Source organism: Psychrobacter sp. VH5 (assembly GCF_050572635.1).
GTDB classification, from domain to species: Bacteria; Pseudomonadota; Gammaproteobacteria; order Pseudomonadales; family Moraxellaceae; genus Psychrobacter; species Psychrobacter celer.
In genome coordinates, this window is record NZ_CP192145.1 from 1,730,143 (window position 1) to 1,845,485 (window position 115,343).

The following is a 115,343-nucleotide window of genomic DNA, read 5'->3' on the forward strand; positions in this document are numbered from 1 at the left end:
TAGCGTTTAAATGTCACCGCTTTTACCTTTGTGTATTGGCCATTCTTTGCGTAATACAGACAGACTCTCAAACGTCACCAAAATCGTTGCGATCAAGATAATGATGTCCATAATGATCAGTAGCCAATTGCCATCAGTGAAAAAGGTTTTTAGCTGAATTAATAGAGCAAAGACAGTCATAACTAATAAGAAAGTCAATGGCCCCAAGGTGTACCAAACTGGCTTGCCCTTACGCAATAAAATAACCGTAACAATCATCAAGGTTAGGGCTGCCATCAGCTGGTTGGTCGTACCAAATAGTGGCCAGATAATCATACCACCAGCACCATCGATACCACCAGCGCCAAAGGCCAATAGCAAACAGCTACCGACGGCAAGCAGGGTTGCAACGAAGCCTTTGTTCAATGCAGGCAAGTTATAAAACTCACCAAACTCTTGGAAAATATAACGTTGCAAACGAACACCCGTGTCCATCGTGGTACCAGCGAACAATGCTGCCATTACCGTAAGCATGGTCTGGGATAGCACGATATCGATACCGACACCAGCGTTTAGAATGGTTGCACCGCCATCAATAAACGCGCCAATAGAGCCGTCGCCAAATTTTTGATAAACCGCTTGCCAGTCTCCAAGGGTCGCAAAACCTGCCGTGGCTGCCAAAATCGCGCCAAGTGCTAGCATACCTTCGCCCAGCGCCCCAAAGTAACCAACAAAACGTGCGTCTTCTTCTTTGTCAATCTGCTTAGAGGTCGTCCCTGTCGCCACCAATCCGTGAAATCCTGAGATTGCACCGCAAGCAATGGTCACAAACAACAATGGCATGAGTGATGGTGTGCCAGCTGGCAGCGCTGTGTTTACTGCTGGCGCGACAATATTTGGCGTACCAATGAAAATCGCGGCGTACAATAGAATCAAGCCAACAAACAACTGCAAGCCATTGATATAATCGCGCGGTTGCAGCAGCATCCAGACAGGCAACAATGATGCAATTGCCGCATAAGTAAACAAAATGAGAATCCAAACCGCATTATCAGGCAAGCCAAAGACCGTTTCAGGCAACACAATTGGGAACACAGGGCCAAGATAGATCAGACCGTATAAAGCAGTGACGCCAATGATAGAGACCCAAATCAGATTCATCTTGTAGCGATAGATACACTGACCGATGATAAAGGCCACCACCAATGCGCCCCAAACAGGTAATACAGCAGATGGCGTTTTGATCATCATGTTAGCGATAGCAACACCAAACACCGCATTGACCATCAATAGTAATAAGAAAATAACCACCATCATCAAGCTACGGACACGGGTCCCCATGACCGTACCAGCAATAGAGCCAATCGACTGACCGCGATTGCGCATACTTGCCCAAATGGCCGACATATCATGCACACCCGCCATAAAAATAGTACCGAGCACCACCCAAATGATGGCTGGCACCCAACCCCAAATCACGGCAATGGCAGGACCAATGATCGGCGCCGCTCCAGCGACTGAGGTGAAATGATGTCCCCATAGCACATATTTATTTGTGGGGACATAATCTACCCCATCTTTCATTGTGTGTGCTGGCGTGGGACGGCTGTTATCCAATGCCAAAATTTTAGTGGCAATAAATTTTGAGTAAAATAGGTAGCCGCAAAGCATGGCAGCTACACCGAATAAAAGTACAATCGCACTATTCATCTCATCTCTCCCTAGACAGGTAGTAGGTAGCCTTATAAGTTCAAGCTTTTTAAATCAAAATATGAAAAATATGCTAAATTAGTGTGCAGTGAGTGACTCCTCTCACCTGTCATCGGATAAATCGTCGGAATCTTGCGAGACTAGTATTCATCAGTAAAATCTGGAACTTTACTATTCAGGCACATCGCTAATTAGCATATATTGTGGCGAGCCTTTGCCAAAAATTCTGATTAAATGGTAACCGATTTCACGATAAATGTAACGTTCGTAAGGCATGAAAAATAACAAATAAAGGAAGCATAATGGCACATTATTTTGGATTCGTTCCTTCAGACAAATTAAAAGCGCTTATTACTGAAGCAGAGCAAGTGGTTGAATCAAATGAGTCAGTAGATTACTACCCTTATCGCGACGCGTTGACTCACCAAACCGCGCGTGACCTGATTGACAACCTACTCGTCGGCTTAGTGGATATCATTCCAAACCCCGAGCGTCAAGCAGCCATGCGCAAAGTGGTCGGCACCGTTGAAAAAGCGACGGACACGCTATTAAACATCCTACTGGGTAAAGAAAACAACGAAGAAGTGCTACCCAGCTTTCATTTTTTAAGAGATCGAGCGACATTTATCGATAATGATGGTATCAAGCGCATTGGTTTTCAGCTGTCTGACAAAGACGCCATGATCGTCGACAAAGGCTTTGCAGCGATTACGCCTGAGCATACAGATATGAAAACCTTTAAAACCGCGCTTGAAACCATGAACGAGGAAACGTTGACACACTTTGTCAGCCGCTATGCTGAAACCTTAAAGCTTGGCATGATCAAACGCAAATCTGTGCCCGTTGCCAAAGCGGCCATCGACAAAGGCATGTCTATGGCATTAAACAAGCTATTGCCCGATTTGCCAGATACTTCCTTAAACCGTTTGGCCAATTACTACCGCCCCTTTATCGTAAAAAAGCCAGAATAGCGAATATTATATTTTGAGGCTGTAGTGTTGGGCAAATTTAGTAAAATTTGCTAAAATAGGCGGCACTTTTATCAAAGGCGCAACCCATGACCCAAATTAGTAACCAAGAAATCGAAAAAACCCTACGCAACTCAGAGTGCCTTATTAGCAGTATCGAAGTTGCCGCAGCTTATGAGCGTCTGGCCGCTCAGCTCAACCTGCACTACGCTGGCCTAAATCCTATCGTCATGGTCGTGATGAACGGCGGATTGATTCCAGCTGGTCAACTACTGACCCATTTGACTTTTTATCATCGTATGCATTATATCCATGCCTCACGCTACCGTGATAACGAAGGTACCAATGAGCTAGACTGGAAATTTAAGCCTGATGTCAGTATCGAAGGTGAGCACGTACTGCTGATCGATGATATTTTTGACGAAGGCATCACCCTAAAAGCCGTCGTAGAACAACTTGGTAAAGAAAAACCGCTGTCTATCGAATGCTGCGTGCTGCTAAATAAAGAACATGATCGAAAAGTTGCTGACTTTGATGTGGATTTTGTCGGTATCAACGTTGCAGACCGTTATGTCTATGGCTGTGGCATGGATTTCCATGGTTATCTACGTCACCTGCCAGGTATTTATGCCATTAAAGAAGAAGCGTAAGCGCTTTATTTAAGCGGGCATTTTTAAAAGCATCCTAATCGGATGCTTTTTTTTGCTTATAGGGTTAGTAGTGACTCTAAAACTGTAAGGCTAACCCTGTATGGCGCTCAGTGGGCGTTTGAACGGCTTTTTCTAGTGCGTGTTTTGTACTATATATGGTCACTTGTTTTTTGGCACGTGTCACAGCGGTGTAAATCAGCTCTTTACTCAGCAGCCTTGCGTGACTATTGTCAAAAGTAATGAGCACATGATCAAACTCTGATCCTTGGGATTTATGAATAGTCATCGCATAAGCGGTGGCGATGACCTCTTCATTGAGCAAATTAACAGCAATCCCCTGCTCCTTGTTTTCAAAAAACACCTCGAGACGGCTACGATCATCGCTAGTCTGCAAACAAAAACCAATATCCCCATTAAACAACCCTAACTCATAGTTGTTTTGTAGAATCATGACAGGGCGGCCATGAAACCAAGTGTTTTGACCCAGAGGCAGCTTCAGCTCAGTAAGATGCCACTGGGTAAAATAGTTATTGATGTAATGATCACCCCATTCACCATTGTGGCCGGCAGTTAATATTCGAAACTGATTAAAGGTGTTCATTAGTGAAGTAATGGTTGTTTTGACTGACTTTGGTATGGATTTTTCTATTGGGTTTTGCAGAAGAGATTTGATTTTATTTAAGTATGAGTTGTAATGTTTAGTTGTTTTTGATATTTTTTCTTTATTGCTTAGGCTATTTATTATAGCGTTATCATTAGCTGATGAAGTTGGCAAGCTATTGATATTGTTTATATGCTCAAAGCTCAGCGCCTCATCATATTTTAATAACTGCCAAATAGCCTGCGTGTCCGTTTCTATTTTATTTATTTGATAAGCAAGTTTACCAATACCAGAGTCAGCGGTAAATCGGCGACTTTCTGTGAGCTCCGCATGAATCGCCTGCAAGCGCGGAATACGGCATAAATCAGCCAATACCGCCCCTGCATCTACCGCAGCCAACTGGTTGGCATCACCCAACAATATCAGTCGCGCCCCAGGCTTTACTGCACTGACAAGGTGATTTGCCAGCTCCACCCCTAGCATCGATGCTTCATCGACGATAATGATATCCTCGCCAAGTGGATTCTTGGCATCATAACGCGGTCTGCCCGTACGTCCGATACCTAGCAAGCGATGAATGGTTTTGGCTTCTTGTAATTGTAGTTCGACATTCGCGGCATCTAACGCGGCTTGCAAAGATTCTTGCATACGCTGTGCCGCTTTACCCGTTGGCGCGGCTAAAGCTAGGCTAGCACTGTCTGTACTAAACTTGATTTTTTCATGTGCCGCCCCCCTACTCTCTGTCGCTTGCTGCAATGCCATCACCAGCTGCGCCACGGTGTAAGTCTTGCCCGTGCCTGGGCCACCTGTAATGATACTAAAGGCATTTTTATTGGCGATATCAATCGCCTTTATCTGATTTTCGTGAAGGTTGTCAGGTATTGCTATCTTAAGCGGCGTTACTTGTTGGTCTAAAATAGTATTGATGCGCGCCGCTAAGTTAAATTCCGCTTGCCACGCTCGGTGTAACCAAAACGTGATTGCTGCGTTTTGTTTATCATCCTCTTTACTGTTAATGTGCTGATAAATGATAGGTTGATTATTCTTGCTTAGGCTATTTTTATTTTCATTATGGTTTGCGTTTGCATTAACGTCAGCGAACAAAGTGTGCTCATCGATTAACTTAGCAAAAAACGTTAAGTTACTATTTTTCAATAACTGGTAGAGTGCCGCTACTGCATCAAGCCTTTTAATTAACATCTCTTTTTCATGATTGCTAAGTGCCAGCTGCGCCCATAGCTGGTTTTGCTTAGTAAACAAATTCTCCAGCAACACAAATATTGATGCCTCAGCCGGAATATCAATCTCTGATTGAACCGCTATTTGAGTGTCAATCAAGGCAATCAGCGGCATTGCTAGCATCTCTAACAGCTGCTGTTGCCACTCATATAGTGTCACTGTCTCGCCACCAATCTGACCACTATGCGGCGCTTCATGCTCAGTTTCCTGAATGGTGAGTACAGTATGCCCCTCTTCTAAATGCGCAGCCAACATAGTAAATAGAGCGGTAAATAAGCCGTTATCTGATGCTGAGTCTACTTTTGCACTACTATCCTTAGTCGTTGCATCGGCCTTGCTATAGGCTACATGCGTTTGCTGACGACGTAGCAAAATATAATCGCTAATATTACTGGCCCAGCTTTCTTCTGAGCTGATATCAGCCTTACTTTTATTGTTATTATTACTCATGATGTGTTCTTCTCTATATTTATATAATCAGTTCAATTTAGGGCTTTAAAAAAGTGTCCTAGTTATCCTTAGATTTAATAAACTATAGACTGCTAATTTGGTATGCCAAACAACGTGTCTAAGGCCTTAATAAAATCAATGGGTATATCCCACGTCACCAGTCCATAGCGGGCATTGCTTATTGGCTTATCAGGCATTGTCTCACTGGCTGTTGAGTCGCCGCCGCTCAGTGTGTTCGCCTCTTTTGCCTTAGTCGCCAACTGAGAGGCTGGATCATATACACCTCGTAAAAAAACATACTCCACCGAGCCCAAATATTTATCTTCATTGCCTATATAATCAGCAATTCGCATTGACAAAAACCGATGCAATGCTACTTGATAAATGGCGGCTTGTAACCAATACCCTGCCTTCGACATTGCTCGCTTGAGTGTAGTCTCATCATAATCGCTTAGGCTATTTCCTAAAAAGTTACTTTTATAATCGACGACATAATACTTGCCAGCATGCTCATATACCAAATCGATTTCACCACGTAAATAACGATATAAGTGCGCTTTGTTTTGCGGAACCAGATTGATGTGCTTGTCGGTCTCATCTGGTAGGTACTTCTCAAAAAGCTGATTGATATCCTGTGCTTTAAAACGCTCTGATAGCCCCATATTGAACTCTAATTCGGCAAACCTATGACCTGCGTCAATAGCATGTAACGGCTGATTAGACGCTAAGAGCGGCGTATGTAGCACCTCTTCTATCCAGCCAATGAGCGCTTCATGCTTACTAGCATCGATCACCTCCGAATCCAATAAATCAGTATTTAATGACGCACTACCACCTTTGTCTTGCGTCTTTGCTTGTAGGCGACGGCTTTGGGCCTCAGCACTGCTATACACCAGCGGCAGCTGATAGCTACTGACAGCCCTATCGATAACCTGTGGCCACTGCGATTTATTGCCAAAATCAATTTTTTCAAATATCTCATGCAAAAACGTACCCGCATTGGCACCTTTGACAAAGGTAAAACGAATATCATCCTCTAACTTGATACTTGCCTGACCGACTTGCGCGGCAGACGCATAACTATCTGGTTCATGACTACCCAGTGACGGTGAAACTGACGTTTCGGTGATATTGATATCAACATCAATATCTACCGCATCATCTATACGCTCATCCATCACAGCCATTGTCTGCGCCGATTCATCTAGCTGACGTGCTAAAGCGGTAAAACTGGTCTTGGCCCAACCATAAAAATAATTGATTTTCATAACCTCTGAAAAATCATCATACTGAATAGGCTCGGTTTTGGGCTTAGTCGAGGCAAGCGCGCCATTATTCGTTAATGCGCTTATTGCTGTCACGCAGTTATCACGATAAAACGCATCGACCTTATGCCCTCTAATCATGCCTATGATGCCTTTGAGCCTATCTGGCAATTCAAACTTGGCCTCCTCGGAGTCAAACCAATAACACACTGGCCTGAAGTTACAATCAGTATTTCTATAAGCATCTTTTAATACCACATAAAGCTGTTCACTGGCGCGCGTAAAGGCGACATAGCCAAGCCGGCGCAGCTCATCAAAGCCCTCCTGCGTCTCAATATCAGTATAGTAGCCGTCTGTGGTCGCAGAGCCTTGCACTGGTGAGAATCGGCGCTGATTGCCTGTCGATTGCTGCGCCAACGCTGACTGACTTTTTTGAGAAGCGTCTTGTTGAGTAGCATATTGCTGGCTAGGGTTTTGTTGCGCATTATAGAGATACAATCCATAGTCTTCTTTATTACCTGATTTTCTACTGGCATCGTCCATACCCAGTACATAGACAATGGGAAACTCTAGTCCTTTAGACTTATGAATGGTCATTAGCTGCACGCCAGACTCTGTCGGTAGCGGATATTGCTTAGCCCAATCACTGCTCGGCGCGCTATCTATGTTCTGTCTAAACCACGCTAGCAGCTCATACTCACCCATGCCGATACCATACTGCGCCAAGATATCCATCACATGGCGCAAATCCATAATATGACGCGCGCCTTCTGGATGCGCGGCTAGTGCTTGCCACACGCCTTGCGGCTGTACAGGGCTTTTGTCCAACAAGTAATGCATGGCCGATAATATGCCAAAGTGCTGCCAACGCTGGGCGCCTTCTTTTAAATAGCTAATAAAGTCTTGATAGCTTTTCTTATTATCAATGGCTTGTGTATTAACGCTATTTAAATCTACAACCCCTGACTCATGGTCCGTCATCATGGCTTTGACATCCCTGATGCTCAGGCCATATAAATGACTGGTCAGCACCCGATTGATCATATCGTGACGATACGGGTATAGCATGGCACTTAGCAGCGCTGCCACATCCTCTGCCATGATGGTTTCAAAGATACTGACATCACTGGTGGTCAAGGTCGGCACACCAAGCTTGACAAGCTCGTCTTCCACCCGTTTTAAATCTTTTTTTGCACGTGCCAGCACACCGATATCGCTCGGCTGAATCGGCTTGCTTTTAAGTGTCTGATGGCTGCTCAGCAAGGTGGCAATATGACGGGCTGTGATTTCAAACTCGTCGTACTCAAGCGTCTTATCATAAGGCAGGTGCAACACACTCACGGGCTGAGCAGAGAGCACGTCATTTACTAAGTCATCTAACGAGTCACTATTTTGGTCGCTGTTTGGCATGTCTGGCTGACGAAACCAAGACAGCTGATTTTCTTGCTTTTCAGCTTTGATGTGCTGGTAATAAATACCACTACCTAACTGTGCCAGCCTATTCTCTTGAGTCACTGGCGCAGGCATACCGAACCAGCAGTTCAATGCGTTAATCACACTGGCGTTTGAACGACGGTTAGTATCGAGCGTCCATAGGCTGCTTTTGTCAAACTGGGCTTTCATATAATTGTAGTTGGCGACATCACCGCCGCGAAACCCATAAATGGCCTGCTTAGGATCACCAACCAATAGCAAAAATTCATGGTTGGCTTTATCACTCGCCTTATTACCCGTAGCCTGCTTGTCATTGGCCGATGGTTTACGCTTCGGCAGATAGATGCTTTCAATCATAATGGCTTGCTCGCCATTGATATCTTGCGACTCATCAATCAATGCCACTGGGTAATGGTGACGGATGTAACGTGCCAGCTTCTCTCCTTGTCGACCGGTCAATGCTTGGTTTAAGCGTACCATCTGCAAGCTAAAGGTGGTTTCACCGCGCTCTTCTAAGATAACCGGCAGTCTGTCACGCACCGCCAGCACGATATGGCGATTGAGATTGGCTAACAACATCACAATATGCTGATTTAAACCATCAACCATATCCAAGATAGCCATTAATTTACTGATGGTTTCTAACGCGAAAAATGCTTCATGCTCTTTTTCTCTATTCTTATTAAAATTCTTAATTTTACCTTCTTCATTGGGATATCTAGAATCCTGCAATGAGGTAAGAATCTTATTTTCACGTTCATGTAAATAACTGGTAAACGCCAGCTGATGTTCCGCTATTTTTTGATGCACCTCAATAATGGCATCAAACTGTGTCATTAAATTAGAGCGCCCATTAAACCCTTGAGACTTTCGATAATCAGGATTTAAGTACGGTTGAATATCTGCCAAATCTAATGTCGCAAACTCATGCAATAGCTGTTCATATAAACCAAAATCAAAATCTGCTAGTCTTACCTCATCAATCGGCGCAGAGATGAAATTCAGTGAGCGCGTCACAAAGCTTTTGTGATCGCCCACTGCCGTCAGCTTGCCTTGCTGATCCATCAATGCATAAAGCTTGGGCTGCTCATGGTACAGTCGGCTTTGAAACTGACGCAGTTCATCATGAATGATACTGTCCGTCACTTGCTCGATACTACTGTCGTCAATAATGGCCATGCCTTGCTGGTGGCCTGTCTCGCTACTGTATTCTGTAAGCCACTTTTGTGCCAAGCTATCGAGGGTACCGACAAACAGCTTATCCAAGGTCGTCAACACCAATGCCGTACGGCGAATCGCCTCTGTCATAGGATAGCTATAGACATGATCAAGCAAGTAGCCAACCAGATGCAGATTGATAGGGTCTTGCATGATGTCATCTAAGCGCGCACCTTTTGCCTGCGCGACTAGCCATTTTTCACGAGTTTGTTTTGCTTGTACACGCTTTTTGGCCGCGGCTTTTTTGTCATGGGCTTTATCATAGTCATAGGCAATGTCCTGGTTGAGTTCATCAGCGTCTTTTTTAGCAGTCGCATCCGTGTCTGCGTGCTGACTTACTTGACTATTCTCCTTATCTTTATCGCTGTCTGGCGTCACTTGTAGGATGGATGGATATAAATGCTCTTTATTTGCAGGGTTGGCACTCAGGCTACTCATCCATTGCAGCAGCTGATAAAAATCCACCAAACGATCATGAATGCGCTGACGCATCTCGGCTGCCGCAGCGCGAGTAAAGGTCGTTGCAATGATTTGCTCTGGCGCGCGCCGTGCTTCAATGAGCAAGCGCAGTACGATGCCCGTAAGTGTCCAAGTCTTACCCGTACCGGCTGATGCTTCGATAAGATGCCGACCTGTCAATGCCACCTCAATCGCTGGTATCACCTCGGCCTTGGGCTCTGCAACATCCAAACCTTGAGAAGAGGGTTGGTACAATTCATCGTCAAAACTCGGTGATATCGGTGTATCGGTGATAAATTCTGTCATAGGGGCGTACACTTTTTATTATCTATTAAGCCAAAAGGTAAAAAACGGACCGTGTTAAGTAATCAGCAATCAACTAGTAAGCAATCAACTAGCCAGCTAACTATCTAGACCTTGCAGGGCTTTATACATCGGCTCATAAAGCGGCTGTGCTAACGTCGTTAAGGCTGCTGATAGGGCGTTAAACGCGTCCTGATCACGCAGTACGTATTGCCAAATGGCATGCTGCGAGCAGGTATCGTATACCGTATCTACGTGATAATTGGGCCTTAGCCAATCTAAGAAATCTGCACGTTTTGGCCAATTGCTACCGCTCTCATCTTCACTCTCTGACGCTTTTGCGCACTTATCAAGATAACTGAGCGCATATTCTGGCAATAAGGTAATCGGCACTTGACCGACTAGCCTGCCAAAAACTGCCCACTTTATCAGGTCGGCCAACGCATCTTCATACAGAACTGGGCTTAGCTTAAATGCAATTACATCTTTATATTTACCAACTTGCGAGCTTGGTTTATTAAAACGCCAAATACTCACGCCATCATCTGCTGCGACTTGCTCGGCAGTTGTGCGTCTGGCGACTTGCCAATACAGATGTGACAACCAAAACTTGATTAAATGCTTGGGGCTAGCAGAATTGGGCAGTATATTTAACCACTGCTTGGGGGATTGCTCGGCATAGGACATGCCAGCCTGTAGATTAGCACGAGGATTATTAGCATCTATCGGTACTGATGTTGGTACTGAGCCTTTTATTTTAACCACTTTAGGTAATAGTTTTAGTAATGACGTATCATCAGCCTCATTACTGGCATCAGTTAGCACAGATGCTAGCGCTAGCTGCACGGGATGCTCGATCGTTGGGGTCAGTAGCTGCAAACCACTTATACCATTTCCATCAACTAGCTGAGCATTATCCAAGCCATTAGCAACTAGCTGCTCTTTAAACTCCTGACATTGCTGCTGCAGTTTTTGCTGCTGATTGGGCAAGGTCGTTTGGCGCGCCACCCCTGCTGGCATGATTTTTTGATACATTAAAATTGGGTGGTCTTGCTTGGCTGTACTATCGACATGGTTATTAGCGGCATCGCTCGCCAGTTCATGAATCAAATGCGCTTTGATCTGATAAGTCGTCAGATTGTCTAGGAATAGTGGCTCTTGATTAGCCATCGCTTCCTCGCCTTGCACCACATGCACCTTTTGAGTACGCAAAAACGCCTTGGCAGGATGACGCACTTGATAGGCCAATGCGCCTTCAACGTCTATCTCCTCAATATTGAACACCGTATCAAACATAGCGTCGATATTAATGGTGTCTATACCAGACTCTGCGTCTAGTGATAGCATCTCAGCCAATGCCGCTAAGGTTTGATTGTCTACTTGCCCCAATTGACCTAGAGAGTGTCCAAGCAGCTGAGCGATGGCTTCATACTGGGACTTAGTCGGCAAACCAATCAGCTCTGTCTGCTCATAAGAGGCACTATCCTTTAAGGTATGAAACACCGCTTGCCACAGCGGCGCGGGCGGAAATTGGCGTTGTTGCGCAAGCTTGGTTTTGCGCATGGCGGTATGCAAAATAGCATCCAGCGCATCTGTCTTGTCTTTATCGACGCGCTCGCTCTGGTTGGAATGAAGGGTTGAATGAGGCGTAGACGTATCAGATGCTTGCTCAAAAGCATCCGCCTCTTCACTATTTATTTCAAACAAGCTCTCGTGAAACGGCAGTGCCGGATGCTCCGTCACCAGCCACTGCTTAATCAATTTAGGTAAATAACGCTTAAGACTCTCGGTGGTAGAGTCAACACTCTCAGGCAATGCGTCTAACGTGTCTAAGGCTTCAAGCGAGTTGACCTGCCACTGCACCTCGCCTTGCAAAAACTGCAACAGCTCACTGACTGGGTTGGCAGGCAGGTGCTCGTGGGTGTCTGTCAGACTTTGACCATTATAAAATATCCAGCACGCACTGCGTGCGCACAGTAGTGCGTCTAAGAACGCACCATTATCGTCATCTTCACTGACTCTATCACCGCGGCGAGCATTGGCAGCTTTCATCAAATCATAGCGATTATCACGGTCACGCCCAGGGAACTCAGATAAATCCATATTGAGCATCACCACCAAATCAAAAGGCACGTTTCTGAGCGCGCCAAATCGACCAAAAGTAATCACTCCAGTCGGCTCAGCACTGACCTGCTGACTCTCAAGCTCCGCCTCGATACTGTCCAGCATAAAGCTCAGCTTAAGCGGCAACTGCTCGACACCTGCCAGCCTATGTTCTACCTCCCTGTTGGCACTATCACTACTGGCATACTGTCGATAGTGGCGATTGGCCCTCAGGCTTGATTTAAAGCCATTCATGGCATTATAGATGGCGCGCATCGTACGTGTCTGATCGACATCACCGAAGTAGCGATGAATCACTTGTGTCTCAATCTGCGCCAGCCAGTCCTCGGCTTTGAGTTTTTGTATATGGTCATCACGGCGCGCAGTCAAGCCTGCATAAATACGGCAAAGCGCTTCAACAATCATCGCATCATTTAGGCTCACTTGCGGCAGCGGCAGAGTCATCTCTGGCAAGGCGGTGCTTGGCCAGTCCTCCTGTGCCAAAGGGTATAAGCAATCGCTCAAACTGGCCTCTGGCATCACCAGACCAAGCGTCAATCTATCTAACGCTTGAGCAAAGGTAAATCGGTAATCATAGTCGTGGCTATCTAGGGTTTGTTTAAGATGCCATTCATCAAAACCGCGAATAAAGCCTGCCTCGATCAGCAGATCACAACCACGGCTCATCTGCTCATGGGTTAAGCCGAAGTTTTCATACAGCGGTGGCAGCATCAGCCAATCAAGCACCTCAGCCGCTTCAAAGCGGGCGCTATGACTGCCTAATAACTTATAAAAACCAATAATAGCCTCCCATAGCTGACGAATATCGGCATCAACCACCCCCGTCACCTTTGCTGGCAGGGTTAAACCATCTTGACCTTTACCACTGACAAATATAGAGCTGATCAGCGCATGATGCCGCTCAACATCGGGCAGCAACACGACAATATCGGATATATGGCGTTTTTTCTCACCAGATGCTAAGGGTTCATTGAGCCAGCGCCCAATCATGATACGCAGCACTTCTAGCTGACGCTGTAGGCTATGGCATGAGTGAATGCTGAGGCTATTGTCTTGTGCAGACATCGCCCACAAACGCTCCTTCTCAAAGCGCTTGTTTTCTAATACTTCATCGTCATACCACGCCGATTCTTGCGGCTTTTGATCAACTTGCTCAAAAGACAGCTCTATTTGCTCACTGACTGCTTGCGAGACTTTGGCTGCGGTCGCTTGCTGGGTAGACTGCTCATCTAGCATCAATACATCATTTTGCAAACGCTTTAATAAGCTTGGGCTGTCTTGCAGCTGTTGCGCACTGTCATCAGAATCAATACCGAACGCATCGCTCAAGCACTTATTGCTATCATCGCCCTCATCAAAGATGTCCTGCCATTCGACGAGTGCGTCTTGGTACTGCTCATTACCCGATAAATTCGCAAGCATCGCAAAAGTATCGCGCGACTGCTTGCCCAAACGCGATAGCAAACTGTGCCCATAATCACGCAAAAACACGCTTTCAGGGTTGATAATCTGCTGACGCTGTAGCCACGACTTGTCCACGATATCCGCCCAAAACAGCTTAGACGGGTTATAGTGTAGTAGCGTAATATCCATGTATTGCGATAAGCGCTGCAAAAAGTCGAGCTCGGTCTGTGGCAATTGCTGAATGGTAAAAATGCGCAGCACTTTGGGCAATTGCGCGCGTTCATTTGCCTTGTTTTCTCTTAAGGCTGACCAAAAGGTATCCTCAAGCGCCACCCGGTGCTGATGCACATCAGCAAACAAATGCGACCATAAGAAACGCTGCGCGATCTCTAGCTCTACATAATGCGCCACCAACCAATCAGGGGTGCCTCGCGCATACTTATCAAAGCGCAAAGACAGAGTATCCTTTTCAGCGATCAGCGCCTCTACAGCCAGCGGTTTATCATGCGACCAGAGATCTAGCCAGTCCTCACGGTGGGTTAAATAGCGGTTAAATACCCTCGCCAAATCACTTGCCAGCTGCCAAATGCGCGCGTCTTGCTGTGCCTTATCCTGCTGCACTTCTTCTTGCGGCTCATCAATCAAAGATGCCAGCAGTGGATAAACGGGATGTTTTTCATCAGCGACAATGGCTTCTTGATAATAAGTCAAATAACCAAACAAGCGCCACTGCATCACCGTTGGTGACAGCACTGCCACCTCAGGTACATTCAATGTGGCCGCATCAAGGTTTTGTTCTAGCAAATAGGCATTGTGACGGCTCAACACATCTTGCATCAATGTCCACTGATACTGCCCCCAAAACGTCGTCGTCACTAAGGTGCTGATACCCGCTTGGCTTGCAATAGACTTATCTAGCCAATCACCAAGCACCATGGACGGTACAATGACCACAAACTTCTCAAAGACGGGTTGGTTTTTGGACTTATAGGCAGCTAACAACTGCTCAACCAACAGCTCGGTACGGTGGGACTGAATGATTTTAAACATAAAGGCGATCTAATTGGAGTGATAATAAAATAACGAGGCGACGGAAGCATGCTAGGTACGATCAGGTACAGTAACGTGCAAACATAGCCTGTCATGGTGCAAAGCATAATAGCAATGCTGCCGACGACACTCATCAATTCATGTTTGATGGTCGTTCGCTTGTTACATTTCTGCTAGCATAATGTCAATATCAGAATGCATGATAAAGCAGCTTGATAACGATAAAAAGCACAAGATGCGTCACTTGTCGATCAGTGTGCCATTGTTTATGGCGGTTTGCCAGTATATCATCTGCTCAGCAAGACAGCCTGCGACAACGGATGTCGTTAAGTTTTTACCTTAACTCTTTTGTCAACGAGATAAACAACTACTATGCCCCTGCGCCCTATTGATGCCATTTTCGTCCATCCAAAAAAACGGCTGTACGTCGTCTATTATCGCGGCGAGCTCTGGCAACTGCCACGTATGCGAATCAACGATAACGCCTGGCAAAACCGAAAGCCTTATACCGACGATAGTAGCGGACTCTACTTGAGCATTCATCAAGCCATCAGCGATCCGGTATTGGCACAAAAACTCCGTACTCTAAACCTCCCCGCCGCCGTCCACGGTAGCTCACTGTCACGCTTTGAAGCATGGTGGCAGGCGCATGGCTTTAAATGGCTCAAAGACAAGCTATCAACAGGTGAGTCGCCGCTTGCCGCTCATCAAGTAAAAACCATTGACAACAAACCCACTTCCCCTTCACACTATCATCCAGCAGCGGCGAACAAAAATGATGATACCAGCGCGCCCAGCCGCCTAAAAACCAACAGTCCAAGCGGCAACGATTCGGCCATAAATACCGCTGCCACGACGGATATCTTTGCAAACATGCTGGCAGATTTGGCAGAGGAAGTGCTGCATCAGTCGCTTTAGGGATAATAACCTGATAGCAGCAGCTCTTAGGGCGCACTCTGATATCGAAGTCTGATTTTTTGCGTTATCTGAGTACCACCTTGACCATTCACTACCGATTATAAGAAGAGCAGTCATATATGAAAGACTACAAGCTGCTACTGGCTGGGCTAATTTTACTATTGCTCATCGTTTTTATCGCCATTTTTATGTGGCTGTGGATCAGTAACCGTAAAAATATAGACCCCTTGCCGATTATGGCAAGCAATAATGAAGCGTCAGCCATAACGGCAGAGAGTGAAGAGGACGATATATCAACCTCCACCCTGTATGTACAAGCAGAAGAGCGCCTACAAGTGCCTTTGGATGATGTGATTGTCAGCTTTGAGTCTCGCTATCCGCACGTACAAGTTTTCGCCAATTATGTGCCCTCTTATGCGTTCTTGCAATTAGCAGATAGCGACATGGCCGCCGAGCAGCCTACCTCAAACATCGGTACAGACATCATCATCGCCCACGGTAGCTTGACAGCCAAACGCCTTGAGCCTTTGCAGGCCCAGCTAGCGCTGATGCAAAATGCGTTTAATCAAAAGCAAGCCAGTACCGCCTCTCATGACCAAGCGGCAGATACAGAGATGGGTCAAAGTGCCACTAAAGCCAAAACAGACAATCAAGAAGCGCGCAGTTTAAATGCATTTAGCTATGCATTAACAGATGAAGAAAGCTTAGACGGGGTGATTTTGTCCGATAATAGCGTTGCCATCAGCTTTCGTAACTTTTTGCTATCGAGCGCAGGACAGGATATATTAAAAAAATACGATTATGATAATATCGATGGCTATAAAAACAGCGTAGATGATTTATTTAATCCAACGTCACGCGCCAAACAAGTCTCAGGTGAAAACCCCGTAGACGTCGCAGACGCGCTCAGTAATGGCAAATAAAGATAATCTGTCTATTTGTAGATTGCTCATTGCTTTTGGCGCGGCTTTTTTCTACAATGTCTCTCCACAACGCGCCTATAGCTCAACAGGATAGAGCAGTTGCCTCCTAAGCGACCGATCCGAGTTCGAGTCTTGGTGGGCGCACCAATCATTGTATTTAGACATAACCTCGCATTACCTCAAGCCCTTTAAACCCATGTCATACCTAGTTTTTAGTCTTTGTTAAATAATTGTCATTATCTACTACAGGCTGTTATCAGCTTAGCCTTTTACCGCGTTTTTTGACTGTTGATTATCATGAGCGGTGAGAGTATGAGAGTCTGTAGGACGGGAGCTAATATCAGCCTCGTGATGGCCATAGTTTTGAGTTTGCGTGTATTTACTCAGCGGGTCGGTTTCAGAGAGACCATCAGCAAATAAGCTTAAGATATTGCGGCGTTTGATATTGAGCTGATTAAGAATGAAGTTGGTGACAAAATCATTGGCAGGGTTGTGTATGATTTCAGCGGGCTTAGCGAACTGCGCCACCTTGCCTTCTGATAGCAGTAGGATACGATCCGATAACGTCATCGCCTCTTCGGGGTCATGGGTGACGATCAAGGTAGTCAGCTGATAGCGCACGGCAATCTCACGAATGCGCGCTTTGACGGTTTCTTTAATTACTCCATCTAGTGCCGATAACGGCTCGTCTAATAACAGTATCTTTGGCTTCATTACCAATGTACGTGCCAGCGCGACACGCTGCTTTTGACCACCAGATAACTGATGAATACGCTTATTTAGATGGGCTTTGATGTCGAGCAAGTCGACCAGTTCATCGACTTCTTGTTGTGTGCTCATATTCGGGTTGTTACGCAGACCATATTCGATATTTTGTTTAACACTCAGGTTGGGAAATAACGCATAGTCCTGAAAGACGATATTAAAGCCTCTTTGCCTCATGGAGACGCGGGTAATGTCCTCGCCGTTATAGGCGATGCGGCCGCCATTGATGTCGGTCAACCCCAAAATCATATGCAATAAAGTGGTCTTACCACAGCCAGATGGCCCTAAGATGGACACTATCTCACCCTTATTTACCCTGAGTGAAAGATCCTCAAATATTACCTTGTCCTCATATTTTTTTGTCACTTGTCTTAGCTCTAACATATCCACTCACCTAGTCGCTTACTGTCTATTTAAATGACTGTCTATTTAATCGTCATTTATTAAATTACTTGTCTTGTGTAGCTCAGCAGTGTATCGGTCAGTTATGACACTTCGATGAAAAAGCCTTGATAATAATCTCGATAAGGGCAGCATTTACCGCTTTATCATTGTTCTGTTTTTTTTGACAAAAAAATAGCGCCCTTGTAGGCGCTATTTTTAGATAGTAATAATAAGAGATGTTGATGACTCAAACAGTATCGGTGGCTAGATTTTTAAAACTAGCGTAAATCATCGACGACTGCCAACATCGCAACCAACGATGCCTCACCCAGCCTCATAGAACGCTCAGGCGACCAGCCTGTCACTGCATCAGGGCTATTATCATTGTCTTTAAAAGGCATCTCCAACGTATTGGCCAGACAATCGAAATGCTCGGCTACCCAATTGGTAGCGACGGTCATATTTGCGGTGCCTGGTGCGTCGATCTCATAACCATATTCAGACTGAAAATCTGCACAAGCAAGCTTTAACACCTCTGAGAATCTATCACGCAAATGTGCCAGACGATCATTATAGCTTGGCGTGCCCTGTGAGCCGGCTAAAAACACATATGGCAACGCTTCATCGCCGTGCACATCATAAAAGAGGTCAACGCCAGTCTCCTCCATCTTATTGATTACATAAAAGACCTCAGGGCTTTTGTCCAAGCTTGGGTTAGACCATTCACGGTTTAAGTTGGTACCAGCAGCATTGGTCCGTAGATGTCCACGCACACTACCATCGGGGTTCATATTTGGCACGATATAGACATCGGCTTTTTCTAATAGCTGCTTGGCAGTGGCATTATCGCTGTCTAGCAACGCATATATCAACCCCTCAACCAACCACTCTGCCATCGTCTCGCCGGGATGCTGGCGAGCGGTAATCCAAATGCTGCGTTTTTGTGTTTCACTACTGCTATCACCATTACCGATTTTTACTAACGTCAAATCACGCTTATCAAGGGTCTCGCCCAGATGCTCCAACGCTACCAATGGGTGCGTTTGGACAGCCGCCAGCAGGTCTTGATGACGCTCATAACTGTATGGGGCAAAATAGGCAATTTGAATACTGTCATATTCCAGGTCTGCCACTATAGTCAACTTGCCGTCTTTATAAGTGGTAGGCAGACGGAACCAATACTCCCGATCGTAGGAAGCAACTGCTTGGTAATTCTCCCACCCTGCAACGTATGACGCCTCCCCTGCGTTGACGATATTTAAAGTGTATTTTTCACCTGCCTGACCTGTTAGGCGAAAATTAAACCACTGAAAAAATTCGCCCCCCTCGTCTGGTCGAATCGCCAGTTGAATGTCGTTTTTATTTTGTGTATTGATAATATCGATATTACCTGCATCGAAATTTGCCGTGATATGCATAATTTATCCTTTATAAGTTTTATGACGGTGTTCAAACATGCAGAGCACCATAAACACAGAGATTGTTTTTTGCGGTCAGCAAATATTGCAAAAGCAAGACGTTAGCTGTCAAGCGACAACATATCATCACATTGCCTCAAAACGACCAAACGATCTGGCTTTCGCTATATAGGTTATGGCAAAAATATTGAAATATGTGCCTGTTCTTTGTTTTCTTGAATGACTTGGCTGTAGGCTACTATTTGATTGTTTGTCGTTTGGTTGGATAAGTACCACATTGTAGAAAAAATTGCCGTCAACAATGTGACCAAGACAGCCACGATCACCCATAAGGGTGTCTCACTTGTCAAAGTATGTTTGATTTGATCAGGAATCGCCCAAAACGGAGAAAACTCGTTTTTATTACCACGTAAATGCTCAATCTCATCGCCTAATCTAGAAATGAGATAGCGAATTTTTTCAGGGGCTTCTAACCGATACTTACCTTGAAAGCCAAGCAACATGGCATAATGATATACCTCTAATGATGCCAGTCTTTTCTCACCTTGCTCTCGCAGATGATCTAGGCGTTCAAAAAACTCATTACCTGCTACTTGCGAACCAAATAAATCTAACTGTAAAGGGTTTAGCTCCCATGCATTTTTTAAGGACTGAAACTCAGGCTCTTGTGAGGTCATGATGGTCTCATCAATTAAAGCACAATACGCATATTTTGCCTCATAGACATCCTCAGACAAAAACCCTTTTTTTCTTGCACTACTCTCAAACTTGTTCAAAAAATCATATATCTTTTGACGAAAAACTGTAGGCTCGTTACTAAAGTAGCCATTGCGTAGCAAAAAAACCAAGTAAAACCCGTCATACATTATATCAATTAATGACTGACTACTGAGACGTTTGTCTAGACCATCTGTTGAAACAGTAGACGCAACCTCACCGGAGTCGAGCAAAGAAGGAACAGCTGGAGGGAATTGGTTTGTTGACATAGTGCTTTAGCCTTATAAAGTGTATCTGAATAATAGAGCTATCAAATGATAAAGTTAGGCTAAATAATAGCCATCAGTTCAATTTTTAGATCATCAAAACCATTGGGCACATAAATACAAATTGATTCAGATTTCATCATCTCATCATACAACTCTCCTGATGGCTCAATCATAAAATAACTAAAACCTGGCCTGACAGGTATGGCACTTGGCACTTGAGTAATATGAGAAATCGGCAATCCGGGCAATGCTGATAAGACTCGCTTTTCTACAGCATCAGGCGTGGCAACCTTAAAGCGTCTTGGGACCAAATTAATCAGCTCATGCATAGGTATAGAGGAACTGATTGATAAATAAAGCTGAGCACTGCGTGTGATCTTATCGCCGCTAAGCTCACCAGTATAGTAAGAAGGTCGGGTTTGCTGTAGTGGAATTGAGACAAAATTACTGGCAATAACGGTATTTAGCAGCTCACGGATAATCGCAATAATACTCGTAAAAGCCTCATGAGCATTATCGTGCTGGTATTGTGGTAGGCTACTCACTTTATACAATGAACTAAATGTAGCAAGCTGACTGGCCACATTTAACAGTGCTTCATAGAGACGTTCTGGATGTAGCTTTGGCTGGTTATACAGATGGCTAAGCTGCGAGTAGGACGTATTGAGCGCATGCAACAACCAAAAAGAAGCAATATCAGCAGAACGAAACTCTAGCAAATCATTACTGGTCTGCCGATGGTGATTATATAAGGCAGTTGATTTAGTGTTTATCATGGTCATCAAGCGATACAGCTGACTGAGTAAAGCAGGGTTGCTCTTGATATGTAGACTTGGCACGATATAGTCGGAATCTACTTGGTACATGCCTTGTGTGGTTCTCTCAAGCTTGGCTATCAGTAGCGAGATCGTGTCTTGGCTTGGCGGCTGGTTAGTACCGTTTATTTGTAAGCTTGGTGAGAGTTTGACCACATCAATCATGGCGGGTGCGGCCTGAGTATATAAATCCGACGCCTCAATGGTCTCTTTGCTGTATCTTGTCGGATTGTCATTACTTGAGCCTTGGATATTACTGCCATTGTTTTGTATGATCTCTAAGCTTAAATAGACATATAGCTCATCACCAAGGTCTTGACCTTCAAGCGTAAGTGGCTTTGGCAGCAGATCAGTACGCGGTGCTTGATATATCGTACCATCTGGCAGTATGCAGAATATATGCTCAGCCGCTAGTATATTACTATCTAATAACTGCTCGTCCATCTGTATACCTACGATACCATAAGTATAAGGGTGCGTAATTGACATAGTAAGCGCACGCTGAGCATGATTATAACTGTCCTGCATTTGAAAGTGCTGAGGACGTAAAAACAAACCCTCGCCCCACAATACATTATGTTTGCTCACAATAATCTCCTACAAACAGCTGACCAATGGTTGCTGATAATAATTAAGTTTTTGGGTAAAGTCAGGTGCAAGCTCAGGATTGACTCCTGAGGTAATATTCACATCACACGCACCAATATTGAGAGTCAGGGGGGTATCAAAATCTAGACTACTTAACGGGATCACAAACTGTGAACGCTTTTTTGTGTATCTTAGATTGAGCTTAATAGCAATAAAATCCATGCCCTGCGGAATAGACAACGTTACATTATTCTGACGATTAGGAATTACGCTAAACTCTTTAGAAGCAAGTGTTTCTATATCTGCCAATTGCTCTTTGTTTTCTAAAAAAGCAATGTACGCTGTACTTGCGGTAGCGCTATTTGATCGCCCTGCATTGGCATCAGCCAGTGGGTGAACCTCAACTGTAATACGCTGACGTTTGAGCGCTTCTTGCAAAGACTGCTGCTCTTCACTCATAGCCTCAAGACGCTGTTGCTGCATTTTTAGCTGTGCCTTAAGCGCTGCTAGCTCCGCTTTAGAATCAGAGTCCGCTATTATATTTTTTAAGCTACCCGCTAATGTCGATGCTCCATCTGATGGCGCCTCTCCTGTAGCAGTTATCTCAGGCTTGGCACTACAGCCAACCAACATTACCCCCGACAATGCACTCATAATCGCGATTGCGCCTGCCAGCCTTTTTGCTTGATTCATATTAATTATCTGCCCTACTACGTTATTTAATGGTTAAAACAATGGATGGTTGTTTCTTTTATCAATGAGTTATCATGACTACTGCTCTGGTAACAACGTAATGCTATTGACGGGTTAAAATCTCGGCCATATCAGGACGACCAAGTACGCCTTTTTTACGTAGTTCAACATGACCTAAGTCCATCATCTTCCAGTCACCACCCCAAACCAAGCCAGCAGATTTCGCTACTTCGCCGTACAGCCTATAACCTTGCATGGCCCAAGGATCTTTTTCACTAATGACAATTTTTCCATTTCTGATAAACGCACTATCCCCTGCCAGCCCAAACTGATGATAGCTTTTGTAAGAGCCAGCTTTGGTAACATGACTGCCTTTTTTTAGTAGCCTTGCTTGACGCGCAGGACTACGATACCCCTCAAGCAGCACCATATCGTAACCATACTGCTCGCTCATGACTTTGTAAACTGTCAGTAACCGCTGAACAAAGTCTGAATTCATTTTTTTCCAATTGCGGTCGGCATTCTTAATATTAATATGCCCATTGATAAGATGAGATGACAAGATATCGTCTGAGTAGACTGCTGTGTCATCCATTGTCTGAATATCCATGTTTGGTTCTGCCCTCAGTAGAGACGAGCCAGATTGTGACATAGTAGAGTTAGTATTGGACCAATAACCTATATCTACCTGTTCTGCTCGATAACTGGCAATTTCGGCATCTAACTGTTCAAACAAATCTTCAGGTGGTGGAGGTGGAGGTCTCAACCGCTCACCCAACAGTATTTGATTAACCTGTAGATTCGCATTAGAAGCGACAGTATCAGCATGATAGACAGCCAATGAATGGGTGTTTAACAGCAAATAACATAGGCCCGCTGTCGTTATAATTATCAATGATGAGAGCAGCGTTACCACTGAACTCTTTTTTCGATAGGAGGTCAAACTCTTATTAATATGACGATAGCCACTCATTACAGCTTTATTAAACGTCGATAAATTTGGATATCTATAACAACCGGAGACAGCACGCACGCGACCTTTTAGCGTGTACCGAAGACGGCTATATAGCTGCGGATCAAATAAGGTGATTATCACAACGATAGAAAGCACAGTGAACAGCACAGCAATCAGGTAGACCATAATGTAAATGACAAAAACCAAAAAAAATAATAAACAATTGCAGGATAAGTTAGGGCGTTATTGTAGCAACGATGCTCTAAATATCATAGAATACCCTGCAATAATACCTATCAGTTGTTCGTTAGTTCCACAAGCTGAGTTGAGAATAATCGATGAATATAAAAAAAACGGTCGTTAAATATAGTCGACAAATCTTAGGCGCCATACTAGTCATTCATCTATTATTGGCTTGGATGTATTTTTCAGACAACACTCAGCAGCTAACTATAGTCAACATTGTCTTATGGTTTATCGCAGTGCCTGTATTATTGATGGGCTTTATTTTTGCGCTCAATACATGGAAAAAAAGCGCTCAAAAACCATCCAGTAATGCCGATAAGTCTGAAGAAAATGTTCCGCCTATCCAACCACCTTTATCTTATCACCTGTATATTCAAAGTAGCGTGTGCCTACCAGAAGGCAGTAACTGGCTCGATATCAGTAATGACCAACAAGACCTGACTGTCTTAAGCGACCAACTATCTGATATCGACGGTATGCCAGTATTAACCAAACCCATTCCTGATATTGATCATCCTATTCGAACAACATATGATGACGAGGTCCCATCTGATGCTACTTTACGAGTAAAAACCATCATGCAGGCCTTATTACATGCTCACAGTGAGACTATCTTTTTAATCGCAGAGCATCTATCAGCAACACTATCGACTGAAAACGAGCATAACGCTGCAATAGAGGCACATCCAAAGTGGCAGCAACACTACATCGTCAAAAACACCCCATCGGCAACGGAGCCAGCTCTGCCTGATAGCAGGCCTTCTATCGATCTATCGGTATTTTTATGTCTCCCTAAAGAGGCAGATGCGTCAATACTCAAAAGCGTTTTGAGCGAGCAGCTTTACGAGTTCACCTTGCCTACAGAAGCTTTTACTATCGATAGCATAATCATAGAAGACAACACTCCTGATCACGAATCAGATGGCAGTTTGACCGATAGTAGTGGCAGTCCTGATCACTTCATCAACAGTTATCTTGCAGCCTTATCCACGTCTGACACTCCTAAGGTCTGCATGCTGCTCATCGCAGACTCACAGATCAGTGAGGACTGGGTAGCGCTAAATACAGTCAATGCATCAAGCATTCCTACAGAAGCTGGTGTGTTACTTATGTTTTATAATAATGCCGCCCAAAAAACGCTTCTCATCGATGACGCTGTTTATTGTGCCATGACTCCTGCAAACAACGAGGCAGTAGTCCAAAAGCCGTCCCACAACGAGACTTGGAAATATGCTCACGACCTTGCGACTATCAGAGAGTATCTCTTACACCATCGGTTGTCAGCGGACGAATACAATCAAAACAACACAACCAACGAAGTAAATAATTACGATAAGAACGTGATGACTGATATGGATATCATTTTAATGTCTGACATAAATCCAGTATCACAAGCTTATGATACCAGCACCTTTATGGCGTTAGCAGATGCGCTTTTAGCACAACAAGCGCTAGTAAATGAACATCATTTAGGGCATTATATGCCACTTAACCCTTGGTTAAAACCGTTTATCGCAATATCTTTGTTTATTAATCACACACAATCTGATCACACCGCATCAGATTTCTTATTTTTAGTGACCAAACATAAGCCGTATTGTGTGCTATGGCATACTATTTCGCCGTAACTCACCCTCATAATCTTTACATTATTTCAGTCTTCTGTTTGTAGCATCATAAACGCACTAGGTAGCAAGTATGTTTTCAAGGTTCTATCACCTCATCTATGATCCTCGAGTGTTACTCTTTTTAGGTGCCATTGTTGCCCTTATACTGTTGTACGATTATCTGCCCTTTCAGGCTTTTTTGATCACTGTGGCGCTTTTGCTCATTAGTACACTATTAGGAGCAGGCCTTTATTATTGGTACAAAAAACGCAAAAAGGCATCTGACGATCTGGCAAACTTGGTTGAAGATAATGACACAGCCACGCATCCTGTGACGAAGACTGAAGACGCTCAAGAAGTACAAGCACTTCGTGGGCAAATACAAGAAGCAATCAAAACCATCCGTCAATCAAAACTGGGGGATCAAACTGGCAAAGCGGCTTTGTATGAATTACCTTGGTATATGGTCATTGGTAATCCTGCCGCAGGGAAAAGCTCAGCTGTACTTCACTCCGGACTTAACTTTCCATTTATGGAAAAGACCAACCAGTTATCAGTAAAAGGGGTCGGCGGCACGCGAAACTGTGATTGGTTTTTTTCAACCGAAGGCATTTTGTTGGATACGGCTGGGCGTTATTCAGCTTACGAGGAAGATCGTTCAGAGTGGCTATCGTTCTTAAATTTACTCAAAAAAAACCGACCCAAGGCACCCATCAATGGCATTATCATCGCGGTCAGTATCGCCGAGCTGACTAAAAACGACCCCAATTATGCACTGGATCTGGCAAAAAACCTGCGCAGCCGCGTTCAAGACCTAACAGAACAGCTAGAAGTGTACGCACCTGTTTATGTGGTCTTTACCAAAATGGATTTGGTATCAGGTTTTCGTGATTTTTTTCAGGACTATGAGCAAGCAGAGCGTGACCAAGTATGGGGCGCGACCATCCCTTACCCAGACGATCCCGACAATATTAATATCACCGATGTCTTTGAAGAACACTTTAATATTTTGGTTAATGGTTTAAAAGATCTGAGCACAACCAAGCTTTCATTACGTCATCAGCGTACCGTATCGCCAAGCTTAATGACATTTCCTATGGAGTTTCAGTCGTTACGCCCTATGATACGAACTCTCATGCATGCTTTGTTTGAAGACAACCCATTTCAGTTCAAGCCCATATTGCGCGGGTTTTATTTTACCAGCGCCTTACAAGAAGGTCAGGTCAATAGTCAGATGACGCTGCAAATGGTGGAAAACTATCATTTACAGCCAAGCACCACATCGCCTCTTAATGATAAAAACCACCATAAAAACGACAACACCGCTTACTTTTTACATGACTTGTTTTCAAAGGTGGTTTTAAAGGATAAGCACTTAGTCAAGCAGTACAAAAATCGCACAAAACGCAGTTATAGAGCTGTCATTACGCTTGCTGCCGTCGTTCTGTTGTGTACAGCCTCCGGCTTATGGACTTGGTCATATGCTAATAACAAACAATTAACTGAGCGTGTTATCGCTGATTTACAACAAGTGGCTCATATGCAAAACAACACGAATGGTGATTTGCAAACACAACTTGAATCACTGGCTATTTTGCAAAGCCGCATTGAACAACTAGAGGCTTATGAAAAAGATCGACCATTATCGTTAGGTTTTGGGCTATATCAAGGCGATACTCTCAAACGTAAGCTGCTAGCAGAGTACTTTCACGGTATTAATATTATTGTACTATCGCCGACCAAACAAAATATTGAAGCGTTTTTGACACAGGTGAATGCCAATGCGTCAAAACTTAAGGCCAAACAGACAAGTGAGGATGATAAAGACGCTATAGATACCTACGTGCAGTCAGACCCAACCGACGTAGAAGATGCTTATAACGCGCTAAAAGCGTACTTAATGTTGAGCGATCATGAGCATTTAGAAGCCAGCCATCTCAGCGATCAAATGACTAGGTTTTGGCGTACTTGGCTAGAAGCCAATCGTGCCGATATGCAACGTGATAAAATGATTCGTCAAGCTGAGCGTATTTTAGCTTTCACTCTATCTCATACTAGTGACGCCAGCTTCCCTCGTATTCAAAACGATTTGGCTCTAGTTGATAATACACGCGCGACTTTGACCAAAGTGAGCAAAGGACAGCCTGCTCGCGAGCGCGTTTATGCTGAGATAAAAATGCGCGCCTCATCGCGTTTTCCCTCAGTGACAGTGGCACAAATAACTCAAAATTCCCCTACAGAGGCATTGCTTGGGAGCTATGTGATTTCAGGCACCTTTACCAAAAACGCTTGGTCATCGTTTATTAGTAATGAAATTGATAAGGCAGCAACCAACAAAATTGTCGCAGATGACTGGGTACTGGCAACCAGCAGCAAAGATGACTTGACACTAACTGGTAGTCCTGAACAAATCCGTCAGTATCTCGTCAATCGCTACAAGCAAGAATATATTGCAGAGTGGAAACGTTTTTTGTCTCAAGTATATATACGAGATAGTAAAGACTTCAAAGATCATGCCATGCTGTTAAGTCAATTATCAAATACCAAGCAATCTCCTCTTATTACTCTATTTGATACTGTTGATCGTCAAACGCAATGGGATAGTGCAAACCATCAAAACCCAGCTCAATCTGATGAGTCAAAACGATCATTTGTGGATTGGTTTAAACAGACCATATTGCGTCAAAGTCCTGCAGAATTAAAACAAGCTCAGACAATGCTAAATAATAACGCCGCACACTCAGCGTCTGCCACGGCAACAAAGTCTGGAGCAATAGCACAAGAGTTTGCCGCCATACATGCATTGGTTACGCCGCGTGAGGATAACCAAGACTTATCGTTATTAGATAACTACTTGACAAGCTTGGGTGGAATTAGGACACGATTTAACAATATCACGAGAAGTGATGACATTGGCCCTGATGCTCTGCTCTTTGCTTCCCAAACACTAAGTAGTGAGGGCTCCGAGCTGACTCAATCTTTACAGATATTAGATGAACAAATCTTGAGCCAATCCAATTCACAAATCAAACAACTGATTCGGCCCTTATTAAGTGAACCGCTTACTCGCTCTTTTAATATGCTGCTCACACCGACCAAAACTGAAATTAATAAAGTTTGGCAAGCTCAAGTGTATAAGCCATTTTTAGACGACCTAGCTGGCAAGTATCCTTTTACTCAAAACGCAAATTTAGAGGCAACACCTGCTGAGATTGGCCAGTTTTTTGGTGATGATGGCTATGTAGCAAGGTTTGTAGATGAGACCCTCTCTCCCTTTATTATTCGCCGCGGTGATCAGATATCGAGCAAAATTTGGAATGGTGCAGGACTTGGTCTAAACCCTAAGTTTGTTGCCGATTTTGGACGCTACTTTGTCAATTACACAGGAAGCCAACGCACAAACTCCTCTAATAGTAACAGTACCGCTAAGCAAACCACCTTTCAAATCATGCCTCTACCTGTCAGTGGACTGACCGAGTACACGATAGTTTTAGATGGTCAGCAGTTACGGTACCGTATGGGTACGCAGGCATGGACGACCTTTGTATGGCCAAACCCAAGCAGTCAACCCGGAGCAAGCATACGCGCCAAAGACTACGATGGTCGGGATTATACGATCTTAGAAGAAGCTGGTAGTTTTGGCGTAGAGCGTTTCATTAATGCAGCACAAAGAACTGAGCTTGGTAATGATGTGTTTGAGATGACTTGGACAGGTGATGGGGTGACGGTTTCGGTACGCTTTAGAATCATCAGTGGTAGTGCGAATACAAACGCTTCAGGGCAATCAGACAACCCATTTACTGGCATGAAACTGCCTGAAGAAGTCATTGGCATTGGTGTAACTCGCACCGCAAAACCCACCGATGAGGATAGCCAGCATTCTACACCCCAAAGCTCCCAAACGCCGATAAGCAGCAATGAGGGCTCAGCTGAAAACACGACGGCTCATGATGACGACTTACTCAGTCCGCCTAACACAGATAACGCTACCGGTGCCAGCCGCCCAAGCGATGCGCTCATCGAGGAGCCAACATCATGATACCTGATACGCTTCCTTTGGTTTACTTTGGCAAACTACCTTGTCGTGGCGATTTTGTTCGTTCGCGCTCGCACATGAGTGATATCAATGTCATTGATCAGTGGGTCAGTCAAGCACTATCTGAATCAGCGGATGAGATGGATACTTCATTAGCCCTACACTTTAGCCATGTTGATACCGCAGAAAACAAAATCATGACTGGCGTACTAATATCTAGCTATGATAGTAGTAATCGCCAATACCCATTCATCGGATTTGGACTTATGCACCTCAATAAGCCTAAAGCATGGATGCAATACTTACCCATAAAATCAGCGGGCATGTGGCATGATATCCATCAAACCTTAAATCAAGCACGATCTAAGGTCGACAGCACACAGATAACGGAGACGCTCAACCAAAGCTTTGTTTCGATTGATCATAATGCCAGTACACATTATTACGACTTTATTAACTCTACCACATTGCAAGAAGGCGCGATGATGATAGATATTGATAAGGCCTCTTTGATTGAGCAAATCATCGCGACAGGGTTACTGTTTTTACCCACATTTACCAAAGGCTTCCATAGTCTAAATAAGGCTATTTACTGGTCATTGCCTGATAACAAGACGCAAGCCATTTATTTTGCTTCTTTTTGGCACGACCTAATTCATGGGTTTTATGCACCGCATCAGTTGTACTTTAACAGCTATTTTTACTGGCGTGACGGGCATTATCACCTCCTAATGAGTTTTTCAAAACCGGCCGCCACTACATTGATGCAAATACTGACAAGTACGTCAACAAAACATGAAAGCTGGGTCAATATCGCCGATAGCTCATGGACACAGCAGTTTATTGATGATGATATCGGCCTGTCTCGGTTTCACAATATATTATTACAAGATGATGCCTACTTATATGATGTTAGGCAATTATTCAAGACAATATTTTTGGCAAAATAATATTTGAACAGTCATCATAGTTGATGGCTTTGACCTCTAAGTTTTATCAGTATAAAAAATAAAAAGGCATTTGTATGCGCATATCTGCACTCTCGCAACGATCCGCCCTTACCCGCCGGGCTCCTATCATGATATTTACAACTGCGTTACTGGCCAGTATTGCAGTTTTTGCCGCTCAAGATAACACCTTTATTGACACCAACCATGTAGAGGTACCCGTTGTCATCAAAGGTGTGGTTGCTACCAGCTCCGATAAAGATCAATTGCTTGATAAACTCAAGGCCCAATATCCAAATAAACCTGTACGAGATGAGATAGAAGTTCGCTCAAATATCAATATACCTACCAATTGGCAACAAATAGCGACTGCCATTATCGACAGTGATATCTCGAATATCAGACAAGGACGTATTGATATTCATGGTACTACTATCAGCCTACATGGCAAAGTCAATAGTATTGAACAAAAACAAGCCATCCAAAACCGCATCCACACTCGCTTAACAAATCTTTACCAGCTTGATAATAAGCTGGTGGTCACAGCAGGTGAGCAACGCTTGATCGATGACACCTTGGGCAATCGTATCGTAGAGTTTGAGTCCGGTAGTGCCAACTTGACACCTTTAGGGCTGGGTATCTTAGATGATATGGCAGGCGTGCTTACGCGTATTGGTGATAAATCGGTTGTCATTACTGGCCATACTGACAATACAGGTAACCCAGAAGCCAACTTATTGCTTTCAAACGAACGTGCTGAAGCAGTCAAGCAGTATCTAATTGGTCGTAATATTGATGCCACAAGATTGAGTACCGCGGGAAAAGGCGATAAGGATCCTATCGCTAGTAATGACAGCGACGAGGGACGCCGACGCAATCGCCGTATTGAATTCACTTTGGCCGAATAATAGGAGTCGGGACAACCGATAAGGAGCACCGTACCCATGCTACGCCTAACCAACACTATCGTACCCATGCATGCCGATAGACTATATGCCAGTGAAGGCAACACCCAAGCTGCTTATGCAAGCGCTAAACAGGAACTCAAACAGCATAAAAATTGGCTGCAGAATCTCATTAGAACGACTAATGAAGCCGGTCTCCTTGCACTCCTCAACGCCAATAACAGCCAGCAACACGGTATTGACACCTATGTGCTGCATATCTACATTCATGAACGTCACCACCCACCATTTATGTCGCTAGATGCGTTTGTTGGTAGCTCTTTAACCCTAAGCTTTGACACACCAGCAGGCACCACTTTTCGCCATATACACATCACCGCCCTTTGCCAGCTAGATCATGATGGCAGCTATGGCTACTATCGACTCATCGCACAGCCCGCCACTTATCGCTTGCATCAGCATCTGCGCAGCCAGATAGATACCGACCTGTCGGTACAAGCCATGGTAACAGAACGCGTCGCCATGCAAGAGATAGACGTGATCGATGATAGTGGCACTGAGGGCAGTAGTGAGAAAAACGCCAGTTGGACCCCAGCACGCATGACCCAGTGGCAAAGCAGTGACTGGAGTCATATCTGCGAGCGCCTCTCACGCCAAGGACTCACCGCTTACCTCAGGCACGCGCAAACTGAGGAGCATGCCCCGCCCAAGCTTATTATTACTTCAGCTCATCCTAGTGATGAAGACGGTATCAGTCAAAATATCGGCTCAGTACGCTATCAGCAAGTGCTACATGATCGCGCCCACGCGCCAATCTTAGCCCTTAGTGAGCAAGTCACAACCCAGCCGAGTACCGTCACAGTGCAACGCTTTAACAGCGCTAGCGTGGCCCACCCGGTCCAGTCAGCCAATATGGCTATCAATGATAGTGAGGCAGATAGCCAAACCAACACTTCTGCTCTTACGATCGACACCCCAGCCGCCTTTGCTCCGGTAACTGATACCGAGTCTATCGATGACGCTACTATCATGGCAAATAGTCACCACAGCCATTATAGCACTTACTATGCGCTTGCTCACTGCACTGATTTAAACGTTGCGGACACCTTTACTCTAGTAGGTCATAACCATCTTAATCATCATTACCGCACCACTCATATTGTGCATTTAGCACGCAATAGTCTCGCTCATGTCACAGGACTCACGATCAGCCGTCGTCATCAGCAGCGCCATGCCTCAGATCTAAAAGCAGGTACTCACTTAACCCAGCTCAGACTGATCACCGCTGATACGCCTTGGGTAGGTGCGCTATACAGCAGACAAGCACTCCCGCCAATGACGGGGCTCACAGATAGCCAGTCTGACACGGACAGTCGCAATCATATGACGCCGACACGCCACTATTTATTAGACAGCCCTGCTCAATCTATCAATCGATTAGAAGCCCAAGCAGGAAGCAATTATGGTAGCCACTTTACCCATAGAGCAGATGACCAAACTCTGATGCAAGCTATCGGTGATGGCGAGCATTTAATTAATATTGGTAGCTTATTATCATCAAGTCGCCCTAGCCTGTTTGCCACAAATAATGATCAAGCGGTCGAAAGCGGTTATCGCAACACGGATTACGGCCTATCTGAATGGGTTACGGATCATCGTACAGAGCAAGCTTACTCTCAGCTAAAAGTAGACAGTGCCGGGATATCTGCCAGTCTAAAAATAGGAGTTATCAATTCATCAGACACCGCCAAACGTCAAGGGATCAATGCGGCCACCAACGCGCAGATCAGTATCAAATCAGGGGAAGCACTAGTCCTATCCACTCAGCCGCAGACCCACGCGCAATATGGACAGCATAACTACCAGCACCACACCCCGACCCTCACCCAAACTGCATTAGGTGGTCAGCATTTAACTGAGCGTTTGACGCAACTGGCAACGGGACTTGGTCGTAATGTGAACGACCATAAAGCGATTAAAGCCCAGCTTGAGACTATTGCAGAGGAACAGCAAACCAAAACCCATCAAACAACACCCTACACGCTGATCGATAGTGCCGCTGATAGCAGTTATGTGAGTAGCGATACCCTTATCCAACGCTCTATGGGCGAGATGATCACCACCACGCAAGAAGATATGATGATAAGTAGTGGCGATAGCCATAATCAAATCAGCAGCGAGTCACTCAATATAGTCGCCGATGGTCAATTTAACATGACCAATGCCAAAGAAAATATCACTCTCTCCGCCCATACAGGAAAGCTTGAAGCTACAGCGAAGCAAGATGTGAATATCGCCTCCTCGACTAAAGAGGTAGAAGTCGTGGCAACCAATAAAGTGACTATAACGGCAGGCGGTGCGAGTATTACTCTTGATGGTAGCAATATCACTATCGCCGCCAAAGAGGTGACGGAGAAAGGGGGTAAGCATAGCAAGGCGGGAGGTGGAATGGATGGGTTGGGTTTGGCGGGGTTGCCTGATGAGAAAATATTAAGCACTCTTTATAGTATCGCATACAAGTTTACAGATGATGATGGAAACCCATTAGCATTTGTTGAATACGAAGCTACTAATCTTACTACTGGTGAGCAAATATCGGGAAAGACTGATGAACATGGAATAACTGGACGTTTTTCTTCAAATAACCCTGAAGAAATTGAAGTTTATTTAAAGCTTGATGAAGACGATAACGTAGTTGAGTTGCATGAAATAACTGACGATAGCATTTAGGACAAAAAAATGGGTAAAACAACTACAAAAGCCTCTTCAAGATTAGGAACGCTTAATCTCTACAATCAAAGCATTAGCGTACCGACGCTAGTAAATTTTGAATTAACAACCGATCTTACAATAGGTGCAAATAATAAAGGAACGGGCGTAATTGACAAAAAGGGCTTAGTGTTTAATAAAACTTATAAGTTCTTAGCTAAGTTAGCAGGCTCGAAGAAGGGTATCGAAAGTACGAAGATAGTTTGGGTTATTAAATATATGAGCCCTAGTACCTCTAGGAATAAGTTTATAACGTTAAAGGCAATAACTGTAGGACCTGAGTTTACGCTAGAGTTGAAAGACAAGTATAAAGATATGGCAGGTTGTGAAATCGAAATAAGTTGCCATATGCAAGCACGACCGAAAAAATCTGTTAGTAATAAATACTTTGTACATAACCGCTTTAGATATTTTGATGGCAAAAAAGTCTTGACTCAAGCACAGCAAAGAATGTCTAAACCTTGGTTAATTGATCAGGCACAATCCTCACTCTGTGGTATGGCCTGCCTGTACTACATTCTCATACAACGTGATAAAAACTTGTACCAAAAAGTAGCTGTAGAGTTGCATCGCACAGGTATTTATAAGTTCAGCAATGGTTATACCATTGAGCCTAAAAGCTCAATGTATGACATAAAACCTACAGACAACAATTACAAAAATATGAAAATGGAGGAGGTTGATTGGATAGTATTAGCGTCTACACGTAGTAGTGAAAGCAATCTAAGATACGATGGTATCGAAACTGGGTCATTCGATCAATTGGGTGCTGTGAACTGGATGGGAATGCTGACGCGGATGTGTCAAGAGGTGGCAGGCTATAGCAGTGTAAAAAGTTATGACTTAGGTTTGTTAAAAACTGGATTTACTTTGCTTACTGGCATGCATTCAAATTTAGAAAAATTGATTGAAATAGATAAAAAATATAAGTCTGGTAAAAAGATAATTATAATGACCGATCCAAAACTAATTTATGATAACAGAGGCTGGCGAAATCCTACTACTATTCATTGGGTAGTCTATAAGGGCGAGCTAAGGCTACTAAATAGTGCAAATAATGAAGTTACAGGTACTATTGAAAATGTTACTAGATTAAGTTTTAAGATATACACATGGGGAAGAATAGATAAAATAGATAAAATCGAAAATATAAACTTTACATCAAATTTCTACGGTTATATTGAGGCTTAGTGATGAAAAAAAATATTTCCATAACAGTTTTATTTTCTTCAGTAATAATATCGGGTTGTAATATAAATTTGACTAACAGCAATGTTTGTAGAGAAGATATTAGACCTTTTTTTACTATAGAGGATAGTCACAATCCATCAATTAATGACAAAGCAAGTCTTACAAAAATAGATAAGAATGGTGTTACTGTGTTGAGATATGAATTTCAGAATATAAAACGTTATGACAATGAAAAAAACGCACATGTATACTTTCTCTATGATAGAGAACTTATTGTACCAAATTATACATACAAACTAAGTTATAATGATACTACATACTTCATACATGATATAAAAATGGCAAATAACACTCACTATCGGTATTGTGATGAACAAACTACTTATAAAATTAATCAGTGTGAATCAAGTGGATACAATATTTCTGTAGACCCGTCTTGTGCTATCCCTGCTGACCAAGCTGATAGTTATTTTGAAAATAAAGTAAAGCCAACTATGTAGTTAACATATCAACTAGTAAATATTTTAGATATATTTGACCCCTGCCGTCAAATCCGTACAGTTAAACTTGGGAGATTTTAATTACGCAGCCTGACGATAGTAGTCAAACCACACCTGTCTTGGCGCTCGATAGCCCAAGCCCTTTTGAATCCTAGTCTGATTATAATACAGTTCAATATACCCAATGATATCGCTAATGGCTGCAAACCTCGTTTTATAATCTTGATGATATACTAGTTCATTCTTCAAGACGCCCCAGAAGCTTTCTATAGGTGCGTTGTCGAAACAGTTGCCTTTACCACTCATTGAGCCTGTAAACTGATGCTGATTGATGATCTTATGGTAGGCATGACTACAATACTGGCTGCCTGTGTCAGAGTGCACAATCAATCCATGGCTTGGACGTTTGTTCTTGATTGCCATATTGAGTGCACGGCATACTAAGTCAGCGGTCATACGCTTATTGATAGCGTAGCCGACAAGCTCTTTGGTGTATAAGTCCTTCACTCCAGCTAAGTATAGCCAACCCTTAGCAGTCCAAATGTAGGTGATGTCACTAACCCATGCCTCATTAGGATAGTTGACGTCAAACTGCTGATTCAATACGTTCGGATAGACTAGCTTGTTATAGTTCGATTCAGTGGTGACTTTAAAGCGCTTGTGGCGACGGCATTTGATGCCATATTCTTCCTTAATACTTCTGACCATATATAAGCTAATATCGTGCCCTTGCTCGATCAGCTTTGCATATAGTCGCTCAGCGCCGTAACGTTCTTTATTTTCACTGTGAGCGGCTTTAACTACTTTAACTAGTAGCTCACAATGATTACGATGTATCTGCTGCTCGCTGATATCGCGACTCAGCCAAATCGTAGTAGCTTGATGGTTTGACGCTTAACACACGGCACATGGTAGTGATGCTAAATATTAGCTGGTTATCTTTGATAAAGGCGTACTTTACTAACTGTTTTTCGCGAAGTACGCCGTTGCCTTTTTTAATATCTCGCGTTCCTCCTCAGCAACTCTAAGCTGTCGTTTGAGGCGCTTGTTCTCTTCTATCACAGCTATAAGCTGTGGATCGTACTGCTCAGTCCCTTCAAGCTTGCCTTGATTAGCTTTGTTGTTCCAGTTCGATAAGGTTTGCATGGCGATACCAAGCTGCTTTGCGGTCGCTGAAATATTGCCATTGTTGTCTGCTATTTTCTTAACAGCTTCTGCTTTAAATTCGTCACTGTAGGTTCTTACTTTCTTGGTCATGGTAAACTCCTGTTATTATGCTTAGTTTACCAAGTTTATCTCTACGGTTTCTTCAGCATAGCTCAAGTTGCATCGCACAGGTGTTTATAATTTTAGTAATGGTTATACCATTGAACCTAAAAGCTCAATGTATCATATAAAACCTACAGACAACAATTACAAAAATATGAAAATGGAGGAGGTAGATTGGATAGTATTGGCTTCGTCCCGCAGTAGTGAAAGTAATCTAAGATACGATGGCATCGAAACTGGGTCATTTGACCAATTAGGCGCTGTAAACTGGATGGGAATGCTTACTCGCATGTGTAAAGAGGTGGCAAGCTATAGCAGTACAAAAAGTCATGATTTGGGTTTATTAGATGTTGGAAAGACAATAATTAATAAGAGAAATTTTAGTATAGATAAATTATTTGAAATGGATAAGAAATATAAATCTGGTAAAAAAATAATAATGATGATACAGCCAAAAATGATTAGTAACAATAAAGGCGATAGAGATATTAACTCAATTCACTGGATAGTTTATGAAGGCGGTTTACAGCTTTTTGATGGCGATGGACGTAATGTATTAACTGATTCTTTACATATTGGACGTGTAAAATTCAACATATTTACTTGGGGTGAAGAGCCCAACAACTCTCCAAGAGATCTACCGAGAAGAGGTATTAGCGTCACTAACTTTTCAACTAACTATTATGGTTACATAGAGGTCTATTAATGAAAAATATTAATTTTACAATATTCATATCCATTTTATTAACGGGTTGTATTGCTAAAACTAACGTCTGTTCACCATCTATTCAACCAACAATCGAATTACAAGACTTTCAGAGGCTGACTAAAAACGATAAAGCTCTTTTCCATACGCTCGATAAAAATGGAAAAAAAATTAACAGCTTTAAACTAGAATATATTATTGATTTTGATGGCTATACAGTTATTTATTTTGATGATAATAATGCTCTAGTTCCAAACCATGCATATAAAATGCAATACAATGATGATGTATATTTCGTATATAATATCAAGCTTGCAAATAATGCTAGACAGCGATATTGTGATGAAGAGACTGTATATAACGTTAATAATTGCGAATCAACAGGTCAAAGTTTAACCTTTAATCCTACATGTGCTATTCCCACTGACCAAGCCGATAGCTATTTTGAAAATACAGTTAAACCAACTTTGTAAATAATGTTCAAGCAGTAACTAGACCTCTTGCATAAGTCAGCGCTATCTGTAGAATCTTCGTCATTAGGAGTCAACAAAATGTCAATTTTGAAAGAGGTCTACTATTGATACGACGACTAAACCCTCATGCAGTCTATCGGTGATAGTGAGCATCTGACGAATACCGGTAGCTTATTATAATCAAGTCGCCCTAGCCTGTTTGCCACTGACAATGAGCAAGCGGTCGAGAGCGGTTATCGCAACACGGATTATGGCCTATCTGAATGGGTTACGGATCATCGTACAGAGCAAGCTTACTCTCAGCTAAAAGTAGACAGTGCCGGGATATCTGCCAGTCTAAAAATAGGAGTTATCAATTCATCAGACACCGCCAAACGTCAAGGGATCAATGCGGCCACCAACGCGCAGATCAGTATCAAATCAGGGGAAGCACTAGTCCTATCCACTCAGCCGCAGACCCACGCGCAATATGGACAGCATAACTACCAGCACCACACCCCGACCCTCACCCAAACTGCATTAGGTGGTCAGCATTTAACTGAGCGTTTGACGCAACTGGCAACGGGACTTGGTCGTAATGTGAACGACCATAAAGCGATTAAAGCCCAGCTTGAGACTATTGCAGAGGAACAGCAAACCAAAACCCATCAAACAACACCCTACACGCTGATCGATAGTGCCGCTGATAGCAGTTATGTGAGTAGCGATACCCTTATCCAACGCTCTATGGGCGAGATGATCACCACCACGCAAGAAGATATGATGATAAGTAGTGGCGATAGCCATAATCAAATCAGCAGCGAGTCACTCAATATAGTCGCCGATGGTCAATTTAGCATGACCAATGCCAAAGAAAATATCACTCTCTCCGCCCATACAGGAAAGCTTGAAGCTACAGCGAAGCAAGATGTGAATATCGCCTCCTCGACTAAAGAGGTAGAAGTCGTGGCAACCAATAAAGTGACTATAACGGCAGGCGGTGCGAGTATTACTCTTGATGGTAGCAATATCACTATCGCCGCCAAAGAGGTGACGGAGAAAGGGGGTAAGCATAGCAAGGCGGGAGGTGGTATGGATGGGTTGGGGCTTTTAGGGTTGCCGAGTAAATCGATAGAAACAGATGATAACTTAAGAATTGTATATGATGAAGGTTTCATAATCGTTGATGAAGATACTCAAAAACCAATACCAAACTGTCATTATAAAATTACAAAACCTGATGGAACTACCGAAATGGGAATAACAGATAAGTATGGTAAAACTAAAGTGATAGAAAGCTATACAATAGAAGAACTGAAAATTGAGGTGAAATTCTAATGGCTGATACTTGGAAAGTAATTGGACAGTCATCAACTAGTCCAAGAAGTAATACTGATAGAGCAGTAGTAACTACGAGAGCCCCAAAAACTGAAAATATTATATTTATTGGTTCTGAGTTTGAGTATAATAATTTCTGGTTAAAGAACATGTTTATTGCAGCTGCATATCCTTTTGTTAAAAACAGAAGTAGATTTAGACAATGTGATAAAGTGACGATTGCTTATGTCGATTATGGCTATACCCGTTTAGAAAAATTAGCTATCGAAGGTCTAAAAAACGAAATAGAATTTACTGATAACATAACCTTTATCGCGTTAAAAACCAAAGCAAAAATTATAGAGCTATTAAACGCGAATAGAGAAAACTATAAAATAAAAGATTTAGCTTTCTTTTGCCATGGGTTGAATGGAAAGATTACCTTGAATTATAGTGGTAGACCTAACATCGACCTAACTACTTCAGATATAAATACTATTGGTAACACTAATTTTCTTAGTTCAGCTACAGCTAGTTCGTACGCTTGTAGAACAGGGATGGCAGATAATATAACACTTAGGACTCAAGGATCATTTGATAACATTAGCGAGGCAGATCCTGATAACAGTTTTGCTCAACTATTCGCAAATAGACATAGTATCGATTTTTATGCATTTCATAAACGTACATTATATAGTAATATTCTGAACCCTAAAGATGATGCTGAGAAAATAGCTGAAAACCTTAAAGATAAGAGAAAAGTAAATAGTAGTGATGTCATTTCTATATTAGAAAACTATGAAGCACTACCGCATCCAGAATTAGGTGAAAGTTATAAAAATATGTGGGGGTGGATTCCCAGAGGGGCAGTATTAGAAGGAACAGTTGGTTATTCACTATGGCGAAAAGGGGGTGGATTAAAAGTACCAGTTGCTGCCAATACCCCTACAGGATTACCTTCAACAATGACTAGATTCAGCCCTAAATAATATGATCAATAAAAAACTAAAGCTCACGCTCCTTATACTTACACTAATAATTTTGTTAGTTTTTTCGTATATTTATATGGTGAAATCAATGAATGCATTTACTTACCAACATTTTAATGAGAAAGATTTTTTACTCGTTCAAACTGATTTGCAAAAAGAATATAGCTTTTATTTAAATAGCTTTAAAAAAGATAATAGTGTTCAAGTTACTTTTAATTTTCATAATGTAATACCCCCACATGACGCAACTATAGAACTATATTCTCATAAAACATCTAACTACGTATATATTGGTTCTTATCAACCTACAATTACATTTTCTGCAAAAGATAGTTTATTCGAAGATAGTCTTGATTCGCTAACTATCTCCATAGTAGATTCAGAAAATAGATCCTCTTATACTATAGAACAGGAAAAATCTTTCGAATTTTGGAAAGAAGGAAAAGTTATTAATATTTGGTTTTTACCTTTCAGAACATATGATGAAGAAACTGGTAGAGATATAGGCTATACAGTTTCACTCAGTTGAAGTTTTCGTTAACAAATAATTTAAACATGAATTTGTCAATATTAGTCTTCTTATCAAAATCGTAAAATAAGCTCGAAATTAGCCTAACCTATTATCTAGAGCATAATAGCTTGCATTTATAGTATAGTCAGTTCAAAATAAAATTGTTATGCCTTGAACAAATATCATAAAACAATTTAGATAAATCATTCTCCATCCAGCCTTGGCGTAGAAACTTCACCTGAGCCCATTTTTTCTCGATAGGGTTCAAATCAGGGCTATAAGGTGGCAGCCATAGTATACGATGACCATGCCTGTTGAGTAGCTTTTGAACGCGTTTGTTTTTGTGAAATCGAGCATTATCCATCACAATCACGCATTTGGTTTTAAGACTTGGGATTAGCGTGTGTTTGCACCATTCGTAGAATATGCTGCTGCTAATGTTGTGCTTAAAGTAATCTAGGGCAAACAGCATCTTTTCATATAGAGCACCAATAACGTTGGTTCGCTTTTTACCTTGCCAGTTGTAGCTATCGATACAAGGCTTACCAATCGGTGCATAACCATGAGAGCGAGTGGTCTGACTCTCAAAGCCGCTTTCGTCCATATAAACGATGGGATAGCCTTGCTGCGTAAAGCTATCAAGCTTTCCCTGATACACCGCTCTTTTTATTGGGCAAGCTTTTGGATGCTCTAATGTCTTTTTTTTGACTGATGCCTAGGCGCTTTAGGGCATGATAAATGCCTGTTTTACTACAGTTCAAACGACGTGCTCGCTCATACTGGTAATCATCAGGATGTTCTTTGACATCATTAAGTAGCATATCATCTGGTATTTTATAGGGTTTGGTTTGCCTGGTTGTTTTACTATGAACACGTCTCTTCCAGTTTTGTATGGTGGTTGGGCTGAGATTATAGAATTCAGCCGCCTCGGCAAAGGTCATACCATCATCTAAGCTTTTTAGCACTTGTTTGCGAAAATCTAGCGAGTAAGTCATGGTCTTTATAATAACAATTGGGTTTGATAATTAGCTTATAACATTTTTAGATGGAATTGACTATAGTATAGGTTCACCACGCATCTTTATAGAAGATAGTCTTGATTTTACGCTCGTCGATTATACGAGTGACTTAAATTTAGACTTTACTTATCCTCTTACCTTTGAAGAATGGATGCAGCTGGATGATATACAAACATGGCAACTACGCCATGGAACAGATGTTTTTATGGATATACGCTATAACAGACAGACCGATCCTGCTACGAACAATCGTCATTACTTAATAGACTTAGATATCCTTAATGAAAAAGAAGTAGTTCAACGGATGGTAGATTCTAAAGATAGAAATAAGTGGGAGCTATCATATCCAAATGTATATCAAGATATGCGACTAGCAAGATTACAATCAGAAACCCAAGCGCTTGAAATGGGATTAGACATCCAACAAGACCAATCCGACTACACCCTACCCCTTGTACTAGAGAAGACAGGTATTGATACCAGTAAATTTATCTCTATTGACCCTTATAAAATTACTTACGAAGAGTTTATACAGCGTTCCGAGGCGGGCGAAGACATGACGCCCTATTATGAGAACCAGCCTACGGCTAAACCTGAAATTACTAGTCAAGCCAAAGGGCGTTGCCCAGCAGATCAGCCCTGCCCTATATCTGGTTACTGGTTCACTTTAGCCAAAGCAAATAGCAGAGCTTACTTTAAAAAAGGCGACATCATGCCAGATTACCCTAACAATAATTGGGGTCAGGTGATTTGGCAGTTTGATGGTGAGAAAGGATAATTTGTTATTATTTCTATTTGACCACCTTCGGGTGGTTTTTTTAAATTTAGTCCTCTCTACTCAGCCACAAACCCACGCACAATCTGGACAGCATAACTACCAGCACCACACCCCGACTCTGGCCCAAACTGCATTAGGTGGTCAGCATTTAACTGAGCGTTTGACGCAGTTAGCAACAGGGCTTGGCAGACAAGTGAATGACCATAAAGCGATTAAAGTCCAGCTTGAGAGTATCGCTAAAGAACAACAAACCAAAACCCATCAATCCACGCCATTTACCCTGATCGATAGTGCCGCTGATAGTAGCTATGTCAGTGAAGACACGCTCATTCAACGTTCAATGGGTGAAATGATTACTACGACTCAAGCGAACATGATGATCAGTAGTGGCGATAGCCATAATCAAGTCAGCAGCGAGTCACTCAATATAGTCGCCGATGGTCAATTTAACATGACTAATGCCAAAGACAATATTACTCTCTCAGCCCATACAGGAAAACTGGAAGCTACAGCGAAGCAGGATGTCAACATCGCCTCCTCCACCAAAGAGGTAGAAGTCGTTGCAACCAATAAAGTTATGATAACGGCAGGGGGCGCTAGTATAACTCTTGATGGTAGCAATATCACTATCGCCGCCAAAGAGGTGACGGAAAAAGCAGGGAAGCATAGTAAGGCTGTGGGCGGAGTTGATGGTCAATTTGTATCAGGCTTACCTTCTAATATCTTGGACGAACCACCAACCTTTATCGAGCTTAATTATCTACACGATGATGAGACTCCAGTAAGCAGTGCGCCCTACCGTGTCGAGTTCGCAGATGGCTCTGTCAGAGAAGGCATTTTAGATAAAAATGGCTTTGCTCGTTTAGAAGGTGTGCCTAAGGGTCAAGCTCATGTTTATTATGGTGAAGACCCTGCTGACTTCAAGCCTGATATAGATATGGAGGATGGTATATGAGTAGTAATGACTTTGGCGGCGGCGCACTAGGGATTAGTAACATAGGGAAGGATTACACTCCTCAAAAATATAAAAAAGCCAAACAAGAAAAGCCCACAGGCTGGTTTGAAGCATTAAAAGAAGAGACAGGTTCGTTTCTAGCAGGTGAAAACACCTCGTCTTGGGCACTATTCGCTGAAATTGTGATCGGTGCAGTTCCTATTGCAGGACAGCTTATTGATGCGCGAGACATCATCAAGGCAGTCATGAACCTAAAAGACAAGCCCTCTGATACTACTTTGTGGTTTTTACTCATAGCAGCATTAATAGGGCTGATCCCTGTCGTTGGTGATGCAGTCAAAAGTGCCATTAAAGCCATTAAAATTGGCGGTAAAAGCCCTACTGATCTATTTGCCTTTATCAGAAAATTTGGTAAAGGTAATACAGAGCAAGCTTTAAAAAAAGCGTTAGATGTTAGTAAGCTAAAAGGGTTACTAAATAGTATCTTGACCCCTAAGTTTCTAAACAGTTTAAGTAAGTCTAATAAGCAAAAGCTGATACAGATTCAAAAGGACTTTGATCGTTTCGCTCAGCAAATTATCAATGAGATTGATGGCTGGTCTAAGATGACACCGGCTACAGCTAGTGTTAATAGCGCAGGTGTGGGTCGGACAGCTGGTAATAAACCCAGCACAGCATTGGCATCAACCAACCGAAAAGCTTCTGGCGAAACAGTCAGTCATAATAGCAGTATAACGTCAAGGCCTGCTAGAAAAGGCGTTATGAAAAAACATACCCCTAAATGCTTTAAGCCAAGCAAAAGCTTAAAGAGTAGATTTGCTAAAGACAGTAAAGCAAATGCAAAGTTTGAAAAAGAGTACTATCGTCAATTAAAAGACCAAGAAGCTGGACTGAACAACTTAACTGTTGATGAGTATTTGACAGGTCGTGACGCCTTCAAAACGCATGGCAGGCCGAAAAGTAATGGGGCGCAGGCAAACGCTAGAACAGAGTATGAAGATAAGATTAATGAGTCTTTGAAAAATAGCTATGAGAAACAAGGAAAATCTCCTATAGAAGCTGAACGGTTGGCGAACAAACGTACTCCTGAAATAATGAAAGACCTGAATGCTCTACATGATCCTGATATGATTGCAGGTGGTAAAGATAAAATTAATCGACTGGGTCGTGCTGATGTGAATAAGTCCATAGGCGGACAATGGTCTAATAAAGTTGAAGCAAATAGTAGAGTTGCACAGATGGATAAGGCCGCTAAAGAAGCACAAAAGTCTCAAGGCGGGCAAACCAAAATGAATGTAGAATTAAACCGTTGTAAATAATTAAAATAGGAAATTGTAATGAATAATTTTATTATTGATGAAGGATTTGATTACTTTTTAGAAAAGTTTGGTCAACCTGACTGGCAACAGCCTGCCGATCAGGCAATTCTAGATTATTATAAAGGTAAATTGCCTGATAAACTGCTTTTCTATTGGGAGAAAATGGGATTCTGCCGCTTTAAACAAGGTCTATTTTGGATGGTCAATCCTGCTGACTATGAAGATGAGCTCGTGCTTTGGCTAGGTGAAGACATTTTAAAACAAGACAATTATTATGTGATTGCTCGTAGTGGCTTTGGCAAGTTATACGTTTGGGGTGAAAAAATGGGTCATGCCTATACAATTACTCCAACTCTTGGTTGGGTTTATCAAGAAAAAGGGGAAGCGAAAGATATTGCAAAAGGCCTAGCAGATAGAAAAATTGAATTATTTTTTGCTTTTAAAGAGACAAAATATGTTGATATGGTTGATAACAATAGCAAACCTCTATTCAAGCGTTGTGTGAAAAAGTTTGGTGCACTTGAATACGATGAAATGTTTGGCTTCGTTCCTGCCCTTGCCATAAGTGACAACGCGTCTATCAAAAATGTCGATAAAATGAATATCTTTGTGCATCTTAGTCTGCTACCCGATTTGATTGAGATTCAGTACATCAATTTTAAGAGATTAGGACAAATGGCATTTGGCGTTGATGACGATTCAAACCTGCCTGATTTAGATGACTTAGTATAAGTAATTATTTAAGCCACCTTCGGGTGGTTTTTTTGACTCAATTATTAATTTTGTAATTGGTTCGCAGCGAAAGCAGAGATAGATAAAAAAGCTTTGAAGCAAGGCGGGCAAACCAAAATGAATGTAGAATTAAACCGTTGTAAATAATTAAAATAGGAAATTGTAATGAGTGAATTTATTCTTGACGAAGATTTTGATTACTTTTTAGAAAAGTTTGGTCAACCTGACTGGCAACACCCTGTTGAACGAACTACCTTAGAGTATTATCGTGGCAAATTACCAGATAGACTTCTCTTCTACTGGGAGAAAATGGGATTCTGCCGCTTTAAACAAGGTCTATTTTGGATCGTCAATCCTGCTGACTATGAAGATGAGTTAGCTATCTGGCTAAGTGAAGATATTTTAAAACAAGATAACTATTATGTGATTGCTCGTAGTGGCTTCGGTAAGCTATGAGCTATGCTGAAGAAACCGTACAAGTAAACTTGGTAAACTAAGCATAATAACAGGAGTTTACCATGACCAAGAAAGTAAGAACCTACAGTGACGAATTTAAAGCCGAAGCTGTTAAAAAGATAGCAGACAACAACGGCAATATCTCAGCCACTGCAAAGCAGCTTGGCATTGCCATGCAAACGCTCTCAAATTGGCATAACAAAGCCAATCAAGGCAAACTTGTAGGAACAAAGCAGTATGACCCTGAACTTATGAGTGCGCTTGAAGAGGTAAAACGCCTAAAGCGGCAGCTCAAAGTGGCTGAAGAGGAGCGCGAAATACTAAAAAAGGCGACGGCGTACTTTGCAAAGCACAGTTAGTCAGGTACGCCTTTATCCAAGATAACCAGCACTTCTTTAGCATCACCACTATGTGCCGCGTACTACAGGTTAAACCCTCAAGCTACTATGACTGGCTAGGTCGTGATATCAGTGACCAACAAATACATCGCAACCAGTCTGAGCTGCTAGTCAAAGCCGCACACATTGAAACTAAAGAGCGTTATGGTATAGATCGTCTGCATGCCTATCTAAGCGATCAAGGGCATGATATTAGTCTATACATGGTCAGACGTATTAAAGAAGAGTTTGGCATTAAATGTCGTCGTCACAAACGCTTTAAAATCACCACTGACTCTAATCACAACAAACTGGTCTATGATAACGTGCTTGATCAGCAGTTTGACGCTAAGCGCCCTAACGAGTCGTGGGTCAGCGACATCACCTATATCTGGACGAATGAGGGTTGGCTGTACTTAGCAGGGGTCAAAGACTTATACACCAAAGAGCTTGTCGGTTACGCTATTAACAAGCGTATGACGGCAGATTTAGTATGCCGTGCACTCAACATGGGGATTAAGAATAAACGACCTGCTAAAGGGCTAATCGTTCATTCTGACAGAGGCAGTCAGTACTGTAGCCATGCCTACCACAAGATCATTAAACAGCATCAGTTTACAGGATCTATGAGTGGCAAAGGCAATTGTTTCGACAACGCTCCGATAGAAAGTTTCTGGGGCGTCTTGAAGAATGAGCTAGTGTATCACCAGAACTATAAAACTAGATTTGCAGCCATCAGCGATATCATTGGCTATATTGAGCTGTATTACAATCAAACGAGGATTCAAAAGGGCTTGAGCTATAAGTCGCCAAGACAGATGTGGTTTGATTATTATCGTCAAGCTGCGTAACTAAAATCTCCCAAGTTTAAGTCTACGGGATTGACGGCAGGGGTCAATGTATCTCGGTTGAACCATCAGGTTTAATCAGCATACATTTGGTAAAGGGAAGTGGATTGTCATCTTGGTCATGTACGATATAACGAAGATAGTAGTCTAAGTTTTCAGGTAATTTTGCCGTCGGCAGATGCACAGCAGGAGACCCTGTACCACCCCCACTGCCCCAAACCACCTTACTCGCCTTATATCCCACCTGAGCAGGCGTAATAAACGTCACATCCCCCCCTGATAGCTCAATACCACTCCCTGCCGCTTTTATGGTCAACGTATCAGGGGCGATGATCTCAATATTATCTCGGCTATGGATGCGTAGGACTTGCTCGCTATCGAGGCGCATCTCACTTTGATGCGCTTGAATAGTGACATCGCCATGGGCGGCGGTATGGGTTTGCGCTTTGTTTGAGTAATAGTGAATGTCGCCTGCGACTAATTGGTTCATCTGTGTTTGGCTATGATGGTGAGTACTACCTGTCGCATGACTGTGCGTGCTCTTCGTGCTGGTATGCTGACTGTGTTGTCCACTTAATAGGGCTAGATGACGCTGGGAGTCGATTAGTACATGCGGCTGTTGCCATTGTCCAGATTCATTTAATCTGTTGTCGTTGGTGTCTTGACTGAATTGGACAAATGGGGTTTGACTGACTGCTGTATTGCCGCTTTGCTTGTTACTCGCATTGCCTTCTAGTCCAACTGGCTGATGGGTGTCAGCTAGCTGCGCGTAAGCTTGTTGATGCTGATCAGCAGTTTGCAGTTTGCTATGACTGTCATGGCTCATATGCTGCTTTGATTGACTGCCTGATGTTTGACTGCTGATATGAATACCTGTACTCCCTTGCACATTGGCGGCGGCTTGGGTTTCTACACTGATGCCCTGTCCACGTGCTTGACCACGAGTATGGTCGCTATGTTGGTATAGGTGACCGAGGGTGAGACTCGACTGGTAGCTGCTGCTATAGAGGTTGATTTGTGGACTGTCAGGATGAGCGTCAAACATGAGCTGGTTGTAGCCATTAATAAGGCTGTCTTTGCTGGCGTCGCCTGTGCGGCTTGAGTCGATGCTTTGGGTTTTGATGCCGTCGATGGGATACGCATGGCTTTGGTTGATAAACCAAACGGGGCTGGTGGCGTCGATGAAGTCTGTGTCACTGGCGATGCGGTTGTGCTGGGCGTCGTCGTTACCCTGTCCATTATGAGTGCTGCCGATGATGATGGGATGGGTGATGTCGCCACCAATAAAGTCAATGAGGACGTGCTGTCCGTGACGCAAAGGCTGGGTGTGCCCCATGTGATCGCCGACTAAGTGGCTGGCGATGGGTATCCAGTGGCTGCTGTCATTACAGTAGTCTTTACGACTCTTGCGTTAACTCTTTTTTTACTTGATGGGCAGCTATTAATTTTAACGTCTCATGTATAAATCGTGACAGTACAACCATACTAAATGCAAACATACCAAACCCGATAACTACCTCTACTACTATATCGAAACCGTTATCTAATAAAGCTTTAGCTGTCATTAAACCACCACCAAATATAGTGCCTACTAGTATAACCATCCCGAAAACGAATAACGCAATCCACAAAGCAAAACTCATGCCTTGATAGACCTCTCTTTTCTCTAACTCTTCTAGCCAATTCTGTATATGGAAAGTATGATTAATGATAGAATTAATGATAATATTTTTATAGATAATAATCTTTTTTCTTTTTTCGAAAAGCTCTAAGATGGAAATAATTAGAATAATACTATATATGTATATACTAGAATTATTTATATATAATTCCAACCTAAACAAATTTAAAATAGTAATATATGCAAATAATAAAACCGTAGCGAACCCAACAAGCCACGAATTAATAAAAAACCAATAATATCCTTTCATATATATCCGTGCTGGCATAAATAGATATACACAGCAAAGTATTATTAAATAAAGCGTATTCCACTGTGGTAGTTCATTCGATAAATTACCCATAGCCAATCCTAACACTCCCATTAGAAGTGCTATGCCAGCAAACCACTTCCCAGAACAGTGATAGTTAAGTGAGTCTGCGAAAGTGTTAGGGTCTGGTAATTGTGTTTTAATTTTATAACTCATAATGATTTATTAGCCTCTAGATATTTCATATTGCTTGATTCTAAGTAATTAATCATATTTTGTGCTTTTTGAGTTATAGTCAATCCAACTTAAAGTTGTAACAGCAGACATTGCTGAATAAATGATTTAGATTATTCTCACCCCAGCCTTGCCTGAGCGTTTTTACTTCAGCCCACTTCTTCTCAATAGGATTTAAATCAGGGCTGTAAGGCGGTAGCCATAGAATACGGTGACCATGTCGGTTTAATAGCTTTTTGATACGTTTGTTCTTATAAAATCTGGTACTCGAGCATAGCTCTCCCCTTGCATTCGGGCAAAGCAGTGCTTTGCTTTATCCTCGCTCATATCCATGACGATGACACATTTGTGACTAAGCTTTGGAATAGGTAACCTTGGCATTGATAGTGTTTCAGTTTAATGGTGTACTCTAATCGCTTAAGCCAGCTTGATTTTGGGTGTTTAAGACTTTTTTTTGCGGGTATAGCCCAGCCGCTTCATGGCAGCTTCTACGCCGGATTTACTACAGCCCAAACGAGCAGCTCTTTCATAGTAGTAAGCGTCAGGATAGTCAGCAATGTCTTGTTTTAGGGAATCATTAGATATTTTGCGCGGTGCTCTGACGATAGGCTTGATACTGATGTCTTTTTTCCAGTTAATAATGGTGGTGGGACTCATATCATAAAGCTTGGCTGCGGTGCGTGCGCTCATGCCTTGTTCAAGAGACTGTAGTACCTTTTTACGAAGGATAATGGGGTATGTCATGGTAATTAGCGAGCTGGAATTTAGAATTATCGTAACAATTCTTGGTAGGGTTTACTATATATGCTAGCTATTATAAGCCACCACTGCCCATACAAATAAGCCAACGTTGATGAGTATGATACATACCCATCTGACATTGACCTCCCAATTTCTACCTTCAAAGGCTAGTTTGGCTTCATCAGTTATAGGCTGTATCGGATATGGATTATCTTGACCGTCCCAAGTTAAAAGCTTTTGTACGTCGGGATGTAATATAGCTCGCTTGGTACATTGGTAATGATTGGCCTGAAATAGATTACCCAAAGCGATTATTGAGCCTATTATAAAGACCATGATTTGACCACCGCCAGAATGATCACTAGGCAGTATGCCGCTTTTGCGATAGATAATATCAGCACAGGCAAATAGTGACTTGCTTGTGTCAGCTGGATAAGCTTCGCAGAACTGAGAGTCTATTGGCAGATCATTCGCTGGGCTTTCCATATAAGTGCGGATAAATGCCCATTGTACGCGTGGGTTGACTCTATAATCTTCTAGCTTTAGATGATGGGTGATGTCTCCGGTCTCAGGATCAGCGACATACAAGTTAAGCGGTGTATACGCTCGATTGTATGGATCTTGATGCAGGTCTGGAATAACGTCTTTGTAGTCCACTATCTTTAGCTTGTAGGGCTGTCTAAATTTCCATAGTGGACGATAATAGTAGGCTATTTTTTGTTGTTTTTTTAAAAAATAATACTGGGTGCGAATAAAGTGCTTTCTGATGAGTTGATAGAGAAGTAGGATTAGAGGTGTACAAGCAACTATGAATAAAGCTATTAGAAAGAATACTCTAAAGTAGAAAATACCTCCTAAAGACATACCTCCCTCAAACATATCTTTATAAAATATATCCCCAATAAAAGTAGCTACAAAAAAATGTGAAGAAAAATAAACCCAACCAATAGCAAAATAAAACACCCAGAAGTACGCAGGTAGGAATGTTAAGTAATCAGGATTGACGTCGTGAACTTCTTTATTAAGATGTTCAATATCTTCAGTACTCTCTAATAAGCTTTTGTCTATACTGGTGGTATAGGGACGGTCAATAGGATTGTTAAGCTCACTGATATGTTTGGCGAAGTCGTCGCGTAGTTGCATTTAACACATTCCAGTTTTCATCTAGGCAATCACCAGCATCACATACAATATCGACCCCACAAACCATATGACATTAATTGCAATGCCTGAGTACCATTTTATTTTCATTTTTCGGTTTTGATTGTTAAAGGCGGCCTTGCGCTCTTCTGTGACAGGTAGGATGTTATACGGATTGTGCTCACCGTCCCACATGAGCCGTCTTTGCACTTCAGGATGCAGTGCAGGATTAGCACTCGATTGATAGATATTGCCTTCGGCCAAGTCTAAGTAACTGACGGTACAAGCACGCAACCAACCCATAAAGGTCACTTCATGTTGTAGTCCAGTCAGACCCTTGTCTTTTTTCTCTTGAGCAATATCGGCACAAGCCAGTAGCGATGTGCTGATGTCTGTTGGACACGCGTGGGCATATCGTGGGTCAAGCGGTAGCTCGTCTGCGGGACGCTCCATATAGGTACGAATAAACGTCCATTGGTCGTAAGGGCTAAGTTGCATGTCTTCGAGATTAATACTTTGAATGGTTTGGTTGGTTTTCGGATCAATCACATGCAAGTTTAGGGCTTCATATACGACGCGACTATTGCGTCGAACCGAAGCGACGATATCTTTATAGTCAATTAAATGAAAAACAGGCGCTTGTTTGCGATTATGCTCATAATAGGCAATTTGCTGGGTCTGCTTTAACAATACAATTTTATTATAGTAGGATTTTTTGTTTTTAAACTGTTTATATGCTAAATATGGTAATAATCCAAACATTAAAATAGACATTAGCTGTACGATAATTAAGAAAACAGCTATCCAGTCAAAATCACTTTTAAATAAAATATCATAAAAAATAACAACTGAAATAAATAAAGTTTGCCCAAATAACCAACTAAAGCAATAGGTCATTAAAAAACCAACCAATTGATATGAGTTAATAATGGGGTGAAACAGTAGATAATCTGGGTTTACCTCATGCACATCACGGCTCAGCTTCTCTATACTAGATATTTTTTCTCGATACGCAGGTATGCTTCCTTCCCAAGGTCGGCTTAATAGCTTTTCTATGGAGTGAGTATTGTTGGGATAATTGTAGATCATTATTTTTTCCAACCTTTTTTTAGTAGCTATTGTTATCTAAATAACTGACGTCTTTTAGCGGATATGGCGGATTTCGGCTACTATCAGGCGTATAGGTCACAATCACTTTTGCGTTATTGATATTCTGCGGTTCAAACTTTAATAACTGCGTATCAATGATAAACTGAGGTTCCGATTCTTTTTTAGTCTCTTTTTTTGTCACTATAGGCAATAATCTCTCAAGAGCTGATGATTTAATATTACCTGCAGCAGGCTCATCACTGGCAGAGTTATAGAATGTCGCCTTATATAGGTTTTGCTCTCTGCCACCTTTATCAGCAACTACCTCTATAGTCAGTTGGCTTGTTTTGTCCCAATTTCCAATGTTAATTTGACTTTGAAATAAGGTCAGATGCTCTTTTACAATCTCGAGGACTGGCGGAAGTCTTATCTCACTGTTTGTGTTTATTTTGTGCTCCACAGGTACATTACCTTGAAAGGTTTGCAAACGATTATTGGCTAAGAACAAGGTGCAAGCCGTGATAAAGCCGCTAATATCTTGCTCCAAACTATTAAAAGCCGGTTTATCTTGAAACGGATTGATCAGATAATAATCTTGTCCTCGCATGGCTTTATGGCCAAATACGCTATTGTCTAGCCAGTACTCTATCAATGTATTGTTTTTATCATCAAACTTATAGGCTAGACGCTGAAAAGTATAGCTTAGGGTCATACCGACAAACATAATCGCTAATAGTGGCAGAGCAGGTAATGCGGCGGCTGGCGATGCTATCGCTAACAAACCTAGATTAAATCCAGCATAGGCTGAGGCACTTATTGAAACAGCGGCTAGTCCTGTTAAACCAGTTGAAAGTCTATTCCCATCATTAAACTTACGATAGCCATAAATTGCTAAGCTTCCTACCTCAAACGTTGCGCCAACCACACCTAACCATCCTGCACGATAGACAAGTCTATTGGCAAAACTGGTTCTGCTAAGCACGCTAGCTCCTGATGCTGCCACATCCATACTCGCCGTGACTAACGCAAGCCCAGAGCTGATAGTACCTAATTGCTCTTGCGTTAGCCGTAGCGGGTCGCCTGCGTATTTTAATCTGGCGAGCGCTGGTACACTGGCTATTACTGCATTTAGCTGAAAAAATGCGATAAAAGCCGATACTCCTCCTGTCGTTATATTCTTGATGTTATTATGCCACTCAATACCCTTTGCAGCTAATGCGTCAGCATCCAGCTGATCAAGGTTAATAGGTTTTTGACCATCATTGAGCTGGCTTAACTCACTCATACCTTTACCTGTTGCGAGGGCTTTATCAAAATATGGTAAGACCCACTTTTCAGCCTGTTGTAGATTATCAATTTGTGGCGTACGCACAATTGTAGTATCAGTGACGGCTTCAGCGACACTCTTAGCACTATTTTTAGCTCGTCTGGCACTGTTATTAATCTTATCGACCCATGATTTTGGAAATACTGCACCCATAGCGAAGTTTGCAAAATTGACAATCGTATCTGCTGTAGCAGTCACTTCTTTCCGGATAACTGTCAGTCCTGAGTGACCATATACACTAATCTCTAGTGCTTTATACAAATTTCTGAATGCTTTTGGATCATGAAAACTCAATGCTAATAAATTTTGACTTAACGTTTGAATCAATTTATTTTTATTAACAGCTGCGCTTCGCTCACTATTAATCTTTATTTTATTCAACGTTGTAGCACTCACTCCTTCGACAATATAACCTATTCCAGATCCAACTGCTTCAGAAGCTCTGTCTTTCTTGCTAAAATCATAGATGATTTCAACCAGCTCCTTATCCAAACCCCCAAGTGCTTTCAATAGCCAGTTTTGATTGATTTTTATGCTACTACTTATCTGAGGCAGTAAGGCTTTTTTAAACTCCTCTTCAGTAGCGGCATCACTTTTTGGTGCAGTCGATTCAAAAGCGTCAAGCATACTTTTTGGGATACCAATATTACTATCGTCAATACCGCAGCCTGCGATACAACGAGCAACCATAGATTCATAACCTTTAGCAGTCTGTTCATCATGAACAAGATCAATATCAAAATCATTCTCTATAATGAATTTAAAATCCTCACTATTTATAGCTTTAATGAAATTTTTACGAGCTTCAACAATACTTTCTTTGAGTTCGATTATCTTTTTTGACTCCTGTAAGTAGGAACGGTAGTTATGAGTTTCAATATGTTTAAATATCAAGTCCTCTGGATCTGTATCTGAAAATATATTATTAAGCACTGTACCTAAATAATCATTATTACCCCAGTTAAATACCTCTTTACCTTCAAACTTTGTTGTCTTAATACTTGCCTTTTCAAGATTTTTTATTATTAAAGCATTAATAGTTTTACGAATATGATCACGATCTTCTGATAGTTCACTGAGTTGACTAATCAAGTAGTTTCGCTTCTCCGCGGCTGCAATGACCTCTCCTACAGGATCAGGAAGAGCGACCATCATAGGCTTTATTTCTGAAGCAAGAGCTTCATCGTATTCTGTAATACCCCTCTCCATGCTTCTATAAAGCTCTGTGGCCGCTACCGTACCTCCTGATATATCTTTACCTCCACTTTGTTCCAATACATCAACTCTACTAGCGATATCCTTACCTTGAGCCAGTTGCTTACGCCGAGAGAAACTTTTTATATAGCCAGTTTCATTCACGCTCATATTAACGGTGTTTTTATTGCCAGTTAAATCATCAGCGATGAACTTTTGCATACGTTTATTACGTAGTTCTTTGTTATCAACATATTCTTTTAATGTAGATTTACTCAGTTTTACATGACTGACCATCAACCATGCTATATCTCCTTGAAGCAAAGTAATAAATTTACTATCCAACGTACTATGATTTTCTTTTGTACAATTAAATGGTTGTACATCTTCTTCAATGTTATCGTTAGTAGACTCATCTATATTCTGGACTTGTATCTGTCCAGGCTTATTAGATCTTTCTTCAAAGTCCTCACTCCATAAAGTTTGTAGTTTTTTCAACGCACCGTCTGAACCAGTGTAGTATTCTTCAAAACTATAACCATTACTGTCCTCAATATAACAGTAAAGATAAGCATAGCTTGGCAGGCTGGCAACAGCAGTATGACTGGATGGTGTAGAGACAATATTGTGGGGAAAATATCGCTCATCTTGAGGCGATACCTTATAATCTATTTTACTCAACACCACAGGTAATATCGGAATACCTGTCTTTCCGCATTTATAATCACACGAGGCATTTACAATAATGGTAAACATTTCAACTTTAGCTACTGTTTCTCCGTTTCTTTCTACGAAAACAATAGTTCCAGTTGGGGCTTTACTTTTTTCTTCTTGGTTATCACTCATACCGCTACTCCCTCATCTTTCATCCGCTCCAAATCTCTAACAATATGATTGACTGCCTGCTGTTGCGTGATCTGACGCTTAGCAATGAGTGAAGCTTGGCTAATGACCATCTCATAAACTTGAGTCGTAATTATCATCTGATCCTTTAATTGCCGTAGTATCATATTCATCCACTCTGTCTGCTCAAGCAATTGCCACTGCTGCTGATTAAATCTAAAGGGCAAAGGTCTTAGCTGCTCTAACGCCACCTCCGTATCAGACGGGTATACTTCGCTGGGTGTCGGCAACGTTATCTCTGTAAAGGTGTTATTCCAGTCTACATAGTGCATACGAGGTAGACCCAATTGATATACTTGCAACTTTTGCTGACTAATCCATAAATAGGCCAGCAACTGTATTACTCTCGGATCCCAATAACGCAGATAGCGGCGTTTGTTTGATCCTAGTCCATATGCTTGTCCCATCAGATACAGACTTTGTTTTAACTTTTCAGTAATCGGTTGCTCAAACAACCACAAGCAAACGCTACGCGAATGCGGATGACCTGCTATGTCATTGATATTCTCGTATATGCTCAAAGCCAATAGTTGCTCTAGTAGACGTTGACCTGTACTGTTATCTAACTGAATATCAACAACAGCTAAGTCATCGCCAAAGGTATGATGAATACGTTTTACACGCTCAAATGACAAATCTATATCGCAGTCAAGGATGTTAAATACTTCTGTCCCATACGCATTTAGATCAATGATAACCGTTAACTGCTGATACTGGTGATCGGAGATGACCTCATACACGGCTTTGAGCTGATCTTGGTACTCCTCAGTACCTTGTATGTCGTCCAAATACTCTACTTTTGGTAATGGCATGTCTAGACGGCTCCGCCTTTTTTACCTGTGCTTTCTGTCTTGGCGACACAGTCTTCCAGCTCGTCTTGTGGCATTGTAATGGTTGGACTACTTCCACCCCCACTGCCCCAAACCACCTTACTCGCCTTATATCCCACCTGAGCAGGCGTAATAAACGTCACATCCCCCCCTGATAGCTCAATACCACTCCCTGCCGCTTTTATGGTCAACGTATCAGGGGCGATGATCTCAATATTATCTCGGCTATGGATGCGTAGGACTTGCTCACTGTCGAGTCGCATTTGTTCTTGATGGGCTTGAATAGTGACATCGCCATGGGCGGCGGTATGGGTCTGTGCTTTGTTTGAGTAATAGTGAATGTCGCCTACCACCAACTGGTTCATCTGCGTTTGGCTATGATGGTGAGTACTACCTGTCGCATGACTGTGCGTGCTCTTCGTGCTGGTATGCTGACTGTGTTGTCCACTTAATAGGGCTAGATGACGCTGGGAGTCGATTAGTAGATGAGGTTGTTGCCATTGTCCAGATTCATTTAATCTGTTGTCGTTGGTGTCTTGGCTGAATTGGACAAAGGGGGTTTGACTGTCTGCTGTATTGCCGCTTTGCTTGTTACTCGCATTGCCTTCTAGTCCAACTGGCTGATGGGTGTCAGCTAGCTGTGTGTAAGCTTGTTGATGCTGGTCAGCAGTTTGCAGTTTGCTATGACTGTCATGACTCTTATGCTGCTTTGATTGACTGTCAACTTGATGGCTGCTGATGTGTATGCCTGTGCTGCCTTGTACATTGGCGGCGGCTTGGGTCTCTATACTGATGCCCTGTCCACGTGCTTGACCACGAGTATGGTCGCTATGTTGGTACAGGTGACCGAGGGTGAGACTCGACTGGTAGCTGCTGCTATACAGGTTGATTTGTGGACTGTCAGGATGAGCGTCAAACATGAGCTGGTTGTAGCCGTTGATAGCGTGGTCTTTAGTCGCTTCTCCGGTGCGACTGCTATCAATGCTTTGGGTTTTGATGCCGTCGATGGGATACGCATGGCTTTGGTTGATAAACCAAACGGGACTGGTGGCATCAATGAAGTCTGTGTCACTGGCGATGCGGTTGTGCTGGGCGTCGTCGTTACCCTGTCCGTTATGGGTGCTGCCGATGATGATGGGATGGGTGATGTCGCCGCCAATAAAGTCAATGAGGACGTGCTGTCCGTGACGCAAAGGCTGGGTGTGTCCCATGTGATCGCCGACGAGGTGGCTGGCGATGGGTATCCAGTGCGCGCTGTCGTCGCTACTATCTTCACTTTGCCAGTGGTAACGGATATGAGCGCGGTGGTTGCGGTCATTATCTACCGCACTACTGCTATTGGTGTCTATGATACTAGCGCTCATCAGACCTGTCAGACTCGGATGCGGTTGTCCTAGTCGGCTAAGCTCCTCTTCGTAGGGAATGTGGTAGTGATGCGGAAATGGCAGATAGCAAGCGCTGATATGGTGGATGTTTTCATTATCATGTGCCTGGTTTGTATTGGGCTGCAAGGTTATCGGGTCAAAGGGCGCATGTCCAAGCCAGTCCGCTGGTATGTGGTTGTTGATACTGTGGTGAATGGAGACTAGGCTTATTGGTTCGGTGACATAAGGATTGCCTTCAATGTCGTGGACGCTGGGTAGACTCAAGTGACGGATATTGCCTGTAAGACTACCTATATTAGCCAATTGCACTTTGCTTTTCTGATAGCGAGTCGCAAGTTTGTCCAGTCCGTCGTCGTTTAGATAGCTATGGCTGTGGATAAAGCGTTTATGTGTGCTCGGACTGGCGGATTCTATCGTTTGTTCTGTACTACTATGTCCACTATATAGTCCAACGAGGCGGTTATCGTAGCGGTAAAACTCGCTGTTTTGGATGTGCTGGACTATTTGTGGGCGTATGGCAGTGATACGATCTTGTCTATCAGCAAGACTGGCCGGGTTTTGACTTAAGGTACTGTGAATATCACTGGCGTCTGGGCGCAAGGCTTCGGCATCATGCGGTAATAAAACTAAGGTATGACGGTCTATATCATGACGGTAGTAGCCAGTAACACCAAAAAGTGCCAAATACTGAGTTAAGTAAGCCAGATCGGTTTGGTTATATTGCACGCTATGCTGGATATGATAGTCGTCAGCGCTACTTAAGCGCTCGTCAATCTCAACGTTTATGTTATATGGGCTAATAATATCTTTGATAAGCTCACTTAGACTTAAATGATGATGACGGCGGTTGTAACTGCTCAAGCGTAGCTGACTAAGAGCTGGTTCACAGATGATGCGATAAGCAGCCATACCACTGTTGCTACCTAAAGCGATGACTTCGGTGATGATACCGTGGCGAATTTGGCTCGGCAGTAGCGTATCAGCCGTATGCCAGTGAATAGCAAGACTTTGCCCTAGCCAGCCTTTGGTATCCAGGCCTGCTTGGGGATGTAGCAAGGTGAGGCTGATACGGTAGCCACAATAGAGGGCGAGCTGGCGCTGCTGATAAGATAGCTGACGTTGGTCTTGGTGGTAGGGACTTGGATAGGCGGTGGGCGCTGGCATCAAGGCAGGCTTATCCCAGACGCTATCAGGCAATGGCATGCCGAGCAGACTCTCAACAAGGTCTGCTTGCTGTATCAGACTCATGGCGATATCAGGATGGGCGCTAGTAAGTTGCACGTGCCGCTTAGTTTGAGTCCATACCATGATGCGCCCTTCTCTCTAAGTCCAAAAGTTGAAAGTTTAAAATGATAAAATTTAGGGATGCTGTATGCATAAAATACATAAATTGCTCAAACCTTACTTACCGCTCAAACAACTGTCTAATTGAAAAACCCATCAATAACCATCGTTAGACGACTCTCGTTTTGGCTGAATACCAATCATGTCAGAAATACTGGCAAGCTGATCTTCGCTCTTGATGATATGCGAAAGCCATTGGTCCAGTGGCATATCTGCCCAATCAATGGCACGGCCAAGTAAAAACGTCACAGGACTGTGTGGCTCATTGGTCGCAAAATAGTCTTGGATTTGCCCTAATAGTTTGAGTGCTTGCCGGCGGTTGCTTTGATGATCACCACTGTTTGGCTCAAAACCTTGCGATACGCCATTACTGGATGTCTTAGCGCGAACCTGTACTGTTTCATGATTATCATCGGTCATCGCTTCTGTCGATGTATCGTCTAACATCACTTGCTCAGGAATCAGCGGCATTAAATGCTGTATTAACGCGTCTAATAGATCAGTGACAGGCGCAAAGACGGGGGCATCCATTCCCATCAGATCATTTAGCTGATCGGTTAAGCATTGCCACTGCGTTTTGACCAGACTTAACTCTGTGATAAGGGTTCGTTGCCAGCTATCATGACTGTCTTTAATGGCTTGGTTGTACTCGTCTAGGCTCAACTGACCACTATCATCATCTGGGTTTTTTTGCCGCTGTTTATCGTGTTCGCGAGCAGTTAAATAATAGTTATAGTTATAAATATTACTCTTGCTATCAGAAAGAGGCAGCTGCTTAAGATCATCTGTCAAGGCTTTGACGAACCATGACAGCAGGCCCGCCCTAATATCCATGCTATCTTCTTCACCATCTAACGGCGGATACATCGTCAGCCAGTATTCATCGTTGAGAGCTTGCAATAGCTGTAATCCGTGACCAACACCTGCCAAATGATTGGTGTGACTAAGCGCATCAACGTACCAAAGTGCCAACTTTAAGTCTTTACTTTTATTCACCAAAAGTCTGGCACACTCTTTTTTTACAAACTCCCAATCAGCAACCTTAAGCTCGGTCACCCAAGTTCCTTGCGCCAGCAGTGGATCGTCCTCTTGACGAGCAGCGGCAATAGCCTCGAGACTCATATCAAAAGTCAAATCCTCGCCCACACCGTGATGGGAGTCCATAATAGGCGCGATAAGTGTACTTATGGGCATCATATTCGTATCATTCATCATGATGCTTCCTGATTCTGACTTTGTTGCGCCATTTGACTGAGTGCTACAATAGAGTCACTAACTAAACGGCAATCGATGTGATCCTCATCATTAACAAAGACGGTAATTTGATTGAGTATCCTTTTTGTTTCATCATGAGCGAGCAGATGAGTGGCAATCTTTGGCAATAACGTTTGGCTAATAATCGCATCGGCATTACGTGCCCCTGAGTCCACTTCATGACAACGTGACAATATCAGCTCAATAACCTCCGAATCGACGATACACGGCACATCATAATGAGCACGAATACGACTCGTGACTTTGTCTAGCTTAAGGCGAATAATTTCCGCAAGTGCATCATCTGTCAATGGATAATATGGAATCACTGTCAGTCGACCCAAAAACGCAGGCTTAAATGCCTTATACAACTGCGGATTAATCGCTTGTTTTAGATGATCACTGTCAGGTAAGCAAAAGTCAGTAACGGTAGGATCAGTATTGATACATTGCTGCATAATAGTAGAGGATCCGACATTGCTAGTCAGCATGATAAGCGTGTTTTTAAAGTCGATTAAACGCCCTTCGCTATCTTCCATGACCCCTTTGTCAAACACCTGATAAAACAAATCTAAAACGTCGGGATGGGCTTTTTCGACCTCATCAAGTAATAGCACACTATAAGGACGACGTCTGATCGCTTCTGTCAGCACTCCGCCCTCACCGTACCCTACATAGCCCGGCGGCGAACCTTTTAAGGAAGCCACACTATGTGCTTCTTGATATTCTGATAAGTTGATGGTGATTAAGTTACGTGCGCCGCCGTAGAGCACATCGGACAATGCCAGCGCTGTTTCTGTCTTACCTACCCCGCTTGGTCCTACCAGCATAAATATACCTTGAGGACGATTGGGATCATCAAGGCGTGCTTTGGCTGTATGGATGCGCTTAGCGATAGCGTCAATAGCATGGTCTTGGCCGATAAGTCGTGCTTGTAGCGTGTTTTGCAAATTCAAAAGACGGTGTTTTTCGTCACCTGCCATGTCATTGAGGGGTATTCCTGTCCAATCAGAGACAATCTGCTTGATAACCTGACGATCCAGAGTTGGGTGCACTAATCGATACTTTTTTTGAGCACGCACTAATGCTTGGGCGACTTCTTGATAATCCGACTGCGTGTCCAGCCGTGCCTGAGCACTCAAAGGCTGACCTTCATCGTCTATACTGTCATTTAATACTCGCTCAAGTTGATCTAGCTGCGCGTTCAGCGCCAACTGCTCTTGCCAGCATGCTGTCATCTCATGGATTTTCTGCTGGTTTAGCTGACGCTGTTCGTCTAATACTGCAATTTTTTGACTAACCTTGTGTTTGTCTTCCATCAAACCGATACGTTCAAGCTGTTGGTTGAGGCTACTGATGTGCTGCTGTATCTGCTGCTCGGTAGCATGCAACTGATCGAGTTGATTGGGTAAGGCAGTTTTAGACAAGCTCACTCGAGCAGCAGCGGTATCTAACAAACTCACCGCTTTATCAGGCAGTTGTCGATCACTCAGATAACGCGCTGACAGCTCAACGGCGGCCTGCAAAGCATCATCATCAATGGAGATAGCAAAGTGTGCTTGCATCTTTTGACGTAACCCGCGAATCATAGCAATCGCCGTTTCGATGTCAGGCTCATCGACTTTGACGACTTGAAAGCGGCGAGATAAGGCGGCGTCTTTTTCAAAGTATTTTTTGTACTCAGACCACGTCGTTGCGGCGATGGTTCTAAGCTCACCTCTTGCCAATGCTGGCTTTAGTAAATTAGCCGCGTCATTTTGACCAGCCTGCCCGCCAGCACCGATTAAGGTATGCGCTTCATCAATAAACAATATGATAGGCTGAGTCGATGACTGCACTTCTTCAATGACTTGTTTTAAGCGGTTTTCAAACTCTCCTTTAACACTTGCACCGGCTTGTAGCAGCCCTAAATCAAGGGTGCGGATTATGATATTTTTTAGTTGGTCGGGTACTTGCTCTAAGACTATCTTTTGTGCCAACCCTTCGACCACAGCAGTTTTGCCAACGCCTGCTTCACCCGTCAAAATAGGATTGTTTTGGCGTCGCCGAATCAATATATCAATTAATTGATGTATTTCAAACTCACGTCCAATGACAGGGTCGATCTCGTCAGCACAGGCTTTCGCTGTCAAATCATGGGTATACTTATCCAGTGCAGGGGTGGTCGTTTCAGTAGACACCCTATCATCATCCACCCCAAAGCGCGCTTGAGTATTATCCAGCGACTGAGAGGGATGAGCGCCCTCTGCATGAGCATAACTCGCCACCTCACTGCTTTCTGTACTGCCAGCGCATTGTTTTTCATAGTCGTTTTTTAAAGCGTGACGATCGATCAAACATAATGAATCAGGCAAAGCATGTAATAGCGCTTGATAACTATCATAACCCAGCAACACTAGCAAAATATGCCCTGAGCGAATCTCGATTTGAGGCTTAGTATGCTCATGTTTATCAGTATATTGACTGCTAGCAAGCATCCAAGCGTCCTCTAGCAGGGTGATGAGCTGTACACTAAACACAGGGGTCACACCCATAGCAGATGGCAGTTCTTCTATCTTATTTAATAACGCTTCTTTTAAAAAAGTAGAGTCAATTTTATTGGTTTTTAGAATTTGGCTAAAATCATTATAAGGCGAACGACTTAGCTCATATAAAAAATGCAGCACATCTACATCACGATTACCCTGTTCGATACATAAGCGGGCCGCTTGTTGTAAGCATTTGCGGCAGCTGGGCGTCAACCTTGTGATTACTGCTTTTAATTGACTCATAAAACTCTTCCTTTTTTATTGAACGGGTAATGCATAATAAGTGTCTTTAAAGTCTGTATAGGCAGGCTGAGATACCAAAAATCCTCCACGGCCCAATCCACCAAACTCACTTTCTGATAGTGACAACGGCTTTACTTCCTTTTTGTCAAGCTCAAGCTGCACATCAATCGCCAAACATACCCCACACCATTTGCGTATAAACTCTATAATAACTTGATGAATATCACCCTGCGGCAGCAGACGAATATAACGCTCGGCATCTAATTGATGAAAGATAATTTTGATTTTACTATCAAACTGAATCACCCTCGCTCCGCAAAACGCTGAGACCCCTAGCTGCATATGCTGAGTCCCGAGAGCTGTCTGCTCTGTAGCAGGTAGATCAAACCACTCAGGGATGAATTGCTCAACACTGATCTTGATTTTCAAAAAGTGAGACAGCACATGTGCCAGCTGATCAGCGCTCAACCGACCAGGCGAAATCCTACCTGCATAGGCGATCAAACTGTCGATACTGGTCAGGCTAGTAGGCTGGCGTGCTAGAGCCCGTAAACTTAGTAAATACTTATCTTGATTGTCATCTAGCTCATACTGTATAGGCAGGTTATAAAACCAGCTGGCTTTCACGTACAAACTGGTCAACCTATGGTTAAATAAATCTAAAAACTCAGGCGCAGCACCGTCTTTAATATGACGCACACGCATCGCAAGCTGATTAGTATAAAAAGCTGGCAGCGCAGACATAGGGCCTGTCAAGCCAATGTGCGCAGGATAGATCTCGACCTGTCTAACACAGTTATTCATCGACTCTTGAGGTACTAATGTCATCGACTCAATCTCAGCAAGCGGATAGGCCAAGGATAATGAGGAACGAAAGCGTATCTCAATCGGCACATTTCCAATTTGAGCTTGACGGTGCAGCAGTCTGACCGCTTGCAGTAAATCAAATCGCTGCGGCTCATCAAACAGTGGCGCTATATCTACATAAGAGGTGTCAGACCACTTCTTGGCTGGCATCGACAAACCTCCTCTCTGGTCACGGCATCTAATATGATTACTTCTACAAAGCTATTTAAGCTGGCATGATACCCAAGCACATAAGACAATAGCTGTGCAAACTGACGAATACTTACTCCAGAAAAATGACTACGATTGATACAAATATCAATAATGGTGCCACGAACAAATCCTGGCTGCGGAGTACGCTGAATTCTTCGTGCTTCAATTCGTGTCTCAACTGACACGATACCGTCTATTAGTAGCGCATTAGAAGCTGACTGAGTAATATCATAAAGCGATAAATACTCTTTAATGAGCTTAGCATCTTTTGACGCGAGCGATAAAAAGTTGAGACTCAGCATCGAAATCAGCCGCCAGCGCTCATCGCCAGTGTACTCAAACCGTGCGGTTCGCGATGGCTGTTTAAGTAAGGACACGCTACTAAAGCCTGTCATGCTATCGCAAAACAAATCTCCGCGGCTTTGACCAAATACAATTTGAGAGGGTAAGTCTCTATTAGTACAGGTCAAAACCGCACTCATACTAACTGACTCTGTTGTCGCTACAGACGACTTATCTGTGAATAAGATTTGATACTCGAACCCTTGCTGAAAGTCCGCCATATCTTTATCACGTTTGACATGATAATAACGACCATCGTTTTTTTGTTCATAGTGCGTAAGCGCGTAAAAAGGATGATAAACCTGCTGGACTTGTCGGTTATTAATCTGCTTTGACTCAATTACCTTCTCAACATCATAAATTTCGTGTTGAAAGAGTGCACGTGCATCTGGAACTAAGTCATAATACATCGACTGCTGTGTGACCAAAATAGGCTTAGCAGCGGTTTTAAACAAGTTAACTACAGGCGTACAAAACAACTTAAGACTGCTGCTGTCGAGCTGCTGTAAATTTTTAAGACGTATGGTGTTTTTTTTATCGAATTTAAAATAACAGCGCAACTCAAACCCACTACTATCTATAGTGAACTGTGAGCTGTGATCACTTAGGTCTAGTTGCAAAAAGTTAAACTTCTCTGGAAAATAAAAATACTCTTTTAAAAGCGCGGCTGATGAGTTGGGAGCGCGATGGTTGGGCAGTAATTGCTGCTCAGGCTCAAACCCCAAAGGTTTGAACGGACTGCCAGCAATAACATGTTTTTTATGAGTAATGATGTGAGTCTGCTTAACATCACACCATAGTAAGTCCCAAAGGCTCGTGCCTTGGCTAGCATCTTGATCTATATATAAATCAACACCAAGATGTAGTAGCTGCTGGTAGTCAAATCCTGCATTTAGCCCTTTAAACTGAATGCTGATACAACCATTTAGCAACCCATGCTGAGGATCGCTGACCTCCTGATGTGTTTCAAACCGAACATCACTGATGCTAAGGGGAAATAATGTCACCGATTGGGTAGATTGGAACTGGCACGCAGTACCATTTATTTTCTGAGTAAAAAACTTGTGGTGTTTGTCCACAGTAATAGGTTCGCTTAAACTATGTGCGTGTACACCTAAATTAAACTGAGCAATAGAGACCGATGGAAATGGCTTGATATAATCAGGATACAATACTGATAAAAGCGACTCTGTAAAATCAGCATAAGAGTCATCTAATTTTTTATTGATGCGTGCGCTGATGAGTGAAAAAGCTTGAATCAGGCGTTCGATATGAGGATCGTCCACCGTATCATGTGCCATCAACAAGCGATTGGCAATTTTAGGATACTTTTTTGCAAACTCTTTAGATTGCTTATTAAAAAGTGTCAACTCATGCTCAAAGTAAGGAAGTAAACTATCCATAACGCCTCAATATATCGATAACCATGGCTCTAACATCTGCATATATGACTGAGCTTGCCGTATTCACTTAACATAATAACGCTGAAAGCTGGGTTCAAAAAACGCATCGAAGCTGACCAACTCACGAGCAGGATAAACCTTAAGTAATGCTTCAATAGAAAAACAAAGCTGGTTGACGTCAACTGCGCCAATATCTAGTGATACTCGAACATTTCTAAGTCGAAGATCTTGCTGTTCTATAGTTTTTGCAATCTGGCGGCAGATATAGTCACAGTCTGCTGGGTTGGCACTACTCAAACCGACAAAGTCTAAAATGCCAAAATTAAGCACAGAGGCACTGACAGTTGGATACTCTTGTAGACGATCTGACATCACACAGCGCGTATTAAGCAGGGCCTCCAAGTCTTTTGCAACAGAAGCCTTAAGCTCATTAATATTCAGACGGCGCACCACCATTTGCTGCTCATGATAGCGCGGCTGATCATCAAACAGCTGCTCAAACAGATTAAGACGAAACCCACTTTTCGTATCGCTATAACTCATACTTCTCACTTTTCATCCATGTGCTCTTATGACAAAAAAGAAAGGCTCAAAAATGACCTTTCTTTTTATGAGCAATTAGGGCGTGTTGAACACGCCCTAACATGGATGCTATCGATTTATCTATTTTAGGCCGTATAAGTCGCAGTATTGTTGGCAAGTGACCATTTCTTAGTCACCGCACCTTTTGCCGTACCATCGATATCTTGCTGAGTATAAGTCCACTCAACTGCCGCGTATTTGATACCTACCTTCTCAGTTGGTACGCCTTCTGCACGCACCATTGGCTCAACACTTGAAATGAGCGCATGCTTTAATTTAATTTCAAGATATTTAACGCGCTTATCGCCATTTGCACGATAAAAATCAATTTGGATCTCGTCAAATGTATAACCAGCAGAACACGCTTCCCAGAGCTTTGGACTTGTTGAGTCTAGGTCTTTGACAAATGACATATCTGCATGTTCACAGCGCTCAGAGGTATGACCACCGACACTACTCGCTGTCGCTGATTTTGGTTGACGAATCAAATGATCCCAAGCATTTACCTCAAGCCAACCTTTATGCTCACTATCACGAGACTCGCCATCAATCTTATATTTACCACGGAACTGAATGTAAATATCCTTCATATTGCATACCCTTTAATAACAATTAATGTGTTTTAGTGGTTCTTATTTACTACTGGTTTGACACGATCAGCTGTTGCTGGTTTGCGGCAGTTGTGTGACCAGACGCAAAGAAACTGACAACTCATCGAGCTGAAAGTGTGGTCTTAAAAAAACCACAGATTTGTAGACTCCAGGCTTTCCTGGCACTTCCACAACTTGTACTGATGCCTCACGTAGCGGATACTGCGCTTTTGCTTCTTGTGAGGCGCCATCATCGAGTAAGACATAACGCGAGATCCAATCATTCAAAAAGGATTCCACGTTACCTGGTGCTAAAAAACTGCCGACTTTATCGCGCATCATCGCTTTTAGGTAGTGAGCAATACGAGAGGTTGCCATAATATATTGCAGCTGCGTAGACAACATAGCATTCGCATTGGCATCATCATTCTGATAGGTTTTGGCCTTTTGCACAGATTGAGCGCCAAAAAAAGCCGCATAATTGGTATTTTTGCAATGGACTAACGGAATAAAACCCAAGTCGCTTAACTCTTTTTCACGTCGATCTGTAATGGATATCTCGGTTGGACATTTGAGCGCCAAATCACCTTCATCTGTTTTAAAGGTATGAACAGGCAAGCCTTCAACCAAGCCACCCCCTTCTACGCCGCGTATCGCTGCACACCAGCGATAATCAGAAAATGCTGAGGTCAAGCGTGATGCAAAAGCATAGGCGGCATTTACCCATAAGTAATCATCATGATTGGATCCTGAAACACCTTCAACAAAGTTAAATCCATCAACCATTGTGCCATCCTTAGGGTTGTAAGGCAGACGGCCTAAGAAACTAGGCACTGTCAATGCGACATAGCGAGCATCATCAGACTGTCTAAAGGCACGCCATCGAATATACTCTGCTGTTTCAAATATTTTAGATAAGTCTCTTGGTCGACCAATATCAGTAAATGAATCCAACCCAAACATCTCGGCCGATGCAGCAGACACAAAGGGTGCATGTGCTGAGGCTGCCACATGTGAGATTTGTTCTAATAAATACATATCAGCATTTTGACGAGTAAACTCAAAATCGCCAACCAAGGCAGCATAAGGCTCACCGCCAAAGCTACCAAACTCTTCTTCATAGATTTTCTTAAACAATGTACTTTGATCAAAATCTATTGAAGACTGAAAATCCTTGGTCAGCTCACGTTTGGTCGTGTTGAGCATACGAATCTTTAACATAGACTCAGAGGGTGTTTGGCTACATAAGTAATGTAAGCCGCGCCAACTTGATTCCAGCTTTTGAAACTCTGGGGCATGCATAACGGTGGTTAACTGCTTTGAAATTAGCGCATCGATCTGAGCAATACGACTATCAATAGAAGCTGCCAGATTATCTGACAATGTCACCGTGCCTTGCATCACCTCGTTAGCTAACTCAGCAATTTGAGACTTTGCCCGCATTTTTTCATCATCAGACTTTGCAATATTACTTTTATTAACTATATCTTCGAGTAAATCATACTCATCTGTTACCGCAGGGTTTGCTATTAATTGAGCGCTCATACTTACTTCCCATCATCAGATATATTATTGCCTGCCATGTTTTTGACTTGTTCGGTATTTTTTAGAACTTCATCTAATAAATCTTCAAGTTTTTCATTTGCAGATATCTTATTGCGCAGATCAGCCAATCGGTCACGGGCAGCGACCAATTGCTTCAAAGGTTCAATCTGATTGGCAACTGATTCAGGGCGAAAGTCATCGATAGCATTGAACGCTAAGTCAACGGCAAACTCCCCGCCTTTTTCGCTAAGCTCGTTTTTGACTCTAAACGTTGCGCGGGGCGCTAACCCTGACATTACTTCGTCAAAAGTATCCAAGTCAATTTCAACGAACTTCTTATCTTTGAGTCGAGGCTGCTCAAGCGTTGAATCCCCAGAAAACTCTCCCAAAACACCAACGACAAAAGGAATCTCTTTTGTCTCAATAGCGTCTCCTACTTCCACATCATAAGTAAGATGTACACGGGGTGCCCGTACTTTACCCAATTTCTTTTGAACACTGTCGTTATTTGCCATATGCGTTACCTAAGCTGTTTGGATTTTTATCTAACAATTACTGATAGTCTCTGATGATTATTGATGCGAATAAATCTAGTAATTAGCCCTATTACCATAAATACGAAACGAATCAACGTAAAATACCAAATGGATCGGTTGGTGCTGAAGAGCTGGGTTTAACTGGGGTGCGTTTGGTCGGTACTTTTTGTTTCGGTATCACTGTTTTGGTTATTCGACGAGGCGCCGCATTTTTTTTCCTAGTACGCTCTTTTTTATGGGCAGATCTTGCACGGGCGGGCTTGGTATTTGTCAATTTCTTAGTACGTACGACAGGCGTGGGTAGCGACTCGTCATAGTTAAATCCATGAACGTTGCCATATATTTGGCTTAATGTCATTTTGTATTCATTGATAAACTTATCACTGCTACCATTTAGATAACCTGCTTCTAATTGACTACTAACCACTTGCACGCTGCTATCTAGTAGTATCTTTTGAAGAGAAGCGGTACTTTCCCCTAACTTCGTAGCTTCGCTTACCGAGTAAAGCGCATAAGTGTAATAACCATTGTCGTAATATATTTTTGCCAGGGCTTCCCAAGCAAAGCGATCTTTAGGATTAGCAGTAACGGTTTGATTTAGCGCCTCAACAAGCGTATATAGTTGAGAGGACTGCCGCTTCTCTGATGACTTGATAGCCTCATACTGTTTCATGATGCTAGACGTTGAAGATGTATCGTCGCCATGAGCAACGCTAAAGCCTGCCCCCATTATGACAAGGCCTGTTATGATGGCTTTTGCAGCCCTTATATTGATACTGTATGTCATCACCCTACTACTTAATTGTTGAGTATAAAAAAGGATTACTACTAAAGCGCTTCTTTCACCTGAAAATGTAGCTTTAAAAGAGAGCATGCTCTTTAGCCTACACGCCAAGACTGTAGTGTCTCTACAGCTTTTTTTCTGTATTGACCAACGTGATCACATCATTCAACGTTTCTTTTATTTTCGCTTTTTCGGGCTCAGCCATCACTTCATTATTATGATAAACACTCACGTTGTTTTTTGAGAGTTTTAACGCAGACATCATCGCTATTTCTCGGGCAGTCACCAGTTGATTGTTTTTGCCAAGTGCTTGATTGGCAGCTCTTAACGCCCTAGCATAACTTTTTGATTGATAATACTTTTTGGCCATAAACTGCCATTGGGCGGCTGTCACTTTTTCACTATCTTTTTCGTTGGTTAAATACGCTAAAGAAGGTGATGTCAACACACTTCTAGCAGCAGAAGGTGCGTATGACGTGTCTTTTTTCATACTAGAAGTACACCCTGCTAACAACACTGAAGTGGTCAAGCCAATGCATAACCAACAAATGTTTCGGTATTGAACAAAAGATATCGGTATCATAGATAAAACATCGCTAAAACAATAATTGGCATTTTGTACGACAGCAATAAATGTTACGTTTACGCCCCGATATCGATTCGACACTAACAACAGGCGTTTGTAATGTAATTTTGTATTACTGAAATGTGACCCTAAGTATACATACACCTGACAATATTTCAATAAAATTTACAATATTTTGTATAACTTATTCGATAATGATTATTTTTTCTCCGGCTGCGCTCATTATGCGATGGTCTTTATTCTATATTTATACTTCACAGCATCATTATTTAATCAATTTTCGCCGTTGACACTATATTTACGACCACTCATCAGATATGTCTTAGTATTTTACTATTTGTCATACCTCTCACCCAGACTACTGTCACCTGACAGGGATACACCAAGATACTTATAAATGTTGGTTTTTTATGACTATTTCATAGTTTTAGACAGGATCTAGATGTCTACTTTTTATATTTTTCACTGACAAGTATCGAAATTAGTTTTCTATTTTGGCCATGAAAGATTTTATAAGATAGGTTGCTAATAAGCAAAAAAAATGGTGGGAATCATATTAAAACACTAGGGCGTGTCTTTATTCAAAAATGGTAATAAAAATGAGATAAATTGCGGAAAAACAAGAGAAATAGCGCCGTTAATATCGGGATATCCACCAGATATTTGACGATAGTTGGCAAAATTTGGTCATTTTTAGCCCGTCTAGATAACTATCTAGTAAATTGAAGACACGCCCTAATCAGCTATTAGGGCAATATTAGCTTTTTATTTCAATATGACTATTCAATTGAACATAAAACGTGCTCTGACGTTTTTTATATACTCGATCCTAAATAAAACTGGCAGGCAAGAGACTATATGCCAAGTGCTGCTGGTAGTTGTTTGACGCAGCATCGAGCGGTGTAGGCACAGCACACAAGAAAAACAAATACCAGTCGCACTGGAGCTGTTTTAAAGTAGATTGACTGTATATGGTTATACAAACACCATCCCATCTTCGGTCTGATGTGCCTTGATATCGACATCGTAGGCAGCGCTGAGTCGTTGACGGGTCATTACCTCAGTAGGCGTGCCTTGGGCAATAACTCTCCCACCGTTTAGTAGTACCACCTCATCGGTATAACGATAGGCATGGGTCAAGTCATGCAGCACTACCAAGATACTTTTGCGCTGCTCATGTACCAGGGTGTGTAAATAATGCAATAAAAAACGCTGATGGCGAATGTCAAGATGGTTGGTCGGCTCATCAAACATCATGATTTTGGTGTCTTGCATCAGCGCCCGCACGATAGCCAAGCGCTGCTTTTCCCCGCCTGACAAGGTTTGCACACGGGCATCGGTTAGATTTGACAGCTCAAAATCTTGCAGCAAGGTTTGCGCGCGATCAACATGGTGACGATTTGGCCGCTGATACCAAGCAAGGTTTGGCGAGACGCCCAATAGCGCATAATCAAGCACCGTAAGCGGCAGCTCAAAACGCTCATGTTGCCCAACCCAAGCGATATGACCATCACGCATCATCTCATCGATAGGCTGGCCTTGAGCTGTGATATACCCCTGTGTTTTTAACGCCACCCCAGTATGCTGATCCAATACTGTATGCAATAACGTGCTTTTACCCGCGCCATTGGGCCCGATAAAGGCGACGAGCTTTTGGCTTGGCACGGTTAGCTTGTCTATTTTTAGCAGCACTTTGTCACCATGCGAGATATGAATCTCTTGCATCGACAACAGCTCGCTTGCTTTCTCATGACTTGTATTATTATTTTGACTCGGTTGCCCTGTTTGCATTGACCGTACTGGCCGCACGGGTTTTGCTGCCGCAGCGCTGCGTCCACTTTGAAAAAATGAATCAAGCATAGTTACTCCTATCAATTAACGGCGGCTACTGCGCACAAACAGCCAAATAAAGAAGGGGCCACCAAGCAGCGCTAACACAATGCCAACAGGCACATCCACTGGATAAGCGACATGCCGCGCTGTGCCATCAATGAGCAGCAATAATATCGCCCCAAGCCAGCCCGACCAAATCATCAGCCGCATACGCCCGCCACCAAACAAAATAGCCAGCAGGTTGGGCACCATCATGCCAATAAAGCCGATGACGCCGGCTAAGGACACCGCCGCTCCTGTCAACAATGCCGAGGCAATCACTACCAGACAGCGCACCACTCCCACCTTGATACCCAAGGACTTAGCAGCGGCCTCCCCTAGCATCAACCCATCTAACTGCCGACCTAAGGGTAATAAGATAGCCAGCCCCAAGATCATAGAAATCATCGCATAGCGCAGCGGCACAAACCCCGCCTCCGCCATACTGCCCGACAGCCAATTGGTCGCCGAGCGCAGCACCATATCATCAGACATAAATAAAATCAGACTGACCACGGCCGCACAAAACGCACTGATCACAAACCCTAATATCAGCAGACCCATCTGCCCGCCGCCCAAAAACCGATGACAAGCGAGAATAAACAAACACACCAATACGCTTCCGCTAAAAGCGGCAAGCGGTATGCCAACGCCGCCAATCCCCAACGCCAATACCAGCACCACCCCAAGCGCTGCCCCACCTGACGTACCGATTAGGCTCGGATCGGCTAATGGGTTTTCAAACAATGCCTGCAGCGCCGCCCCGCTGACAGACAACGCCATACCAACCAGCAATGCCGTCACCACGCGCGGATAGCGCAGCTGCCAGATAGTATCGTCAAGATGATTGGGGCTTGACCAGTCGCCAAAACCAATACCAAGGGCCAGCCAAATCAGTAGCAGTGATATGGCCGCCGCCACCAGATAATAAAGGCTGTGCTTGTATTTACTTGATAATACAGGGGTCGGTACTGCTAGTGTATTTGCCATGGAAAGTATCGTTTTATTTAGATAAAAACTCAGTGAGTATATTTGCTTGATTTAGATTGTTTACTTAGGCTATTTTGCGAGTGCATTTAGCTTTTTTAGCACTTCAGGCGACTGTAAGCCATAACGCAAAAAATCATCGGCTGGCCAAAAATGGACGTCGCCATTTTTACCTGCTGTACTGGCAGCAACCTCAGGACGCTGACTAAATTGACTGACACCGCCAACGACTGCCTCATTATGCTCGGCAATGATAATCACATCAGGCTTGGCAGCCAGCCAGCCTTCTCTCGACAAGGGTTTTAGCCCCGATACGTTGGCGGCATTTATTCCGCCCGCACGGCGAATCAGCTCATCGCCTACTGTGCCCTTGCCAGCGACAATACGGCCATCGTAACTTAGCAGATAGCGCTTACCGGTTTTTGCCATAGGACTCATCCCTGCCTGCCAACGCTTGGCGAGCTGCGATCCGGCAGCTTTTTTATCGACATAACTGCCGACGGACTTGATACTGCTGGTAAAGGTGCTGACTTCTTCTTTGGGTGCGACATTGACGGCTTTGACTTTTAGTCCATTTAGGCGCTGATAGATACTCGCCGGCTGTACCATATAGCTGCCGAGCACCAAGTCAGGCTTTACCGCCAACACCGACTCGGCGGTGATATTACGGTGCATGCCCACAGCGGGCACGCTCTTTAGCGCCGGATTTTTATTGGTAGCATCTTTACCTACCAGCTTATCGGTCGCTCCTAACGCCACGACCACATCGGCGACATCGGGACTCATGGCGACGATACGCTCATAAGCTTGAGCAGAGAGCGACGGCACGGCCAATATACTAAGGATGGCAGCCGTACTGATAGCACCACGGGTACGTTTTTTATTGATAACTGAGTGCGTGAGTGTTGTTTTTGATAAGGCAGAAAGCATACGTATTCCTAATTTACTAACGTAAAAAATGACCCTATATATAGCTAGCTCAAAACAAAATGCTTATAAATTCATACTCGTTGCACGTTCATATGAGCGTCTCGATTTTATTTTGAACTGACTATGTGTATAAGCCATTAATGTTAAATAATTATCCAAAATTGATTTTTATGATTGATTTATGCGCTCTCTACTTCAGCCATGACTGCTGGTGCTGACGCTTCTGTATAGGCATGTTCGTCGACAACATTAGCAACTATTTGCTGCCATTCAGCCAGCTCAGGTGTGCCTTCGAGTCGTTGACCAAACACGCTAAAGACACTCGACCCTTTATTATCAAAGCCCTCAATACAAGTCACGACGCCATCTTTGGTAGGGCGCCTCACGCACCATACTTGCGCCAAAGCTTTGTCTTTGAGATGCAGGGTAAAGTCATTGTGGTCTTTGTCTAAAATATTAAACCAATCCCCCATGCGCTTAAGCGTCTGCACCGTACCCGTCTGAATTTGCACAAGTCCGCTATTACCGACAAATATCATAATCGGGCATTTGGCATCACGGGCCTGCGTAAATACCGCCTCGACAGCGCTAATATCAAGCTGCTGCGTCATCTGCTCTGGCGCTTGACGGTAGCTGCTGGCACGGTCGATATCGAGATTTTTTAATAATGAATGAAACTGATGCACATCTGTCATTGCCTGCCAGCCTTGTTGGAGCTGCGTGCGTGCGCCTTCATTCAGCGCCTTGTAGCGCCAGTCACTTAGCGGCGCTTGTACCTCTAACGTCAGCGTCTCCGTATTTACCGTCTGCTGCTGCGCCGCAATCAGCGCCTGCCAGCTGGCGATATTCTCATCACTTAATTCGCGCAGATAGACTTTATCAATCGCCGCTCCCTGACCGTTATAAAACTGAATGCTATAAGACGGTTTGCCTGTGCGACTGGTATCGGTGACCGCCAGCATATGCTGCCACTGCCACATAAAAAACCGTAAATCCAGACCACCAACATTGAGCGCCAATCCCATCTTTTCGCCGAGTTTTAAATTGTGATACGGCGCAGTTTTTTCATGTACGGCCAGATCGTTTCTGACGATGCTCTCAACACTGCCAAAGCGTGCAAACTGCTGTAGCACCGCTTTGCACTGCTCTCCGATGTACTGACTGTAAGGGGATGCGAGCATCAGCTCAAACTCGCTGACCCCCAATGCCGCCGCCCCTTCTGTCGGAAACAGCATCGGCGTGTTTGCTTTTAGTGCTTGGTACTGTTGCCACAGCTCGGTATTTTTTGTGATTAAAGATAACGGTTGACTCATGAGGGTCTCCATAAAATAAATAATAAAAAGCCAATCAGCTCGTTATATACGCGCAAAGAGACAAACGGCTGAATAATAATCGCCGCCTTTGGCCAAATCTATCTCACTAAATCAAGCAAAATGGCAGCGCTCCATGTTTGCGCTTATCGTTTTTGTCAGGCGGTATTGAACGGGAATGATTATGGCAACAATTTTTTAATTTGTAAATAAAAATAATTATCATTTACTTGTTGATAATTATTATCGTTTGAAATATGATGTCTGGGCTTTGTTACTCGCATTGAGTTTTTAAGTAACAAAACCTTGAAGAATTAAATCACCACTAACCGCTTATTTTGTTGTTTTGATAAATAACTTTAATAAAACAGAGCGTCAAACCTCTCTGTTTTTTGCTTTCTCTTTTACGAAGGTTGTTTTGTTTATGTCGATGTCCCCGCTTCGCTCTTATTTACCAGATACTCGCTTCTCTACTCGTTTACCACAGTGGCGACAGCGTGCTTTGGTCACTAGCATCGCCTTGGCGTTATTTGCGTTGGCCCCTGTCAGCGTCCAAGCAGCAGATTTTGTGGACGACATTCCTGAGCTTACCGATGATACTGCCCTACCAAGCGTCCGTCTCAACCCTATCGTGGTGACCGCCACACGCTCTGAGCGTGCCTTAAGCGATGCGCCAGTTGCGATGCAAGTACTGAGCCGCCAAACGCTCGATGACAACCACGCCCATACCTTAAAAGAAGCACTGGCGCTGTTGCCCAATGTTTACTTGCGCGAAGTCCATGGCAAGACAGGCTACGAAGTCAGTATGCAAGGCTTCACCGGCGATCAGGTATTGGTGCTCATCGACGGCTTACCGATTACCGCCAGCACCGGCTCGACGGTGAACTTAAATCAATACATGAATATGGATATCGAGCAAATAGAAGTGGTACAAGGAGCGGCGTCAGCGCAGTTCGGCAGTGCAGCCATGGGCGGGGTGATTAATATCATCACCAAGCCTATCGGCGCAGCGACAGGACATATCACCACCGAGATTGCCAGTAATGGTGAACAAAACCCATCAGGTAAAGAAATAGACGCCAACAAACGCTATGTCGAAGCCAGCGTAGAAGGCACTTTAGATAAAGCTCAGCGTTTTCAGGCTCGCCTATCAGGCTCATATCTAGACAATGACGGCTTGAGCTTGGATCATAAAGCGTGGCCCAGACTCAAAGACGCCAGCGAGCAGTCGCAGGTCAGCGCACGCCTAAGCTATCGCCCTGATGGCAAAGGCATATCAAACGATAGCAATAGTAGCGACGATAGCCGCGTGGTCAAAAACGCTCAATATTGGCTAGAGGTTAGTCACTATAAAGAAGATGACGTCAGCCGCTTTAATTACTATGTGGCACCGCGCTATTTGGCGCAGCAGCGAGATGAGCACATCAGCAAACAGCGCTTTAGTGTCGGTGCGCGCGCTGATATCACGCCGCATGCAGACGATCGTAGCAAGACCTATCGGCTGTCCGCTCAAGCGCTGCATGAGGACTATCAAAGTGAGTCTAATACTAAAACCCAGCAGACCATCACCAGCGCCCGTGACACCGACATCAGTACCACGCTAGCGCAGGCACAGCTCGACCTACCTGAGTTGGTGCTATCCGGCGATCACATTCATCTTATTCAGGTCGGCGGGCAGCTTCAGCAAGACAAGCTGAGCCAAACGAAAAACAAAGCCAACGAGCTGATCAGCGATGAGGTCAACCGTGACGTCGGTGAGCTGTATATACAAGACGACTGGCTAATCGGTGAGAACTGGGAAGTACTGAGCGGGATTCGCTACCAAAACGATGAAGACTTTGGTGGCCATACAGCGCCAAAGGTATCGCTCAAATATAATCTCATGGACGCCAGCGGCCGCGAGCATATCTTGCGTGGCAGTATTGGCGGCGGCTACCGTGTGCCCAATCTAAAAGAGCGCTACTACGTCTTTGATCATAGCAATTTGGGCTATAAAGTGATGGGCAACCCAAACTTGCAGCCGGAGACCTCAACCAGCTACCAAATCGGCTATCAAGGTCAGCTGAGCGATACACTCAACCTCACCGTCAATGGTTTTTATAATGACGTTGACGACCTTATCCAAACCGACGAGGACAATGCGACCTTCGATGGCAATATCGCTGTTTATAAATATATGAACGTCGATAGCGCCAAAACCTACGGCGGCGATATCGGTATCGACTGGCAAGTGGACGAGCGCGCCAAACTACAAGCCAGCTATGCATATCTCAAGACCCACAACAATGTCACCGATACCGAGCTGACCTATAAGCCCAATCACAAAGCCATGCTGGCACTTGACTATCAAATCAATGACAAGTTACAGCTGATCCCGCGCCTCAACTACGAATCCAAACAGCTCGTCAGCACTAACGCACAGACGTACTCGCCGTCTTGGTGGACGCTCGATAGCAAGCTCAATTATGACATGACGGCAAACCTGAGCCTATACGCGGCGATTAATAATATCTTCGATGTACAGCGTGATGTCACCGATGCCAGTGACTATCGTCCGATCGACAATCGTGAATGGTTACTGGGTGCCAGCTATCACTGGTAAGCCCTTGCCCGCACTTATATTAAAGCAACGCTTGTAAAGCAATTGTTTAAAAAACTCTGTCTATAGCGCTGTTTTTATCTTTAGCCAAAACAACAACCATCAAGGAGCCTGACATGACTAAACCCACCCTAGCAATGAGCACCAAGCCGACCAAATTGGCACTACTTTTTAGCAGCAGCCTATTAGCCCTTAGCATGACCGGCTGCGGTGGCGGCAGTGATGGCTCGAGTAGTGGCAATAACGGAAATAGCGATAATGATGGCAGCACACCGCCTGCCAGCAGTGCCAGCTTTAGCGAAACCGCCACATGGCAAGTCACCAACCTAGCACCTGATAGTGCCACTTGTTATGATTTTGATGCCAAAGCTGAAAGCTCATGTGACGGCGATACATGGGATATTAAGTTTGAAAACCAAGCACGCTCAGTCAAGCTTTGGTCCAATAGTGGCGACTCTGGCGCAGGCATGGGCGGGGTTTTTGGCTTGATCGATTGGTCTGATCTGAGCCGTTATACCAATGCCACGCTTGACCCTGATACAGGCCGTGATATCAGCCTGCACTATAACGAAGACCGCAGCGGCGGGGTGTTTACTGCCAAGCCTTGGTTTGAGTACAACTTACAAGGCAAGCATCAGCTATATCCCAACAACCGCGTCTATATGGTCACCACAGACAGTAGTAGCGACATGACAGACAGCAGCGTCCAGCAGCCGATCTATGCCTTGCAAATTACCAACTACTATAATGATGCTGGAAAATCTGGCTACCCAACCATTCGCTGGATTAATACAGCGCTACCAAATCAGGTACAGACCCAAACCATCAACGCCACCAGCAATGATGATTGGGTATATATCGACCTAAAAACAGGCCAAAGCAGCACGGATAAAGACAGCACTTGGCAGATCGGCTTTAAGCGTAATGATGTGATTTTAAATGGTGGGGATTCGGGCAGTGGTAAGATTGGCGGTTATCTTGCCGCCACACCAGCAGGATATTATGATGCAAAAGACGAGCCTGTTGTCAGTCAATTTATCACCGATGGTAGTGCAGCGACCTTAGCCGACCTTACCAGCACAGCAGACTACGACAAGCCGCTAAGCGCTAGAAGCTGGGTGATTGACAGTAAAGGCTCGGATCTCAACCCTGCGTATACTGGCAACTTCCCGAATTTGGATTTTGGCTGGTACACCTATAATGGCATGACCCATCAGCTAAATGCCAAACCACTTGATAGTGCTCAAGGCGCCCTTATCAGATCTGCTGAAGGCAACAGCTATGCGCGTGTGCGTTTGGATAAGATCAATTATCCTGATAGCACGGCGACGACGGCGACCTCATGGGAGTTTAAACTAGACATTCAGCCGGCTTCTTAGGCTGTGTTTTTTCACCCAGTCGCAGAGCAAGGACAAGGAATCGATATAAAAAGCTATTTTTTATAGCTTCTACTTGTCATAGCTTCTATTTATATAGCCTGTATTTTTTTATCAGCGTTCAGCCTTATAAGCATCTATAGGGCGAACGCCAAGCTTCTTTAAAACCCTCAAACACGTATATTTATTGAGTCTTTATGTCCCCTCGCCCTGCCGCTTCTTTGTATCATATGGTATGGGCGCACTATCGCCTGCCGTTTTTAAAGGTTGTTTTATTAAACCTGCTCAATGCCGCCGTCAGCGTCGGTATCATCGCGTATATCAATCACACCTTTATCAGCCAGTCTGTCTTTAGTGCTTTATCATGGCAAAGCTTGGGGCAGTTTTCGCTATTGGTGCTGCTATTGCTAACGACCACGTTTTTAGCACAATATGCCCTCACACGCTTGGGTCATCGATTTGTCTATGAGCTACGGACAAAACTGGTCAAACAAATCATCGACACCGCCGTGCCGCAGATAGATAATCTAGGGAGCGCGCGCCTACTTGCCAGCCTATCCTCTGACATTCAGTCTATCACCACCGCGTTTGTGCGCATGCCGGAGCTGGTACAAGGCGTGATTTTATCGGTAGGTGTCGGGCTTTATCTGGGCTGGCTGTCGCTGCCATTGTTATTGATTGTCATGTTCTGGATTGTGATGACGATTTGGATCAGTACTATTTTGGTCAAGCACGTCTATACGCATCTGACAGAGCTACGCGAGATCAATGATGATTTATACCAAGACTATCAGTCCATCATAGAAGGGCGTAAAGAGCTGGCGCTAAACCAACATCGCGCCCAAAGGCTGTATAACGACGACTTTTTGCGGCACGCCAAAGCCTATGAACAGACCGTGACCAAGTCTGATACCTTTCATTTATCGGCAGTAAACTGGTCCAATATCATGATGTTTGCCGCGATTGGTATCATCTTTGCTGCCGCAAGCTATCTAGGCGTCTCCATGGCTGTGGCCACGACGTTTTCTTTGACGATTTTATTTATGCAGTCCCCGCTCCTACATGCTGTAGGCGCTTATCCCACGCTGCAAACTGCTCAAGTGGCTTTAGAAAAAATACAGGCGTTGGCACTTGCTGATTATCAGCCGGATTTTCAAACAGACAGCGCGGCGACAAACTGGCAAACCATCTGTTTTCAGGATATCTGTTATCGCTACCCACACAACACCGATAGCCAAAACACCGATAGCCAAAATGTGACAGCTATCGACAGCAAGCATGCCGATGATATCTTACAGTCTGTTACACTAACTTTGCAACGCGGCGATGTGGTGTTTTTGATAGGGGCAAATGGTAGCGGCAAGTCTACGCTGGCCAAGATCATCACGGGGATTTTTGCCCCGACGACGGGCACCGTAACAGTCGATGGAAAGCTCATTCATTCTCAAAACAGCGATTCACAAAGTAGCGACTTACAAACTAACAACTTACAAAGTAGTGCCGATTATCGCCAACTGTTTTCGGCGATTTTTAGCGATCAGCATCTGTTTACGCAGCTCATCGGTCCTAAAGGACAAGCGCCTGATCGAGTACTGACCGATACATGGCTGCATCAGCTCAATCTGCAAGACAAAGTGAGCATCACTGACGACATTCTCTCTACCGATAAGCTGTCACAAGGCCAACGAAAACGACTGGCCATGCTCATCACTGTCGCCGAACAAAAAGACATCCTCCTCCTCGATGAATGGGCCGCAGACCAAGACCCTGCCTTTCGCCGTGTGTTTTATCAAACACTGATACCTAAGCTCAAAGCCATGGGCAAAACCTTGTTTATCATTAGTCACGACGACAGCTATTTTGAGCATGCCGATCGATTGCTACTGATGAAAGCAGGCCGACTGATAGAGCTAAACGCTGAAGAACGGCAGCGTGCCAGCATCGACGCCATTGCGATGCTCAAATAAATGACGCGCGCTTGGCACGATACGCACTACTCGCAGTGATCGATACTTCTATAGTCAATCCGATATAAAAACGATATGGCGAGATGAAGTGTCGTTTTACGCAGCATCGAGCAGCGCAGGTACAGCACGCAAGAAAACCAACGCTTTATCGAGCAATTTAGATTTGACTATACGGAGTCCTTGAATGCAATTTTTTAATGATAACAATTATCATTAATGTTATTATTCTCATTGTTGTAAGTATTGTTACAACTTTGTACCCAAAAGCTAACCATTTCAGTTCAAAAGGACATCAGATGCGGTCTCATTTACCCCCTCTATCTATCCGAACCATCCAAAAAAAACACCTGACATTGGCCGTACAGATCGGCCTCTTAATGGGTGTCAGTCACATCGCAGCCGCGCAATCGATTGCGGCCAAGACAATCGACAACTCAGGCAGTGCTGAGTCGTCTACAGGCGCAGAAGTCATCAGCGAAAGTGAAACGACCACTGCTGCGACCTCGATCACCCCATCGACCACGTTAGAGGCAATTACTGTCTATGCCGATGGCTATCGCAGCACCGGTACCAAGACCGCCTTAGACCCTGAAGATGCGCCCATGAGCTATACCCGTATCGATCAGGAGCTGTTAAAAAAGCGCCAAGCAGATAGTGTCAACGCTGCTTTGCGTTATGAGCCAGGCATAAGCTCGGAGAGCCGCGGCACAGTCTCTATCTTTGATGAGTATAATATCCGCGGTTTTAAGACCTACTCAAATTTTTATGACGGCCTCAGACTGCCCTATGATGGTGCGTGGAATCTGATGCCACAAGTCGATGTCTATGCGACTGAAGCGGTCGAGGTGGTCAAAGGTCCCGCCTCTTCGCTCTACGGTTATGCTGCACCAGGTGGTATGGTCAACCAGATCGCCAAAACCCCAAAGAGCACGCAAGAAACCGAAGTGCAGCTGCGACTTGGCAATCAAAACTTAAAAGAGGTAGCGGTCGATACGACAGGACCAGTCAGCGATGCGCTTAACTATCGCTTGGTGGCATTAAAACGGCAAAAAGACGGTCAAATGCAGACCACCGAAGAAGAGCGATTACTGATTAATCCATCGCTTGAGTGGCAGGCGACTGACGATGTCTCTGTGCTTGCTAATCTGTTTTATCAAGATGATCCAGAAATGGTACCATCCACCCCACTACCCGCTGTCGGTACGGTCTACAACGCCAGCTATGGCAAATTAGACAGCGACGCCTATGCAGGAGATCAATGGAATCATTTTAGTAAAGAAGTACTGATGCCAAGCATTACGGTAAACTGGGATATCAATGACAATCTCACCTTTAAGCACATCTTACGCTATACCGATGCCGAAGCTGAGCAGCGCAATATGTATAATAGTGGCGGGTTTGTCGATGGTAGCGATAAGATCTTAAACCGCGTGGCGTATACCACTGATGAGCGCATGAAAAACTGGACCACAGACAATCAGCTGGCTTATCAATTCGACACGGCCAACACCTCGCACAATGTGTTGTTCGGTATTGAGTATCAAGAAACCGACAGTAGCGCGACTTACTATGATGCGGGCGCAGCGGGTACGCCAAACCTTGACTTATCAACCCCCAATTTTTCCCAGATCGATATCGACACCCTGCCGCTAGATGCCTATCGTCAAGACGAAGACATCGAGCAAAGCCAGCTTGGGCTCTATGTACAAGATGAGATGCAGTGGCAAGATTTGACCGTGGTCGCAGGCTTGCGTCACGATAAGTTTGAGAGTATCACTGAGCAGACCAAAGCCGCACAAGGCGCGGTGTACGATGCACAAACGATCGATAATGATGCCTCAAAAACCAGTGGTCGTCTGGCGGCCATTTATGATTTGGATAATGGTTTATCGTCTTATGCCAGCTATTCGCAGTCGTTTCAGCCTGTCGTTGGTAGCAACTTTATTACCAATGAAGCGTTTAAACCCACCACCGCCGACCAGCTAGAAGCGGGTATCAAATATCTGTCCTCAGATCGCGCGACCAAAGGCACACTCGCTGTCTTTGATATTACGCAAAAAAACGTCGTAGTTGCAGACGAAATCAACTATAGAAGCCAAACTCAGACCGGTGAGATTGAGTCAAAAGGCTTTGAGATATCAGGCAGTCATATGCTCAATGACTGGGTGGATGTTGCGGCAAGCTATAGCTATACCGACGCTGAGATTACAAAAGATGAATTCAACCCTGATGTGGTCGGCAATACCCCAGCGCAAACAGCTAAGTACAAAGCCACGCTGTGGGCCGACTACTACGCCACAGATAAGCTTACACTGAATGCAGGCGTACGCTACGAAGACGGCATGCAGCTTGATAAACAAAACTCGGATGAGCTACCAAGCGTGACCTTGGTCGATATCGGTGGCAATTATCAAATCAGTCCGATGCTGGCTGTCGGCGCGAGTATCAATAACTTGTTTGATAAAACCTATGTCGGTGCCTGTTACGATATCAACAACTGCTGGATGGGGCCTGAGCGTCAAATGTCTGTCAGTTTGCAGGCGACATTTTAAGCGTTAATCAAAAAGGCTGGTGTTTTGGTGGAGACTGACCAGAGCACCAATGCTTTATAACTGGCCTGATGACATCCCCTACAAACAAAGCATCTCCGGTAAACACACCTACCGCCTTGTCTGGATAAGTGCTGTCAAATACCGCGTACGCTAGGTGATCATCAGTATGACCTGGTGTCTCGAGCACCCGAACCTCAAGCTGCCCAATCGTGAAACAATCACCCTCATACACCGTCTACTATATTTATCGTTGATGTTTTATGTCGTTATAATTTATTCAAGCCGGTGCTTACCGCTTATTGAATTGATGATTTTTTATGAGCTGTTTTATGGGCAAGCAGTTCACACCAATATTTATTTAAAAGTTAGCACAGACCAGCGCCACAATATACAACAACATATATTAACATAGCCATTATCTGCTTTGGTGCTAAGCGATGGGTAGCGCCGCCCTATAGTCGATTCTAAATAAAACAGATACATCATATGCCAACGTGGAACTGGTATAAATTTTCCTTGCGTGCTGTGCCTGCGCCGACAGAGGCTGCGTAAAATTTATCCCAGTCCCACTGTATCGTTTTTATACGGAACTCACTATACTGTGAAAATTTTACTGATAAGAATAGATAGATAAAACCTTACTGATCAAAACAGCACGCATAAAAAATCGGCCTGCAAGCAGACCGATTGGGGCATCATTTTTATGTTTTTTATGAAGAGCTATGCAGACGGTTTGGCGCTAGGAGCATCTACGCGGCTGATGGTAATACCGGTAAAACCGAATATCAATGTCAAGAGCAGTGACAAATAGCAGAAAAACGCATAAGGCAAATAATCCAGTACAGGAACGCCTAACGCCTGACTAATAAATACCCCGCATACACTCCATGGTACCAGTGGATTGATGACCGTACCTGCATCCTCAATGGTGCGTGATAGGTTTTTGGGATGCAGGTTCAAGCGCTCAAAGGTCGGGCGAAACGCTGTTCCTGATAGTAGAATACTCAAATACTGCTCACCGATCAGCACATTGATACTAAGCGCGGACATCGCCGCGGCAAAGATTGCGCGCCCTGCGGTGGTCAAGCTGCCTTTAATCCCTGATAGCAATGCTGGCAAAATACCCAATGCCGTCAGCAAGCCACCCAGACTGAGCGCCAGCACCACGATTGCTTGGGTAAAAAACATGCTTTGTACACCGCCGCGCGATATCATCCCTGCCACTTCGCCCAGCTCTAGCGACTCAGCTGGCGTATAGCCTGCAAACAAATAGCCACCCAATTGCCCGATACTGGGTGAGCTATGAAAATAGGTCACGATAAGGGCGACAAAAATAGTACAGATGATGGTATAAATGGCGTTGACGCGAAACACTGCCAACCCTACCAACACGACAAAAGGCAGTACCGCATAGTTTTGTACCAAGCCGCTGTCTATCAGCTGGTTTTGTAGTACAGTCACTTGACTTAAGTCCGAGCTCACCGTCTGCCCCGAAAAAAACCAAAACAATATCACGGTCAGCATCCATGCAGGGATGGTGGTATACATCATATTGCGGATATGGGCAAACAGATCAATCCCCACCACAGATGAGGCGATGGTACAAGTATCGGACAGCGGCGACATCTTATCACCAAAAAACGCGCCCGACACCACCGCACCTGCAGCGATAGCGACGTTGGCATCAAACGCATGGCTCATGCCGATAAAAGCCACCCCAAGAGTCGCCGCGGTCGTCAAACTACTACCTAAGGCCACGCCGATAATAGAGGTCAGTACAAACGCTGAAATATAGTAATACTCAGGCGATATCAGCTGAAAACCAAAATACATCAGCGTCGGAATGGCACCAGACATCATCAAGGCGGCGACCATCAGACCGATAAAAAAGAACAAATATATCGCGCCAATACCGCGCATCACGCCAGAGGCCATCTGCGCTTGCATGTCATCGAAGCTGAGGCCTCGAAACAAACCGATGGCCAGTAGGACACAGATAGCGAGTATCAATGAGAGATGAGGCACCCAGCTAAAGCCGATCATGGTGACGCCCATGATAGCGATGACGATGGCAGAGATCATAAATGCCAGTTGAGAAGAGATTTGAGTGAGTATTTTTGGTGGCATCACACATCCTTAGATTGCCAGTGGATTTGGCGTTAGGGTTGACTTTGGGGTGGCAAGTTTAATCAGTTGCTCTGATTATTACTACCCTGATTATTTACCAAATAGGCTATCGGTCTTGGCAGCCATGACAAAATCATTGCGATGCAGCCCCTTAATACTGTGTGACCACCAAGTAACCGTGGCCTTCCCCCACTCTACCAATATGCCTGGATGATGGCCTTCTGCTTCGGCGATATCGCCAAGCTCATTGGCAAATGCCATGGCCGCGACGAAGTTTTCAAACTTATACTGGCGCTGCAACTGCCGGATACCATCGACCTCGATAAGTGACCAATCAGGAATCTGCGTTAATAGCTCGCGTGCCTCGGCCTCGTCGACTTTTGGTGCGCCAATACGGCAAGCTTCGCAACTGCTTTGTGATAATGCTGTCATGATAATGTCCTTTTATCGAGTTTATTGTTTTGTGATACTGGTTTGTGATACTGAGGTTTTTTGACGCCACTCCACTGCTATGTGCCTATGCAGTAGAGGGATGTTTATAAAATTTTAATGGGATTTTTCTGGATAGCTCGGCTCAAACAAACCCAGTGACATCGCTTGCTTGACCACGCCCATGATATCGCTGTCGACGATATCAAACAGCGTATCCAGCTCATCAATCACATAATAAATAGGCTGGATATGGTCGATACGATAAGGGGTGCGCAGCACATCGAGCAAATCAAACGCCCGATGCTCAGGCGTGTCGCTCAGCGCATATAATGTCTCAGACGGTGAACTTAAGATACCGCCACCATAGATTTTGCGGTCTTTTGGGGCATGGCCTACCAGTCCAAACTCGATGGTAAACCAATAGAGGCGCGCCAAAAACCACCGCTCTTCTTTGCTGGCGTTGAGACCTAATTTACCGTAGGTTTCATTAAAAGCGGCAAATGCAGGATGAGTCAGCAGCGGGCAATGGCCAACGATTTCATGAAAGATATCCGGCTCTTCGATATAGTCCATATCATCCATGCGGCGAATAAAAGTCGCAACAGGAAAACGCCGCTGGGAGAGCAGTTTAAAAAACTTACCAAAGCTAATCAATGCTGGCACAGCAGCCGTTTGCCACTTTGTGGTCGCTTGCAAGACATCATCGATAGTAGCCAATTGCGGAATTTGGGTGATGGGTAGCTGCAGCTTTGTTAGGCCGTCTAAATATGCTGAACAGGCGCGATTGGGGATTTGTTTGGCTTGTCGCTCGAGCAGCGTTTGCCACATGAGGTGCTCATCATCGCTATAGGCAATATGGCCGTCGCTGTCTGGCTGGTGCGAGACATATGGCTGCTTTTGCGGCGCTTCTAGATAGGAAGCTTCTAGACGAGAAGCCGCTAGATGGGCGCTGCTATTAGTGGTATTGATATTAGTGCTATCGGTAATTGAGCCGTCAGCGGCTTGTTTTTTGCCGAGGTCATTTTTGTGAGTGTTGCTGACAGCGCGTTGATAAGAGGGGGTATGTGAGAGGCGATCCATGCCTGTACTCCTTATATGACGATTGTTTTTTCTATCAGCCTATTGTCCCCTACCTGTTGACCATTCAAACTGGCGCGTCTATCACGTCGCCTAATCGGTCAAACAAGCTAGCCAGTCAGGCCAGCCAATGCGGATAAGACTAAAAATACGCAAGCCAACTGCTACGTATAATGAAGCAAGTGGACAAGACAAACTCCTTTTGCCTTGCCCGCAGCTATAGCTATAGCGCTTCTGCTTCTGGTTGACCGACAGCGCCGCGGCGCACTTGGTCGCGCTCGATAGATTCAAACAACGCCTTAAAATTACCTTCGCCAAAGCCCTCTGCATAATCGCCTTTACGCTGAATAAATTCAAAAAACACTGGACTGCCTAAGATGGTCTCGGAAAAAATCTGTAGCAGCAAGCGAGGCTCATTGCCCTCAGTCGTGCCATCTAGCAAGATACCGCGCGTTTGCAGCGCCGCGACATCCTCACCATGACCCGGCAGACGCTCGCTTAACATGTCGTAATAAGCAGCGTTTGGCGCAGTCATCAGCGGAATGCCCGCCGCTTTGAGCAAATCGATGCTCGCCAGCAAGTCGTCACTGGCTAAGGCAATATGCTGAATGCCTTCGCCATTAAAGTGCATCAAATACTCTTCGATCTGCCCGCCGCCCTGCTTTGATTCTTCATTAAGCGGGATGCGAATTTTGCCATCAGGGGCGGTCATGGCTTTGCTAGTAAGACCTGTGTACTCGCCTTTGATATCAAAATAACGGATTTCGCGGAAATTAAAGATACGCTCATAGAAATTTGCCCAATACGCCATTCGGCCGCGATAGACGTTGTGCGTGAGATGATCGATGACTTTAAAGCCATGACCGGTAGGCTGCCTATCGACGTCAGCAAAAAACTCAAAGTCGACATCATAAATAGACTCACCGTCTTTGTAACGGTCAATTAAATATATCAAAGAGCCACCGATGCCTTTTATCGCAGGCAAGCGCAGCTCCATCACGCCTGTTGGCACCTCGACAGGCTGCGCGCCCATCTCAATGGCCCGCTCATAAGCTTTTTTGGCATCCTTCACCCGAAAGCCCATACTACATGCTCCTGCACCATGCTCTTCTACAAAATAGCTGGCGTGGCTTTTTGGCTCACGGTTTAAGATGAGATTGATATCGCCTTGACGATAAAGCGCCACGTCCTTTGAGCGGTGGTTGGCGATGTGGCTAAAGCCTAGCTGCTTAAACAATGCATCGACGGCGTGTGGCTCAGGTGAAGCAAACTCTACAAAATCAAATCCGTTTAGCCCCATTGGGTTTTCAAATAAATCTGCCATGGTCATCATCCTTAATATCAATTACTGCTAAAAATAGTTAGTGCTAAAAATTGGCACTATCAATCCGTATAAAACCTTAAATCAGCGTAAAAATTTGTCTATATCAATAACGCTTATTGACGATGCATTCATATTAGATTAGCTTTATTTATAAGACTAATTGTTTTTTATGATTTATTTATCAGGTTTACTTATGAATATCAGTATTCGCCAATTGACCGCATTTATCACTGTCGCTGACAATGGTAGCTTTACCCGTGCCAGCGACCAGATGCATCTGACCCAATCTGCCGTGAGTGGTTTGATCAAAGAATTAGAATCCAGCCTCGGCATCGTGTTGTTTGACCGCACCACCCGCCAGCTGTCGTTGTCCGCTGTTGGTCGCCATCTGCTGCCACAAGCGCGGCGGGTACTAAATGAGATGCATCTTTTTGAAAACGAAGCCAGTAGTTTGACCAGCTTGGCACAAGGCCAAGTCAGACTAGCGGTGTCGCAGTTTGCAGCCTCCTCTATGCCTGCTGTCATCGCTCAGTTTTCCCAAACCTATCCTGATATCAGCGTGTCGTTATTAGATTGCTCGGCCGAAAATGTCCTACAACACATCCAAAATATCGAGGTGGACTTAGGCGTCGGTACCGAGCTTGGATTTATGGAGATGGATGATGACATCAGCACCGACTTACTGTACGAATTGCCGTTTTGTGTGGTGATGCCAGAGCAGCATGTGTTGGCACAAAGAAGTGAGATCGTCTGGCAAGACTTGCTAGAGACGCCGCTTATTACCTTGCAAGGGCCATTTATTGAGCAAGTCACCACCGAGCTTGATGAAGCGGTCGCCGCCCATATTCAGCAAGCGCGCTACAAGGTCAATTTTATGTCGACAGCGCTGGAGATGACGCGTCAAGGGTTTGGTATCACGTTGTGCCTACCCTATATGCCAGAGGTGATTGACTGGGTCAGCGCCAATGGCTTACAGATGCGGCCACTTGCTCATCCAGTCAAGACAAGGCGGTTTTTTATCTATCAACGCTCATCACGAGCGCTAGCGCCTGCAACGGTTGCCTTTAAGCAGTTTTTGCAAACGTATTTTTCGCAGCACTTTACCGATCTGCATGGCTAATAGCGCCCCTAAAAGTAAGCGATAATGGGGATAAAAACCCTTGCAATACCTCTGATGATAACTTAGCATAAGACATAAATTATACTATCAATAATAAATTACGTATTGCGTAATAAGCCTTATATTTCTTATTCACTCACTTTTTATCACCTAACTTTATCCTTTATTTTTTTTAGCAAGGAGCATCTTATGTCAACGATTGACAAAAACCTGACTTCGTTTATCGAGGTTGCCGCCGACTCTGATTTTTCTATTCACAATTTGCCTTATGGTATTTTTAGCGATACCAAGACTCAAGCAGAGGCAGACAACCGCCGTGCTGGCGTGGCAATCGGTGAATACGTACTGGATTTGTCTGTGCTTGAGTCATCAGGTCTTTTAGATTTAGCAGGCGGGCCGTATTTTAACCAGCCGACCCTAAACGCCTTTATTGACTCAGGCCGAGACAATTGGCAAAAGGCGCGTGCGACAATTCAAACGCTACTATCTGACGCAGACGGTACCCTACGTGACGACACCGAGCTACAAAAAAAGGCACTGTTTAAGCAAGCGGATGTCACCATGCATCTGCCCGTTCACGTGCCAGGCTTTACCGACTTTTACTCGTCTAAAGAGCACGCAACCAACGTCGGTACGATGTTTCGTGATCCAAACAATGCGCTGCTACCCAACTGGACAGAGATGCCAGTCGGTTACAATGGCCGCGCCAGCACGGTCGTCGTCAGTGGCACCGATATCGTGCGCCCCTCTGGGCAGCTAAAACCTAATGCGGATGAGCGCCCTATCTTCTCACCTTGTAAGCGCTTGGATTTTGAGCTAGAGACTGCGTTTGTCGTTGGCAAAGGCAACCAGCTTGGTCAGCCTATCGCCGTCGATGAAGCATTTGAGCATATTTTTGGCATGGTGTTGCTCAATGACTGGTCAGCGCGCGATATCCAAAAATGGGAATACGTGCCTTTAGGGCCATTCAATGCCAAAACCTTTGCTTCTGAGGTCTCGCCTTGGATTGTCACCATGGAGGCGCTTGTCCCTTTTAAAACCTCATGCCCTACCCAAGAGCCAAAACCGCTGGCGTATCTAAACGAGACCGCCACTGATACCAGCTTTGATATCAACCTATCGGTCGAGCTGCTACCCGAAAATGCCGAGAGCGCTACTGTCGTTTGTGAGACAAACTTTAAGTATATGTATTGGTCGATGGCGCAGCAGTTGACGCACCACACCATCACTGGCTGTAAGGTAGAAGTTGGCGATATGATGGGCTCAGGGACGATCTCGGGGCCGACAACTGACGCTTATGGCTCAATGCTCGAGATCGCTTGGAACGCGACCAAGCCTGTGACGCTGGCCGGCGGTGAGACGCGCAGCTTTATCGAAGATGGCGATACCGTCATCATGAAAGGCTATAGCGAAAAAGACGGCGTTCGAGTCGGTTTTGGCGAAGTACGCGGTAAAGTCTTGCCTGCCCTGAGCTTTGATTTTTAGCTTTGATTTTGACCACTGATACTGGCTATCACATAGGCGTGCAATGCTAAATAGTTAATCACGCTGCCAAATTTTAGTAAAGCATACGTCCGCTCTGATCAGACCGTTGCTCGAACCATACTGGCAGTATGACGCAGGTCACGCCTTATCAAAAGGATATTGATATGAGCTTTACAATTGAAAAAATCCATCACGTGGCTTATCGCTGCAAGGATGCCAAAGAAACTGTCGAATGGTACAAAAAACATCTAAACATGGACTTTATCTTGGCATTTGCCGAAGATCATGTACCTTCAACCAAGGCCTTCGACCCTTACATGCATGTGTTTTTAGACGCAGGACACGGCAATGTCTTGGCATTTTTTGAAGTACCAAATCAGCCTGAGATGGGCTTTGACCCCAATACGCCAAGCTGGGTACAGCATTTGGCATTGAAGGTAAAAGATCGCGATGCCCTAATGCTGGCAAAAACCCATTTAGAAGACAATGGTATCGAGGTGGTCGGCGTGACCAATCACGGTATCTTTCACTCGATTTATTTCTTTGATCCAAACGGCCACCGCTTGGAGCTGACCTATGACGATGTCACGTCAGAAGAAAAAGTATCGATGATTACCGAAGCGATGAAGCAAGAGATGCTCGATGAGTGGTCACGTACCAAACGCGCACCCGTCCATACGCAGTTTTTGCACAACGAAGAGTTAGAAGAAGTAAAGCAACAACTCCCTATGGGCGAATAAATAGTCGGTGCTGGACTTGAGTATCGAAAAATAGTGTTAAGAAAAAAACACCGTTACATCACATCATAACGCTGCGCGATTGCCCGTATCTGCGCGACCAAATCATCTTGCTTATGTACAGGCAGTTGCTCATTGGTCCCGATGACCGTGATGGCATACTCTAAACCGATAGGTGCGTGTTTCTCAGTACTGTGATCGTCTATATGACTTGCCTGTGATGATATCAAAGCAGGCATACTAATGGCGTTGATACCTTTGAGCATATCGCCTGTCACCATGGCATAGCCTTGGGTACGGATATTGGCGCATCGTTCGCTAAACGTCTGACGTTTTTGTGCCATGTCATCATAGGTCTCATGATCACGCCATTCTGCCATCACCAATGGCCAAATAACCGTATCTGACTGATAGCTGGCAAACAGCTGTCCTGTCGCCGAGGTACTAAGCGGCATCCGTGAGCCCACACGCGTGATGATACTGATGGCGCTATCTGGCTCGACCGACTGGATAATAATAGGCCCTTCGGTAAACCATTTGGCAATCTGTACCCCGCAGTGCAAGGTGTCTTTGATATCATGAGCGATGAGCGTTAGGCGCTCTAGAAGGTTGTTTGGACAGTGGGCGCGGTGGCTTAGCGCGTCGACTCTGTGCCCAAGTCCGTAGCGCCCGTCTGCCAATTGCTGTGCATAGTTTTTTCGAATGAGACTGACCAAATAGCGATGACACTTGGCAGGGTGCATTTGTAGCGCTTGAGCAATGTCTTTTAACATCATAGGCTCGCGGCGCTCGATAAGGATATCTAAAACTGACAACCCTGTCTCCAAAGACTGGACGCCATTTTTTTGAGTGGTCGTCGCGCTGTCTATAGGGCTTTTGGCTGCTGGCATAATGGACTCGCTAAAAGGCTGGCTTTATTTAGGCTTAGGCCGTGGAATGAGAAGTACAATTTTATAACACTTACGCCTGATTGTATGCATGTGCAGTTGGAGAGCATGCATATCTTATGCAACGATAATGACTGGCCAAGCTATGGTGGCAACGGGGCATTTGACTCACAACATAACATAATAAAAGGAAGATACCATGATGAAACTTTACGGTTATTTTCGTAGCGGCACATCTTACCGTACACGTATCGCAATGAATCTAAAAGATCTAGAGTACGATTATCTGGCAGTCAATCTGGCCCAAGACGAGCAGCTAGCTGAGACTTTCAAAACCCTAAACCCACAAGGATTGGTGCCTATTTTACAGGCTGATGACGTATTACTCTATCAAAGCCCTGCCATATTAGAGTGGCTAGAAGAGGTCTATCCTGTGCCGCCTTTATTGCCCAGCGACGCTGCTGGCCGTATGCAAGTACGAGCGCTGAGTGCGATGATTGGCTGCGACATACACCCTATTAATAACCGCCGTATTTTACAATACTTACGCCACGAGCTGTCTGTAGACGAAGCGCAGGTCATGACGTGGTGCAACCGCTGGATCAGCGAAGGCTTTGCCGCTTTAGAAAAACGCTTGGCAGCTGACCATACTCGCGGTAAGTTTTGTTACGGTGACACACCAACCTTTGCAGATTGCTATTTGATACCACAGGTGTCGTCTGCGCGCCGGTTTGAGGTGGACCTCACCCCCTACCCAACCATCGTCGCCATTGATGCTCACTGCCGCACCTTAAAAGCCTTTATAGATGCCGAACCGATGCAGCAGCCTGATGCACCACAAGCGATCTAGCTGACCCAATGCCATGACCAGTACCCTATTAAGTGCGATATAGTGAACCGCCCCGACTATGTCGGAGTCTGGTTTACTTGAGTCAGGCAGCCACGCCTGACAGGATTAAATTATCATAATACCGCTTTTCAAACTCAAAAGGCGATACATAGCTCAATGCACTGTGTATACGCTTTTTATTGAACCAATCTACTCAATTCAATGTCGCAAGTTGTACATTCGCTAAACCTTGCCAACCTGCTTTTAAATATTCAATCCCCTCTGTTTTGTATAACCTATGCCCTGTTTCAGCCAAAGCATTATCAAGGCCTAGTTATATATTTTTTCTTATGTTATCAAGCCAAGCTCGCATACTTGGTGTAAGCAAGCGATGACGACGCCAAGCCATGACAAGCTCCCATTTTAACTGAGGTTGGGTTAGTGGCAAGCAGACTAATCCTGTCAAATCCAACTTTTGAGTATAATATTGAGGCAAAAGAGTCACACCCATATCCTGTTTTACCATGTCAAGAAGCAAGTGCCACTGATTGGTTTGGCAAATAATATTAGGTTCAAAACCTAGTGATTGACAGTTTTCTATAATCATTGGAGTAAATGATGAATTGGAGGTAAATAAAATTAGGGGTGCATTTGATAGTGACTTAAGTGTTACCTTCGTTTTTCGCTTACCCATACGGTTTTTATTTGCTACGACCACCACTGGATAGCAACATATCGACGAGTAGTCAAAATCATCGTCAATCGGCTTCATCAATGTTGCCACATCAAGTTGCCCCTCTAGAAGGGCCTGCTTAAGTGACTCAGCACCATCTTCGATAAGTGAGGTTTCTATACTAGGATGCATTTGGTAAAAGTTAAAAATAGCTTTGCTTAGTATTTCACTGCCTAACGGTGAAATCCCCAGACGCAACTTACCACCTATTAATTGCTGATAATCTACTACTGTTTGTTCAAGATTATCTGCCTTTTGTAAGATATCCACTGCTTGAATATAGAGGTGTTCGCCAATTTCCGTTAAATTAACTAGCCGCTTTTTTCTATGAGTCAACGGCTTATCAAACAGAGCTACGCCTAAATATTCTTCAAGGTTACTGATGGATTTGGTAACGGTGGGTTGAGTTAAATTGAGTTGAATACTGGCTTGAAGAAACCCACCTGTTTTTACGACTGTCACAAAGCAGCGTAATTGTTTCAAAGTTATCATGAATAATAAACCATGGTTAGGAAGGATAATGAAATTTATTATAGGAATTAGGAATAAAAATAAAAATATAATTCATAATTTATGACTAGGGTATTTTTATAATAAGTAGTCTCTAATCAACAAACAACAATTATTATGCGTAATCCTAATATTCACTTATCCCTATCCTTTGTAGCTGAAAAAAAACTTAGACTTCAACAGTTCTGTCGCCAATCATGGCTTCATGTCCTTATGCAATGCGCTATTATCGCAGCTGTCTGGTATTGTGCTGCGATATTGGTTGAGTTATTGCATTTACCCGTATCCTCAGGCGTCTTAGGAGTATCTTTAATGCTGATCTTATTAATGAGTGGTGCTATCAAGGTTAACTGGGTCAGACTGGGGGCAAAATTTGTTTTGGGTGAATTAGTATTAATGTTTATCCCACTTATGATGTCAATACTTCAATACAAGGCGCTATTTATCAGTAAGGGCTGGCAATTAATGCTGACAATTATCTTAAGTACCGCGATGGTGATGTTAAGCTCAGCATTCACTTTTATTATGGTGCACCGTTTGCAACGTAGATTGTATCGACATCAGATTCATAAAGCCCAATTAAACCTAAAAAATAATGATAATGTGTGAGGATTTACAATGAATGTCTGGTCAATCCTTTGTCTCATTTGGACATTAGCTGCTTATTATATGGCTAAAGTAATCTATGTGCGCTATCGAAAATCTTGGCTAAACCCAGCTATCACGGTTCCAGTAATAACGCTTTCATTAATGATTATCTTTAATATCTCTTATGATACTTATTGGAAGGATACAGCTTGGATTGTGCAGTTACTTGCCCCCGCAACGGTTGCGTTTGCTATACCTATTTATGAATATCGTCGTTTAATACGTCAACATGCTTTGGCTTTGACCGCTTCTATAACTGTTGGGATGGTGGTGGGAGTCTTAAGCATATACCTATTCACTGGTTTGTTCCATTTTGATAAGACCTTGACCTATAGCTTGATGGCCCGTTCAATATCGACACCATTTGCGTTAGACTTATCCGAAAAAATTCACGGATCTTCCTCTTTAGTTTCATTGTTTACTTTGATTACAGGGATGGTGGGAATGATTTTAGGGGATATGATTTTGACTTTTTTTCGTATTCGCTCACATCTTGCAAATGGAATCGCATTTGGTAATGCATCACACGGTTTTGGTACAGCCCGGGCAAGTCAGCGCAATGAGGACGAGGGCGTTATAGCTAGTTTAACAATGATTTTAGCGGGATTGTTTATGGTATTCTTAGGCCCTTCATTAATACATGGCGTAATGTTGTTTGGGCAAGTTTAAACAAATAAAGCTTGGCTGCGGTGCGCACGCTCATGCCTTGTTCAAAAGACTGTAATACCTTTTTACGAAGGGTAATGGGGTATGTCATGGTAATTAGCGAGCTGGAATTTAGAATTATCGTAATTAAGCACTCTGGCGAGGCTCATTCTATCTTTAGCGAAGACGGTATTTGGAATGCGATGACAGAGCATCAAGAGCAGGCGATTGCTTGGATGGGTTTAGAGTTGGATGCTATCGACAAGTAAATCAAGGCGTTAGCACTTAGTAATTATCGGCCTTCGCGTTTGTTAGTGTTTATCAGATAAACGCCGCTTTACAAACCAACCGATTATCAGCACCACGATAAGGATGCCAATACCTGTCGAGTAAGGGGCGAGCGTCGATTCAATAACCTCGTAGTTTTGGCCCATATAGTAACCCGCGAGCGTCAGACCTGTCGTCCAAATGCTTGCACCAAGTGCGGAGAGCCCCAAAAACGGTAGCATTGGCATATTATTCATACCGGCAGGAATCGAGATAAACGAGCGGATACCAGGCACCATACGACCAAAGAATACCGCTTTTTTACCGTGCTTATCGAACCATTCATTGGTAGCTTTGATATCGTCAGGTTTTACAAAAACAAATTTGCCATATTTTTTGGTTAAGGCTATCAAGCGCTCTTCATTAAACACGCGGCCTAAATAGTACAGCGGTAACGCACCAAGTACCGCGCCAAGCGTCCCTGCTAGTATGGCAAGTATGAGATTAAGCTCACCATTTGAGGCGGCAAACCCAGCAGCAGGCATAATGACCTCAGAGGGAATAGGCGGAAAGACGTTTTCGGCAAACATGGCAAAGATAATACCAAAGTAGCCAAACTTCGCCGTGATAGAGAGTACCCAGTCACTGATTTGACCCATAAAAAACCTTTAAAATAGAATGAACAATATTGCTGCTAAGCCGAATCTTTAGGCAAAAGATACTAGCTCATCAGTGGTTTTTCAATTTAGAAGGTTTTACGCGCTGTGCAAGTTTCGTTAACGTATAACGTATGTAGTGGCATCGCGACACCAGCAGCCAGTAGACCGAGTCCTATAGCGCTCACATGCCATTTTTTGACAGAAGTGGTAGCTGTGGAATTAATAAGAGCATTGGCACTGACGCTAGATTTAGAGGACTTGCCACGTGCTTTGGCATATTCACCAACGGCGACAAAACAATTTAAAGCTTCATTCCATATGACTTTATAGATGCGGTTCATGATGCATACTCCCTTATATAATTATTAGAGGCCAACTCATAGTCGGTATGTAGAGAGCGAATACGGCAAAATGACACGGCGGTAAGCTTTAATGAAACTTTTTGCGCAAATGTAACCATTCTTAGCGTTTAAAAACATAAAAGTTTCATCGTGTAAGATTATGTACACTCTCTATATATTCACAATATCGAATATATAGAGAGTGTACATGTCACTCTTCGGCTATTTACTACCGCTTATCGGAATATATTCTTATAAATGAATATATTTTTTTCATTATCTCTTATTTATATTAAATTACCTCCATTTTTCACAAATTTTCGTTCATTGTTCTGATACCAAGCACACCTTTTCGCAGGTATTCGTTACTTATTAAAAAGGTGTGGCAACCATGTAGATCATTAATGAGACACTTTATATTTCAATAGGTAACACAATCTGCACTATCAGCCCTTGGACACCATCAAGACGATTATAAACGTCAATTTGGCCTTTATGTGCCAGCACCACGGCATGGACGATCGCTAGCCCTAGCCCATAGCCGCCAGTGTCGCGGTGACGCGCCGAGTCTAGCCGTACAAAGGGCTGAAAAATACGCTGCAAGTCTTGCTCTGCAACGCCGCCGCCCTCGTCTATGATGCGGATTTGAATGGCAGGTTTTTTGCCATCTATCTTTGCTGGTTTAATCTCAGCCATAACCGTTGAATCAGCTGCTGTGTGCATAAAAGCATTACGAATGACGTTTTCAAGCGCACTATGTAACTGTTCTTGGTTGCCCTTTACCGTCGACTTTAGGGTTGGTGGCTGCCAGTGCCAATGGACGTTTTTGTGCTGAAATTCAAAACAAACATCTTGTCCAATCTCACTAATAATTTCGGAGACATCAACCCAGTCATTTTCTACATTATCAGTGGTGTATTGCTGCATCTGTAGCGACTGGATATGAATGATTTGTTCGATTAGCTCATTCATCCGCGCAGACTCTTTGTCGATACGGTCGAGGTAGCGATTGGCATTGGGGGCAAAATCTCGCGTCAGCTCGGTCGCCACATCAAGGCGCGCTAAGGGCGAGCGCAGCTCATGCGAGATATCACTAAGCATTTGCTTGCGCGCCAGCTCACTCTCAGCCAGCCGCCTTGATAGCTTGGCCACGTCTTTTGCCAATAGACCCAGCTCATCATCGCCCATTTTTGCCAGCTGGGTATCCGCCTGATAATCGCCAGCAATCATGCGATGTACCGCATGTTGGACGCGGCGCATACGCTGGGTCAAGGTACGGCTAAGCCAAACACAGACCAAGACACTAAAGAAGATAATTAGCAGCAAACGTACCGAAAAATTATTCCGTTGCAGCGCGACGACATCGGCAAAACGCAGGTGCGGACGCAGCTGTATAATGACAGACTGACCATCTGGCAGCGCGACGGTCTTATCCGCCAGCTCAGGGCGCATCTCGGGGTCTGCTATCGTGCGCTGAGACATCATCGATTGCCAGTAAGGATTACGAGTGTTGTTTGGCATACTGGCAGTATCGTCAGAGCGGTGATGATCTAAGGCGGGTGCGTTTGGCATGGCAGGCATTGATGGCATCGGATGCATGGGCGCACGCGGCATAACTTGCCTGCCGTCTTGACGGTCCGCTTGGTCTCGATAACGCGGAAAGATAATAGCGCCTTGCCCGTTATAGACTCTGATTTGACTCATCAGCCGCCGATCATCACGGTACATCTGCCTGACTGATGCAAAATCGCCCGCTTGCAACGCGGCAGCCAGCTCATTGCGTTTAATCAACAACTGCTCAATCTGCACTTCCATACGCGCGGTCAGCGCTCTTTCAACCAGTATCCGCTCTACCACGATGGACAAAATAGAGGTGAGTAAGATCGTCAATAGTAGACTCAAAAACAGCCGCCAAAACAGCGTGATTCTGGGTCGAAAGGTAGGAGTATTTGCGGAATATGTCATTACAGTACCAGCTGATAGCCTTTCCCACGAATCGCTTTGATCGGCTCATCATGAAAAGGTTGGAGTTTTTTGCGCAGCCGCGAGACATGCACATCAAGGCTGCGGTCGAAGGGCTGTAGCTCACGCTGCAACACATGCTCTGATAGCCACGCTTTACTCACCACCTCGCCTTTTTTCTTGAGCAAGGCGAGCAACAAGTCAAACTCGGTGCCTGTCACTTGTAGCTCTGTCCCGTCTATCTGACAGAGTCGCTGGTTTTGATCCAAATGTAATCGACTCTCAGGTAGCGGCATGTGCTCTAACGTACTATCAGAAGCACTAAGACGGGTGCGTTTTATCACCGCATTGATACGTGCCAACAGCTCACGCGGATTGCAAGGCTTGGTAATATAATCATCCGCGCCAAGCTCAAGCCCAATGATACGATCAATCTCCTCGCCTTTTGCCGTCAGCATAATGACCGGAATATCACTGATGGCCGGCAATTGCCGCAGTACACTGAGCCCATCGATTTTGGGCATCATGATATCGAGTACCAGCAAATCATAAGCGGTGGCAGTGCTGGTGTTTTTGAGTCTTTGCATGACCGCTTCACCATCGTGTACGCAGTCACAATCGATATCATGATTTTGCAAGTATTCTTGTAATAACTGGGTCAACTCTTCGTCATCATCGCCGAGTAGTATGTTTGGCACTGCTTTCTCCTGAAGCCTAAGGTCGCTTTGTTGCCTATATTATCAGGCATGGACTTATCATAACGCCATAAACGTTACCTTTCTTAATACTTCATAAAGTATCGCAACCTTTAACTGTCGTAAGATAGCACCTATCAATCACTTGTCGCACTTATCGCCATACTGGCAAGATAAGGTATTTATTGTTTATTTACTCAAATTATAAAAGGATTGTATGATGAAAAAACTACTTATGGGCACAGTATTGGCCACCTCTAGTGTATTTGCTGTCACCGCCTGCACCAGTGTCAATGCAACGACTGACACCGTACCTGCCACCAGCAAAATGCAAAAGCATCATCAAGGCGGCATGAAAGAAGGTATGCACAAAGGTGGCATGCACAAAGGCGATATGAAAGGCGGCATGCGAGGCCCACTGTCACAGCTAGATTTGAGTGCCACGCAGCAAGCACAAATCAAAGCCATCATGGAGGCCAAACACGGCGACCGTAACGCTGAGCGCGCGCAACACAAAGCAGAACGGGCGCAGATGCATCAACAAATGCAGGCATTGACCACTGCCAGCACGTTGAATACGGCCGCGCTTAACCGCCTAGCGGATCAGCAAGCGGCTAAAGTCAAGCAGCGTTTTATTGAGCATGCTCAGACCCAGCACGCCATCGCGCAAGTGCTAACGCCGGAGCAACGCGCCAAACTTGCCAAACTGCAAAACGAGAGAATGGCAAAAATGACAAAAGGTCAGCATGGCCAACCGCATCAGCATCAAGGCATGTAGTAGTTATTACTGCCCGCTACACCATTCAGAAAAAGCGCATCGTGATAACGGTGCGCTTTTTTGTATAATTCTGATGATAGCTCAATACCTTTTAATCAGTACCGCCCAAACGCTCTTGCGACAGCGGTAGCGCCTTAAATATCATCTTGCCTATCGCCGTGCCATTACCATCGCGATAGTATTGCATCAGCTCGCGACCATACTCGCGCGCATCAACACTATTGCGCGCATTTGGTACTTGTACATCACTTGGTAAGTTGGGAAATGCAGCGTCTTTTGGACGAATAGCAGAATACTGCTGCATGGCATCTATCACGACACCTTTATGCTGATTGGTCTCGCTAGGAAACTCACGCCGCAGATGCTGCCAGATGAGACGGCCACGTTTATCAATGCCGTATAGCGTTTGCACGTTTGACGTCTCTGCACCAGTATCTACTGTACGGCTGGCGACCGTATCATCAGCGGCGTCTATACTGTTTTTGATTATTGTCAGTACTTGCTGTACCAAGGCCTTACTGGTAAAAATGTCAGGCGCTATATCAGAAGCACTGTCAGCACCATCAGCACTGTCATTGACAAGCTCTGGATACTGCTCGCTTATCCGCTCATAAAAACCACGCATATACTCTTGATATGACTGCTCGTGACTGGTCGCGCTTTGAGTACGGCGGATCACTTGCTCACTTGCCAGCATTGCGGGCATCTGGTGCGCTGGCAGCTTAGGAGATAGCGCAGTCAAAGACGTGGCCGCGACGTACTCAAACTGACTTGCTGGCGCTGCGGCAAATGCGGCATCGAGCGCGGCAAAATGATGGGTGATCACTGCTTTGCCAAAGCCTTTGGGTAACGTGCCATCGTCCAGCGTGACTTTGAGCCATTTGTTTTGCCATGTCGTGCCAAGTTTGTCGTCCAATAGCTTTGAGTTAATCATCGCAAAATTGTCCGCCCATAGATAAATATCACCGTTTTTAAAATCGATATAGACCGGTTGGTTGAGGCTACTTTGATGATTACGCGCTTGGTATTGGGCACTGGCAAGCATGGTCGCTTTGCCCGCCATCGGCTGATACACGCCTTGGGCGTTGATAGACAACGGTTTTAGTAGATAGGCATCGAGTAGCTTTGCTTTTTTGATACCCTGTGCGGTTGGCTGCGCGTCATAATTATCAAACAACTTTTGGTAATCAGCAGGCACACTTACCTCACTGTCGTATTGGCTGTCTTGCCATGCTTGATAGGCATCCGTACAGGCTAGATAGGATTGTTTGATGGTCGCACGCTGAGCGTCATATATTGTCGCCGATATATCTTGCTTTTGTCCTTCTGCCTGCGCCAATAATGCCGCATAGGCCTCGTCATGCGTATCTTCGCAGTATTGATAGATATCATCAGTAGTGACTGGGTTGTTAGCACCATTGTTGGTAGTGCTTTGAGCCGTTATACCGTCAAACTGCTGCTTATTACTAATCTCAAGGTTGCTATGATAACGAAAGGACTGGCGACGCTGCGCTTGTAGCGCGCTTGCGACGGCTGTTTTGGCAGCTACTGAGGTTTGGGTAGCCGTCATGGCATTAGACTGTCCAAGGCTGGTCGATTGACACCCTGTCAATAACGCCGCGCCTGCGACAAGCGCGCTGGCAAATACCGCATGACCATTGATAGTAGTAGATGCACGTGGCGGGCGGCTGGTATGAGTTTGCTGGGATTTTTTCATTTTTTATCCTTAATAGGGAGAGTTAACAAGACAGACCTACTGATCCGCTAGCTTGCTATCGATGCCATACTTGGCCGCATCGTCATACAATGCTTCATCGTTGTCGTTCCAGTCCTCACTATTACCACTGTCATAAACGCCACCCTCTTCATTAGTATTATCAACATCGTAACGATCTTCATCATCATACTCGTAGTCATAGCGTGTATAACGAGCGCTTTGCAGTCTGTCTTTTTGTTGGCGTATTTTCGCAAGCCACGCGTTGCCGTCGATGGCAGGCTGGGCATTTGCCCCAAAAGACTCAGCCAATAAAGGTGTGAGCGCATGGTCGTTAAAGCTGGCTTTATCATAACGCACTTGGTTGAGTACGCTGGTGGTCGCACCCATCAAATCGCTACCGACATTTAGCCGTTGCTGCTTGGCCAGTAGCTGATTTGCGCGATCCAAATAGTAGTAGTTTGTTTGATTAAAGGAGATGGGACCGATCGCTTCAATCAGCTGTAGCAGTGCGCCGACATCCGCGCTTTGATAGCCTTTATGGTATAGCTGCGCCTTAGCAAGTGCAGCTTTTAGCATCGCTCCATCAGGATACTGTGACGGATTGGCATCGACATGCTCTTGTAGTGACTGGGTCATATATTTTAGGATTTTGCCGACCAGCTCACCGCCTTGCTTACTACCGATATATAACTTGACAGCATGGCTGGCCCCCACTTCTTTGGCAAATGCGTCATTACGTATATCAACGGCGCTGAAATACTCTGGTGCCAGCTCGGCCATACTCTTCTGTATCGCAGCAAGCGCAGCATCATACAATACCGTAGGCGGCAGCTGCTCGGTGATGCCCTTAGGCAGACCAAAGCTGACCGTATGAGAGGCCATCTCCTGAGGCAGCGGGGTATTTTCAGGACTGGCCAGCGCCACAATCGGCATGATGGCCGATGGGTCTACCGTGATACGACTGTCATTAAAATCCAGTGCGAGCGGTATCTGTATGGATGAGCTAAGCGTTGGGCTGACATAGTCATAACTATAGACGCTACGTAGCTGGCGCTGTTTGGGTCTGAATTGGCTGACGCTATTAAATGTCAAATGCTGATATTGATAGGCGTTGGTCGCAGCGATTTGCTCAGGTGTGCGATGCAACATAGCAAGCATCTGACCGATGACGCCGGTAGTTGGCATCGGTTTGTCATCGCTCGCCACTGGCTGCTGCTTGGCGGCTTGCATGGCTTCATAGCTCTTTAATAATGCCTTGGGTTTGACATCTTGCACGCCCGGTATCAACCCATCGTCTTTAGTATTGGCGCTATACTCATCATCATCAGCAAACGCTTCATCTGCATCGTCAGCAAACTCACTATTATAATCAGCAGCTTCGTCGTCTATCGCTTGCTCTTCTTGATACGCATAAGTTTCGATGATGGTTCTTAGCAGACTGCTCGCGCCAGCATCGATACTGTCTGGATCGATAAAGGGTGCCATATGATAATTGGCCTGCGCGACGGCCACGTGCTCACTAGCGAGATGCTGACGAATGGCAGCAAGCAAACGTGTCTTTGCCTGATTCTCCGTATTGGGATAGCTCTGCTGGTCAAACAGTTGCTCATAGCGCGCAGAGTTGGCTTGTAGACGGTCAGTAAAGACGCGCCCCTGTGCTTGGTTTACTGCACTGTCTGCGACCTCAAAGTCGATGAGCGCATCTGATACCGCGCCTGAGGAGACGCCAGCGCTTGTCTGACAGCCCATCAATACCAATGACGTACCACCAAGCAGCAGCGCATAACCGGTCGCCGTCAGTGTACGTGATAAATTTCGATGTTTGTTTTTATGATAAATCGCCGCAGGCGCAGTTACCTCATGCAGCTGCGACCTACAACCAGAATGTCGACTGCTATGATTGCTATGAGTAGATGACATAAAAGTCCCTTTATTTAATGGGTAAAATAAGGATAAACGCGTATGATATTTATAACACAAAGCGTTACAATTTAGTAATATTAGCGTGCGTTTATAGGCAAAAGTCTGTATTGTTTTTATCTATTAGAACCTGCCCTCTCATATTTTGTATTTTTATATATAAAAAACCTCTTACTCAGACTTATGAAATATTCAAACTTTACCACTCACATAAAAAGGACTTTGCCATGCCAAATCTGTCTGGCCACTCTCAACCACCCATCATCACCACATTAAAATCTGCGATGCTCATTGCTAGCAGTACATTATTGCTATCTGTATCAGCGCACGCGCTTGAACCAGTAACACCAACTGATGCCAATGTGATAAATAACACCTCAATCAACACCAGTGCGATCAATCTGGCGATCATGACGGACAATCCTACGGTTTTGTCTGAAACCAAGCGCATCACACCAGCGCAAACCAATACGCTGACATCCACAACCAATAAAACAAAAACCGAGCAAGCTATCTACTCCGAGGATGCCATTCATCATCCCGTCTGGGCCAAAAACGGCATGGTCGCAACTCAAGAAGCATTGGCCTCTGATATTGGCTTACAGATTCTAAAAGACGGTGGTAATGCCGTCGATGCTGGCGTTGCGGTGGGTTTTGCCTTAGCCGTGACACTACCTCGGGCGGGCAACATCGGCGGTGGCGGTTTTATGATGATTTATGATGCCGAGCAGGGCGAAACGGTAGCGCTCGATTATCGCGAAAAAGCCCCAAGCAGCGCCTCGCGTGATATGTATCTGGATGAGGACGGCAGTGCGGTAAGTGATTTGTCTCGCTTTCATGGCTTAGCTGTCGGCGTACCAGGGACAGTCGCAGGACTGCTCAAAGCGCTAGAAGACCATGGCACCATGAGCCGCGAGCAAGTGATGGCACCGGCTATTTCACTTGCTGAAGATGGTATAGAAGTCACCGCTGGCTTGTCGGAGTCACTAGAAGCCTTAAGCGATCGCCTACAAAAGTGGCCCAGTACCAAAAAAGTGTTTTTTAAACCTGATGGCAGCGCGTATCAACCTGGCGAGCGCCTTTATCAGCCAGAGCTTGCCCGCTCGCTAAAGCTCATTGCCACTCAAGGTGCTGATGGCTTTTATAAAGGTGAGACCGCGCGCAGTATTGTCAAAGCCGTTAATGATGCTGGCGGCAGTATGAGCTTGCAGGATTTGGCCAATTACGAAGCCATCGCTCGTACGCCTGTGACAAACGACTACCGTGGTTATGAGATCGTCTCGATGCCACCGCCCTCCTCTGGTGGTATTCACATCGTGCAGATACTTAACATCTTAGAAGGCTATCGACTAAAAGACTATGGTCACAATAGCGCGCAAACCATTCATCTAATGGCAGAAGCAATGCAACTGGCTTATGCTGACCGTGCAGAGTATTTAGGGGATTCAGACTTTATCGATGTACCAGCCAGCGGCCTTACTTCTCAAGCCTATGCCGATCAGCTGCGCACCTTGATTGATCCAGACAAGGCCACGCCAGCGAGTACGATTAAAGCCAACAACCCATTACCCTACGAGAGCGACCAAACCACGCATTTCTCTATCGTGGATAAAGACGGCAATGCAATCGCCAATACCTATACGCTGAACTTCTCTTACGGCACCGGTCTGGTTGCAGACGGCACGGGCATATTACTAAACAACGAGATGGACGACTTTTCTGCCAAGCCTGGCACGCCAAATGGCTATGGGCTACTAGGCGGTGAGGCAAATAGCGTAGAAGCCAATAAGCGGCCGCTATCCTCGATGAGTCCGACGTTGGTATTTAAGGATGATAAGCCTTATATCGTGACTGGCAGCCCCGGCGGTAGCCGCATCATCACCACCGTCACCCAAATCATCTCCAACGTTATCGATCATGATATGAATATCGCAGAGGCAACGCATGCGCCGCGCATCCATGACCAATGGCTGCCTGATGAGATACGAGTAGAAAAAGCACTGAATATCGATACGATCAAAAAGCTAGAATCCATGGGACACACGGTCAGTCCAAAAGCCGCTATGGGCTCAACACAGTCGATTATGATAACGCCAAATGGTGTCTACGGCTCCTCTGATCCACGTATTGTCGATGCAGCGGTGGTTGGGTATTAAGTTAACTTTTTGGTGTCAAATACGCGTGGCGAAACTGAGTAGGCGATATGCCTGTGAACTGCTTGAACTGGCGGCTAAAAGCACTGTGATCGCTGTAGCCGCAGTGCAATGATATCTGAGTCACTGACATTTCAGGATTAGCCAATAACTTCACCGCATATTCCAAGCGTAGCTTTTGTACAAACTGCAGCGGCGACATACTGAGCACTGCCTTAAACGTTCGCTCTAGCTGCGACACGCTCAAATTAGCCAATTCCGCTAGCTGAGCCACATTAATTTTTTGATCGAGGTTAGCTCGTACAAACTGAGCAACTTCTGCCAGGCGAGCGTGTTTACGTAAAACACGCTCATTATCTTCATCGATATCGACCGATATCCCAACCATCGCAACTATTTGTTGGTTGTTATTATAAATAGGCAGCTTATTGGTAATACACCACCCTAATTGACCAGACGCATAACTGTGCAGCTCTAAGTTGTCGACAATCGACTTTCCCTCGCGCAATACCTTCATATCTTGCACCATATAGTCTTTGCCCTGATGATGTGAAAACACCTCTTCTGTGGTGAAGCCTATAATGTCTGCATGCTTATTCAACTGACAACGTTTTAACAGCGTTCTGTTTGCCAGCTGGTAACGCGCCTGCTCATCTTTTACAAAAAAGACAATCTTGGTGAAATTGTCAATCAAAGGCAGCAATAGCGATATATTCCCAACAAATTCATCCATACTTTCTGGGCAATAAGACGTAATACTCTCTTGTAGTGACATCACAAGTTCAGTGTTTTCATTTACTTCATCAAGCATAGCGCTTCCTTGTTCTATCAAGCTGAATAAACATATTAAACGTTAAAAAACTCTATACGCAATTACTCTCATATTCTATGACACAAAGCTTATATAACAGCATCCACTGACTATATTTATGAAAAAAAGTCATGTCTTATTTACTCCAAAAATATATTACAACCTTACTAGTGTACACCTGAATACTATGCAGAAATACGCATTTATCCATGAAAAAACAGCAAGACGCTCCATTCAAAAACGTCCATTCTATATATAGACCTTAGCAATTGCGGATTAATGGATGACTGCAAGCTATGCTTGCATTAGCTCTATTGCACAACAATGGAATGTAACTTTTTCAAGGATGAATTAAGGTACCCGTCATGTCTTCTACATTATTTAACTTTAAAATTATCGACTCACATACTGGCGGTGAGCCTACTCGTATGGTCTATGACGGCTTTCCTGAGCTGGTCGGTGAGACCATGCAAGATAAGCTGCATTATTTCAAACAAAACTTCGACCATCTGCGCCAAAGTATCATTTTAGAGCCACGCGGCAATGATGTCCTTGTCGGTGCACTACTCCTTCCTGCAAATGATCCTAAAGCCACAGCGGGCGTTATCTTTTTCAACAATGCTGGTTATTTAGGTATGTGCGGGCACGGCACGATTGGTGTCGTCGCATCGCTGGCTTATCAACAAAAAATCACGACTGGCACACATTGGTTTGAGACCCCGGTGGGTTTAATCAAAACAACCTTGCATGATGATGGCAGCTGTAGCATCCAAAACGTCCCTTCTTATCGTTATAAAAAACAAGTTGAGGTTCAAGTTCCTGAATTAGGCCTTATCCGTGGCGATATCGCTTGGGGTGGCAACTGGTTCTTTTTAGTCAGTGAGCATGGACAAGACATTCAAGCAAATAATGTCGCAAAACTGACTCAAGTAACCATGCAAATTAAGCAAGCCTTAATCACTGCTAACATCGCTGGCGAAAACGGCGGCGAGATTGACCATATCGAGCTGTTTGCCGATAGCAACGATGCTCAAGCAGATAGTAAAAACTTCGTCCTATGCCCAGGTGCGGCGTACGACCGCTCACCTTGCGGTACCGGCACCAGTGCCAAACTGGCCTGCCTTGCTGCTGACGACCTCTTAGCGCCTGGTCAAATCTGGCGCCAACAAAGTGTCGTTGGCAGCGTATTTACCGGCAGCTACCAATATGCCACTGATCTCAGCAATACAGAGTCTACAGCCTACCCTGAGCACACGATTATCCCAACCATCTGTGGTCATGCCCATGTCTGCGCCGAGACCACACTGATTGTACAAGAAGACGACCCATTCAAATGGGGCATTTCTTGCTAAACACTTGTTATGTCCTTATTAAGCAATTGCTAAAAAAACTATTAAGCATATGCGAAACCATAGATAGCAATAAATTGGTCAGCCAATGTTTATGCATGAGTATTATCGAGAGATCCTATGAGCACCTCACACTTCGGCATTCATATTATTGGTGGCGGCATTATCGGTCTTGCGACTGCAGTGACGTTGCAAGCGCGAGGCACCAAGGTCGCATTACTCGACGCCAATGAAGTCGGTCAAGGCGCATCATTAGGTAACGCCGGTCATATCGCTGCCGAGCAGGTTTTTCCGATTGCCGATGCAAGTATGCTTCGCCATATCCCAGCTATGCTCTTTAACCCAACAGGGCCATTACGTATAGACTGGCGCTATCTGCCGCGCTTAATGCCTTGGGCAATGCAATTGCTCATGAACATGCGCCCTGAGCCATTTGAGCGCATTCATCAGGCATTGATGACCCTTAATCAGAGCAGCATTCAAACTTGGCAGGATTTTGCTAATCAGTGGCAACTAAACGATTGGGTACATATTGAAGGCTCATTATTAACGGTTGAAAAACCCGTTAGCGTGTCGTTATTAACCGCACATGGCAACCGTCTTAACGAGATTGGTGTGGCAAATGAGTTACTCAGTCAAAAAGAGCTGTTGGCGCGTGAGCCTGCCTTACAAGATAACCAGTTGGCGGCGTTGTTCTTTCCAAATACCGGTCACATCACCAATCTAAAAGCCGTCATGAAACAGCTTCACAGTACCTTTAGACAATTAGGGGGTCATACGATTGAAGATTGCCGTGTACTGGATGCAGCCGTGCATCCAGACGGTATTCGTCTAACCACCAGTCAAGGCGATATGACAGCATCTAAGGTCATGCTATCTGCCGGTGCTCATTCAAAAACATTGGCGAAAAAACTCACTGGTGTGACGGTACCGTTAGATACCGAGCGTGGCTATCATCTAATGCTACCGCATGAGCCGCAGCGTTTGCAGATACCCGTATCCAGTATGGATCGGCGCTTTATTATGACACCGATGCAAGAAGGCTTGCGTTTGGCTGGCACTGTGGAGTATGCAGGACTTGACGCGCCAGCAAATATGAGGCGAGCTCACATGTTATTGCAACAAGCGCAGCCCATGTTAAAAGCACCATTAAATGCAGCAGACAGTGTGCCTTGGATGGGTTTTCGACCTTCAACAGCGGATTCACTACCCATCATAGATAGGATTGACAAGGTGTTTTTAAACTTCGGGCATCAACATTTGGGCCTAACGCAAGCTGTCGTCAGCGCACGCATGGTCGCGGAGCTATATTTTGATGAGCCGCCTGTGATAGATCCAAAACCATATCGACTTAACCGTTTCAAATAAGCAGTTTATGACTGCCGTGTAGCAAGCAAAAAACCAACCGATTCAATATTGAATCACCATTATTTAAATCACTACTAACAAGGAAAGACTTATGAATATTAATGGAATCTTAGTCCCAATCGTTACCCCATTTGACCATAACGGTAACGTTGATGCGCAAAAACTAACGGCACTGGTCGAAGCCTTTATCGATAAAGGCGTTGCTGGTATCGTCGCTTGCGGCACTACTGGTGAATACTACACGTTTTCGGCAGCTGAGCGTGAGTTGGTGTTGACCACTATTGCTGAAGCTGCAAAAAACAAAGTGACCCTTATCGCTGGTATTAACAGCTTATCAACCGATCATTCTATTGAGCTTGCCGCACAAGCAAAAACCTTAGGTTATGACGGTCTCATGCTATCTGCGACGCCTTATAGCTTACCTGAGCAAGATGGCATCATCGCTCACTTTGAAAAAGTGGCCGACGCCAGCGAGCTGCCAATCATCATGTACAACTTCCCGGACCGTGTCGGCGTTGCCATTGAATTTGACACGGTTGCTCATCTAGCCAAGCACCCTAACATCGTCGGCGTGAAAGAAAGTAGCGGCGACTTTAGCCATGCGCTACGTATGCTACAAGCTGATTTTGATGACTTTGAAGTGGTCTGTGGCTGTGATGACCAACCCGTTGACTTCTTCTTTTGGGGCGCAAAAAGCTGGATCGCAGGCGCAGCAAACGTCTTTCCAGCCGAACAAGTCGCTCTGTTTGATGCCACCCAGCAAGGCGATTGGGATAAAGCCAAGCAAATCATGAGTGAGATTTATCCTGCCATTCATTCTATGGAGTCTGGCAACTACAACCAAAAGGCCAAAGCGGGATGCTTAAACGGCACTATGGATGTTGGCTCAGTTCGCGTACCACTCACGGACATGCCAGCAGATGAGAAATCAGAGTTTTTAGCATTGCTGTCTAAATAGCACTCAGCTTAGTAAAAGGACTGTTAAGGATAACCAACGCTAAATTTGATGCCGTAGTTAAACTGACGGCATCAAATTTAGCAAACAAGGATTAGAAAAATGAGCACTAAAGAACAAATCACTAAAGAGCAAGTATTCGAGCAAGCAAAACAACAAAAACTATGGGCGGGTCACTTAATCGCCGCCGAAAATCTATCAACAGAGACCTTAGACAATTACACGCCTATTGATAACAGCGTCATCGGGCAAATCGCCTCAGGTAACGCCGATGATGTTGACATTGCCGTCAAGGTCGCACGCGATAGCTTTGAGAATGGTGAATGGCGCCGTCTAGCACCAGCTGAGCGTAAAGCCATCATGCAGCGCTGGTGTGCGCTCATGCACGAACATAGCGAGGAACTTGCAGCATTAGATTGTGTGGATGCGGGCAAACCCATTACCGAATGCCTAAATACCGATATCCCAGCGACCATTGAGACTTTTGAATGGTACGCCGAGGCCGCTGATAAGGTTTTCGGTAAAGTCGCTCCAACTGGCAGCGCCGCTTTAGCTCTCATCGTACAAGAGCCTATTGGCGTCGTCGGTGCGGTGTTACCTTGGAACTTTCCAGCCCAAATGTACGCTTGGAAAGTCGCCCCTGCTCTCATCTCAGGCAACTCCGTCATTGTCAAATCCGCTGAGCTGACCTCCCTATCCGCCTACCGCTTAACCGAACTCGCCTACGAAGCTGGCGTGCCAAAAGAAGCCTTACAGCTGGTCTGTGGTCTTGGGGAAAATGTCGGTGCAGCACTCGGTCAGCATATGGATGTCGACATGGTGTCATTCACTGGCTCAACAGAAGTCGGACGTCTGTTCTTACAATACGCGGCACAAAGCAATTTAAAGGAAATCGTCTTAGAGTGCGGCGGCAAGAGCCCGCAAGTCGTCTTTGATGACGCCGTACTTGATGACGCCGCCATCAACGACATCTTGTCTGCAGCGTTTTGGAACATGAGTGAAAACTGTAGCTGCGGCTCACGTTTGATCGTACATAGCAGCCAAAAAGCCGCTTTACTTGAAAAACTTAAAGAAGGTCTAAAAGACTGGAAAGTTGGCTCACCTTATGATTCAAGTACTGCCATTGGCCCGATGATCGAAAAAGCACATTTCGACAAGGTGAGTCATTATCTACAAACCACCAAAGATGAAGGCGCCACGCTTGTGGCAGGAGGCAATATCCATTCAGAATTGGGCAGCGGTTGGTATGTCGAGCCTACTATTTTTGACAATGTCAGTCCCGACATGACTTTGTTTAATGAAGAGGTATTTGGTCCCATCCTTGCCGTCACTAGCTTCGAGACTGAAGAAGAAGCCATTAGTCTTGCCAATCAGTCTAGCTATGGTTTGGCGGCGTCATTTTATACTCAAAACATCAAGCGCGCGTATCGAGTCGCTTCAGCCATCAAAGCGGGCACTGTCTCTATCAATGGCTTTTCAGAAGGCGATATCACCACGCCATTTGGCGGCTATAAACAGTCAGGATTCGGCGGACGTGATAACGGTCTAGAAGCGTTAGAGCAATACACACAGACTAAGACTATTTGGGTGGTCAATTAATAGAGCTTTGCAACACGTACGGTCATATTAACGCGCTTAATGTGACCGTATTTCATATCAAAACAATTGAATTCTTTAGTCAAACTTACAAGGAAGTAAGGTCATGGAAGCAATTATTAACGCCATAGTCGGCTATATCTGGAGTGATGCGTTAGTTTATTTGGCACTCGGTGTCGGTATTTATTTTACAATTATGACCCGCGGTGTGCAGTTCCGCCATTTTAAAGAGATGATCAAGTTATTATTTGACAAGCAAACTTCACATAGAGGTATTAGCTCATTCCAAGCCTTTTGTATGGCGTTGTCGGGTCGTATTGGTGTTGGTAACATTGCTGGGGTTGCCACGGCCATCGCAGCTGGCGGACCTGGAGCTGTATTTTGGATGATTGTGATGGGGCTGCTGGGCGGTGCAAGTGCCTTTATTGAATCCACTCTTTCGCAGGTATACAAAGACGATGTAGATGGTCAGTACCGTGGTGGTTCGCCATTTTATATTGAGCGCGGCCTTAAGATGAAGCCTTTTGCCATTGTCGTTGCTGCCGTTACTTGTCTGTCTTATGGTGTATTGGTTCCCGGCGTTCAAGCCAATACCATCGCTGACTCCTTTCAGACCGCTTTTAATATCCCCTCTTCGGTGACTGGTATAATTATTGTGGCGCTATTGGCCATTATTATATTTGGTGGTGTAAAACGCATTGCCAGCTTTGCTGGTACTATTGTACCTTTTATGGCGATTGGTTATATTTTAATGATGGTCATCGTCTTAGCCTTTAATGCATCCAACATACCTGCCATGTTTGCCCTTATCTTCAAGAGCGCCTTTGGAATGGACGCTGTCTTTGGCGGCATCGTTGGTACTGCTATTTCTTGGGGCGTACGCCGCGCGGTATTCTCCAACGTCGCCGGTGCTGGCGAGGCGACTTTTAGCTCCGCTGCTGCTGAAGTATCACACCCAGCCAAGCAAGGTTTGGTGCAGGGCTTTTCGATTTATATTGACACCGTTCTCGTCTGTACCGCGACCGCACTGATGATCTTATCTACAGGTATGTACAATGTCATTCCGGCAGAGGGCATGACGTTGGTTGAAAACATGCCAGGTGTGGCCGCTGGTACCGCATTTACACAAGCGGCGGTATCAACCGTATTTAGCCAATATGGCAGTGGCTTTGTGGCCATTGCTATCTTCCTATTTGCTTTTACCTGCTTGATAGCTTATTACTATATCGCCGAAACTACCTTGGTATTTTTGGATAGCAAGCTGCGTTATCCTGTATTAAAGCCAATACTAAAAATTGTATTTTTGATCATCTGCTTTGCTGGTAGTGTGCAATCAATCGGCATGATGTGGGCACTTGGTGATATTGGCTTCGGTAGTATGTGTTACTTAAACTTCATTGCTATCCTACTGCTTAGCAAAACCGCATTAAAAGTTCTAAAAGACTACGATGAACAGAAAAAATTAGGACTTGATCCAATGTTTGATCCTAGAAAAGTAGGTATCGAAAACGCAGATTTCTGGATAGAGTATAGTGATAAGTACGGCAAGCGTTAAGTATTGGTAAAAAACCTCGTTTTACTTCCTCTCAAAGCCTTTTATATCAGCGTAATATAGAAGGCTTTTTTCATATCAGCACCTGCCAGCAAAGACAGGCTGTTTCTTATGCTCCCCACCGAAGCTATAGCTGTCAACAGCAAATAATGCTATGATATCCTGCTCAATTGAGCATTTGCGACAAAGGCTTTTACGGCCTAAACTTCCCATGTAAACCACGCAAAATCCGCTAATAAAACCTATTGTTATTGACCGCACCAATAAGAGTCCTC

General features: G+C 44.3%; 88 protein-coding genes, 1 tRNA gene and 3 pseudogenes. 41 read left to right on the top strand and 51 right to left on the bottom strand.

The features are described from left to right. Positions 1-6 precede the first annotated feature (6 nt). On the bottom strand, positions 7-1,689 hold the full coding sequence (locus ACNFVB_RS07310; RefSeq protein ID WP_430737038.1) for a carbon starvation CstA family protein: 1,683 nt from the start codon (positions 1,687-1,689) through the stop codon (positions 7-9). A gap of 302 nt (positions 1,690-1,991) precedes the next feature. Here ACNFVB_RS07310 and ACNFVB_RS07315 point away from each other — a divergent pair, with 302 nt between their 5' ends. Further along, entirely contained in the window at positions 1,992-2,660 is a 669-nt protein-coding gene (locus tag ACNFVB_RS07315; protein ID WP_430737039.1) for a hypothetical protein, read from the top strand. An 86-nt stretch (positions 2,661-2,746) separates the two neighbouring features. Beyond that, positions 2,747-3,307: a hypoxanthine-guanine phosphoribosyltransferase gene (locus ACNFVB_RS07320; RefSeq protein WP_105245837.1), complete on the top strand. Its 561-nt coding sequence runs from the start codon at positions 2,747-2,749 to the stop codon at positions 3,305-3,307. A 76-nt stretch (positions 3,308-3,383) separates the two neighbouring features. Here ACNFVB_RS07320 and recD read toward each other — a convergent pair whose 3' ends face one another. The 3 genes from recD to ACNFVB_RS07335 all read right to left on the bottom strand — a co-directional run bounded on the left by recD (position 3,384) and on the right by ACNFVB_RS07335 (position 14,854). Further along, positions 3,384-5,597, bottom strand: a complete 2,214-nt coding sequence (gene recD, locus ACNFVB_RS07325) for an exodeoxyribonuclease V subunit alpha (RefSeq protein WP_430737040.1) — start codon at positions 5,595-5,597, stop codon at positions 3,384-3,386. A 92-nt stretch (positions 5,598-5,689) separates the two neighbouring features. After that, on the bottom strand, positions 5,690-10,279 hold the full coding sequence (locus ACNFVB_RS07330) for a UvrD-helicase domain-containing protein (RefSeq protein ID WP_430737041.1): 4,590 nt from the start codon (positions 10,277-10,279) through the stop codon (positions 5,690-5,692). A gap of 96 nt (positions 10,280-10,375) precedes the next feature. Next, complete coding sequence (locus ACNFVB_RS07335; protein WP_430737042.1) at positions 10,376-14,854, bottom strand: exodeoxyribonuclease V subunit gamma; 4,479 nt, start codon at positions 14,852-14,854, stop codon at positions 10,376-10,378. Positions 14,855-15,226: 372 nt separating this feature from the next. On the opposite strand from ACNFVB_RS07335, the gene ACNFVB_RS07340 reads away from it, so the two are divergent. The 3 genes from ACNFVB_RS07340 (at position 15,227) to ACNFVB_RS07350 (ending at position 16,842) form a co-directional block, all read left to right on the top strand. Beyond that, complete coding sequence (locus ACNFVB_RS07340; protein ID WP_430737043.1) at positions 15,227-15,772, top strand: hypothetical protein; 546 nt, start codon at positions 15,227-15,229, stop codon at positions 15,770-15,772. Between the two features lie 119 nt (positions 15,773-15,891). Beyond that, the gene (locus ACNFVB_RS07345) at positions 15,892-16,695 is read left to right on the top strand and encodes a hypothetical protein (protein WP_430737044.1); all 804 of its coding nucleotides are present in this window, start codon (positions 15,892-15,894) and stop codon (positions 16,693-16,695) included. 71 nt (positions 16,696-16,766) lie between these two features. Continuing rightward, positions 16,767-16,842, top strand: a tRNA-Arg gene (locus ACNFVB_RS07350). A 114-nt stretch (positions 16,843-16,956) separates the two neighbouring features. Here the strand turns inward: ACNFVB_RS07350 and ACNFVB_RS07355 are convergent. From ACNFVB_RS07355 to ACNFVB_RS07380, 6 genes are all read right to left on the bottom strand, one after another. Beyond that, complete coding sequence (locus ACNFVB_RS07355; RefSeq protein ID WP_430737045.1) at positions 16,957-17,844, bottom strand: ABC transporter ATP-binding protein; 888 nt, start codon at positions 17,842-17,844, stop codon at positions 16,957-16,959. A 278-nt stretch (positions 17,845-18,122) separates the two neighbouring features. Continuing rightward, complete coding sequence (locus ACNFVB_RS07360) at positions 18,123-19,262, bottom strand: M14 family metallopeptidase (RefSeq protein WP_198337075.1); 1,140 nt, start codon at positions 19,260-19,262, stop codon at positions 18,123-18,125. Positions 19,263-19,435: 173 nt separating this feature from the next. Continuing rightward, positions 19,436-20,248, bottom strand: a complete 813-nt coding sequence (icmH, locus tag ACNFVB_RS07365) for a type IVB secretion system protein IcmH/DotU (protein WP_288997967.1) — start codon at positions 20,246-20,248, stop codon at positions 19,436-19,438. 59 nt (positions 20,249-20,307) lie between these two features. Further along, positions 20,308-21,651 carry a type VI secretion system baseplate subunit TssK gene (gene tssK, locus ACNFVB_RS07370; RefSeq protein ID WP_430737046.1) on the bottom strand — a complete coding sequence of 448 codons (1,344 nt, stop codon included), beginning with the start codon at positions 21,649-21,651 and terminating at the stop codon, positions 20,308-20,310. Positions 21,652-21,660: 9 nt separating this feature from the next. Further along, the gene (locus ACNFVB_RS07375) at positions 21,661-22,344 is read right to left on the bottom strand and encodes a hypothetical protein (RefSeq protein WP_192528935.1); all 684 of its coding nucleotides are present in this window, start codon (positions 22,342-22,344) and stop codon (positions 21,661-21,663) included. A gap of 103 nt (positions 22,345-22,447) precedes the next feature. Further along, positions 22,448-23,485, bottom strand: a complete 1,038-nt coding sequence (locus ACNFVB_RS07380; protein WP_430737047.1) for a M15 family metallopeptidase — start codon at positions 23,483-23,485, stop codon at positions 22,448-22,450. Between the two features lie 152 nt (positions 23,486-23,637). Between ACNFVB_RS07380 and ACNFVB_RS07385 the strand changes: the two genes are divergently transcribed. The 7 genes from ACNFVB_RS07385 to ACNFVB_RS07415 all read left to right on the top strand — a co-directional run bounded on the left by ACNFVB_RS07385 (position 23,638) and on the right by ACNFVB_RS07415 (position 35,500). Then, on the top strand, positions 23,638-25,173 hold the full coding sequence (locus tag ACNFVB_RS07385) for a hypothetical protein (RefSeq protein WP_430737048.1): 1,536 nt from the start codon (positions 23,638-23,640) through the stop codon (positions 25,171-25,173). Positions 25,174-25,282: 109 nt separating this feature from the next. Next, positions 25,283-29,191 (top strand): type VI secretion system membrane subunit TssM, encoded by a 3,909-nt coding sequence (gene tssM / locus ACNFVB_RS07390; RefSeq protein WP_430737049.1) that lies wholly within the window; start codon positions 25,283-25,285, stop codon positions 29,189-29,191. Then, entirely contained in the window at positions 29,188-30,138 is a 951-nt protein-coding gene (tagF, locus tag ACNFVB_RS07395) for a type VI secretion system-associated protein TagF (RefSeq protein ID WP_430737050.1), read from the top strand. The genes tssM and tagF overlap by 4 nt, the downstream gene beginning before the upstream one ends. Positions 30,139-30,266: 128 nt before the next feature. Then, positions 30,267-31,043 carry an OmpA family protein gene (locus ACNFVB_RS07400; RefSeq protein WP_430737051.1) on the top strand — a complete coding sequence of 259 codons (777 nt, stop codon included), beginning with the start codon at positions 30,267-30,269 and terminating at the stop codon, positions 31,041-31,043. 36 nt (positions 31,044-31,079) lie between these two features. Beyond that, entirely contained in the window at positions 31,080-33,770 is a 2,691-nt protein-coding gene (locus ACNFVB_RS07405; RefSeq protein ID WP_430737052.1) for a DUF2345 domain-containing protein, read from the top strand. A gap of 9 nt (positions 33,771-33,779) precedes the next feature. Next, positions 33,780-35,000 (top strand): hypothetical protein, encoded by a 1,221-nt coding sequence (locus tag ACNFVB_RS07410; RefSeq protein ID WP_430737053.1) that lies wholly within the window; start codon positions 33,780-33,782, stop codon positions 34,998-35,000. A 2-nt stretch (positions 35,001-35,002) separates the two neighbouring features. Beyond that, complete coding sequence (locus ACNFVB_RS07415; RefSeq protein ID WP_288998661.1) at positions 35,003-35,500, top strand: hypothetical protein; 498 nt, start codon at positions 35,003-35,005, stop codon at positions 35,498-35,500. An 81-nt stretch (positions 35,501-35,581) separates the two neighbouring features. On the opposite strand, the pseudogene ACNFVB_RS07420 reads toward ACNFVB_RS07415, so the two are convergent. Next, positions 35,582-36,757: pseudogene (locus ACNFVB_RS07420) on the bottom strand (IS3 family transposase). A gap of 166 nt (positions 36,758-36,923) precedes the next feature. Between ACNFVB_RS07420 and ACNFVB_RS07425 the strand changes: the two are divergent. The 5 genes from ACNFVB_RS07425 to ACNFVB_RS07445 all read left to right on the top strand — a co-directional run bounded on the left by ACNFVB_RS07425 (position 36,924) and on the right by ACNFVB_RS07445 (position 40,762). Then, complete coding sequence (locus ACNFVB_RS07425; RefSeq protein ID WP_430737054.1) at positions 36,924-37,475, top strand: hypothetical protein; 552 nt, start codon at positions 36,924-36,926, stop codon at positions 37,473-37,475. After that, on the top strand, positions 37,475-37,948 hold the full coding sequence (locus ACNFVB_RS07430; RefSeq protein WP_192995315.1) for a hypothetical protein: 474 nt from the start codon (positions 37,475-37,477) through the stop codon (positions 37,946-37,948). Before ACNFVB_RS07425 ends, ACNFVB_RS07430 begins: the two co-directional genes overlap by 1 nt. Before the next feature lie 579 nt (positions 37,949-38,527). After that, positions 38,528-39,265, top strand: coding sequence for a DUF2345 domain-containing protein (locus ACNFVB_RS07435; RefSeq protein ID WP_430737055.1), 738 nt, complete (start codon positions 38,528-38,530; stop codon positions 39,263-39,265). Next, positions 39,265-40,233 carry a hypothetical protein gene (locus tag ACNFVB_RS07440; RefSeq protein ID WP_430737056.1) on the top strand — a complete coding sequence of 323 codons (969 nt, stop codon included), beginning with the start codon at positions 39,265-39,267 and terminating at the stop codon, positions 40,231-40,233. The genes ACNFVB_RS07435 and ACNFVB_RS07440 overlap by 1 nt, the downstream gene beginning before the upstream one ends. A gap of 88 nt (positions 40,234-40,321) precedes the next feature. Further along, complete coding sequence (locus ACNFVB_RS07445; RefSeq protein WP_430737057.1) at positions 40,322-40,762, top strand: hypothetical protein; 441 nt, start codon at positions 40,322-40,324, stop codon at positions 40,760-40,762. A 127-nt stretch (positions 40,763-40,889) separates the two neighbouring features. Here the strand turns inward: ACNFVB_RS07445 and ACNFVB_RS07450 are convergent, their stop codons facing one another. Together ACNFVB_RS07450 and ACNFVB_RS07455 are read right to left on the bottom strand one after the other, a co-directional pair. Then, positions 40,890-41,402, bottom strand: a complete 513-nt coding sequence (locus tag ACNFVB_RS07450) for an IS630 family transposase (RefSeq protein ID WP_430737058.1) — start codon at positions 41,400-41,402, stop codon at positions 40,890-40,892. Then, the gene (locus ACNFVB_RS07455) at positions 41,383-41,739 is read right to left on the bottom strand and encodes an IS630 transposase-related protein (RefSeq protein ID WP_430737059.1); all 357 of its coding nucleotides are present in this window, start codon (positions 41,737-41,739) and stop codon (positions 41,383-41,385) included. Before ACNFVB_RS07455 ends, ACNFVB_RS07450 begins: the two co-directional genes overlap by 20 nt. A gap of 175 nt (positions 41,740-41,914) precedes the next feature. Between ACNFVB_RS07455 and ACNFVB_RS07460 the strand changes: the two genes are divergently transcribed. From ACNFVB_RS07460 to ACNFVB_RS07485, 6 genes are all read left to right on the top strand, one after another. Beyond that, entirely contained in the window at positions 41,915-42,541 is a 627-nt protein-coding gene (locus tag ACNFVB_RS07460; protein ID WP_430737060.1) for a hypothetical protein, read from the top strand. Position 42,542: 1 nt separating this feature from the next. Next, positions 42,543-43,496, top strand: coding sequence for a DUF2345 domain-containing protein (locus ACNFVB_RS07465; RefSeq protein WP_430737061.1), 954 nt, complete (start codon positions 42,543-42,545; stop codon positions 43,494-43,496). Then, a complete protein-coding gene (locus tag ACNFVB_RS07470; protein WP_430737062.1) occupies positions 43,493-44,815 on the top strand; it encodes a polymorphic toxin type 15 domain-containing protein in 1,323 nt (440 codons plus the stop codon). Before ACNFVB_RS07465 ends, ACNFVB_RS07470 begins: the two co-directional genes overlap by 4 nt. Positions 44,816-44,833: 18 nt before the next feature. Further along, complete coding sequence (locus ACNFVB_RS07475; RefSeq protein WP_430737063.1) at positions 44,834-45,547, top strand: GAD-like domain-containing protein; 714 nt, start codon at positions 44,834-44,836, stop codon at positions 45,545-45,547. Between the two features lie 165 nt (positions 45,548-45,712). Further along, positions 45,713-46,003, top strand: coding sequence for a GAD-like domain-containing protein (locus ACNFVB_RS07480; protein WP_430737064.1), 291 nt, complete (start codon positions 45,713-45,715; stop codon positions 46,001-46,003). Positions 46,004-46,065: 62 nt separating this feature from the next. Continuing rightward, positions 46,066-47,231 (top strand): IS3 family transposase gene (locus tag ACNFVB_RS07485; RefSeq protein WP_430737065.1). Its coding sequence is split into 2 segments (ribosomal slippage): positions 46,066-46,324 and positions 46,324-47,231, totalling 1,167 coding nucleotides; the frame shifts between segments, so codons are not numbered across the junction. Positions 47,232-47,274: 43 nt separating this feature from the next. Here the strand turns inward: ACNFVB_RS07485 and ACNFVB_RS07490 are convergent. The 24 genes and pseudogenes from ACNFVB_RS07490 to ACNFVB_RS07605 all read right to left on the bottom strand — a co-directional run bounded on the left by ACNFVB_RS07490 (position 47,275) and on the right by ACNFVB_RS07605 (position 75,900). Continuing rightward, positions 47,275-48,501 carry a DUF2345 domain-containing protein gene (locus ACNFVB_RS07490; protein ID WP_430738495.1) on the bottom strand — a complete coding sequence of 409 codons (1,227 nt, stop codon included), beginning with the start codon at positions 48,499-48,501 and terminating at the stop codon, positions 47,275-47,277. After that, positions 48,484-48,600 (bottom strand): annotated as a pseudogene (locus ACNFVB_RS07495) (hypothetical protein); the annotation flags it as partial. The pseudogene ACNFVB_RS07495 and the gene ACNFVB_RS07490, both read right to left, overlap by 18 nt. Before the next feature lie 25 nt (positions 48,601-48,625). Further along, positions 48,626-49,375: a hypothetical protein gene (locus tag ACNFVB_RS07500; protein ID WP_430737066.1), complete on the bottom strand. Its 750-nt coding sequence runs from the start codon at positions 49,373-49,375 to the stop codon at positions 48,626-48,628. A gap of 79 nt (positions 49,376-49,454) precedes the next feature. Beyond that, a complete protein-coding gene (locus ACNFVB_RS07505) occupies positions 49,455-49,697 on the bottom strand; it encodes a transposase (RefSeq protein WP_430738496.1) in 243 nt (80 codons plus the stop codon). Between the two features lie 137 nt (positions 49,698-49,834). Next, a complete protein-coding gene (locus tag ACNFVB_RS07510; protein WP_430737067.1) occupies positions 49,835-50,137 on the bottom strand; it encodes an IS630 transposase-related protein in 303 nt (100 codons plus the stop codon). A 63-nt stretch (positions 50,138-50,200) separates the two neighbouring features. After that, positions 50,201-51,277 (bottom strand): hypothetical protein, encoded by a 1,077-nt coding sequence (locus tag ACNFVB_RS07515; protein WP_430737068.1) that lies wholly within the window; start codon positions 51,275-51,277, stop codon positions 50,201-50,203. Positions 51,278-51,298: 21 nt separating this feature from the next. Beyond that, positions 51,299-51,964, bottom strand: a complete 666-nt coding sequence (locus ACNFVB_RS07520) for a DUF6708 domain-containing protein (RefSeq protein ID WP_430737069.1) — start codon at positions 51,962-51,964, stop codon at positions 51,299-51,301. 418 nt (positions 51,965-52,382) lie between these two features. Further along, entirely contained in the window at positions 52,383-55,730 is a 3,348-nt protein-coding gene (locus ACNFVB_RS07525; RefSeq protein WP_430737070.1) for a toxin VasX, read from the bottom strand. Next, entirely contained in the window at positions 55,727-56,599 is an 873-nt protein-coding gene (locus ACNFVB_RS07530; protein ID WP_430737071.1) for a hypothetical protein, read from the bottom strand. The genes ACNFVB_RS07525 and ACNFVB_RS07530 overlap by 4 nt, the downstream gene beginning before the upstream one ends. A gap of 2 nt (positions 56,600-56,601) precedes the next feature. Next, positions 56,602-59,310 (bottom strand): contractile injection system protein, VgrG/Pvc8 family, encoded by a 2,709-nt coding sequence (locus ACNFVB_RS07535; protein WP_430737072.1) that lies wholly within the window; start codon positions 59,308-59,310, stop codon positions 56,602-56,604. Between the two features lie 132 nt (positions 59,311-59,442). Next, complete coding sequence (tssA, locus tag ACNFVB_RS07540) at positions 59,443-60,561, bottom strand: type VI secretion system protein TssA (RefSeq protein ID WP_430737073.1); 1,119 nt, start codon at positions 60,559-60,561, stop codon at positions 59,443-59,445. Next, positions 60,558-63,371 carry a type VI secretion system ATPase TssH gene (gene tssH, locus ACNFVB_RS07545; protein ID WP_430737074.1) on the bottom strand — a complete coding sequence of 938 codons (2,814 nt, stop codon included), beginning with the start codon at positions 63,369-63,371 and terminating at the stop codon, positions 60,558-60,560. The genes tssA and tssH overlap by 4 nt, the downstream gene beginning before the upstream one ends. A 15-nt stretch (positions 63,372-63,386) precedes the next feature. Beyond that, positions 63,387-64,388 carry a type VI secretion system baseplate subunit TssG gene (tssG, locus tag ACNFVB_RS07550; RefSeq protein WP_430737075.1) on the bottom strand — a complete coding sequence of 334 codons (1,002 nt, stop codon included), beginning with the start codon at positions 64,386-64,388 and terminating at the stop codon, positions 63,387-63,389. Beyond that, positions 64,352-66,175 (bottom strand): type VI secretion system baseplate subunit TssF, encoded by a 1,824-nt coding sequence (gene tssF, locus ACNFVB_RS07555; protein WP_430737076.1) that lies wholly within the window; start codon positions 66,173-66,175, stop codon positions 64,352-64,354. Before tssF ends, tssG begins: the two co-directional genes overlap by 37 nt. A 63-nt stretch (positions 66,176-66,238) precedes the next feature. Then, a complete protein-coding gene (tssE, locus tag ACNFVB_RS07560; RefSeq protein ID WP_192995191.1) occupies positions 66,239-66,718 on the bottom strand; it encodes a type VI secretion system baseplate subunit TssE in 480 nt (159 codons plus the stop codon). A 125-nt stretch (positions 66,719-66,843) separates the two neighbouring features. Continuing rightward, positions 66,844-67,347 carry an Hcp family type VI secretion system effector gene (locus ACNFVB_RS07565; protein ID WP_075100784.1) on the bottom strand — a complete coding sequence of 168 codons (504 nt, stop codon included), beginning with the start codon at positions 67,345-67,347 and terminating at the stop codon, positions 66,844-66,846. Between the two features lie 66 nt (positions 67,348-67,413). After that, positions 67,414-68,892 carry a type VI secretion system contractile sheath large subunit gene (gene tssC, locus ACNFVB_RS07570; RefSeq protein ID WP_430737077.1) on the bottom strand — a complete coding sequence of 493 codons (1,479 nt, stop codon included), beginning with the start codon at positions 68,890-68,892 and terminating at the stop codon, positions 67,414-67,416. Between the two features lie 2 nt (positions 68,893-68,894). Continuing rightward, on the bottom strand, positions 68,895-69,407 hold the full coding sequence (gene tssB, locus ACNFVB_RS07575) for a type VI secretion system contractile sheath small subunit (protein WP_192995194.1): 513 nt from the start codon (positions 69,405-69,407) through the stop codon (positions 68,895-68,897). Between the two features lie 112 nt (positions 69,408-69,519). Continuing rightward, the gene (locus ACNFVB_RS07580; RefSeq protein WP_430737078.1) at positions 69,520-70,302 is read right to left on the bottom strand and encodes a hypothetical protein; all 783 of its coding nucleotides are present in this window, start codon (positions 70,300-70,302) and stop codon (positions 69,520-69,522) included. 34 nt (positions 70,303-70,336) lie between these two features. Next, positions 70,337-70,702, bottom strand: a complete 366-nt coding sequence (locus ACNFVB_RS07585; protein ID WP_192995196.1) for a hypothetical protein — start codon at positions 70,700-70,702, stop codon at positions 70,337-70,339. A 1,071-nt stretch (positions 70,703-71,773) separates the two neighbouring features. Beyond that, the gene (locus tag ACNFVB_RS07590) at positions 71,774-72,658 is read right to left on the bottom strand and encodes an ABC transporter ATP-binding protein (protein WP_430737079.1); all 885 of its coding nucleotides are present in this window, start codon (positions 72,656-72,658) and stop codon (positions 71,774-71,776) included. A 15-nt stretch (positions 72,659-72,673) separates the two neighbouring features. Further along, entirely contained in the window at positions 72,674-73,660 is a 987-nt protein-coding gene (locus ACNFVB_RS07595) for a FecCD family ABC transporter permease (protein ID WP_430737080.1), read from the bottom strand. 69 nt (positions 73,661-73,729) lie between these two features. Next, positions 73,730-74,587 (bottom strand): heme/hemin ABC transporter substrate-binding protein, encoded by an 858-nt coding sequence (locus ACNFVB_RS07600; RefSeq protein WP_430737081.1) that lies wholly within the window; start codon positions 74,585-74,587, stop codon positions 73,730-73,732. 179 nt (positions 74,588-74,766) lie between these two features. After that, positions 74,767-75,900: a ChuX/HutX family heme-like substrate-binding protein gene (locus ACNFVB_RS07605; protein WP_430737082.1), complete on the bottom strand. Its 1,134-nt coding sequence runs from the start codon at positions 75,898-75,900 to the stop codon at positions 74,767-74,769. A 421-nt stretch (positions 75,901-76,321) separates the two neighbouring features. On the opposite strand from ACNFVB_RS07605, the gene ACNFVB_RS07610 reads away from it, so the two are divergent. The 4 genes from ACNFVB_RS07610 to ACNFVB_RS07625 all read left to right on the top strand — a co-directional run bounded on the left by ACNFVB_RS07610 (position 76,322) and on the right by ACNFVB_RS07625 (position 84,391). After that, positions 76,322-78,499 carry a TonB-dependent receptor plug domain-containing protein gene (locus tag ACNFVB_RS07610; RefSeq protein ID WP_430737083.1) on the top strand — a complete coding sequence of 726 codons (2,178 nt, stop codon included), beginning with the start codon at positions 76,322-76,324 and terminating at the stop codon, positions 78,497-78,499. Positions 78,500-78,612: 113 nt separating this feature from the next. After that, positions 78,613-79,875 (top strand): HmuY family protein, encoded by a 1,263-nt coding sequence (locus ACNFVB_RS07615; RefSeq protein WP_430737084.1) that lies wholly within the window; start codon positions 78,613-78,615, stop codon positions 79,873-79,875. A gap of 194 nt (positions 79,876-80,069) precedes the next feature. Next, positions 80,070-81,839, top strand: coding sequence for a multidrug ABC transporter permease/ATP-binding protein (locus ACNFVB_RS07620; protein ID WP_430737085.1), 1,770 nt, complete (start codon positions 80,070-80,072; stop codon positions 81,837-81,839). A gap of 296 nt (positions 81,840-82,135) precedes the next feature. After that, positions 82,136-84,391: a TonB-dependent siderophore receptor gene (locus tag ACNFVB_RS07625; RefSeq protein WP_430737086.1), complete on the top strand. Its 2,256-nt coding sequence runs from the start codon at positions 82,136-82,138 to the stop codon at positions 84,389-84,391. A 720-nt stretch (positions 84,392-85,111) separates the two neighbouring features. Here the strand turns inward: ACNFVB_RS07625 and nhaC are convergent. The 4 genes from nhaC to hppD all read right to left on the bottom strand — a co-directional run bounded on the left by nhaC (position 85,112) and on the right by hppD (position 89,351). Further along, positions 85,112-86,518 carry a Na+/H+ antiporter NhaC gene (gene nhaC, locus ACNFVB_RS07630; protein WP_430737087.1) on the bottom strand — a complete coding sequence of 469 codons (1,407 nt, stop codon included), beginning with the start codon at positions 86,516-86,518 and terminating at the stop codon, positions 85,112-85,114. A gap of 90 nt (positions 86,519-86,608) precedes the next feature. Beyond that, positions 86,609-86,950 (bottom strand): 4a-hydroxytetrahydrobiopterin dehydratase, encoded by a 342-nt coding sequence (locus ACNFVB_RS07635; RefSeq protein WP_430737088.1) that lies wholly within the window; start codon positions 86,948-86,950, stop codon positions 86,609-86,611. A 114-nt stretch (positions 86,951-87,064) separates the two neighbouring features. Then, positions 87,065-88,030, bottom strand: a complete 966-nt coding sequence (phhA, locus tag ACNFVB_RS07640; protein ID WP_430737089.1) for a phenylalanine 4-monooxygenase — start codon at positions 88,028-88,030, stop codon at positions 87,065-87,067. A 220-nt stretch (positions 88,031-88,250) separates the two neighbouring features. Next, positions 88,251-89,351, bottom strand: a complete 1,101-nt coding sequence (gene hppD, locus ACNFVB_RS07645) for a 4-hydroxyphenylpyruvate dioxygenase (RefSeq protein ID WP_289000395.1) — start codon at positions 89,349-89,351, stop codon at positions 88,251-88,253. Positions 89,352-89,544: 193 nt separating this feature from the next. Between hppD and ACNFVB_RS07650 the strand changes: the two genes are divergently transcribed. From ACNFVB_RS07650 to ACNFVB_RS07660, 3 genes are all read left to right on the top strand, one after another. Further along, positions 89,545-90,471, top strand: coding sequence for a LysR family transcriptional regulator (locus ACNFVB_RS07650; protein WP_192995206.1), 927 nt, complete (start codon positions 89,545-89,547; stop codon positions 90,469-90,471). A 189-nt stretch (positions 90,472-90,660) separates the two neighbouring features. Continuing rightward, a complete protein-coding gene (gene fahA, locus ACNFVB_RS07655) occupies positions 90,661-91,956 on the top strand; it encodes a fumarylacetoacetase (RefSeq protein WP_430737090.1) in 1,296 nt (431 codons plus the stop codon). A 164-nt stretch (positions 91,957-92,120) separates the two neighbouring features. Continuing rightward, entirely contained in the window at positions 92,121-92,696 is a 576-nt protein-coding gene (locus ACNFVB_RS07660; protein ID WP_105245880.1) for a VOC family protein, read from the top strand. A gap of 53 nt (positions 92,697-92,749) precedes the next feature. Here ACNFVB_RS07660 and ACNFVB_RS07665 read toward each other — a convergent pair whose 3' ends face one another. Next, positions 92,750-93,583 (bottom strand): IclR family transcriptional regulator, encoded by an 834-nt coding sequence (locus ACNFVB_RS07665; protein WP_430737091.1) that lies wholly within the window; start codon positions 93,581-93,583, stop codon positions 92,750-92,752. Between the two features lie 199 nt (positions 93,584-93,782). Between ACNFVB_RS07665 and maiA the strand changes: the two genes are divergently transcribed. Continuing rightward, a complete protein-coding gene (maiA, locus tag ACNFVB_RS07670) occupies positions 93,783-94,430 on the top strand; it encodes a maleylacetoacetate isomerase (RefSeq protein ID WP_430738497.1) in 648 nt (215 codons plus the stop codon). An 82-nt stretch (positions 94,431-94,512) separates the two neighbouring features. On the opposite strand, the pseudogene ACNFVB_RS07675 reads toward maiA, so the two are convergent. After that, positions 94,513-94,734 (bottom strand): annotated as a pseudogene (locus ACNFVB_RS07675) (IS3 family transposase); the annotation flags it as partial. A 9-nt stretch (positions 94,735-94,743) separates the two neighbouring features. Then, the gene (locus tag ACNFVB_RS07680) at positions 94,744-95,634 is read right to left on the bottom strand and encodes a LysR family transcriptional regulator (RefSeq protein WP_058025956.1); all 891 of its coding nucleotides are present in this window, start codon (positions 95,632-95,634) and stop codon (positions 94,744-94,746) included. 135 nt (positions 95,635-95,769) lie between these two features. Between ACNFVB_RS07680 and ACNFVB_RS07685 the strand changes: the two genes are divergently transcribed. From ACNFVB_RS07685 to ACNFVB_RS07695, 3 genes are all read left to right on the top strand, one after another. Beyond that, complete coding sequence (locus tag ACNFVB_RS07685; RefSeq protein ID WP_430737092.1) at positions 95,770-96,261, top strand: CidA/LrgA family protein; 492 nt, start codon at positions 95,770-95,772, stop codon at positions 96,259-96,261. Between the two features lie 9 nt (positions 96,262-96,270). After that, entirely contained in the window at positions 96,271-96,969 is a 699-nt protein-coding gene (locus ACNFVB_RS07690) for an LrgB family protein (protein WP_087041101.1), read from the top strand. Positions 96,970-97,055: 86 nt separating this feature from the next. After that, complete coding sequence (locus ACNFVB_RS07695; protein ID WP_430737093.1) at positions 97,056-97,214, top strand: hypothetical protein; 159 nt, start codon at positions 97,056-97,058, stop codon at positions 97,212-97,214. Positions 97,215-97,256: 42 nt separating this feature from the next. On the opposite strand, the gene ACNFVB_RS07700 is transcribed toward ACNFVB_RS07695, so the two are convergent. The 4 genes from ACNFVB_RS07700 to ACNFVB_RS07715 form a co-directional block, all read right to left on the bottom strand. Next, complete coding sequence (locus ACNFVB_RS07700; RefSeq protein ID WP_274631897.1) at positions 97,257-97,871, bottom strand: DedA family protein; 615 nt, start codon at positions 97,869-97,871, stop codon at positions 97,257-97,259. 86 nt (positions 97,872-97,957) lie between these two features. Continuing rightward, positions 97,958-98,212 carry an ESPR domain-containing protein gene (locus ACNFVB_RS07705; protein ID WP_430737094.1) on the bottom strand — a complete coding sequence of 85 codons (255 nt, stop codon included), beginning with the start codon at positions 98,210-98,212 and terminating at the stop codon, positions 97,958-97,960. Between the two features lie 414 nt (positions 98,213-98,626). Continuing rightward, positions 98,627-100,177, bottom strand: coding sequence for a sensor histidine kinase (locus ACNFVB_RS07710; protein WP_430737095.1), 1,551 nt, complete (start codon positions 100,175-100,177; stop codon positions 98,627-98,629). Further along, positions 100,177-100,872 (bottom strand): response regulator transcription factor, encoded by a 696-nt coding sequence (locus ACNFVB_RS07715; RefSeq protein ID WP_105245891.1) that lies wholly within the window; start codon positions 100,870-100,872, stop codon positions 100,177-100,179. The genes ACNFVB_RS07710 and ACNFVB_RS07715 overlap by 1 nt, the downstream gene beginning before the upstream one ends. 214 nt (positions 100,873-101,086) lie before the next feature. On the opposite strand from ACNFVB_RS07715, the gene ACNFVB_RS07720 reads away from it, so the two are divergent. After that, a complete protein-coding gene (locus tag ACNFVB_RS07720) occupies positions 101,087-101,647 on the top strand; it encodes a Spy/CpxP family protein refolding chaperone (RefSeq protein ID WP_430737096.1) in 561 nt (186 codons plus the stop codon). 91 nt (positions 101,648-101,738) lie between these two features. Here ACNFVB_RS07720 and ACNFVB_RS07725 read toward each other — a convergent pair whose 3' ends face one another. Together ACNFVB_RS07725 and ACNFVB_RS07730 are read right to left on the bottom strand one after the other, a co-directional pair. Beyond that, complete coding sequence (locus ACNFVB_RS07725; RefSeq protein WP_430737097.1) at positions 101,739-103,364, bottom strand: hypothetical protein; 1,626 nt, start codon at positions 103,362-103,364, stop codon at positions 101,739-101,741. A gap of 36 nt (positions 103,365-103,400) precedes the next feature. Further along, a complete protein-coding gene (locus tag ACNFVB_RS07730; RefSeq protein ID WP_430737098.1) occupies positions 103,401-105,284 on the bottom strand; it encodes a hypothetical protein in 1,884 nt (627 codons plus the stop codon). Between the two features lie 227 nt (positions 105,285-105,511). On the opposite strand from ACNFVB_RS07730, the gene ggt reads away from it, so the two are divergent. Beyond that, on the top strand, positions 105,512-107,440 hold the full coding sequence (gene ggt / locus ACNFVB_RS07735; RefSeq protein WP_430737099.1) for a gamma-glutamyltransferase: 1,929 nt from the start codon (positions 105,512-105,514) through the stop codon (positions 107,438-107,440). Between the two features lies 1 nt (position 107,441). Here the strand turns inward: ggt and ACNFVB_RS07740 are convergent, their stop codons facing one another. Beyond that, entirely contained in the window at positions 107,442-108,248 is an 807-nt protein-coding gene (locus ACNFVB_RS07740) for a helix-turn-helix domain-containing protein (protein WP_430737100.1), read from the bottom strand. Between the two features lie 365 nt (positions 108,249-108,613). On the opposite strand from ACNFVB_RS07740, the gene ACNFVB_RS07745 reads away from it, so the two are divergent. From ACNFVB_RS07745 to ACNFVB_RS07765, 5 genes are all read left to right on the top strand, one after another. Then, positions 108,614-109,600, top strand: coding sequence for a proline racemase family protein (locus tag ACNFVB_RS07745; RefSeq protein WP_430737101.1), 987 nt, complete (start codon positions 108,614-108,616; stop codon positions 109,598-109,600). A gap of 117 nt (positions 109,601-109,717) precedes the next feature. Further along, the gene (locus ACNFVB_RS07750; RefSeq protein WP_430737102.1) at positions 109,718-110,965 is read left to right on the top strand and encodes an NAD(P)/FAD-dependent oxidoreductase; all 1,248 of its coding nucleotides are present in this window, start codon (positions 109,718-109,720) and stop codon (positions 110,963-110,965) included. A 91-nt stretch (positions 110,966-111,056) separates the two neighbouring features. Next, entirely contained in the window at positions 111,057-111,923 is an 867-nt protein-coding gene (dapA, locus tag ACNFVB_RS07755; RefSeq protein ID WP_105245905.1) for a 4-hydroxy-tetrahydrodipicolinate synthase, read from the top strand. A gap of 99 nt (positions 111,924-112,022) precedes the next feature. Next, positions 112,023-113,519 carry an aldehyde dehydrogenase gene (locus ACNFVB_RS07760; RefSeq protein ID WP_430737103.1) on the top strand — a complete coding sequence of 499 codons (1,497 nt, stop codon included), beginning with the start codon at positions 112,023-112,025 and terminating at the stop codon, positions 113,517-113,519. A 103-nt stretch (positions 113,520-113,622) separates the two neighbouring features. Next, entirely contained in the window at positions 113,623-115,071 is a 1,449-nt protein-coding gene (locus ACNFVB_RS07765; protein WP_430737104.1) for an alanine/glycine:cation symporter family protein, read from the top strand. The last annotated feature ends 272 nt before the right edge of the window (positions 115,072-115,343 follow it).

Bases quoted from the DNA above. Each gene is read 5' to 3' on its own strand.
- ACNFVB_RS07650 (WP_192995206.1), top strand. From the start codon at position 89,545: ATGAATATCAGTATTCGCCAATTGACCGCATTTATCACTGTCGCTGAC.
- ACNFVB_RS07710 (WP_430737095.1), bottom strand. From the start codon at position 100,177: ATGACATATTCCGCAAATACTCCTACCTTTCGACCCAGAATCACGCTG.
- ACNFVB_RS07345 (WP_430737044.1), top strand. From the start codon at position 15,892: ATGAAAGACTACAAGCTGCTACTGGCTGGGCTAATTTTACTATTGCTC.
- ACNFVB_RS07680 (WP_058025956.1), bottom strand. From the start codon at position 95,634: ATGATAACTTTGAAACAATTACGCTGCTTTGTGACAGTCGTAAAAACA.
- ACNFVB_RS07665 (WP_430737091.1), bottom strand. From the start codon at position 93,583: ATGCCAGCAGCCAAAAGCCCTATAGACAGCGCGACGACCACTCAAAAA.
- tssB (WP_192995194.1), bottom strand. From the start codon at position 69,407: ATGGCAAATAACGACAGTGTTCAAAAGAAATTGGGTAAAGTACGGGCA.
- ACNFVB_RS07315 (WP_430737039.1), top strand. From the start codon at position 1,992: ATGGCACATTATTTTGGATTCGTTCCTTCAGACAAATTAAAAGCGCTT.
- ACNFVB_RS07705 (WP_430737094.1), bottom strand. From the start codon at position 98,212: ATGAACCGCATCTATAAAGTCATATGGAATGAAGCTTTAAATTGTTTT.
- fahA (WP_430737090.1), top strand. From the start codon at position 90,661: ATGTCAACGATTGACAAAAACCTGACTTCGTTTATCGAGGTTGCCGCC.
- ACNFVB_RS07430 (WP_192995315.1), top strand. From the start codon at position 37,475: ATGAAAAATATTAATTTTACAATATTCATATCCATTTTATTAACGGGT.
- dapA (WP_105245905.1), top strand. From the start codon at position 111,057: ATGAATATTAATGGAATCTTAGTCCCAATCGTTACCCCATTTGACCAT.
- ACNFVB_RS07355 (WP_430737045.1), bottom strand. From the start codon at position 17,844: ATGTTAGAGCTAAGACAAGTGACAAAAAAATATGAGGACAAGGTAATA.
- hppD (WP_289000395.1), bottom strand. From the start codon at position 89,351: ATGGCAGATTTATTTGAAAACCCAATGGGGCTAAACGGATTTGATTTT.
- ACNFVB_RS07565 (WP_075100784.1), bottom strand. From the start codon at position 67,347: ATGAAGGATATTTACATTCAGTTCCGTGGTAAATATAAGATTGATGGC.
- recD (WP_430737040.1), bottom strand. From the start codon at position 5,597: ATGAGTAATAATAACAATAAAAGTAAGGCTGATATCAGCTCAGAAGAA.
- tagF (WP_430737050.1), top strand. From the start codon at position 29,188: ATGATACCTGATACGCTTCCTTTGGTTTACTTTGGCAAACTACCTTGT.
- ACNFVB_RS07600 (WP_430737081.1), bottom strand. From the start codon at position 74,587: ATGCTTTCTGCCTTATCAAAAACAACACTCACGCACTCAGTTATCAAT.
- ACNFVB_RS07625 (WP_430737086.1), top strand. From the start codon at position 82,136: ATGCGGTCTCATTTACCCCCTCTATCTATCCGAACCATCCAAAAAAAA.
- phhA (WP_430737089.1), bottom strand. From the start codon at position 88,030: ATGGATCGCCTCTCACATACCCCCTCTTATCAACGCGCTGTCAGCAAC.
- ACNFVB_RS07510 (WP_430737067.1), bottom strand. From the start codon at position 50,137: ATGACATACCCCATTATCCTTCGTAAAAAGGTACTACAGTCTCTTGAA.
- icmH (WP_288997967.1), bottom strand. From the start codon at position 20,248: ATGTCAACAAACCAATTCCCTCCAGCTGTTCCTTCTTTGCTCGACTCC.
- ACNFVB_RS07660 (WP_105245880.1), top strand. From the start codon at position 92,121: ATGAGCTTTACAATTGAAAAAATCCATCACGTGGCTTATCGCTGCAAG.
- ACNFVB_RS07535 (WP_430737072.1), bottom strand. From the start codon at position 59,310: ATGGTATGGACTCAAACTAAGCGGCACGTGCAACTTACTAGCGCCCAT.
- ACNFVB_RS07400 (WP_430737051.1), top strand. From the start codon at position 30,267: ATGATATTTACAACTGCGTTACTGGCCAGTATTGCAGTTTTTGCCGCT.
- ACNFVB_RS07500 (WP_430737066.1), bottom strand. From the start codon at position 49,375: ATGAGTTATAAAATTAAAACACAATTACCAGACCCTAACACTTTCGCA.
- ACNFVB_RS07620 (WP_430737085.1), top strand. From the start codon at position 80,070: ATGTCCCCTCGCCCTGCCGCTTCTTTGTATCATATGGTATGGGCGCAC.
- ggt (WP_430737099.1), top strand. From the start codon at position 105,512: ATGCCAAATCTGTCTGGCCACTCTCAACCACCCATCATCACCACATTA.
- ACNFVB_RS07610 (WP_430737083.1), top strand. From the start codon at position 76,322: ATGTCGATGTCCCCGCTTCGCTCTTATTTACCAGATACTCGCTTCTCT.
- ACNFVB_RS07310 (WP_430737038.1), bottom strand. From the start codon at position 1,689: ATGAATAGTGCGATTGTACTTTTATTCGGTGTAGCTGCCATGCTTTGC.
- ACNFVB_RS07320 (WP_105245837.1), top strand. From the start codon at position 2,747: ATGACCCAAATTAGTAACCAAGAAATCGAAAAAACCCTACGCAACTCA.
- ACNFVB_RS07730 (WP_430737098.1), bottom strand. From the start codon at position 105,284: ATGTCATCTACTCATAGCAATCATAGCAGTCGACATTCTGGTTGTAGG.
- ACNFVB_RS07750 (WP_430737102.1), top strand. From the start codon at position 109,718: ATGAGCACCTCACACTTCGGCATTCATATTATTGGTGGCGGCATTATC.
- ACNFVB_RS07425 (WP_430737054.1), top strand. From the start codon at position 36,924: ATGAAAATGGAGGAGGTAGATTGGATAGTATTGGCTTCGTCCCGCAGT.
- ACNFVB_RS07445 (WP_430737057.1), top strand. From the start codon at position 40,322: ATGAATGCATTTACTTACCAACATTTTAATGAGAAAGATTTTTTACTC.
- ACNFVB_RS07385 (WP_430737048.1), top strand. From the start codon at position 23,638: ATGAATATAAAAAAAACGGTCGTTAAATATAGTCGACAAATCTTAGGC.
- ACNFVB_RS07595 (WP_430737080.1), bottom strand. From the start codon at position 73,660: ATGGCAAATACACTAGCAGTACCGACCCCTGTATTATCAAGTAAATAC.
- ACNFVB_RS07440 (WP_430737056.1), top strand. From the start codon at position 39,265: ATGGCTGATACTTGGAAAGTAATTGGACAGTCATCAACTAGTCCAAGA.
- ACNFVB_RS07700 (WP_274631897.1), bottom strand. From the start codon at position 97,871: ATGGGTCAAATCAGTGACTGGGTACTCTCTATCACGGCGAAGTTTGGC.
- tssA (WP_430737073.1), bottom strand. From the start codon at position 60,561: ATGATGAATGATACGAATATGATGCCCATAAGTACACTTATCGCGCCT.
- ACNFVB_RS07470 (WP_430737062.1), top strand. From the start codon at position 43,493: ATGAGTAGTAATGACTTTGGCGGCGGCGCACTAGGGATTAGTAACATA.
- ACNFVB_RS07455 (WP_430737059.1), bottom strand. From the start codon at position 41,739: ATGACTTACTCGCTAGATTTTCGCAAACAAGTGCTAAAAAGCTTAGAT.
- ACNFVB_RS07515 (WP_430737068.1), bottom strand. From the start codon at position 51,277: ATGCAACTACGCGACGACTTCGCCAAACATATCAGTGAGCTTAACAAT.
- ACNFVB_RS07380 (WP_430737047.1), bottom strand. From the start codon at position 23,485: ATGGTCTACCTGATTGCTGTGCTGTTCACTGTGCTTTCTATCGTTGTG.
- maiA (WP_430738497.1), top strand. From the start codon at position 93,783: ATGAAACTTTACGGTTATTTTCGTAGCGGCACATCTTACCGTACACGT.
- ACNFVB_RS07585 (WP_192995196.1), bottom strand. From the start codon at position 70,702: ATGAAAAAAGACACGTCATACGCACCTTCTGCTGCTAGAAGTGTGTTG.
- ACNFVB_RS07340 (WP_430737043.1), top strand. From the start codon at position 15,227: ATGCCCCTGCGCCCTATTGATGCCATTTTCGTCCATCCAAAAAAACGG.
- ACNFVB_RS07375 (WP_192528935.1), bottom strand. From the start codon at position 22,344: ATGAATCAAGCAAAAAGGCTGGCAGGCGCAATCGCGATTATGAGTGCA.
- ACNFVB_RS07415 (WP_288998661.1), top strand. From the start codon at position 35,003: ATGAAAAAAAATATTTCCATAACAGTTTTATTTTCTTCAGTAATAATA.
- ACNFVB_RS07720 (WP_430737096.1), top strand. From the start codon at position 101,087: ATGATGAAAAAACTACTTATGGGCACAGTATTGGCCACCTCTAGTGTA.
- ACNFVB_RS07685 (WP_430737092.1), top strand. From the start codon at position 95,770: ATGCGTAATCCTAATATTCACTTATCCCTATCCTTTGTAGCTGAAAAA.
- tssH (WP_430737074.1), bottom strand. From the start codon at position 63,371: ATGAGTCAATTAAAAGCAGTAATCACAAGGTTGACGCCCAGCTGCCGC.
- ACNFVB_RS07580 (WP_430737078.1), bottom strand. From the start codon at position 70,302: ATGCTCTCTTTTAAAGCTACATTTTCAGGTGAAAGAAGCGCTTTAGTA.
- ACNFVB_RS07460 (WP_430737060.1), top strand. From the start codon at position 41,915: ATGCAGCTGGATGATATACAAACATGGCAACTACGCCATGGAACAGAT.
- tssG (WP_430737075.1), bottom strand. From the start codon at position 64,388: ATGCCAGCCAAGAAGTGGTCTGACACCTCTTATGTAGATATAGCGCCA.
- ACNFVB_RS07525 (WP_430737070.1), bottom strand. From the start codon at position 55,730: ATGAGTGATAACCAAGAAGAAAAAAGTAAAGCCCCAACTGGAACTATT.
- ACNFVB_RS07335 (WP_430737042.1), bottom strand. From the start codon at position 14,854: ATGTTTAAAATCATTCAGTCCCACCGTACCGAGCTGTTGGTTGAGCAG.
- ACNFVB_RS07695 (WP_430737093.1), top strand. From the start codon at position 97,056: ATGGTAATTAGCGAGCTGGAATTTAGAATTATCGTAATTAAGCACTCT.
- ACNFVB_RS07330 (WP_430737041.1), bottom strand. From the start codon at position 10,279: ATGACAGAATTTATCACCGATACACCGATATCACCGAGTTTTGACGAT.
- ACNFVB_RS07635 (WP_430737088.1), bottom strand. From the start codon at position 86,950: ATGACAGCATTATCACAAAGCAGTTGCGAAGCTTGCCGTATTGGCGCA.
- ACNFVB_RS07725 (WP_430737097.1), bottom strand. From the start codon at position 103,364: ATGAAAAAATCCCAGCAAACTCATACCAGCCGCCCGCCACGTGCATCT.
- tssF (WP_430737076.1), bottom strand. From the start codon at position 66,175: ATGGATAGTTTACTTCCTTACTTTGAGCATGAGTTGACACTTTTTAAT.
- tssC (WP_430737077.1), bottom strand. From the start codon at position 68,892: ATGAGCGCTCAATTAATAGCAAACCCTGCGGTAACAGATGAGTATGAT.
- ACNFVB_RS07410 (WP_430737053.1), top strand. From the start codon at position 33,780: ATGGGTAAAACAACTACAAAAGCCTCTTCAAGATTAGGAACGCTTAAT.
- ACNFVB_RS07740 (WP_430737100.1), bottom strand. From the start codon at position 108,248: ATGCTTGATGAAGTAAATGAAAACACTGAACTTGTGATGTCACTACAA.
- ACNFVB_RS07690 (WP_087041101.1), top strand. From the start codon at position 96,271: ATGAATGTCTGGTCAATCCTTTGTCTCATTTGGACATTAGCTGCTTAT.
- tssE (WP_192995191.1), bottom strand. From the start codon at position 66,718: ATGAGTTATAGCGATACGAAAAGTGGGTTTCGTCTTAATCTGTTTGAG.
- ACNFVB_RS07360 (WP_198337075.1), bottom strand. From the start codon at position 19,262: ATGCATATCACGGCAAATTTCGATGCAGGTAATATCGATATTATCAAT.
- ACNFVB_RS07480 (WP_430737064.1), top strand. From the start codon at position 45,713: ATGAGTGAATTTATTCTTGACGAAGATTTTGATTACTTTTTAGAAAAG.
- ACNFVB_RS07765 (WP_430737104.1), top strand. From the start codon at position 113,623: ATGGAAGCAATTATTAACGCCATAGTCGGCTATATCTGGAGTGATGCG.
- ACNFVB_RS07615 (WP_430737084.1), top strand. From the start codon at position 78,613: ATGACTAAACCCACCCTAGCAATGAGCACCAAGCCGACCAAATTGGCA.
- ACNFVB_RS07475 (WP_430737063.1), top strand. From the start codon at position 44,834: ATGAATAATTTTATTATTGATGAAGGATTTGATTACTTTTTAGAAAAG.
- ACNFVB_RS07590 (WP_430737079.1), bottom strand. From the start codon at position 72,658: ATGCTTGATTCATTTTTTCAAAGTGGACGCAGCGCTGCGGCAGCAAAA.
- ACNFVB_RS07405 (WP_430737052.1), top strand. From the start codon at position 31,080: ATGCTACGCCTAACCAACACTATCGTACCCATGCATGCCGATAGACTA.
- ACNFVB_RS07745 (WP_430737101.1), top strand. From the start codon at position 108,614: ATGTCTTCTACATTATTTAACTTTAAAATTATCGACTCACATACTGGC.
- ACNFVB_RS07760 (WP_430737103.1), top strand. From the start codon at position 112,023: ATGAGCACTAAAGAACAAATCACTAAAGAGCAAGTATTCGAGCAAGCA.
- ACNFVB_RS07530 (WP_430737071.1), bottom strand. From the start codon at position 56,599: ATGCCATTACCAAAAGTAGAGTATTTGGACGACATACAAGGTACTGAG.
- ACNFVB_RS07605 (WP_430737082.1), bottom strand. From the start codon at position 75,900: ATGAGTCAACCGTTATCTTTAATCACAAAAAATACCGAGCTGTGGCAA.
- nhaC (WP_430737087.1), bottom strand. From the start codon at position 86,518: ATGCCACCAAAAATACTCACTCAAATCTCTTCTCAACTGGCATTTATG.